103 protein-coding genes, 1 tRNA gene, 4 pseudogenes and 2 riboswitches (1 of these 110 running past the window's edge) are annotated in these 115,343 nt (G+C 59.3%); of the genes and pseudogenes, 57 read left to right on the forward strand and 51 right to left on the reverse strand.

What is annotated here, in order from left to right; translation table 11 throughout:
* From uvrC to BSF40_RS22315, 4 genes are all read right to left on the reverse strand, one after another.
* A partial coding sequence (gene uvrC, locus BSF40_RS22300; RefSeq protein ID WP_095966779.1) for an excinuclease ABC subunit UvrC occupies positions 1-779 on the reverse strand: 779 nt, incomplete at its 3' end.
* A gap of 2 nt (positions 780-781) precedes the next feature.
* Positions 782-1,423 (reverse strand): UvrY/SirA/GacA family response regulator transcription factor, encoded by a 642-nt coding sequence (uvrY, locus tag BSF40_RS22305; RefSeq protein ID WP_008015884.1) that lies wholly within the window; start codon positions 1,421-1,423, stop codon positions 782-784.
* 136 nt (positions 1,424-1,559) lie between these two features.
* Positions 1,560-1,994, reverse strand: coding sequence for an N-acetyltransferase (locus BSF40_RS22310; protein ID WP_095966780.1), 435 nt, complete (start codon positions 1,992-1,994; stop codon positions 1,560-1,562).
* Positions 1,994-2,752 carry a carbon-nitrogen hydrolase family protein gene (locus tag BSF40_RS22315; protein WP_095966781.1) on the reverse strand — a complete coding sequence of 253 codons (759 nt, stop codon included), beginning with the start codon at positions 2,750-2,752 and terminating at the stop codon, positions 1,994-1,996. The genes BSF40_RS22310 and BSF40_RS22315 overlap by 1 nt, the downstream gene beginning before the upstream one ends.
* 627 nt (positions 2,753-3,379) lie before the next feature.
* On the opposite strand from BSF40_RS22315, the gene BSF40_RS22320 reads away from it, so the two are divergent.
* A complete protein-coding gene (locus BSF40_RS22320; protein WP_095966782.1) occupies positions 3,380-4,459 on the forward strand; it encodes a 3-deoxy-7-phosphoheptulonate synthase in 1,080 nt (359 codons plus the stop codon).
* Between the two features lie 57 nt (positions 4,460-4,516).
* On the opposite strand, the gene BSF40_RS22325 is transcribed toward BSF40_RS22320, so the two are convergent.
* The gene (locus BSF40_RS22325; protein ID WP_095966783.1) at positions 4,517-5,581 is read right to left on the reverse strand and encodes a hypothetical protein; all 1,065 of its coding nucleotides are present in this window, start codon (positions 5,579-5,581) and stop codon (positions 4,517-4,519) included.
* A 338-nt stretch (positions 5,582-5,919) separates the two neighbouring features.
* On the opposite strand from BSF40_RS22325, the gene BSF40_RS22330 reads away from it, so the two are divergent.
* The 12 genes from BSF40_RS22330 (at position 5,920) to BSF40_RS22385 (ending at position 22,044) form a co-directional block, all read left to right on the forward strand.
* Entirely contained in the window at positions 5,920-6,801 is an 882-nt protein-coding gene (locus tag BSF40_RS22330; protein ID WP_095966784.1) for a triacylglycerol lipase, read from the forward strand.
* Positions 6,802-6,908: 107 nt separating this feature from the next.
* A complete protein-coding gene (locus BSF40_RS22335; RefSeq protein ID WP_095966785.1) occupies positions 6,909-7,190 on the forward strand; it encodes a peptidylprolyl isomerase in 282 nt (93 codons plus the stop codon).
* A gap of 131 nt (positions 7,191-7,321) precedes the next feature.
* Positions 7,322-9,190: an extracellular solute-binding protein gene (locus BSF40_RS22340; protein ID WP_095966786.1), complete on the forward strand. Its 1,869-nt coding sequence runs from the start codon at positions 7,322-7,324 to the stop codon at positions 9,188-9,190.
* A complete protein-coding gene (locus tag BSF40_RS22345) occupies positions 9,190-10,251 on the forward strand; it encodes a microcin C ABC transporter permease YejB (RefSeq protein WP_095966787.1) in 1,062 nt (353 codons plus the stop codon). The genes BSF40_RS22340 and BSF40_RS22345 overlap by 1 nt, the downstream gene beginning before the upstream one ends.
* Positions 10,251-11,273 (forward strand): ABC transporter permease, encoded by a 1,023-nt coding sequence (locus BSF40_RS22350; protein ID WP_007974697.1) that lies wholly within the window; start codon positions 10,251-10,253, stop codon positions 11,271-11,273. The genes BSF40_RS22345 and BSF40_RS22350 overlap by 1 nt, the downstream gene beginning before the upstream one ends.
* A gap of 13 nt (positions 11,274-11,286) precedes the next feature.
* Positions 11,287-12,864 carry an ABC transporter ATP-binding protein gene (locus BSF40_RS22355; RefSeq protein ID WP_095966788.1) on the forward strand — a complete coding sequence of 526 codons (1,578 nt, stop codon included), beginning with the start codon at positions 11,287-11,289 and terminating at the stop codon, positions 12,862-12,864.
* Positions 12,865-13,009: 145 nt separating this feature from the next.
* Positions 13,010-14,425: a sigma-54-dependent Fis family transcriptional regulator gene (locus BSF40_RS22360; RefSeq protein WP_095966789.1), complete on the forward strand. Its 1,416-nt coding sequence runs from the start codon at positions 13,010-13,012 to the stop codon at positions 14,423-14,425.
* Between the two features lie 285 nt (positions 14,426-14,710).
* Positions 14,711-16,102 carry a GntP family permease gene (locus tag BSF40_RS22365; RefSeq protein WP_095966790.1) on the forward strand — a complete coding sequence of 464 codons (1,392 nt, stop codon included), beginning with the start codon at positions 14,711-14,713 and terminating at the stop codon, positions 16,100-16,102.
* A 7-nt stretch (positions 16,103-16,109) separates the two neighbouring features.
* Positions 16,110-16,883 (forward strand): 3-hydroxybutyrate dehydrogenase, encoded by a 774-nt coding sequence (locus tag BSF40_RS22370; RefSeq protein WP_095966791.1) that lies wholly within the window; start codon positions 16,110-16,112, stop codon positions 16,881-16,883.
* A gap of 120 nt (positions 16,884-17,003) precedes the next feature.
* The gene (locus BSF40_RS22375) at positions 17,004-18,959 is read left to right on the forward strand and encodes an acetoacetate--CoA ligase (protein ID WP_095966792.1); all 1,956 of its coding nucleotides are present in this window, start codon (positions 17,004-17,006) and stop codon (positions 18,957-18,959) included.
* 204 nt (positions 18,960-19,163) lie between these two features.
* Positions 19,164-21,701 carry a PAS domain S-box protein gene (locus tag BSF40_RS22380; protein ID WP_095966793.1) on the forward strand — a complete coding sequence of 846 codons (2,538 nt, stop codon included), beginning with the start codon at positions 19,164-19,166 and terminating at the stop codon, positions 21,699-21,701.
* Between the two features lie 67 nt (positions 21,702-21,768).
* Positions 21,769-22,044 (forward strand): peptidylprolyl isomerase, encoded by a 276-nt coding sequence (locus BSF40_RS22385; RefSeq protein WP_007898282.1) that lies wholly within the window; start codon positions 21,769-21,771, stop codon positions 22,042-22,044.
* A 106-nt stretch (positions 22,045-22,150) separates the two neighbouring features.
* On the opposite strand, the gene BSF40_RS22390 is transcribed toward BSF40_RS22385, so the two are convergent.
* On the reverse strand, positions 22,151-23,368 hold the full coding sequence (locus BSF40_RS22390; protein ID WP_095966794.1) for an amino acid deaminase: 1,218 nt from the start codon (positions 23,366-23,368) through the stop codon (positions 22,151-22,153).
* A 164-nt stretch (positions 23,369-23,532) separates the two neighbouring features.
* Positions 23,533-23,922, reverse strand: coding sequence for a RidA family protein (locus BSF40_RS22395; protein ID WP_015094895.1), 390 nt, complete (start codon positions 23,920-23,922; stop codon positions 23,533-23,535).
* A 302-nt stretch (positions 23,923-24,224) separates the two neighbouring features.
* Here BSF40_RS22395 and BSF40_RS22400 point away from each other — a divergent pair, with 302 nt between their 5' ends.
* Complete coding sequence (locus tag BSF40_RS22400) at positions 24,225-24,956, forward strand: hypothetical protein (RefSeq protein WP_095966795.1); 732 nt, start codon at positions 24,225-24,227, stop codon at positions 24,954-24,956.
* Between the two features lie 309 nt (positions 24,957-25,265).
* The gene (locus BSF40_RS22405) at positions 25,266-26,489 is read left to right on the forward strand and encodes an NADH:flavin oxidoreductase/NADH oxidase family protein (protein WP_095966796.1); all 1,224 of its coding nucleotides are present in this window, start codon (positions 25,266-25,268) and stop codon (positions 26,487-26,489) included.
* Positions 26,490-26,611: 122 nt separating this feature from the next.
* Here the strand turns inward: BSF40_RS22405 and BSF40_RS22410 are convergent, their stop codons facing one another.
* The 4 genes from BSF40_RS22410 to cobW form a co-directional block, all read right to left on the reverse strand.
* Positions 26,612-27,157, reverse strand: coding sequence for a VWA domain-containing protein (locus BSF40_RS22410; RefSeq protein WP_172435736.1), 546 nt, complete (start codon positions 27,155-27,157; stop codon positions 26,612-26,614).
* Between the two features lie 119 nt (positions 27,158-27,276).
* Positions 27,277-28,284 carry an ATP-binding protein gene (locus BSF40_RS22415; protein WP_095966798.1) on the reverse strand — a complete coding sequence of 336 codons (1,008 nt, stop codon included), beginning with the start codon at positions 28,282-28,284 and terminating at the stop codon, positions 27,277-27,279.
* Between the two features lie 149 nt (positions 28,285-28,433).
* Positions 28,434-32,282, reverse strand: coding sequence for a cobaltochelatase subunit CobN (cobN, locus tag BSF40_RS22420; RefSeq protein ID WP_095966799.1), 3,849 nt, complete (start codon positions 32,280-32,282; stop codon positions 28,434-28,436).
* 3 nt (positions 32,283-32,285) lie between these two features.
* Positions 32,286-33,356 (reverse strand): cobalamin biosynthesis protein CobW, encoded by a 1,071-nt coding sequence (gene cobW / locus BSF40_RS22425; protein WP_095966800.1) that lies wholly within the window; start codon positions 33,354-33,356, stop codon positions 32,286-32,288.
* A gap of 102 nt (positions 33,357-33,458) precedes the next feature.
* A riboswitch (cobalamin riboswitch) is annotated at positions 33,459-33,672 on the reverse strand.
* Positions 33,673-33,882: 210 nt separating this feature from the next.
* Positions 33,883-34,109, forward strand: a riboswitch (cobalamin riboswitch).
* Between the two features lie 121 nt (positions 34,110-34,230).
* On the opposite strand from cobW, the gene BSF40_RS22435 reads away from it, so the two are divergent.
* The 4 genes from BSF40_RS22435 to cobM all read left to right on the forward strand — a co-directional run bounded on the left by BSF40_RS22435 (position 34,231) and on the right by cobM (position 36,382).
* The gene (locus BSF40_RS22435) at positions 34,231-34,422 is read left to right on the forward strand and encodes a CbtB-domain containing protein (RefSeq protein WP_007974650.1); all 192 of its coding nucleotides are present in this window, start codon (positions 34,231-34,233) and stop codon (positions 34,420-34,422) included.
* Between the two features lie 11 nt (positions 34,423-34,433).
* Positions 34,434-35,141, forward strand: coding sequence for a CbtA family protein (locus tag BSF40_RS22440; RefSeq protein ID WP_007974649.1), 708 nt, complete (start codon positions 34,434-34,436; stop codon positions 35,139-35,141).
* The gene (locus tag BSF40_RS22445) at positions 35,138-35,551 is read left to right on the forward strand and encodes a cobalamin biosynthesis protein (RefSeq protein ID WP_095966802.1); all 414 of its coding nucleotides are present in this window, start codon (positions 35,138-35,140) and stop codon (positions 35,549-35,551) included. Before BSF40_RS22440 ends, BSF40_RS22445 begins: the two co-directional genes overlap by 4 nt.
* 84 nt (positions 35,552-35,635) lie before the next feature.
* Positions 35,636-36,382 (forward strand): precorrin-4 C(11)-methyltransferase, encoded by a 747-nt coding sequence (gene cobM, locus BSF40_RS22450; RefSeq protein ID WP_095966803.1) that lies wholly within the window; start codon positions 35,636-35,638, stop codon positions 36,380-36,382.
* Positions 36,383-36,551: 169 nt separating this feature from the next.
* On the opposite strand, the gene nfuA is transcribed toward cobM, so the two are convergent.
* Both nfuA and BSF40_RS22460 read right to left on the reverse strand, forming a co-directional pair.
* The gene (gene nfuA / locus BSF40_RS22455; RefSeq protein WP_007912592.1) at positions 36,552-37,136 is read right to left on the reverse strand and encodes a Fe-S biogenesis protein NfuA; all 585 of its coding nucleotides are present in this window, start codon (positions 37,134-37,136) and stop codon (positions 36,552-36,554) included.
* A 200-nt stretch (positions 37,137-37,336) separates the two neighbouring features.
* The gene (locus BSF40_RS22460) at positions 37,337-39,634 is read right to left on the reverse strand and encodes a fatty acid cis/trans isomerase (RefSeq protein ID WP_095966804.1); all 2,298 of its coding nucleotides are present in this window, start codon (positions 39,632-39,634) and stop codon (positions 37,337-37,339) included.
* A gap of 156 nt (positions 39,635-39,790) precedes the next feature.
* On the opposite strand from BSF40_RS22460, the gene metH reads away from it, so the two are divergent.
* Together metH and BSF40_RS22470 are read left to right on the forward strand one after the other, a co-directional pair.
* Complete coding sequence (metH, locus tag BSF40_RS22465) at positions 39,791-43,501, forward strand: methionine synthase (protein ID WP_015094884.1); 3,711 nt, start codon at positions 39,791-39,793, stop codon at positions 43,499-43,501.
* Between the two features lie 193 nt (positions 43,502-43,694).
* A complete protein-coding gene (locus BSF40_RS22470; protein WP_095966805.1) occupies positions 43,695-43,913 on the forward strand; it encodes a DUF2970 domain-containing protein in 219 nt (72 codons plus the stop codon).
* Between the two features lie 6 nt (positions 43,914-43,919).
* Here BSF40_RS22470 and BSF40_RS22475 read toward each other — a convergent pair whose 3' ends face one another.
* The gene (locus tag BSF40_RS22475) at positions 43,920-45,005 is read right to left on the reverse strand and encodes an ABC transporter substrate-binding protein (protein WP_095966806.1); all 1,086 of its coding nucleotides are present in this window, start codon (positions 45,003-45,005) and stop codon (positions 43,920-43,922) included.
* A gap of 523 nt (positions 45,006-45,528) precedes the next feature.
* Here BSF40_RS22475 and BSF40_RS22480 point away from each other — a divergent pair.
* Positions 45,529-47,187, forward strand: coding sequence for a nitrite/sulfite reductase (locus BSF40_RS22480; protein ID WP_095966807.1), 1,659 nt, complete (start codon positions 45,529-45,531; stop codon positions 47,185-47,187).
* A complete protein-coding gene (locus BSF40_RS22485; RefSeq protein WP_095966808.1) occupies positions 47,171-47,665 on the forward strand; it encodes a DUF934 domain-containing protein in 495 nt (164 codons plus the stop codon). The genes BSF40_RS22480 and BSF40_RS22485 overlap by 17 nt, the downstream gene beginning before the upstream one ends.
* 52 nt (positions 47,666-47,717) lie before the next feature.
* On the opposite strand, the gene BSF40_RS22490 is transcribed toward BSF40_RS22485, so the two are convergent.
* Positions 47,718-51,605, reverse strand: coding sequence for a dermonecrotic toxin domain-containing protein (locus BSF40_RS22490; RefSeq protein WP_095966809.1), 3,888 nt, complete (start codon positions 51,603-51,605; stop codon positions 47,718-47,720).
* Positions 51,606-51,974: 369 nt separating this feature from the next.
* Complete coding sequence (gene sohB, locus BSF40_RS22495; RefSeq protein WP_007976507.1) at positions 51,975-52,997, reverse strand: protease SohB; 1,023 nt, start codon at positions 52,995-52,997, stop codon at positions 51,975-51,977.
* 201 nt (positions 52,998-53,198) lie between these two features.
* Between sohB and BSF40_RS22500 the strand changes: the two genes are divergently transcribed.
* The 5 genes from BSF40_RS22500 (at position 53,199) to BSF40_RS22520 (ending at position 57,639) form a co-directional block, all read left to right on the forward strand.
* Positions 53,199-53,909 carry a histidine phosphatase family protein gene (locus BSF40_RS22500; protein ID WP_015094879.1) on the forward strand — a complete coding sequence of 237 codons (711 nt, stop codon included), beginning with the start codon at positions 53,199-53,201 and terminating at the stop codon, positions 53,907-53,909.
* Positions 53,910-53,973: 64 nt separating this feature from the next.
* Entirely contained in the window at positions 53,974-54,288 is a 315-nt protein-coding gene (locus tag BSF40_RS22505; RefSeq protein WP_015094878.1) for an SCP2 sterol-binding domain-containing protein, read from the forward strand.
* A 159-nt stretch (positions 54,289-54,447) separates the two neighbouring features.
* Positions 54,448-55,311, forward strand: coding sequence for a LysR family transcriptional regulator (locus BSF40_RS22510; RefSeq protein ID WP_095966810.1), 864 nt, complete (start codon positions 54,448-54,450; stop codon positions 55,309-55,311).
* 106 nt (positions 55,312-55,417) lie between these two features.
* Positions 55,418-56,563, forward strand: a complete 1,146-nt coding sequence (locus tag BSF40_RS22515) for an SRPBCC family protein (RefSeq protein ID WP_095966811.1) — start codon at positions 55,418-55,420, stop codon at positions 56,561-56,563.
* Complete coding sequence (locus BSF40_RS22520) at positions 56,560-57,639, forward strand: SMP-30/gluconolactonase/LRE family protein (protein WP_095966812.1); 1,080 nt, start codon at positions 56,560-56,562, stop codon at positions 57,637-57,639. The genes BSF40_RS22515 and BSF40_RS22520 overlap by 4 nt, the downstream gene beginning before the upstream one ends.
* Positions 57,640-57,914: 275 nt before the next feature.
* Here the strand turns inward: BSF40_RS22520 and BSF40_RS22525 are convergent, their stop codons facing one another.
* Positions 57,915-58,148: a DUF465 domain-containing protein gene (locus BSF40_RS22525; RefSeq protein WP_095966813.1), complete on the reverse strand. Its 234-nt coding sequence runs from the start codon at positions 58,146-58,148 to the stop codon at positions 57,915-57,917.
* Here BSF40_RS22525 and BSF40_RS32755 point away from each other — a divergent pair.
* The gene (locus tag BSF40_RS32755; RefSeq protein ID WP_158247832.1) at positions 58,147-58,323 is read left to right on the forward strand and encodes a hypothetical protein; all 177 of its coding nucleotides are present in this window, start codon (positions 58,147-58,149) and stop codon (positions 58,321-58,323) included. The genes BSF40_RS22525 and BSF40_RS32755 overlap by 2 nt on opposite strands.
* 115 nt (positions 58,324-58,438) lie before the next feature.
* On the opposite strand, the gene BSF40_RS22530 is transcribed toward BSF40_RS32755, so the two are convergent.
* Entirely contained in the window at positions 58,439-60,550 is a 2,112-nt protein-coding gene (locus BSF40_RS22530; RefSeq protein WP_095966814.1) for a PAS domain-containing sensor histidine kinase, read from the reverse strand.
* Positions 60,551-60,776: 226 nt separating this feature from the next.
* Positions 60,777-61,466: a GntR family transcriptional regulator gene (locus tag BSF40_RS22535; protein ID WP_095966815.1), complete on the reverse strand. Its 690-nt coding sequence runs from the start codon at positions 61,464-61,466 to the stop codon at positions 60,777-60,779.
* A gap of 140 nt (positions 61,467-61,606) precedes the next feature.
* Here BSF40_RS22535 and BSF40_RS22540 point away from each other — a divergent pair, with 140 nt between their 5' ends.
* The 7 genes from BSF40_RS22540 (at position 61,607) to BSF40_RS22570 (ending at position 69,002) form a co-directional block, all read left to right on the forward strand.
* Entirely contained in the window at positions 61,607-62,692 is a 1,086-nt protein-coding gene (locus BSF40_RS22540) for an ABC transporter ATP-binding protein (RefSeq protein WP_015094871.1), read from the forward strand.
* A 1-nt stretch (position 62,693) separates the two neighbouring features.
* Entirely contained in the window at positions 62,694-63,611 is a 918-nt protein-coding gene (locus tag BSF40_RS22545; protein ID WP_015094870.1) for an ABC transporter permease, read from the forward strand.
* The gene (locus BSF40_RS22550) at positions 63,608-64,396 is read left to right on the forward strand and encodes an ABC transporter permease (protein WP_007973320.1); all 789 of its coding nucleotides are present in this window, start codon (positions 63,608-63,610) and stop codon (positions 64,394-64,396) included. Before BSF40_RS22545 ends, BSF40_RS22550 begins: the two co-directional genes overlap by 4 nt.
* Before the next feature lie 16 nt (positions 64,397-64,412).
* Positions 64,413-65,495 carry an extracellular solute-binding protein gene (locus BSF40_RS22555; protein ID WP_095966816.1) on the forward strand — a complete coding sequence of 361 codons (1,083 nt, stop codon included), beginning with the start codon at positions 64,413-64,415 and terminating at the stop codon, positions 65,493-65,495.
* Positions 65,496-65,646: 151 nt separating this feature from the next.
* Positions 65,647-66,843: an amidohydrolase family protein gene (locus tag BSF40_RS22560; RefSeq protein ID WP_095966817.1), complete on the forward strand. Its 1,197-nt coding sequence runs from the start codon at positions 65,647-65,649 to the stop codon at positions 66,841-66,843.
* Positions 66,840-68,327: an amidohydrolase family protein gene (locus BSF40_RS22565; RefSeq protein WP_095966818.1), complete on the forward strand. Its 1,488-nt coding sequence runs from the start codon at positions 66,840-66,842 to the stop codon at positions 68,325-68,327. The genes BSF40_RS22560 and BSF40_RS22565 overlap by 4 nt, the downstream gene beginning before the upstream one ends.
* A 12-nt stretch (positions 68,328-68,339) precedes the next feature.
* On the forward strand, positions 68,340-69,002 hold the full coding sequence (locus BSF40_RS22570; protein ID WP_007973324.1) for a flavin reductase family protein: 663 nt from the start codon (positions 68,340-68,342) through the stop codon (positions 69,000-69,002).
* 121 nt (positions 69,003-69,123) lie between these two features.
* On the opposite strand, the gene BSF40_RS22575 is transcribed toward BSF40_RS22570, so the two are convergent.
* From BSF40_RS22575 to BSF40_RS33600, 5 genes and pseudogenes are all read right to left on the reverse strand, one after another.
* Positions 69,124-72,222 carry an error-prone DNA polymerase gene (locus tag BSF40_RS22575; protein WP_218195157.1) on the reverse strand — a complete coding sequence of 1,033 codons (3,099 nt, stop codon included), beginning with the start codon at positions 72,220-72,222 and terminating at the stop codon, positions 69,124-69,126.
* Positions 72,198-73,613 (reverse strand): DNA polymerase Y family protein, encoded by a 1,416-nt coding sequence (locus BSF40_RS22580; RefSeq protein WP_095966820.1) that lies wholly within the window; start codon positions 73,611-73,613, stop codon positions 72,198-72,200. The genes BSF40_RS22575 and BSF40_RS22580 overlap by 25 nt, the downstream gene beginning before the upstream one ends.
* A 7-nt stretch (positions 73,614-73,620) precedes the next feature.
* Positions 73,621-74,238 (reverse strand): translesion DNA synthesis-associated protein ImuA, encoded by a 618-nt coding sequence (gene imuA, locus BSF40_RS22585; protein WP_007973327.1) that lies wholly within the window; start codon positions 74,236-74,238, stop codon positions 73,621-73,623.
* Positions 74,238-74,855 carry a transcriptional repressor LexA gene (lexA, locus tag BSF40_RS22590; RefSeq protein ID WP_007973328.1) on the reverse strand — a complete coding sequence of 206 codons (618 nt, stop codon included), beginning with the start codon at positions 74,853-74,855 and terminating at the stop codon, positions 74,238-74,240. The genes imuA and lexA overlap by 1 nt, the downstream gene beginning before the upstream one ends.
* A 159-nt stretch (positions 74,856-75,014) precedes the next feature.
* Positions 75,015-75,127: pseudogene (locus tag BSF40_RS33600) on the reverse strand (gamma-butyrobetaine hydroxylase-like domain-containing protein); the annotation flags it as partial.
* A gap of 461 nt (positions 75,128-75,588) precedes the next feature.
* Here BSF40_RS33600 and BSF40_RS32175 point away from each other — a divergent pair.
* The 6 genes from BSF40_RS32175 to BSF40_RS22625 all read left to right on the forward strand — a co-directional run bounded on the left by BSF40_RS32175 (position 75,589) and on the right by BSF40_RS22625 (position 80,184).
* Positions 75,589-75,771, forward strand: coding sequence for a hypothetical protein (locus BSF40_RS32175; RefSeq protein ID WP_141249784.1), 183 nt, complete (start codon positions 75,589-75,591; stop codon positions 75,769-75,771).
* 78 nt (positions 75,772-75,849) lie between these two features.
* Positions 75,850-76,731, forward strand: coding sequence for an McbB family protein (locus BSF40_RS22605; protein WP_095966822.1), 882 nt, complete (start codon positions 75,850-75,852; stop codon positions 76,729-76,731).
* Complete coding sequence (locus tag BSF40_RS22610; RefSeq protein ID WP_095966823.1) at positions 76,712-77,503, forward strand: SagB/ThcOx family dehydrogenase; 792 nt, start codon at positions 76,712-76,714, stop codon at positions 77,501-77,503. The genes BSF40_RS22605 and BSF40_RS22610 overlap by 20 nt, the downstream gene beginning before the upstream one ends.
* Before the next feature lies 1 nt (position 77,504).
* Positions 77,505-78,710: a YcaO-like family protein gene (locus tag BSF40_RS22615; protein ID WP_095966824.1), complete on the forward strand. Its 1,206-nt coding sequence runs from the start codon at positions 77,505-77,507 to the stop codon at positions 78,708-78,710.
* Between the two features lie 11 nt (positions 78,711-78,721).
* Positions 78,722-79,465, forward strand: a complete 744-nt coding sequence (locus tag BSF40_RS22620; protein ID WP_095966825.1) for an ABC transporter permease — start codon at positions 78,722-78,724, stop codon at positions 79,463-79,465.
* On the forward strand, positions 79,465-80,184 hold the full coding sequence (locus tag BSF40_RS22625) for an AAA family ATPase (protein ID WP_095966826.1): 720 nt from the start codon (positions 79,465-79,467) through the stop codon (positions 80,182-80,184). Before BSF40_RS22620 ends, BSF40_RS22625 begins: the two co-directional genes overlap by 1 nt.
* A gap of 68 nt (positions 80,185-80,252) precedes the next feature.
* Here the strand turns inward: BSF40_RS22625 and BSF40_RS22630 are convergent, their stop codons facing one another.
* The 10 genes from BSF40_RS22630 to BSF40_RS22675 form a co-directional block, all read right to left on the reverse strand.
* Complete coding sequence (locus BSF40_RS22630; protein WP_015094860.1) at positions 80,253-80,531, reverse strand: DUF971 domain-containing protein; 279 nt, start codon at positions 80,529-80,531, stop codon at positions 80,253-80,255.
* The gene (locus BSF40_RS22635) at positions 80,528-81,490 is read right to left on the reverse strand and encodes a HEAT repeat domain-containing protein (protein ID WP_095966827.1); all 963 of its coding nucleotides are present in this window, start codon (positions 81,488-81,490) and stop codon (positions 80,528-80,530) included. The genes BSF40_RS22630 and BSF40_RS22635 overlap by 4 nt, the downstream gene beginning before the upstream one ends.
* The gene (locus BSF40_RS22640) at positions 81,487-82,335 is read right to left on the reverse strand and encodes an ABC transporter ATP-binding protein (RefSeq protein WP_095966828.1); all 849 of its coding nucleotides are present in this window, start codon (positions 82,333-82,335) and stop codon (positions 81,487-81,489) included. Before BSF40_RS22640 ends, BSF40_RS22635 begins: the two co-directional genes overlap by 4 nt.
* Positions 82,335-83,117 carry an ABC transporter permease gene (locus tag BSF40_RS22645; RefSeq protein WP_095966829.1) on the reverse strand — a complete coding sequence of 261 codons (783 nt, stop codon included), beginning with the start codon at positions 83,115-83,117 and terminating at the stop codon, positions 82,335-82,337. Before BSF40_RS22645 ends, BSF40_RS22640 begins: the two co-directional genes overlap by 1 nt.
* Positions 83,118-83,255: 138 nt before the next feature.
* Positions 83,256-84,662 (reverse strand): ABC transporter substrate-binding protein, encoded by a 1,407-nt coding sequence (locus tag BSF40_RS22650; RefSeq protein WP_172435737.1) that lies wholly within the window; start codon positions 84,660-84,662, stop codon positions 83,256-83,258.
* Between the two features lie 236 nt (positions 84,663-84,898).
* Positions 84,899-85,144, reverse strand: coding sequence for a ferredoxin family protein (locus BSF40_RS22655; protein WP_003180418.1), 246 nt, complete (start codon positions 85,142-85,144; stop codon positions 84,899-84,901).
* Positions 85,145-85,170: 26 nt separating this feature from the next.
* On the reverse strand, positions 85,171-86,901 hold the full coding sequence (locus BSF40_RS22660; protein ID WP_095966830.1) for a fumarate reductase/succinate dehydrogenase flavoprotein subunit: 1,731 nt from the start codon (positions 86,899-86,901) through the stop codon (positions 85,171-85,173).
* A complete protein-coding gene (locus tag BSF40_RS22665; RefSeq protein ID WP_095966831.1) occupies positions 86,898-87,650 on the reverse strand; it encodes a GntR family transcriptional regulator in 753 nt (250 codons plus the stop codon). The genes BSF40_RS22660 and BSF40_RS22665 overlap by 4 nt, the downstream gene beginning before the upstream one ends.
* A 219-nt stretch (positions 87,651-87,869) precedes the next feature.
* On the reverse strand, positions 87,870-88,838 hold the full coding sequence (locus tag BSF40_RS22670; RefSeq protein ID WP_095966832.1) for a Gfo/Idh/MocA family protein: 969 nt from the start codon (positions 88,836-88,838) through the stop codon (positions 87,870-87,872).
* Between the two features lie 16 nt (positions 88,839-88,854).
* A complete protein-coding gene (locus BSF40_RS22675) occupies positions 88,855-89,742 on the reverse strand; it encodes a Dyp-type peroxidase (RefSeq protein WP_095966833.1) in 888 nt (295 codons plus the stop codon).
* 465 nt (positions 89,743-90,207) lie between these two features.
* On the opposite strand from BSF40_RS22675, the gene BSF40_RS22680 reads away from it, so the two are divergent.
* Both BSF40_RS22680 and BSF40_RS22685 read left to right on the forward strand, forming a co-directional pair.
* Positions 90,208-91,833, forward strand: a complete 1,626-nt coding sequence (locus BSF40_RS22680; protein WP_095966834.1) for an NADP-dependent glyceraldehyde-3-phosphate dehydrogenase — start codon at positions 90,208-90,210, stop codon at positions 91,831-91,833.
* Positions 91,834-91,977: 144 nt separating this feature from the next.
* A pseudogene (locus BSF40_RS22685) lies at positions 91,978-92,193 on the forward strand (FUSC family protein); the annotation flags it as partial.
* 15 nt (positions 92,194-92,208) lie between these two features.
* On the opposite strand, the gene BSF40_RS22690 reads toward BSF40_RS22685, so the two are convergent.
* The gene (locus BSF40_RS22690) at positions 92,209-93,102 is read right to left on the reverse strand and encodes a DMT family transporter (protein ID WP_095966835.1); all 894 of its coding nucleotides are present in this window, start codon (positions 93,100-93,102) and stop codon (positions 92,209-92,211) included.
* Positions 93,103-93,238: 136 nt separating this feature from the next.
* Here BSF40_RS22690 and BSF40_RS22695 point away from each other — a divergent pair, with 136 nt between their 5' ends.
* On the forward strand, positions 93,239-93,676 hold the full coding sequence (locus BSF40_RS22695) for an Lrp/AsnC family transcriptional regulator (RefSeq protein WP_095966836.1): 438 nt from the start codon (positions 93,239-93,241) through the stop codon (positions 93,674-93,676).
* Positions 93,677-93,732: 56 nt separating this feature from the next.
* Complete coding sequence (locus tag BSF40_RS22700; protein ID WP_095966837.1) at positions 93,733-94,062, forward strand: YceK/YidQ family lipoprotein; 330 nt, start codon at positions 93,733-93,735, stop codon at positions 94,060-94,062.
* 60 nt (positions 94,063-94,122) lie between these two features.
* On the opposite strand, the gene BSF40_RS22705 is transcribed toward BSF40_RS22700, so the two are convergent.
* Positions 94,123-94,794 (reverse strand): Bax inhibitor-1/YccA family protein, encoded by a 672-nt coding sequence (locus BSF40_RS22705; RefSeq protein WP_015094846.1) that lies wholly within the window; start codon positions 94,792-94,794, stop codon positions 94,123-94,125.
* A gap of 123 nt (positions 94,795-94,917) precedes the next feature.
* Here BSF40_RS22705 and BSF40_RS22710 point away from each other — a divergent pair.
* Both BSF40_RS22710 and BSF40_RS22715 read left to right on the forward strand, forming a co-directional pair.
* Positions 94,918-95,005, forward strand: a tRNA-Ser gene (locus BSF40_RS22710).
* A gap of 203 nt (positions 95,006-95,208) precedes the next feature.
* Positions 95,209-95,418, forward strand: a complete 210-nt coding sequence (locus tag BSF40_RS22715) for a hypothetical protein (RefSeq protein ID WP_095966838.1) — start codon at positions 95,209-95,211, stop codon at positions 95,416-95,418.
* A gap of 131 nt (positions 95,419-95,549) precedes the next feature.
* Here BSF40_RS22715 and BSF40_RS32185 read toward each other — a convergent pair whose 3' ends face one another.
* The 3 genes from BSF40_RS32185 to BSF40_RS22730 all read right to left on the reverse strand — a co-directional run bounded on the left by BSF40_RS32185 (position 95,550) and on the right by BSF40_RS22730 (position 97,900).
* A complete protein-coding gene (locus tag BSF40_RS32185; RefSeq protein WP_141249785.1) occupies positions 95,550-95,960 on the reverse strand; it encodes a hypothetical protein in 411 nt (136 codons plus the stop codon).
* Positions 95,961-96,437: 477 nt separating this feature from the next.
* Positions 96,438-97,193 (reverse strand): hypothetical protein, encoded by a 756-nt coding sequence (locus BSF40_RS22725; protein WP_172435738.1) that lies wholly within the window; start codon positions 97,191-97,193, stop codon positions 96,438-96,440.
* Between the two features lie 101 nt (positions 97,194-97,294).
* Positions 97,295-97,900: an N-acetylmuramoyl-L-alanine amidase gene (locus BSF40_RS22730; RefSeq protein ID WP_095966841.1), complete on the reverse strand. Its 606-nt coding sequence runs from the start codon at positions 97,898-97,900 to the stop codon at positions 97,295-97,297.
* 599 nt (positions 97,901-98,499) lie between these two features.
* Here BSF40_RS22730 and BSF40_RS32190 point away from each other — a divergent pair.
* The 4 genes from BSF40_RS32190 (at position 98,500) to BSF40_RS22740 (ending at position 101,938) form a co-directional block, all read left to right on the forward strand.
* Complete coding sequence (locus BSF40_RS32190) at positions 98,500-99,102, forward strand: hypothetical protein (protein ID WP_141249786.1); 603 nt, start codon at positions 98,500-98,502, stop codon at positions 99,100-99,102.
* Positions 99,099-99,617 (forward strand): hypothetical protein, encoded by a 519-nt coding sequence (locus BSF40_RS32195; RefSeq protein WP_141249787.1) that lies wholly within the window; start codon positions 99,099-99,101, stop codon positions 99,615-99,617. The genes BSF40_RS32190 and BSF40_RS32195 overlap by 4 nt, the downstream gene beginning before the upstream one ends.
* Positions 99,618-99,893: 276 nt before the next feature.
* Positions 99,894-100,430 (forward strand): M15 family metallopeptidase, encoded by a 537-nt coding sequence (locus tag BSF40_RS22735; protein WP_172435739.1) that lies wholly within the window; start codon positions 99,894-99,896, stop codon positions 100,428-100,430.
* 434 nt (positions 100,431-100,864) lie between these two features.
* Positions 100,865-101,938, forward strand: a complete 1,074-nt coding sequence (locus tag BSF40_RS22740) for a PIN domain-containing protein (RefSeq protein ID WP_095966843.1) — start codon at positions 100,865-100,867, stop codon at positions 101,936-101,938.
* 260 nt (positions 101,939-102,198) lie between these two features.
* Here BSF40_RS22740 and BSF40_RS22745 read toward each other — a convergent pair whose 3' ends face one another.
* The 12 genes and pseudogenes from BSF40_RS22745 to BSF40_RS22800 form a co-directional block, all read right to left on the reverse strand.
* Positions 102,199-102,957: a hypothetical protein gene (locus BSF40_RS22745; RefSeq protein WP_095966844.1), complete on the reverse strand. Its 759-nt coding sequence runs from the start codon at positions 102,955-102,957 to the stop codon at positions 102,199-102,201.
* A 274-nt stretch (positions 102,958-103,231) separates the two neighbouring features.
* Positions 103,232-104,026, reverse strand: a complete 795-nt coding sequence (locus tag BSF40_RS22750; protein WP_095966845.1) for an endonuclease NucS domain-containing protein — start codon at positions 104,024-104,026, stop codon at positions 103,232-103,234.
* A gap of 198 nt (positions 104,027-104,224) precedes the next feature.
* A complete protein-coding gene (locus tag BSF40_RS22755) occupies positions 104,225-105,019 on the reverse strand; it encodes a DNA adenine methylase (protein WP_095966846.1) in 795 nt (264 codons plus the stop codon).
* 201 nt (positions 105,020-105,220) lie between these two features.
* The gene (locus tag BSF40_RS22760) at positions 105,221-106,255 is read right to left on the reverse strand and encodes a phage late control D family protein (RefSeq protein WP_095966847.1); all 1,035 of its coding nucleotides are present in this window, start codon (positions 106,253-106,255) and stop codon (positions 105,221-105,223) included.
* 51 nt (positions 106,256-106,306) lie between these two features.
* The gene (locus BSF40_RS22765) at positions 106,307-106,513 is read right to left on the reverse strand and encodes a tail protein X (RefSeq protein WP_095966848.1); all 207 of its coding nucleotides are present in this window, start codon (positions 106,511-106,513) and stop codon (positions 106,307-106,309) included.
* Positions 106,488-107,345: a phage tail protein gene (locus tag BSF40_RS22770; protein ID WP_095966849.1), complete on the reverse strand. Its 858-nt coding sequence runs from the start codon at positions 107,343-107,345 to the stop codon at positions 106,488-106,490. Before BSF40_RS22770 ends, BSF40_RS22765 begins: the two co-directional genes overlap by 26 nt.
* A 9-nt stretch (positions 107,346-107,354) precedes the next feature.
* Positions 107,355-108,203, reverse strand: a complete 849-nt coding sequence (locus BSF40_RS22775) for a hypothetical protein (protein WP_178081987.1) — start codon at positions 108,201-108,203, stop codon at positions 107,355-107,357.
* An 8-nt stretch (positions 108,204-108,211) separates the two neighbouring features.
* A pseudogene (locus tag BSF40_RS22780) lies at positions 108,212-109,519 on the reverse strand (phage portal protein); the annotation flags it as partial.
* Positions 109,519-109,725, reverse strand: coding sequence for a phage head-tail joining protein (locus tag BSF40_RS22785; protein ID WP_027923826.1), 207 nt, complete (start codon positions 109,723-109,725; stop codon positions 109,519-109,521). The gene BSF40_RS22785 and the pseudogene BSF40_RS22780, both read right to left, overlap by 1 nt.
* Positions 109,726-109,779: 54 nt before the next feature.
* On the reverse strand, positions 109,780-111,789 hold the full coding sequence (locus BSF40_RS22790; RefSeq protein WP_095966851.1) for a phage terminase large subunit family protein: 2,010 nt from the start codon (positions 111,787-111,789) through the stop codon (positions 109,780-109,782).
* A gap of 3 nt (positions 111,790-111,792) precedes the next feature.
* Positions 111,793-112,392 carry a terminase small subunit gene (locus tag BSF40_RS22795; RefSeq protein WP_095966852.1) on the reverse strand — a complete coding sequence of 200 codons (600 nt, stop codon included), beginning with the start codon at positions 112,390-112,392 and terminating at the stop codon, positions 111,793-111,795.
* Between the two features lie 470 nt (positions 112,393-112,862).
* Positions 112,863-113,309 (reverse strand): DUF1737 domain-containing protein, encoded by a 447-nt coding sequence (locus tag BSF40_RS22800; RefSeq protein WP_095966853.1) that lies wholly within the window; start codon positions 113,307-113,309, stop codon positions 112,863-112,865.
* Between the two features lie 184 nt (positions 113,310-113,493).
* On the opposite strand from BSF40_RS22800, the gene BSF40_RS22805 reads away from it, so the two are divergent.
* The 5 genes and pseudogenes from BSF40_RS22805 to BSF40_RS22830 all read left to right on the forward strand — a co-directional run.
* Positions 113,494-113,868, forward strand: a complete 375-nt coding sequence (locus tag BSF40_RS22805; RefSeq protein ID WP_256589571.1) for a TerB family tellurite resistance protein — start codon at positions 113,494-113,496, stop codon at positions 113,866-113,868.
* Between the two features lie 265 nt (positions 113,869-114,133).
* Complete coding sequence (gene csrA / locus BSF40_RS22815) at positions 114,134-114,334, forward strand: carbon storage regulator CsrA (protein WP_095966855.1); 201 nt, start codon at positions 114,134-114,136, stop codon at positions 114,332-114,334.
* Between the two features lie 150 nt (positions 114,335-114,484).
* Positions 114,485-114,757, forward strand: a complete 273-nt coding sequence (locus tag BSF40_RS22820) for a hypothetical protein (RefSeq protein WP_095966856.1) — start codon at positions 114,485-114,487, stop codon at positions 114,755-114,757.
* Positions 114,754-115,128 (forward strand): hypothetical protein, encoded by a 375-nt coding sequence (locus tag BSF40_RS22825; protein ID WP_256589573.1) that lies wholly within the window; start codon positions 114,754-114,756, stop codon positions 115,126-115,128. Before BSF40_RS22820 ends, BSF40_RS22825 begins: the two co-directional genes overlap by 4 nt.
* Positions 115,022-115,343, forward strand: a pseudogene (locus tag BSF40_RS22830) (tyrosine-type recombinase/integrase) (its annotated part continues 614 nt past the right edge of the window); the annotation flags it as partial. The gene BSF40_RS22825 and the pseudogene BSF40_RS22830, both read left to right, overlap by 107 nt.

Consider the following 115,343-nt stretch of genomic DNA (forward strand, 5'->3'; position numbering starts at 1 on the left):
GGGTTGACGAACGCGGCGATCACATCGACGTCCCCGGTCCCGCCTTCCATGCTCTGCTGGTCCTGAACCCGGCGCAACAACGCAATCTGGTCCCGCAGCTCGGCCGCTCGCTCGAACTCCAGATTGATCGCCGCTTCTTCCATCCCGGCAGACAACTCGTCAGTCAGCGCGCTGCTGCGTCCTTCAAGAAACATCACCGAGTGGCGCACGTCTTCGGCGTACACCTGGGGTTCCACCAGCCCGACGCAGGGTGCCTTGCAGCGTTTGATCTGGTATTGCAGGCAAGGACGGGTGCGGTTCTTGTAATAGCTGTCTTCGCATTGCCGAACGAAAAACGTCTTTTGCAGCAGGCTCAGGCTTTCGCGGATCGCGCCGGCGCTGGGGTAAGGACCGAAATACTTGCCCTTGGCCTTTTTCGCACCGCGATGAATGCTCAGGCGCGGAAACTCTCCGTCGGAGAGAAAGACATAGGGGTAGGATTTGTCGTCGCGCAGCAGGATGTTGTAGGGCGGGCGCCATTCCTTGATCAGCGTCTGCTCGAGCAGCAAGGCTTCGGTTTCGTTGGCCGTAATCGTCGTTTCAACCTGGGCGATACGTGCGACCAGTGCGGCGGTCTTGGGGGCAAGCCCGGTCTTGCGAAAGTAACTCGACAGGCGATTCTTGAGGTTCTTCGCCTTGCCGACGTAAAGCAACCGCGCTTCGCTGTCGAACATGCGGTACACGCCGGGGCGCCCGCTGACGGTCGACAGAAAGGCGCTCGGATCAAAGGTTTCGGTCATTTTCAGAGGCTGGCGTCGACCATGCCATGACGCACCGCCAACAGCGTCAACTCGACATCACTGCTGATCGAAAGCTTTTCGAAGATGCGGTAACGGTAGGTGTTCACGGTTTTCGGGGACAGGCACAATTTGTCGGAAATGATCTGTACTTTCTGGCAGCCGACTATCATCAGCGCGATCTGGATTTCCCGCTCGGACAGGGCATCGAAAGGCGAGTCGTTGGTGGGCTGGAAGGACTTGATCGCCAGTTGCTGGGCAATTTGCGGGCTGATGTAGCGTTGTCCGGCGAACACCAGGCGGATGGCCTGGACCATTTCCGGCAAACCTGCCCCCTTGGTCAGGTACCCTGCCGCACCGGCTTGCAACAGCCGCGTAGGAAACGGGTCCTCTTCACACACGGTCACCGCGACGACCTTGATATCCGGATGACTGCGCAATAATTTGCGAGTGGCCTCAAGACCGCCGATACCCGGCATCTTGACGTCCATCAACACCACATCGGGTTTCAGCTCACGCGCCTTGAGCAGGGATTCTTCACCCGACTCGGCCTGGCCGACTACTTGCAGGCCATCGATGTCAGCCAGCATTCGTGTAATGCCTGTACGAACGAGATCATGGTCATCGACTACTAGCACCCTAATCAAGCAGACACCTCGCGATATGGTCTTATTGGGTTGCCAGACACCTTAGCAAAAAGCATCTGGCAGACCTAGCGGAAAGCATCAGATTAAAAGTTTCAATTCATCTTGAAAGGCCGGTCGCAAACGCGTTGCGGCAATGTCATGGACTGATATCAAGCTGCATTCTCAGGAAACATTCATCCTTACCCACCACCGTGAATCCTTTGCGCTCGTACAACGCCCGCGCCGGGTTATTTTCAAAAACCGTCAAGCGTAACGCCGGTCGCCGCTCCTGGTACGCGACTGACAGTACCTGATCGATTGCCCAGGAACCAATGCCCTGCCCGCGAAACGCTTCGACGACCTGCAGTTCGCGGATGTACAACGCTCTGGCATCACGGCTCAAGCTCACATAACCCGGCAACTGATCACCGCTTGTCAGCATGCGGTTGTCCCGCCCTGCCCAGGCCACGTCAAAAGCTTCGTCCTGCCATATCAGGTCGTGCCGAATGTAGTAGCGCAGCATGTTTTTACAGGTCAGGTGGCGGGCGAAAGCCAGATCCTCTGGCGTGGCCACACGCCATGCGCAGTCCATCACGCTGGCTCCACGGCGACGACTTCCCCGCTCCAGCCCTCGCTGTTGCGCCGAGCCACCACCATCTGGCTGCCGGTACCGCTGGCGGCGGCAATCAACAAACCGTCCGACGCCCAGATCGCGCTGCGTCCTGCCGAGCCCCAGCCACCTGTCGCGCCACCATGATTGGCCATCAACACCACCATGGCGTGCTGCGCGGCATAGCCTTGCAGCACCGCGGTATCCGCGACGTAGCCGTTTTCCGTGATCAGCACGCCTGCGGCGTAGATATCTGCACCCTGGCACGCTGCAGCAGCGGCATGGCTGGAGTGGGAAAAGTCGGCGCAGACCGCCAGTGCAATAGTGTCTGTCCCGATGGTCAGGGGCTCACCTCCGGCGCCCGGTGCAAACGCCACTTCTTCCCCGGGATGCAGATGCTGTTTGCTGTAGACCCCAAGCGAACCATCGGCCCCCAGCACCAGTGCACCGATCAGGACCGACGGGTTATCCGGCAGTCGAATCGGCATACCGACAACAGCCGCCACACCGACTGCCCGGGCGACGTCTCGCAGCGGTTGCAGAACGGCGGCATCCGGCACAATCGCCAGCTCGGCCGCGAGCCCGCGTTCGTAGCCGGTCAACGACAGTTCTGGGAACACCAGCAACTGCACGCCCTGCTCCGCGGCTGCCACGATGAAGCGTTGGTGCCTGGCGATATTGCCGGCAAGGTCTCCGGCGATGGAAATCGATTGGGCTGCGGCGATGGTCAGCGGTGACATGAAGCGTCCTTGTGTCGATGCGTTTTTGAACAGACACAGAGTTTGTCACAACCCTCAGGCCACTCAAGCGATAGAGAACCCTGTCGCCGGCCAATAGCATTTTCTGATTGAATCTGCGCACCGGCCTCTAGTAAGCTCGACCCATCCATTGGAGACAGACCATGTTCAGCACCCTCTCACAGCTTCGTACCGCCAGCGCCCTGCGCTCGGTTGCGGCTGCCCGGGTGAACGACGGCTGTGCTCCGGTCAGCTTTTATTTTGGGTATTGGTTTAGCCACTGGCGCGCCTGATACCCACACGGCGCCCACTTTAAACGGGTCGCCACCAGAGAATTCTCAACCCCCGGTCGGCCTCCCGACCGGGGGTTTTGTTTTTTCAGCCCCAACGTTTTTAGCGACACACCAGACATTTAGAGGATTCAGAACATGAACTACGCCACTTATTACCGTTACGACAGTTTTACCGCCTGGCGATTTACCACCCACCGCTCGGGACAGCCTGCCGCCTCCGATCGGTCACCTACAGGTGGCAAGCGCACACAAACAGCCAGTCTGGCCAATTGTCGAACACCCCAGTAGGGCCGAGCGCGCGGGCACGAACCCGCCACCAGCCCAGGAAGCCTTGAATATGAACTCGTCCGTCTCCGCACTGCCGCTGTCCACCTTGAGCCCTGCCAATGAAGCGCTGACCCTGCGTCTGCCCAGCTCATTGCAACTCAAACAGCAATTGCCCCTCGGCAACATCCTGACCCAGCAAGTCGCCACCCACCGCCAGGCGGTTCGCGCGATTCTCAACGGTGAAGACTCCCGTATGCTGGTCATCGTAGGCCCATGCTCGATCCACGATCCGGAATCAGCCCTCGAATACGCCGGCAACCTTGCCCGCCTCGCCACCGAAGTCAGCGACGAAATGCTCCTGGTGATGCGCGCCTACGTCGAAAAACCCCGCACCACGGTTGGCTGGAAAGGCCTGGCCTACGATCCGCATCTGGATGGCAGCGATGACATGGCCGCCGGCCTGACGCTGTCCCGCGAGCTGATGCGCGAAATGCTCCGCCTGGGTCTGCCCGTTGCCACTGAACTGCTGCAACCGATGGCCGCCGGCTACTTCGATGACCTGTTGAGCTGGGTGGCGATTGGCGCCCGGACCACGGAGTCGCAGATCCATCGGGAAATGGCCAGCGGCCTGGGCATGCCTGTCGGGTTCAAGAACGGGACTGACGGCGGTGTCGCTGTCGCCAGCGATGCCATGCGTTCCGCTGCCCATCCGCATCGCCATTTCGGTGTCGACAGCCAGGGACATCCGGCAATCATTCAAACCCCGGGCAATGCGGACACTCACCTGGTATTGCGCGGCGGCCATCGCGGGCCGAACTACGACGGCGCCAGTATCGCCCGGGTGAACAGTGACTTGGCCCGGCTCAGGATTCCGGCCCGGATCATGGTCGATTGCAGTCACGCCAACAGTGGCAAAGACCCATTGCGCCAGCCGGCCGTGTTCAACGATGTGCTTGAACAGCGTCTGCAAGGTGATCGTTCGCTGATCGGCATGATGATCGAGAGCCATTTGTTCGAGGGCTGTCAGCCGTTGAGTTCGTCAATGCAATACGGTGTGTCAGTGACCGATGGCTGCCTTGGTTGGGCCGGGACAGAACAGCTGTTGCTTGAAGCGGCAGATCGGCTGCGAGTGCAAGACAACGCCCAATAACCGGCATCATCTGTCCGCCCTCCGGCCTTCATCTGAAGACTGGAGGGCAAATGGTGATCAATGTCCCATCAGGGATTGCACCTTAACCAGTGTCACCCCGGATTGTTGAGAGCTGTCATCAAGGCGCTCGACCGAACAGGAAACACGGATCGCAGAATCTCGATGCTCCCTCCAGAACCGGTAGGGAACGATGAATATCAACGGCTCGCCCACGGTGTCTCTGGTGATTTCGCGCTCGTCACAGTGATCGAATTTCTCCCCCTCGCATCTCAGGCAAACCAGCTCCCCTTTTTCAGCCCTGGGGTTTTCGATGACGACGGTCACCCCATCCTGCACGTCATGCAGATCCACCCAGCCTTCGTCGGCTTCCAGCACAACGGGTGCTGGCAGCGGTCCCCGCTCCATCTTGCCAATCATCAGTGTCGTTACTTCAGAGTATCGAGGGCCATGTCCTGCTTGCTTGACGCAATAATCGACGGAAACGGATGACCCCAGATTGGGCGCAATGCATTCCGGGCTGACCCAGAACGACAACTCATTGCCCACAGCAAAGGACTCGACCTTGAGTGCATCACTGAAGCTTGCTTCGAGCGAAACACCCGTCCAAGTCAGCAACACCCAGTCGCCCGCCGTCATGCGCGCATAGGGTTTGATTGTAACGATCGCCCCTTCCTTGACCCGATCCGGATCAAGCGTTCTGCCCACCGCGTCGTCCACCGTCGCGGGTAACAGGTCTGATTGCACATCACCCACACACAGCTGTAAACGATGGGAGTGCACGATCCCGATAAAACGACTGCTCAAGAGCGAGTAGCTGATTTCGAGTGAACCACCGTCGAGCGCCTCGATATAAGCGCTACCCACAGCAAAGATCATGTCCTCGCCGACCCTGTCGTCACTGACGAAACGCGTCACCTGATGATTGCAGGCGAGGCCATCGGCATCCAGCCCCGCCCAATTCAACAGCAATTTGTCGCCGCAGGTCATGCCTGGGTAAGGACGGACCCTGATCACGGCTTTTCGGTCAGAGGGGTTCAGAACGCCGTTTTCCGCCTGCTCCAGTAAGGGCGGTGGCAATGGTCGCTGTACGAGATTCAGGGTGTCGGATTCATAAACAGTCATTCATTCGCTCCAGTCCCTGGAATAAACACCGAACGGGTGGCCGGCTTGGGGTGACGTGTATTTAACCTCACGACTACCCGCCGTGATGTCGGCCTCTCACTCAGCCTCGCTCGGAAAATCGATACATACGAAGTAGGTCTTTGATCAAGAGCAACCTGATTGTCGTGAAAAATCGTCAAACGACTCCGACTAAAACCTCAGCAAATCTTGAGCATTCACACTTGCACTATTCCGCTTTCCGGAGGTTTCGGCGGACTTTTCATACATCGCGCCAACCTCGAGTGTTTTAGAGTGAAACGCCATGCAGTCCCGACGAACTTCTGTGCAAAGGTGTGAATATGCAAAGGAATGCAAGCACTCGTTATCCAATACTGCTGATCCACGGCCTGTTCGGCTTCGAAAAAATCGGCAAGTTCGAGCTGTTTCACGACATCAGGCAGGCGCTGAGGAACGCCGGAGCAAGGGTGTTCGTTCCCCACTTGTCGGCCATCCATGACAACGAAGTACGCGGTAAGCAATTGCTCATGCAGATCGAGCGGGTACTGGAAGGAACCGGTGCCTGCAAAGTCAACCTCATAGGCCATAGCCAGGGTGCACTGGCCGCACGTTATGCCGCAGCGGTTGCACCACGCAGTGTGGCATCGGTGACTTCCGTCAGCGGGCCGAACCATGGCTCGGAGCTCGCCGATTTCCTGCGCAAGGCATTGACACCGGGCCGTCTGCCGGAACATGTGGCCGAGACCGTGGTGAACCTCTTCGCCGACTTCCTCGCGACCCTGAGCGACAACCGGTACCAGCCGCGCAACGCCATTGCCGCCCTCAATGCACTGACCACCGAGGGCGTAGGCGCCTTCAATGACAAATACCCGCAAGGACTGCCCGCCACCTGGGGTGGCAAGGGTAACGAACGGGTCAATGGTGTTCGTTACTACTCGTGGAGCGGCGTGCTGCAGTCGAATGTGCTCAACGAAGGGCTCAATGCGCTCAATCCGCTCAACGGTTTCTGTCGGGTCCTTTCCGGGTATTTCGTCACGGAAGCCGGGCAGAACGACGGTTTGGTCGGTCGCTTCAGTTCTCACCTGGGCACGGTTATCCGCTCCGACTATGCGCTGGATCACCTGGACACCCTTGGCCAGCCGGCAGGCCAGTTGCGCACAGGCGTCGACCCGGTCGAACTGTATGTCCAGCATGCCGAGCGCTTGAGAGCCGCCGGCCTTTGAGGGGCTACCTGCCGTGAATCCCGCATGGAACGGAACTTTGAGGAGAATTAGCTCACTGAATCCGGTAGGCTGCGCATTTTATCGAATATTGAAAGGAGTATTTTCCCATGGCCAAAGCCACTGCCCGTCACATCCTTGTTGCCTCGGAAGCCAAGTGCAACGAACTCAAGGCCCAAATCGAGGCTGGTGCCGATTTCGCCGAAGTTGCCAAGGCAAACTCCACCTGCCCTTCCAGCCGCCAGGGTGGTGATCTGGGTTCGTTCGGTCCAGGCCAGATGGTCAAGGAATTCGACACCGTGGTTTTCAGCGCGCCGCTCAACGTGGTCCAGGGCCCGGTCAAGACCCAGTTCGGTTACCACCTGCTGGAAGTGACCAGTCGTCAGGACTGATCGACGCTTGAGCTATTCAACGGCCCGCCTTTTGGTGGGCCGTTGTGTTTCACACACGTAATTCGGCTGGCGAGGGACGCGCCGCTAGCGTACAAATTGTCGTTAACGACCACCCGGCTCTAAGGCTGACAATGCGACTGGCTTTCCCTACCTTGTTGTTCACGGCCGTGGCCCTGCTGTCGGGTGCCGCGGGTGTGAATGCGGCACCGCAACCGGCAATGACCGTGTACGGCGAACCGGCAAAATATCCTGCCGGTTTCAGTCATTTCGCCTACACCAATCCGCTGGCCCCCAAAGGCGGCACGATGCGGCGATCGGCGATCGAAATCGGGCAGTTCGACCATGTCTTGCCTTACATCGACAAAGGCATCGGCGTCACCCAGATCGACGGCTTGCTCTATTCGCCGCTGGCCCAGCGCTCGCTGGACGAGCCGTACACCGTGTACGGCCTGGTGGCAGAGAAGATGGAGCGTTCCGAGGACGGCTTGTCACTGCGTTTCTACCTCAACCCCAAGGCGCGTTTTGCCGATGGCAAAGCCATTACCGCCGAAGACGTGCGCTATACCTTCGACCTGCTGATGACCCAGGGCAGCCTGCGTTACCGCACCCAGTTCGCCGACGTCAAAGGCGTGGAAGTGGAATCGCCTCTGACTATCCGCTTTGATTTCAAGAACAACGAAAATCGCACCCTGCCGCTGGATATCGCGACCCTGCCGGTGTTTCCCGAACACTGGTGGAAGACTCGCGATTTTGCCGGTGGCGGCGGCTATGAAGCGCCGTTGGGCAGCGGCCCCTATAAAGTGGGCAAGATCGATTCCGGGCGCAGCATCACCTTCGAACGCAATCCCGACTGGTGGGGCAAGGACCTGCCGGTCAGCCGTGGCCTGTACAACTTCGATCATTTCAGCATCGAGTACTTCGGCGATACCGACGTGGCGCGCCAGGTCCTGCGCGGTGGCGCCTATGACTACAACCGGGAATTTTCCGCCACCGGCTATTCCATCGGTTATGACAGTCCAGCCCTGAGCGACGGTCGTCTGCAAAAGGCCCACCTCGCCACCGAGGCGCCGCAGCCGGCCCAGGGTTTTGTGTTCAATCTGCAAAAGCCCATGTTCCAGGACCGACGCGTGCGCCAGGCGCTGGTGATGCTGTGGGACTTCGAGTGGAGCAACCGGCAGATGATGCGCGACATGTACATTCGCCAGCAGAGCTTTTTCTCCAACACCGATCTCGCCGCCCGGCAACTGCCGGATGCCGGGGAGCTGGCGATTCTCGAACCGCTGCGCGGCCAGATTCCCGACGAAGTCTTCACCCAGGTGTTCGAGGCGCCGAAGACCGATGGCAGCGGTGTGATTCGCGACAAGCAGCTACAGGCCCTGGACTTGCTCGAACAGGCCGGCTGGAAACCCGATGGCGACCAACTGGTCAATGCCGACGGCGAGCCGCTGAGCTTCACGTTCCTGGTCAGCCAGAACGGCATGGACCGTCTGCTGTTGCCCTATAAACGCACGCTGAAACAGATCGGCATCGACCTCAATATCCGCCGCATCGACTCGTCCCAGTACGTCAACCGCCTGATGAGCCGCGACTACGACATGATCGTCACCGGCTACCCCGTCACCACTTCTCCAGGAGGCGAACTGCTCAATTACTTCGGTTCCGAGGCGGCCACCGACCCGGGCTCCAACAACTACATGGTGTTGAAGAACCCGGCAGTGGACACCCTGATCACCGGGCTGATCCGGGCCAACACCCAGGCTGACATGCTGCATTACGCCCATGCCCTGGACCGTGTGCTGCAATGGAATTACTACTGGATTCCCAACTATTACCCGCCGGGCACCTCGACGGTGTGGTGGAACCGCTTCGGCATCCCGAACGTGCAAGCGAGCAATGACGAAGCCATCGAGAGCTGGTGGGAGATGAGCACCACGCCATTGACCAACCAACAGATGACGGCCGAGCGTATCCGCCGTGGCAAACCCGGAGGGCCGCACTGATGTGGGCTTACATACTGCGGCGCCTGCTGCTGATCATTCCGACGCTGGTGATCATTCTTCTGGTCAACTTTGTCATCGTCCAGGCGGCACCGGGCGGGCCGGTCGAACAGGCCATCGCACACTTGCAGGGCATCGGCGGTGCGGCGGTCGGCGGCGGCTCCGGCGAGTCCATGAACGGCAAGTCCCGGGCCAGTCGCGGGCTCGATCCGCAGCTGATCAAGGACATTGAAAAACAGTACGGCTTCGATAAACCGGCACACGAACGCTTCTGGCTGATGCTCACCAGCTACGCGCGCCTGGACTTCGGCAAGAGTTTCTTCCGCGGCGCCACCGTCACCGACCTGATCCTCGAGAAAATGCCGGTGACCATTTCCCTCGGGCTCTGGGCGACGCTGATCACTTACCTGGTGTCGATTCCCCTGGGCATCCGCAAGGCCGTGCACCATGGCAGCCATTTCGACATCTGGAGCAGCACCGCGATCATCATCGGCTATGCCATGCCGGCGTTCCTGTTTGCGATGTTCCTGATCGTGGTGTTTGCCGGCGGCACTTCGCTGAACTGGTTCCCCGTTCGCGGACTGGTCTCGGACAACTTCGAATCGCTGTCGACCATTGGCAAAGTGGCCGATTACTTCTGGCATCTGGTGTTGCCGGTGACCGCGCTGGTGATCGGCGGTTTCGCCACGCTGACCATCCTGACCAAGAACTCGTTCCTCAATGAAATCACCCGCCAGTACGTGGTCACTGCCCGGGCCAAGGGTTTGAGTGAGCGACGGGTGCTCTATGGACACGTGTTCCGCAATGCCATGCTGCTGGTGGTATCGGGCATTCCCCAGGCGTTCATCAGTGTGTTTTTTGCCGGTTCCCTGCTGATCGAAGTGATCTTCTCCCTCGACGGCCTGGGCCGCATGAGTTACGAAGCAGCGGTTTCCCGGGACTATCCGGTGGTGTTCGGCTCGTTGTTCATCTTCACCCTGTTTGGCCTTTTGATAAAACTGGTCGGTGACCTCTGCTACACCTTGGTCGACCCGCGTATCGACTTCGCCGCGAGGAACGCCTGATGCTCAAGCTTTCACCGCTGGCGCGTCGGCGCTTCGAGCGTTTCAAGAAAAACCGTCGGGGCTGGTGGTCGCTCTGGCTGTTTGTCGGCCTGTTCCTGATGACCCTGGGCGGCGAACTGATCGCCAACGACAAACCGCTGATGGTCAGCTATCAAGGCCAGTGGTACTTCCCGGTGTTCAAGCGCCACACCGAACAGGAGTTCGGCGGGCAACTGCCGTTCCAGGCCGACTATCGCAGCGACTACGTGCAGAAGCTGATCAAGAAGGATGGTGGCTGGTTGCTCTTTCCACCGATTCCATTCAGCGACGACACGCCCAACTATGACCTGAACAAACCCGCTCCAAGTCCGCCCACCAGCGTCAATTGGCTGGGCACCGACGACCAGGCTCGGGACGTTCTGGCCCGGGTGATCTTCGGTGCCCGGGTGTCGATCCTGTTTGCCTTGATGTTGACGTTTGTCAGTGCGCTGATCGGTATCGCGGCCGGTGCCCTGCAAGGCTATTACGGCGGCTGGGTGGATTTGCTCGGCCAGCGCCTGCTGGAGGTATGGTCCGGGCTGCCGGTGCTGTACCTGCTGATCATCCTGTCGGGTTTCGTCGAGCCGAATTTCTGGTGGTTGCTGGGAATCATGGCACTGTTTTCATGGCTGGCCCTGGTGGACGTGGTGCGCGCCGAGTTCCTGCGAGGGCGCAATCTGGAATACGTCAAGGCCGCGCGCGCGCTGGGCCTGACCGACCGCAAAGTCATCGTCCGGCACATTCTGCCCAACGCCATGAACGCGACCTTGAGCTACCTGCCGTTCATTCTTACCGGGGCGATTTCCACCCTGACAGCACTGGACTTCCTCGGCTTCGGCATGCCGGCGGGCAGTGCATCCCTGGGTGAGCTGATCGGCCAGGGCAAGCAGAACCTGCAAGCACCGTGGCTGGGCCTGACGGCGTTCTTCACCCTGGCGCTGATTCTTTCTTTACTGGTGTTTATCGGCGAGGCGTTGCGAGACGCCTTCGATCCGAGATCTTGAGCGGACGGCTGAAATGACCAACCTGATCGAAATCCGTGACCTCAGCGTGGCCTTCAGCGGCCAGACCGTGGTGCGCAATCTGTGCCTGGACATACGCCCCGGCGAATGCCTGGCGCTGGTGGGCGAATCGGGATCGGGCAAGTCGGTGACGGCCCACTCGATCCTGCAACTGCTGCCGCAAACCGATACCCGGACAACCGGCAGCATCCGCTATCGCGGCCAGGAACTGGTGGGTGCCGATGCCGGCAAGTTGCGACAACTGCGCGGCAATCGCATTGCGATGATCTTCCAGGAGCCCATGACGTCCCTGAACCCGCTGCACAGCATCGAAAAACAGATCGGCGAAACCTTGCTGGTGCACAAAGGCCTGGCAGGCAAAGCGGCGCAGGTGCGGATCCTTGAACTGCTGCACCTGGTGGGCATCCAGAAACCCGAGGAACGCCTCAAGGCCTATCCGCATCAACTGTCCGGCGGCCAGCGCCAGCGGGTGATGATTGCCATGGCCCTGGCGTGCGAACCGGAACTGCTGATTGCCGACGAACCGACCACCGCGCTGGATGTGACGGTGCAGCGCAAGATCCTGCTGCTGCTCAAGTCCCTGCAACAGCGGCTGGGCATGTCGCTGCTGCTGATCAGCCACGACCTGAATCTGGTGCGCAGCATCGCCCAGCGCGTGTGCGTGATGAAGGCCGGGGAAATCGTCGAGCAAGCGCCGTGCGAAACCCTGTTCACCGAACCAAAGCACCCTTACAGCTGCGTATTGCTGCACGCCGAACCCGAGGGCGAAGCCTTGCCCCGGGACGAGCGCGAAAACGTACTGGAGGTGAACGATCTGCAGGTGCGGTTTCCCGTCAGTGGCGGCCTGTTCCAGCGCAAGACCTGGCTGCGTGCCGTCGATGGCATCAGCCTGAATATTCAGCGCGGCAAGACCCTGGGCATTGTCGGTGAATCCGGTTCCGGCAAGTCCACGCTCGGTCAGGCGATCCTGCGTTTGCTCGACTCCGAAGGCAGCATCCGCTTTCAGGGCCAGGCGCTGGACGGCCTGACGCAAAAACAGCTACGGCCGTGGCGCAAGAAAATGCAGGTGGTGTTCCAGGATCCCTTCGGCAGCCTCAGCCCGCGAATGTCGGTGGCGCAGATCATCAGCGAAGGCCTGGAAGTGCACAGCCAGTTGAGCCCCCAAGAGTGCAACGCCGAAGTGATCCGCGCACTGAGCGAAGTCGGCCTCGACCCGCAAAGCCGCCATCGCTATCCCCACGAATTCTCCGGTGGTCAGCGCCAGCGCATCGCCATCGCCCGGGCGCTGGTGCTCAAGCCGGCGCTGATCCTGCTCGACGAACCGACCTCGGCGCTGGACCGCACGGTGCAGAAACAGGTGGTCGCCCTGCTCCGCCAGCTCCAGGAAAAGCACGGTCTGACCTACCTGTTCATCAGCCACGACCTGGCGGTGGTGCGCGCCCTGGCCCACGACATGATCGTGATCAAGGACGGCAAGGTGGTAGAACGCGGCGCCAGCCATGAGGTGTTCGATTCACCGCAGCATCCGTACACCAAGGAGCTGTTGGCGGCGGCGTTGTTGGGGCAGGCATAATCCATTGCATTCAGTTGGACCGCGGCGCGGCCTTCGCGAGCAAGCCCGCTCCCACAGGGGATTTGTGAACGACACAAATCAAGTGTGGGAGCGGGCTTGCTCGCGAAGAGGCCGGCACAGGCAATAAATCATCAGGATCAAACCCATGAACACCACCGAAAGCCTCAAGGACTACCAGCGCGTTCGCCTGCTGGCGATCCGTTCATTGTTCGAAATCATCGAGCAATCGAGCGAGGGCACGGTGATTGTCGACCGCGATGCCAACATCGTCTGGATGAATGAGCGCTATGCCCGACGCTTCGGCCTGCAATCGGCGCAAGTGGCGATCGGCAAGCCCTGCGAAAGCGTGATCCCCGGCAGCCTGTTGCGTGAAGTGGTGCGCACCGGCCGGCCGATTCTGCTGGACATGCAAGACACCCCAAAAGAACCGCTGGTGGTCATGCGCCTGCCGATTCACGACGATGCCGGCGTGGTCATCGGCGCCATCGGTTTCGCCCTGTTCGACGAACTGCGCAGCCTGTCGCCGATGCTCAAGCGCTACATGAGCATGCAGGAAGAACTGGCCTCCACCCGCTCGCTGCTGCGGGCGCGGCAGACCAAATACAACTTCGCCCATTTCATCGGCACCAGCGCCGCCAGCCTGGAAGTCAAACGCCGCGCCCGGCGCAGTGCGAGTACCGAATCGCCTGTACTGCTGCTCGGCGAAACCGGCACCGGCAAGGAGTTGTTGGCTCAGGCCATCCACAATGCCTCGCCCCGTGCGCACAAGGCATTTGTCAGCATCAACAGCGCAGCGATTCCCGAATCATTGCTGGAGGCCGAATTCTTCGGCACCGCCCCCGGCGCGTTTACCGGTGCCGACCGCAAGGGCCGCGCCGGCAAATTGCAGATCGCCCAGGGCGGCACCTTGTTCCTCGACGAAATCGGCGATATGCCGCTGCCCCTGCAAAGCAAACTGCTGCGCGTGCTGCAGGAAAAGGAATTCGAGCCGGTGGGGTCCAATGAGGTGATCCAGAGCGATGTGCGGGTGATCGCCGCGACCTCGACCGACCTGGAAGCGGCGATCAAACGCGGCGAGTTCCGCGCCGACTTGTACTACCGCCTCAACGTGCTGCCGATTCAGGTTCCGCCCCTGCGCGACCGCCTCGATGACGTGCCGGCGCTCAGTGAAGCGATTCTCGAGGAGCTGCGCAGCCAGCATGAACTGCACCACGAAGCCCTGGAATTGTTGGGGCAACACGCCTGGCCGGGGAACATCCGCGAATTGCGCAATGTGCTGGAGCGCGCGGCGCTGCTCAGCGATGACTTGCGCCTGACAGCGGCGGACATACGCGCGGCGATTGGTACGTTCACCCGGGTTGAGCGCGTGACGCCCTTGGCCCAGGAGCCCTTTGCCCATGAAACCTTCAGTGCGGCGCGGGAGCGATTTGACCGGCAACTGATCGAAACGACCCTTGCGCAATGCGAGGGCAAGGTCATTGAGGCGGCGGCACGATTGGGGCTGGGGCGGTCGACTTTGTACAAGAAGATGGTGGCGTTGGGGATTGCAGAGTCTCAATAAAGAGACATACATCTCCATTGCTGGACAGACCTTCGCGAGCAAGCCCGCTCCCACAGGAGAAGGCATTCCCCTGATCAATTCGGTCAACTGTGGGAGCGGGCTTGCCCGCGAAGAGGCCGGCACTCCCAATACAAGTCTCAAACAAGAGACAACAATCCCGAACCAGCTCACCAACATCAGAATATATCTTTATATTTCAATAAGTTAAGTATTTGGCACAAAACCCGCTATACGCCTCTACTACCCAGTTCCACCCTACAAAAATAACAACCCAGGAGACACACCATGAGTGTGATCATTGCCTTGGCAGCCCTCGCGCTGCTGATGCTGGCTGCCTACCGTGGCTATAGCGTTATCCTTTTTGCCCCGATTGCCGCCCTCGGCGCAGTCCTGCTCACCGACCCCTCTGCCGTCGCCCCCGCTTTCACCGGGGTGTTCATGGAAAAAATGGTCGGTTTCATCAAGTTGTATTTCCCGGTGTTCCTGCTCGGCGCAGTGTTCGGCAAGCTGATCGAACTGTCCGGCTTCTCGCGCTCCATCGTCGCCGCGGCGATACGCCTGCTCGGCACCCGCCAGGCAATGCTGGTGATCGTGCTGGTCTGTGCCCTGCTCACCTATGGCGGCGTGTCGCTGTTTGTGGTGGTGTTCGCGGTCTACCCGTTTGCCGCTGAAATGTTCCGCCAGAGCAACATCCCCAAGCGCCTGATCCCGGCGACCATTGCCCTGGGCGCGTTCTCGTTCACCATGGACGCCCTGCCCGGCACGCCACAAATCCAGAACATCATCCCCAGCACTTTCTTCAACACCACTGCCTGGGCGGCGCCGTGGCTGGGCGTGATCGGCACGATCTTCGTGTTCTGTGCCGGCATGCTGTTTCTCCAGCGTCAACGCAACAAGGCACAGCGCGCCGGTGAAGGTTATGGATCCGACCTGCGCAACGAGCCGGAAACCGCCGCCGACCTCAAGCTGCCCAACCCGTGGCTCGCACTGTCGCCACTCTTGGCGGTAGGCATCATGAACCTGCTGTTCACCCATTGGATTCCGCAGGTGTATGGCAAGACCCACAGCCTCGCGCTGCCAGGCATGGCCGCGCCGGTGACCACGGACATCGCCAAGCTCACGGCGATCTGGGCGGTACAGGCCGCCTTGCTGGTCGGCATCCTCATGGTGCTGGTGTTTGGCTACAAGGCGATCAGCCGAAAACTCGCCGAAGGCAGTAAAAGCGCAGTCAGCGGCGCGTTGCTGGCGGCGATGAACACCGCCTCGGAATACGGCTTCGGCGCGGTGATCGCGTCCCTGCCGGGCTTTCTGGTGTTGGCCGACTGGCTCAAGAGCATTCCCGACCCACTGGTCAACGAAGCGATTACCGTGACCCTGCTGGCCGGCATCACCGGTTCTGCCTCGGGCGGCATGAGCATTGCGCTGGCGGCCATGTCCGAGCAATTCATCAGCGCCGCCCATGCGGCGAACATCCCGCTGGAAGTGCTGCACCGGGTCGCCGCGATGGCCAGTGGCGGCATGGACACCCTGCCGCACAACGGCGCGGTGATTACCCTGCTGGCGGTCACCGGTCTGACCCACCGCGAGGCTTACAAAGACATTTTCTGTATTACGCTGATCAAGACCCTGGCGGTCTTCGTGGTGATCGGCACCTTCTACGCCACTGGCATTGTGTGAGGTATTCATGACGACTCTTTCGGGCAAGACCGCACTGGTCACCGGTTCCACCAGCGGCATCGGCCTGGGGATCGCCCTCAGCCTGGCCAGGGCCGGGGCCAACCTGATCCTCAACGGTTTTGGCGATGCGTCCAACGTTATTGCCGAGGTCGAACAGTTTGGCGGCAAGGTCGGCCACCACCCGGCCGATGTCAGCGATCCGGCACAGATTGCCGACATGATCGCCTACGCCGAGCGCGAGTTCGGCGGCGTCGATATCCTGGTCAACAATGCCGGCATTCAACACGTGGCAGCGGTGGACGAGTTTCCGGTGGAGCGTTGGGATTCGATCATCGCGATCAACCTGTCGTCGGTGTTCCACAGCACCCGTTTGAGTCTGCCGGGCATGCGCGCCAAGGGCTGGGGCCGGGTGATCAACATTGCCTCGGTGCATGGCCTGGTCGGTTCGGTGGGCAAGTCCGCCTATGTCGCCGCCAAGCACGGGGTGATCGGCTTGACCAAAGTGGTCGCCCTGGAAACCGCGACCACCCAGGTCACCTGCAACGCGATCTGCCCAGGCTGGGTACTGACGCCGCTGGTGCAGAAGCAGATCGACGACCGTGCCGCCAGCGGGGTTCACCCACAGCAGGCGCAGCATGATCTGCTCGCTGAAAAGCAGCCATCGCTGGAGTTCGTGACACCGCCGCAACTGGGTGAACTGGTGCTGTTTTTGTGCAGCGACGCCGGCAGCCAGGTGCGGGGCGCGGCGTGGAATGTGGATGGTGGCTGGTTGGCGCAGTAATCATCTGCCAGACCGCGTGATCGTTCATCGCGAGCAAGCTCGCTCCCACATGGAAATGTGATCCCCTGTGGGAGCGGGCTTGCCCGCGAATGGATCTAAAGACATAAGAAGAGGCAAACCATGTCCGACATCCTCTGGCAACCCGACGTCAAACGCATTGGCAAAACCCGCATGGAGGCCTTCCGGCGCTTCATCAATCAGCGGTATCACCTCAAGATTGACGACTACCCGGCCCTGCACCAATGGTCCATCGAGCAACGCCCCGACTTCTGGCAGGCCATTGTCGACTTCTTCGACATTCGCTTCCACGAGCAACCCGACGCCGTGCTGCTCGAAGGCCCGCAGATGCCCAGCGCCCAGTGGTTCCAGGGCGCCACACTGAACTTTGCCGAACACCTGCTACAGCGCCGCGATGATGCGATCGCCGTGGTCGCCGTTGGCGAAAACGGTCAGCGTGAACATTTGACCTGGGCCGAGCTGGCAGAGCATGTTGCCGGCTTTCAAAACGGTTTGATCGCCGCCGGCGTCGGTGTGGGTGACCGGGTCGCCGCGTGCATGCCCAACACCTGGCAAACCCTGGTGGCCATGCTCGCCACCACCAGCCTTGGCGCTGTCTGGTCCTGTTCTTCACCGGACTTCGGCACCCAGGGGGTGGTTGACCGTTTCGGCCAGATCGAACCGAAAGTGCTGGTGACCTGCGCCGGTTACCGCTATGCCGGCAAAGAGATCGACCAGACCGCCAAGATCAACGAGATCCTCCAGCGCCTGCCGTCGTTGCAACAGTTGATCGTGGTTCCGTATGCGCGGCCTCAGGCGCACATCGCAGACTTCCGCACCCCGGCCAACGTGACACTGTGGGACGATTTCTACGCACCCGGCGGCGAACCGGATTTCGTCCCGGTGCCCTTCGCCCATCCGCTGTACATCCTCTATTCCAGCGGCACCACCGGCGTGCCCAAATGCATCATCCACAGCACCGGCGGCGTACTCCTGCAACACGTCAAGGAACACGGCCTGCACTGCGATCTTGGCCCCGGCGAGCGCCTGTTCTACTACACCACGTGCGGCTGGATGATGTGGAACTGGCTGGTCTCGGCCCTCGCGGTAGGCAGCGCGGTGGTGCTGTACGACGGCTCGCCGTTCCACCCTGACCCGCAACGCTTGATCGACCTGATCGACGACGAAGGGATCAGCGTCTTCGGCACCAGCCCGAAATACCTCGCCACCCTGGAAAGCAGCGGCATCAAGCCCCGAGACAGTCATGACCTGGGTAGCCTCAGGACGTTGCTGTGCACCGGCTCGGCGCTGTCGCCGCAGAGTTACGACTTTGTCTATCGCGACTTCAAGGCTGACCTGTGCCTGGCCTCGATGTCCGGCGGCACCGACATCGTCTCGTGCTTCGTCAACGGCAACCCTGTGTCGCCGGTGCGGCGCGGCGAAATCATGGGCAAGAGCCTGGGCATGGCCGTCGAGGTATGGAACGACGCCGGTCAGCCGGTGATCGGCGAAAAAGGTGAACTGGTCTGCACCCGGCATTTCCCGGCGATGCCCGTTGGCCTGTGGAACGATGCCGATGGCGAGAAACTGCGCCAGTCCTATTTCAGCCTGTTCCCCGGCGTCTGGGCCCAGGGCGACTACGCCGAACAATTGCCCCATGGCGGGATGATGATTCACGGCCGCTCGGATGCCGTGCTCAACCCCGGCGGTGTGCGCATCGGCACGGCGGAAATCTATCGCCAGGTGGAAAAGATCCCGCAGGTGCTCGACAGCGTGGCCATCGGTCAGCAATGGCAGGATGACGTGCGGGTGGTGCTGTTCGTACGCTTGCGCGACGGGCTTGAGCTGGACGAGGCGCTGCAACAACAGATCCGCCAGACGATTCGCGCCAACACCACGCCGCGTCATGTGCCGGCGAAGATTGTCGCGGTCACCGACATTCCGCGGACCATCAGCGGCAAGGTGGTTGAACTGGCGGTGCGCAATGTGGTGCATGGGCAGAAAGTGAAAAACACCGATGCCCTGGCCAATCCCGAAGCGCTGGAGCAGTACCGCGATCGTCCAGAACTCCAGGATTGACTGTAGGAGCGAGCTTGCTCGCGATAAACCCGAGAGCGCCACGGGGCACCTGCCAACCCGCGTTATCGTTGACAACCATCGCGAGCGAGCTCGCTCCTACAGGGTTTTGTGTCGCTTAACCGTTCACCATGACGGTTCCTCCACAATCGATCACCTGTGCAAGAATAGACGCCAGCTAAAGCGACTCAGGCGCAGGACTCCCGGATGAACGCTATACCCACCGCCAGCGATGCCCAGGCCCTGATCGCCCGGATCGACTGGGCAAGCAGCCCGCTGGGCGCTGCCAGCACCTGGCCACAGAGCCTGCGAACCGCCGTGGACATCGTCATTCACTCACCGATGCCGATGCTGCTGCTATGGGGCCCGCAACTGACACAGATCTACAACGACGGCTTCGCCCTGCTCACCGCAAGCAAGCATCCGCAGGCTTTCGGACAACCGACACACCTGATCTGGCCAGAGTTGAAAGACTTTACCGACCCGATCTACAGCGCCGTCCTGCAAGGTCAGGTACGAACCTACAGCGAGCAGCGCTTTACCCTGCAACGTGAGGGCCAGGAGTCCGACTTCTGGCTCGACCTGACCTACAGCCCGATCCGCGACGAAGGTGCCGAGGTGGCCGGGATCCTGGTCACCGCCATCGAAACCAACGAGCGCCGGCGCATCGCCCTCGAACTCGAACAACGCTCGGCGGCCAGCCTCAAGGCCCAGCGTGAAACCGAGGAACGCCTGCAACTGGCCCTCGCCGCCACCGATGCGGTCGGCACTTGGAACTGGGACATCAGCGAGGACCGTTTCGTCGCCGATGTGCATTTTGCCCAGCTCCACGGCGTCGACCCGGCCATGGCCAACCAGTTGCCGATCAGCGCATACCTGCACGGCGTACACCCGCAAGACCGCGCCCTGATCGCCCGCAGCATCAAGCACTGCATCACCCACGGCAGCGAATACGCCGAGGAGTATCGCCTATTGCAAACCGACGGCCAGATGCGCTGGGTGTTTGCCCGCGGTCGCTGCTACAAGGACCATCACGGCCGGCCGATCCGATTCCTCGGCGCCGCCCTGGACCTGACCGAGCGCAAACTCACCGAACAGGCCCTGCGCCAGAGCCAGACCGAGCTGCAACTGATCATCAACGCCATGCCGGTCCTGATCAGCTACGTCGACCGCGAAGAACGCTTTCGCCTCAACAACGCGGCGTACCTCGACTGGTACGGGCTGACGCCGCAAGAGCTATACGGGCGAACCATTCTTGAAGTGCTCGGCGAAGAAGCCTACGCGCTACGCGCCCCGTACATCACCGAAGCACTGTCCGGCCGGCCCTGCAGTTTCAGCATCAGCACGCCGCACCGCGACGGCAGCCTGCGCCAGGCCTTGATGAATTACCTGCCGCGCCACGGTGCAGATGGTGCGGTCAACGGCTTCTACATCTTCGTGATCGACGAAACCGAACGCAAAATGACCGAAGAAGCCTTGCGCAACCTGAACGAAACCCTTGAGGAACGGGTGGCCGCCCGCACCCGACAACTGGCCGAGGCCAACGAGCGTCTGCAAAACGAGATGTTCGAGCGTGAGCGTGCCGAAGACGCCTTGCGCCATGCCCAGAAAATGGAAGCCGTCGGCCAGCTGACCGGCGGTATCGCCCATGACTTCAACAACATGCTCACCGGCATCATTGGCAGCCTCGACCTGATGCAGCGCTACATCGCCGAAGGCCGCGCCAGCGAGATCGGCCGGTTCACCGAGGCGGCAGTGTCCTCGGCCAACCGTGCCGCCGCCCTCACCCATCGGTTGCTGGCGTTCTCCCGGCGTCAGTCGCTCAATCGCACGCCGCTGAACCCCAATGACCTGATTCGCTCGCTTGAGGACCTGCTCAGACGTACCAAGGGCGACCACATTGAACTAAAGCTGCAACTGGCCGAGCACACCTGGCGGGTCAACACCGATGTCAGTCAGTTGGAAAACGCCCTGCTCAACCTGGTGATCAACGCCCGGGACGCCATGCCAGGCGGCGGCGAGTTGCAGATCGAAACGGCCAACGTGTACCTCGACGGCAGCGACATCACGACCCTGGAACCGGTCAAGGCCGGCGACTACGTGATGATTGCCGTCAGCGACAACGGCACCGGCATGACGCCCTCGGTGCTGGCCAAGGCATTCGACCCGTTCTTCACCACCAAGCCCATCGGCCAGGGCACCGGCCTGGGCTTGTCGATGATCTACGGTTTTGCCCAGCAATCGGGGGGCCATGTCAGCCTGTTCAGCCTGCCCGGACGGGGCACCAGCGTGCGTTTGTACCTGCCGCGCCTGCATTCGACCGAGCCGGAAAAAGTCTTGTCACCCGTGGTCGGCGAGGCGCCAGCGGCGATTGCCGGCGAAACGGTGATGCTGGTCGAGGATGATGCGGCGGTGCGCATGTTGGTGCTGGACCTGCTCAAGGAACTCGGTTACCGCGCCCATGAAGCCGAAGATGCCAAGGACGCGCTGCCGGTGCTGGAGTCGGACCTGCGGGTGGACCTGCTGGTGACCGACGTGGGGTTGCCGGGCATGAACGGCCGACAACTGGCAGAAATCGCCCGCCAGCATCGTCCCGGACTGAAAGTGTTGTTCATGACCGGTTACGCGCAGATCGCTGCCGAGCGCCAGGGTTTCCTTGAAGAAGGCATGGACATGGTGACCAAACCGTTTTCCATCGACCTGCTGGCCAACAAGATTCGCACGATGATCGGTCAACCGGACTGAGTTGAGGCATAATCGCGCCCCCCCGCTGCCACTCACATAACCAGCATCGTTGCAAGGTAACCGCCCCATGAAAGCTCAAGCCCGCCATATCCTGGTGAAAACCTCGGAAGAAGCCGAGCAGCTCAAACAACGCATCGCCAAGGGTGAAGCGTTCGATGTGCTGGCCAAGAAGTATTCGACCTGCCCGTCGGGCAAGCGCGGCGGCGACCTCGGCGAAGTGCGGCCGGGGCAGATGGTCGGCGTGATCGATGCGGTGATCTTCAAGAAACCGCTGCGGGTGGTGCATGGGCCGATCAAGAGCAAGTTCGGGTATCACCTGGTGCAGGTGTTTTACCGGGATTGATGCTGTTGGCTTGAGGGCCTCTTCGCGGGCAAGCCCGCTCCCACAATGAAACGCGGTCAACTGTGGGAGCGGGCTTGCTCGCGAAAGCCGCACCGCGGTTTCAATCTTAGAAACAGGTTTCCATGGTCTCGATGACGTTCAGTTGCTCATCGACCAGACAGCCGACACGCCACTTGTCGAACGTCAGGCACGGGTGCGAAGTGCCGAACGAAATAATGTCGCCCACCCGCAGATCAACCCCCGACGCCACAGTCATGAACGCATGCTGGTCCATGACCGCGGTGACTTTGCAGGCACTCACGTCATCGCCGTTGGCCGGCACCACGCCCGCCTTGTAGCGCCGCAACGGCACCGGCAAACCGGCGTCGTAGGCGACGTCGCGCTTGCCCAGGGCAATCACTGCAAACCCTGGCTCCGGCAACGACTGCACGTGCGCCCACACTTCCAGCGCCGGGCGCAGGCCTTCGTGCAGGTCGCTGCGACGGTCGAGCACGCAGCACTGCGCTTCCTTGTAGATGCCATGGTCGTGAGCCACGTAACTGCCGGGACGCAGCACGCTGAGGAAGCGGCCGGCGGCGTTCTGTGCTTCGAAGGATTCGGCAATCAGGTCATACCAGGCCGAACCCGACGCGGTGATGATCGGCTTGGCAATGGCGAACGCGCCGCTGTCCTGCAACTGCACCGCCAGACGCACCAGCGACGCGGCGAAATCGCGGATACCGGTCACGGCGTGATCGCCATGGATCACCCCTTCGTAGCCTTCGATCCCGGTCAGGGCCAGGGCCGGTTGCGCGGCGATGGCCTTGGCCAGGTCGAGCACTTGCTGTTCGCTGCGGCAACCGCAACGCCCGCCGACCACGCCGTATTCGATCATCACGTTCAGGCGCACGCCACGGGAGGCGAAATAGGCGCCCAGGTCGGCGACGTTGTCCGGGTGATCGACCATGCAATAGAAGTCGAACGTCGGGTCGGCCAGCAGGTCGGCGATCAATGCCATGTTCGGCGTGCCGACCAACTGGTTGGCCATCAGGACACGGCGCACGCCATGGGCGTAGGCAGCGCGGGTTTGCGTAGCGCTGGCCAGGGTGATGCCCCAGGCACCGGCATCCAGTTGGCGACGGAACAACGCCGGGGTCATGCTGGTCTTGCCATGGGGCGCCAGTTCCGCTCCGCTGTCGCTGACGAACGCCTGCATCCAGCGGATGTTGTGTTCCAGCGCCTCGCGATGCAGTACCAGCGCAGGCAGGCTGACATCACGCACCAGGCTGGCACCGATGGGCGCCGCACCTTTATCCACGTTGGCAGTTTGGGGGGCAGAAGACATGGTCGAACTCCTCGTTCACGCGGCTGCAGGTAGCCGCTGTTATTCGTTGATGCGACGGGCCAGGTTGTTGGCGCTTGCGATCAGCACGCGTCGGTAAACGCATTCCATCTGTGGGAGCGGCGGTGCGACGATTGGACTCGCTCGCGAAGAATTCACCGCAAACCTCAAGCCTTTTTCTTGTACGCAATGCAGTCGATCTCGACCTTGCAGTCGACCATCATGCTCGCCTGCACACAAGCCCGCGCCGGGGCGTGCTCGGGTTTGAAGTACTCGGCGAAGACCTTGTTGAAGCTGGTGAAATCCCGCGGATCCTCCAGCCACACGCCAGCACGCACCACATCTTCCAGGGCATAACCGGCCTCTTCGAGAATCGCGATCAGGTTCTTCATGGTCTGGTGGGTCTGTTCGACAATGCCGCCCGTAATAATCTCGCCGTCCACCGCCGGCACCTGCCCGGAAACGTGCAGCCAGCCATCGGCTTCAACGGCGCGGGCGAAAGGACGAGGCTGACCGCCAGCGGCGGTACTGCCGGTGCCGTAACGAGTAATGCTCATGAGTGTTTCTCCTGATTGAAAACTGAAAGATCAAAAACGGGGGCTTTTGAGAAATTCCGCCAGTCGTGGCGATTGCGGGCGTTCGAATAGGTCCTTGGGGGGCTGGCCGTTTTGAGCAGGATTTTGTGCATGGTTTTGAGTCTGTGTCATGGCAAAGCCATCTTCCCGTCAAACAAGTGCTAGCGAGCATCTGCGTCCAGGCCGGCTGTCACTACTGTCAACTCTGACAGTAGACCTGCGCAAGACATGTAGAAATACTGGAGTCTCATCTGATTCATACCCCCCATTCAAGGGAATGTGAAATGAAGACGCCAAAGGGATTATGTTTCTGTGCCTTACTGGGAGTTGGATTAGCAGGCTGTAACGTTCAACAGGAGACGTCTGTCACCTCTGTAACCGAAGAATGCAAATATCTGGTCAACGGAAAATTTATCGGCCAAAACGGTCCGGAAGTTTGCGTCACGACACCGCTGTCAAAAAGCGCCACATCGATTACGGGAACTATCGTTGGTACCGGAACAACGGGGCCGTTCATGGTGACTGCATTAACCAGCGATGGAACCATCCTGAAACAGGTCACCACCCTCGCCAATGGTGACTTCGCAATGACCCCGCTAAATCTGCAGAGCCTGCCTGGCAAGGGGATTTCAATCTCGGTTTTCGTTAACGGTGTCAGTTCGCCTCCCACCAAACTGGTCGTTGGGCAAGAACCCCCGGCGAAGTGCAGGCAAGGCACCCCCGGGTTTCCACTGTGCGGTACTTACCCTGGCGCGATTTTCTTCCCGATAAAAACGTCCATCACCACAATATTCTTGATTCCCCCGGGAGACGTCTTTGGGGGCGCAACGCTTCTCCCGAATTTTATGGGGTTGAATTTTATCAATTGGAAGCCGGACAGAACCATTGCATATCAAATGTCCGTCGCTCCGTTACAGCCTGGAGATGAATCTCGTGTTTATGCGGAGAACAAAAACAACGAGTCGTTTGCCTACCTCGTGTCGCAAACAGTTCTTGCCAATAAAAAACAAGAATGAAAAATCGAGGTTTCCAAGAAAAAAGACATCTGGATAGCTGGGGCAACTCTGGAAAATATCGAGTCAATTCAAGCGTGGAGCAAGGTCGGTGATGTACAAAATCATTGAAGACGAAGTGTTGAAAAAAATCGGCGCCGGCTGAGGTTAAAGCCGAGTTTTCCAGCATGAGTTTGATCGGCTACACACCTATTGCCTATTGATCTACTCAACTGCGCCAATTCACCAATTTCCATTGCGGCCTCATTTTCCTGCTTGACATTAAAGTTAACTTTAAGCTTAGGCTCTACTCATCAGTATGAGGAGTCAAGCATGTCACCCTTCCGAATCTTGAATTTGCCCAACGGCCAGACCATCGCCAATCGCATTGCCAAAGCCGCGATGGAAGAGAACCTCGCCAACACCGATCAAGTACCCGATCAGGCACTGCTTCGCCTGTATCAAGCCTGGGCCGAAGGTGAAGCCGGTTTGTTGCTGACCGGCAATGTGATGATCGACCGCCGCGCCATGACCGGCCCTGGTGGTGTCGCACTGGAGGACGAGCGGCATCTGGAGCGCTTCCGCCAGTGGGCCAGTGTCGGCCGGGCCGGCGGTGCGCACTTCTGGATGCAACTCAACCACCCTGGCCGCCAGACCATGGCCAACCTCGGCCAGCAAGCACTGGCGCCTTCGGCGGTTGCGCTGGATCTCGGCCAATTCTCGAAGATGTTCGCCGAACCCAAGCCCATGGGCGAGGACGACATCCAGGAGGTCATCCGACGTTTCGCCACCAGCGCCGCACTGGCGCAGAAAGCCGGTTTTACCGGTGTGCAGATCCACGCCGCCCATGGCTACCTGCTCAGCCAGTTCCTGTCGCCGCTGACCAATCGACGCACTGATCGCTGGGGTGGTTCGCTGGAGAATCGCGCGCGCCTGCTGTTGTCCGTCGTCGAGGCGGTTCGCAAGGTGGTATCGCCGCAATTTTGTGTGTCGGTAAAGCTCAACTCAGCGGATTTCCAGCGCGGTGGCTTCGATGCCGATGATGCACGGCAAGTGATCCAGTGGCTCAACGAGCAACCGATCGACCTGCTCGAACTCTCCGGCGGCAGTTACGAAGCACCGGCCATGCAAGGCGAAGCGCGCGACGGCCGGACCCTGGCCCGGGAGGCGTACTTTCTGGAAATGGCCGGTGAACTGGCCAGCGTGGCGCGCATGCCAGTGATGGTGACGGGCGGGATCCGGCGTCTGGCAATCGTCGAACAGGTCCTCGACAGCGGCATCGCCATGGCCGGCATCGGCACCGCCCTGGCCGTGGAGCCGCACCTGGTCAAGCATTGGCGCGAAGGCAAGAACAGCCACCCACAACTGCCGCCGATCCGCTGGAAGCGCAAACCCCTGGCGGCGCTGGCGAGCATGGCGGTGGTGAAGTTCCAGTTGCATCGCTTGAGCCGTGGACGCAAAACCCGGCCTGAGGTTTCGGCGCTATGGGCGTTGATTGTCGACCGGTTGTACATAGGCAAGCGTACCCGGCAGTACCGGCAGGCGATGGGTAAGTAATCCACAATTGATGTTGACTGATCCACCGCCTTCGCGAGCAAGCCCGCTCCCACATTTGGAATGCGTTCCACCCTGTGGGAGCGGGCTTGCTCGCGAAGAGGCCAGCCTGGGCAAAGGAGAATTCAACCAGGCAGCAACTCGTCAATATGCCGATACTCGGCCTGCAACTGCGCCGCCAACACCCGGCTACGCCCAAGCCGGATCGGCCCGCGTTCGATGTCGATCAACAGCCCCGGACACGCAAGCGTCGGCAGCAGCGACCAGTCCTTCAGACGGCCATCGGTCAGCAGCAACAACCGCTGCTGCTCCGACGGAAAACGCTTTTGCCTTGCTGCAAGCCACCGCCCTGCTTCGCTCAATGCCGCCAGCAGCGGCGTGCCACCGCCGGCACCCAGGCCGTCGAGCCAATGGCGCAGCCCCGTGGAAGCCTTCAATCCCGGCACCTGCCACTTGGGAGCAGCACCGCTGGCCGTGAGCAACGCCAGACGTGCGCGCTGGCGATAGGCATCGTCGAACAACTGCGCCAGCAAGCCCTTGGCATCGCTCAATGCCTGATGACGGCGGGTCGATGCGGAGGCGTCGACTATCACCAGCCACAGTTCATGGGGCGAACGCGTGCGCAGTTGGAACATCAGGTCGTCGCGCTGACGCGGCCGGCCATTGAGCAAGGTGCCGGGCCAGTTGACCGAGCCACTGCGGGCTGCGTGACGCTTGCCCTGTTTGCCATGGTCCAGTCGCCCGGCTCGGGGTCTGGCATTCGCCCCCGCGTCGCAGCGAGGGCGAATGCCTAGGGCTTTTTTGGCCAGCTCGGCACTTCACGTCGGGCGCCGGTCGCCAGCGCCTGGGCAGGCAATTCTCCCCACTGGCCCTGCCCTTCACCCGGATTGTCGTTCTGCGGCGCGGTTTGTTTCGCAGTTTGAGATTGCGCAGGTGCCGGCGGCGAATGCTCGCGACGACGATGGCGCAAGGCGAACTCGGCAACGGCGTCGATATCTTCTTCGGCAATAGCGTTCGCCCCGCGCCAGGCGGCGTGAGCCCGGGCGGCACGCAGCCAGACCAGGTCGGCGCGCAAACCATCGACGCCAGCGGCAAAGCAGCGCTCGGTAATCCGGGCCAGCGCCTGGTCGTCGAGAGGAATGCTCGCCAGGGCGTTGCGTGCGTGCTGGCAACGTTCACGCAGAGACGCCTGCACCGACTCCCATTCGGCGCAGAAACCTTGCGGATCGCTGTCGAAATCCAGGCGACGACGGATGATCTGGCCTCGTTCGGTCGGCGCTGTGTGGCCACCAAGGGCGACATTCAAGCCGAAACGGTCGAGCAGCTGTGGACGCAGTTCACCCTCTTCGGGATTCATGGTGCCAATCAGCACGAACTTCGCCGAGTGCCGATGGGAAATGCCGTCACGCTCAACCAGATTGGTGCCGCTGGCGGCCACATCGAGCAGCAGGTCAACGAGGTGATCAGGCAACAGATTGACCTCGTCGACGTAGAGCACGCCACCGTCAGCCCTGGCCAGTACGCCGGGTGAGAACTGGGCGCGACCTTCCCCCAGCGCCGCGTCGAGATCGAGGGTGCCGACCAGGCGCTCTTCGGTGGCGCCCAGCGGCAATGTGACGAATTGCCCGCTGGCCAGCAGGTCCGCCAGACCGCGGGCCAGGGTCGACTTGGCCATGCCGCGCGGGCCTTCGATCAGGACTCCGCCAATTTTCGGGTCGATGGCGGTCAGGTACAGGGCCAGCTTCAAATCGTCGGCGCCGACCACGGCGCAGAGCGGGAAATGCGGGGTGTCGGTCATTGTTCTATCTCGGTCATGGTCGGTGATGTCATTGACACCTGTATCCCTGTGGGAGCGGGCTTGCTCGCGATGGCGTTTGTCCAGTCGAAGAAGATGTTGCCTGACAGACCGCTATCGCGAGCAAGCTCGCTCCCACAGGTTCAAGCGTGTCAGCTGTCTTCTTCTATATCCAGCAACAGATTCTCCAATGCCTCACGGTAGGCGCCGGGGTCTTTCCACATTCCGCGTTGTTGCGCCTCGAGCATGCGCTCAGTCATGTCGCGCAAGGCGTGGGGATTGTGTTCACGGACAAAATCCCGGGTGTCAGGGTCGAGCAAATAGGCGTCGGCCAGCAACGCGTACTGGTGATCGTCGATCAACTGCGTGGTGGCATCGAAGGCGAACAGATTATCGACGGTCGCGGCCATTTCAAACGCACCTTTGTAGCCGTGGCGCTTTACCCCATCGAGCCACTTCGGATTGGCCGCCCGGGAACGGATGACCCGGTTCAGCTCTTCCTTCAAGGTGCGAATCTTCGGCAGGTCCGGCTGACTGTGATCGCCATGATAACTGGCTGCCGCCTCGCCTTTCAGGCTTTCCACCGCCGCGAGCATACCGCCCTGGAACTGGTAGTAATCGTTGGAGTCGAGCAAATCGTGCTCGCGGTTATCCTGGTTTTGCAGCACCGCCTGCACCTGGCTCAGGCGCTGGCTGAACTGTTCTCGTGCGGCGGTGCCTTCGTCGGAACCGCCGTAAGCGTAGCCGCCCCAGTTGAGGTAAACCTCGGCCAGGTCCTCGCGGGTTTGCCACAGGCGACCGTCGATGGCGCCCTGCACGCCGGCGCCGTAGGCCCCGGGCTTGGCCCCGAAAATCCGCCAGCCGGCCTGACGTCGCGCAGCGTCTTCATCCAGCCCGGCCTGCAACAAGGCTGCACGCTCGGCACGCACCTTGGCCGCCAACGGATTGAGGTCGTCCGGCTCATCCAGGTCAGCCACCGCTTGCACCGCCGCGTCAAACAGGCGGATCAGATTGGCAAAGGCATCGCGGAAGAAACCGGACACGCGCAAGGTCACGTCGACCCGAGGGCGGTCGAGCAAACTCAACGGCAGAATCTCGAAATCGTCGACCCGCTGACTGCCGGTGGCCCAGACCGGACGCACGCCCATCAACGCCATGGCCTGGGCGATGTCATCGCCGCCGGTGCGCATGGTCGCGGTGCCCCACACCGAGAGGCCGAGCTGGCGCAGATGATCGCCGTGGTCCTGCAGGTGCCGCTCCAGAATCAGGTTGGCCGACTGGAAACCGATGCGCCACGCCGTGGTGGTCGGCAAATTGCGCACGTCCACCGAGTAGAAGTTACGCCCGGTGGGCAGCACGTCCAGGCGACCGCGACTCGGCGCACCGCTGGGGCCGGCCGGGACGAAGCGACCGCTGAGGGCGTCGAGCAGACCGCGCATTTCCGCTGGGCCGCAGGCGTCCAGGCGCGGGGCAACCACTTCGCGAAGGCTATCGATTATGGCACTCACTTCAGCCCAACCTGCCTCCTGTGGGAGCGGGCTTGCTCGCGAAAGCGGTGGGTCAATCGACATCAATGTTGAATGGTCCACCGATTCGCGAGTAAGCCCGCTCCCACAGGGGTCATTCAACACGCCCGAAATCAACTGCGCTGCATACAGTTCCAGGCGCTCGCGGGTATCACCCGCCGTGCGCCAAATCTCGTCACTGATAAGCAAAAGAGACTCGGGACGCGGTCCGGTCCATGGCTCGGCCAGCGCACAATCCAGTGGGTCAAACCCCAACGCAAACGCCTTGGCCAACGCCCGCAGCAGACTCGATTGCGCTCCTCGGCCATCGCCCCGTGGAATGCGCAACAACGCCAGCAAGGTGTCGATACGCAAACGCCCGGTGGGCGATTCGCCGAACACATGCAGGCCGTCGCGGATCTGCGACTCTTTCAAATCGCACAGGTACGTGTCGAGTCGCGGCAACCAGATCGCTGCGTCGGCATCGCTGTCGAGTTGCTCGTCCAGTTGCAGTTCACGGTCGATGTGCGAGTCACGCACCAGTTGCAGGATGTCGCGCTGCAACTCGCGCGCGCGACGCGGATCGAGCAACTGCGCTTCGTAATACTCGTCGGCCAACAGTTCGAGGTTGCGCAGCGGGCCATAGGTTTCGGCGCGGGTCAGCGGTGGCATCAGGTGATCGATGATCACCGCCTGGGTGCGCCGCTTGGCCTGGGCACCCTCGCCCGGGTCATTGACGATGAACGGATAGATGTTCGGCAGCGGCCCGAGCAGCGCATCCGGCCAACAGTTTTCCGACAGCCCCACGCCCTTGCCCGGCAGCCATTCGAGGTTGCCGTGCTTGCCGACGTGGATCACGCCGTGGGCGCCATAGGTGTGGCGCAGCCAGAAGTAAAACGCCAGGTAGCCGTGGGGCGGCACCAGGTCCGGGTCGTGATACACCGCGCTCGGATCGACCTGATAACCCCGCGCCGGTTGAATGCCGACGAAGGTCAGGCCAAAGCGCAGGCCGGCGATCATCATCCGTGCGCTGCGGCACATCGGGTCGTTTTCCGGCGCGCCCCAACGTTCGAGCACCGCCGCACGATTGGCTTCGGGCAGGGCATTGAACATCGCCAGATAGTCGTCCATTGCCAGGCTTTGCTGACACGGACGCAGGTCGAGGGTATCGAGATCGTTGCTGACGCCGCCCAGCAACTGCTGGATCAGCGCGGTGCCGCTGTCCGGCAATTCGGCCGGCAGCGGATAACCTTCGGCATGCAGTGCCCGCAGGATATTCAGCGCGGCAGCCGGGGTGTCGAGACCAACGCCATTGCCGATGCGCCCGTCGCGGGTCGGGTAATTGGCCAGAATCAAGGCGATGCGTTTTTCAGCGTTGGGCACCCGCGCCAGTTCGACCCAGCGTCGCGCCAGTTCGGCAACGAAGTCCATGCGCTCCGGTTGCGGCCGGTAGCAGACCACATCCGACTGGCTGCGCTCACTGCGCCACGCCAGGTCCTTGAAGCTGATCGGACGGCTGATGATGCGCCCGTCCAGCTCCGGCAAGGCAATGTGCATCGCCAGATCGCGCGGGCCAAGCCCCTGTTCACTGGCGCGCCAGCCCGGTTCGTTGTCCTGGGCACAAATCGCCTGGATCACTGGAATATTGCGCCGGAACGGCCGCAGGTGCGGCGCTTCGGGGCTGGACTGGGCGAACCCCGTAGTGTTCAGGATCACCGAGACGCCGGCTTCATCCAGCCAGTCCTCGACCGCGCCCAGGCAGCCGGGTTCTTTCAAACTGGCCAGCGCAATCGGCAACGGATTCAACCCCGCTGCCTGCAAGCGTTGGCAAAAAACATCGATGAAAGCGGTGTTCGCCGCCTGCAAATGCGAACGGTAAAACAGCACCGCCGCCACCGGTTGATCGGCGTGCCAGTCAGCCTGCCAGTCGCTCAGTGCGGCAGAATGTTTGTGCGGGTGGTAAATCGCCGTGCGCGGCAGGGTTTGCGGCTCGCCCCAGGTGTAATCGCGCCCCAGCCAGCGGCTGGCCAGGCAGCGGAAGAAATCCAGGGCGTTGCCCATGCCGCCTTGACGCAGAAACTGCCAGAGCCGGTCACGGTCCTCGGCGCCGACGGTGCTCAGATCACTGAGCTCCGGGTCCGGGCGGTCATCGCCCGGCACCAGAATCACCTGCACGCCGCGCTGGGACAGCTCGACCAGGCGCTCGATGCCGTAACGCCAATAGGCGATGCCGCCGTGCAGCGAAATCAGGATCACCCTGGCGTGACGCAACACCTCATCGACGTACAAATCGACCGAGGCATGGTTCTGCACCTGCATCGGGTTGGCCAGGCGCACGCTCGGGTAATCCTCGGGTAACTGCTGCGCCGCCTCGGCGAGCAGCGCCAGGCTGGAGTCGCCGCTGCACAGGACCACCAGCTCGGCGGGGGTTTGTCCAAGGTCGGCGATGTTGTCATCCGACACGAAACCGCCGGGCTGGGTCCTGAGCAGGTGCATGGGTTACACGCTGAGCGCAGCGCGCAATTGCGCTTCGAGCACGGCGGCGTCCAGTTCCTGGCCGATCAGCACCAGACGGGTGATGCGCGCCTCTTCCGCGCCCCACTGGCGGTCGAAGTGCTTGTCGAAACGCGTGCCCACGCCCTGGATCAGCAGGCGCATCGGTTTGTTCGGGACGGCGGCGAAACCTTTGACCCGCAGGATGCCGTGCTGGACCACCAACTGGGTCAGCGCGTCCATCAGCAGGCTTTCGTCGGCTTGCGGCAGTTCGATGGAGATCGAATCGAAGGCGTCGTGATCGTGATCGTCATGATCATCGTCGCCATCGTGATGATGGTCGTGGTGACTGTGGCGGCTGTCGATGTGTTCTTCGGAGCCGGCTCCCAGGCCGATCAGCACGTCCAGCGGCAGGCGACCGCTGCTGGCTTCGATGATTTTCACCGCTGGCGGCAACTCTTCGGCGACTTCCAGGCGCACGCGGGCCAGGTCGGCCGGGTTGATCAGGTCGGATTTGTTGAGAATCACCAGGTCGGCGCTGGCCAGTTGGTCGGCAAACAGCTCGTGCAATGGCGATTCGTGGTCCAGGTTCGGGTCGAGTTTGCGCTGGGCATCGACCTGGTCCGGGAAGGCGGCAAAGGTGCCGGCGGCCACGGCCGGGCTATCGACCACGGTGATCACCGCGTCAACGGTGCAGGCACTGCGGATTTCCGGCCACTGAAAAGCCTGGACCAGCGGTTTTGGCAGGGCCAGGCCCGATGTTTCGATGAGGATGTGGTCGAGATCGCCGCGACGAGCCACCAGTTCGCGCATCACCGGGAAAAATTCTTCCTGGACGGTGCAGCACAGGCAGCCGTTGGCCAGTTCATAGACGCGGCCGCTGGCTTCCTCTTCGGTGCAACCGATGGAGCACTGCTTGAGGATTTCGCCGTCGATGCCCAACTCGCCAAATTCGTTGACGATCACTGCGATGCGGCGACCCTGGGCGTTGTCGAGCATGTGCCGCAGCAGCGTGGTTTTACCCGAGCCGAGGAAACCGGTGACGATGGTGACGGGAAGTTTGGCCAGTGTTTTCATCGGATGCCCTATGGCTAATGTGGCGGGCATACAGGACGACGACCGGCAACGCAGATGCGCGTGCCTGAAGAGTTCGCCACCGGATCACCCCGCCCGGTTGAATTTGAGAATCTGTGTCGAGGCAGGTCTCCTGGCTGACGGCGTGCCGGCCTTGGGCCTGGCATTCGCTGCGCCTTCCCGCCGGCCTCATGGATTGAGCCTGCAGTGGCGTGGCAACGAACATCACCGTTCACAGTTGCGGGGGCAGCCGCGGCATTGACCGCGTTCCCTTCTTAGCTTCGACAAACGCCGAAGAACCTCGAAAGCGCAAGGCTACGCATGGTATTGGGGCGGGTCAATGTTCACGTGACTTCTGCGGTGTGCCCTTCGCGAGCAAGTCGGATCGCCGCACCGCCGCTCCCACATTTGATCGGGTTCTTTCAGAGGAAAAGGGTCAAGTGTGGGAGCGGGCTTGCTCGCGAAGAAAGCGACTCGGTTTCCAGTTGAGAACCCTTGCCAATTGACGCCCAACCCTCGCCCATGCTCTCCTACGCATCTTGTTACGGGTGCCCTTCACAGGGTGAAACGGGAAACCGGTGAATCATGTGCTTTACTCTAAAGCCATGTCAGTCCGGTGCTGCCCCCGCAACGGTAAGCGAGCGAAGCATCAGATCCACTGTGCCATTACGGCATGGGAAGGTGATGTTTTCAGGTTCAGGCCCAGGCCTTTGCCCCTCGTGAGCCCGGAGACCGGCCCGCAACATAAAGTGACCATAACGATCACTGAAACAACAAACCCGCGGTGGGCGGGCGCTGTTTGAAACCCTGCGCGCCTGGTCGTGCAGGGTTTTGCATGCGCTCTTGATTCCCCGCTGACAGACCAGAGGGAAACGCCATGTCGATCATCAGCAGCACCGGCCACACTACAGCCAGCACCACTTCTACCCTGACTCAACGTCTGACCGCCGCCGTCTGCGCGTCGATCCTGGGCGCGTGCCTTGTGTATTTCGCCGGTTTCTCGCACATCGAAGCGGTGCACAATGCCGCCCACGATACCCGTCACAGCTCCGCGTTCCCGTGCCATTGAGACCTGCTGACATGATCAAGCGTATTGCGCAAACCGCAGGTTTCACCGGGCTGCTGGCCGCCCTGTTGCTGACCCTGCTGCAAAGTTTCTGGGTCGCGCCCCTGATTCTGCAGGCCGAAACCTACGAAAAAGCCGAACCGGCTGCCGTTGAAATGCATGAACACGCCGATGGCGCGATGGCTGCCCATACCCACGACGCCGAAGCCTGGGAGCCGGAAGACGGCTGGCAGCGCGTGCTGTCGACCACTGGCGGCAACCTGGTGGTGGCCGTCGGTTTCGCCCTGATGCTGGCCGGCCTGTACACCTTGCGTGCGCCGACCAAAACTTCCCAGGGCCTGCTCTGGGGCCTGGCCGGCTATGCGACCTTCGTGCTCGCGCCAACCCTCGGCCTGCCACCTGAACTGCCAGGCACGGCCGCCGCCGATCTGGCACAACGGCAACTGTGGTGGATCGGTACCGCCGCCTCTACCGCCGTCGGTATCGCGCTGATCGTGTTCAGCCGTCACTGGCTGATGAAAGTTCTCGGTGCGGCAATCCTTGCCGTTCCCCATGTGATTGGCGCACCACAACCGCAAGTGCATTCGATGCTCGCTCCGGAGGCGCTGGAAACCCAATTCAAAATCGCTTCGCAACTGACCAACGTGGCGTTCTGGCTGGCCCTGGGCTTGATCAGCGCCTGGTTGTTCCGTCGCAAAAGCGATGGCCAATACCACGCATGACGGACGTCAGCACCGCGCCGACCCTGGTGGTCGGCCTGGGCTGCCAAAAGGGCTGCCCCGTCAGCACCTTGCTGGCGCTGCTCGACCAGGCACTGGAGGCGCACCAGATTGCGCGCCATGAAATCAAGGCCCTGGCCAGCATCGATTCGAAACGCGACGAACCTGCACTGATCGAACTGGCTCAGCAGCTTGGCCTGGAATTGCTGTACTTCAGCAGCGAACAACTGGCCCCCTATGAGCCGCAACTCAGCCATCAATCGCAAATAGCGTTTGAACGCACCGGTTGCTACGGCGTGGCGGAAAGCGCCGCACTGGCCCTGGCCGAACAACTGGCCCAGGCCCCGGCAAAACTGCTGATTCCCCGACAAAAATATGCCCAGGCAACCCTGGCATTGGCTGGCGCGGCATAAAATCCCCGATAATCCCCGCCTCGATCATGAACATTCTTCATCTGAAGCCCTGTTCAGCCCTTTTTATTCCCACAGGAACCGACGATGACCGTCTACTTCATTGGCGCAGGTCCCGGCGACCCCGAACTGATTACCGTCAAGGGCCAGCGGCTGATTCGCAGTTGCCCGGTGATCATTTATGCCGGCTCGCTGGTGCCAGCCGCGGTACTGGAAGGTCATTGTGCGGAGCAGGTAGTCAACAGCGCCGAACTGCACCTTGAACAGATCATCGACCTGTTCAAGGCCGCCCACGCCAAAGGCCAGGACGTGGCCCGGGTACACTCCGGCGATCCGAGCCTGTATGGCGCCATTGGCGAACAGATTCGCTATCTGCGTGAACTGGGCATTGGCTTCGAAATCGTCCCGGGCGTGACGGCCACCGCCGCTTGTGCAGCGCTTCTGGGTGCAGAACTGACGCTGCCGGACGTTTCACAGAGCGTGATCCTGACTCGCTACGCCGACAAGACCGCCATGCCACCCGGAGAGGAATTCGCCAGCCTGGCCCGGCACGGCGCGACCATGGCAATTCATTTGGGGGTCAATCACCTGCCGAAGATCGTTGAGGAACTGCTGCCGCATTACGGCGCCGATTGCCCGATTGCGGTGGTTCACCGCGCGAGCTGGCCAGATCAGGACTGGGTGACGGGAACGCTTGAGGACATTGCCGAAAAGGTTGCCGCCAAAGGGTTTCGGCGCACGGCATTGATTCTGGTGGGACGGGTGCTGGGCAGTGATCACTTCAGCGAATCGTCGCTGTATCGCGCGGGGCATGCGCATCTCTACAGACCCTGAAGCACTTGTGGCGAGGGAGCTTGCTCCCGCTGGACCGCGTAGCGGTCCCAACATCAGCCAATGCATTCATCACGGGAAAATGCATCGACTGATTTTGTGATGGCTATGCCATCAAGCGGGAGCAAGCTCCCTCGCCACAGCGCCGTTTTTTTATTTCGCAGCGAACACCTTAGTAGTAGGCGTTTTCTTTCTGCGTGTGGTCGGTCACGTCGCGAACGCCCTTGAGCTCGGGAATACGCTCGAGCAGGGTGCGCTCGATGCCTTCCTTGAGCGTCACGTCGGCCTGGCCGCAGCCCTGGCAACCACCGCCGAACTGCAGGACGGCGATGCCGTCTTCGACTACGTCGATCAGGCTGACCTGACCGCCGTGGCTGGCCAGCCCCGGATTGATCTCGGTTTGCAGGTAGTAGTTGATGCGCTCGTTGACCGGGCTGTCGGCGTTGACCATCGGTACTTTGGCGTTTGGCGCCTTGATGGTCAGTTGGCCGCCCATGCGGTCGGTGGCGTAGTCGACAACGGCATCGTCCAGGAAGGCTTCGCTGAAATGGTCGATGTAGGCGGTGAAGCTTTTCAGCCCCAGCGCGGTGTCTTCGGGTTTTTCTTCGCCCGGCTTGCAGTAGGCAATGCAGGTTTCGGCGTACTGGGTGCCAGGCTGGGTGATGAAGACGCGGATGCCGATGCCCGGGGTGTTCTGCTTGGAGAGCAGATCAGCCAGATAATCGTGGGCGGCGTCGGTAATGGTAATAGCGGTCATGGAAACTCCTCGCAGGCTTGGGCGCAGTTTACGCCAATCGGCGCGCCGGACAAAGTCCCAGTATTTTTGTCGGGAAAGAATTGTGGGAGCGGGCTTGCTCCGGGCGGCGTTCCGACGAAGGCGTCGTGTCAGGCGAATCAACTGCGACTGACACACAGCTTTCGCGAGCAAGCCCGCTCCCACAGGGGGTCTGCGCCTGGTCAGAGGTTCTCGAAGCGATTCATGTCCAGCACGCCCTCTTCCACCGGATCGGTCTCCTGGATGTAGCGGCTCAGGTCATGGAAATAGAACCAGAATTGCGGATGACTGCGCCGTATTCCCCAACGTTCGACGATTTTCTCAAAGCTGTCGCTATCCTTGGCGTTCTCCATCGCATCCACAAACGCCGGCACTTGCCCGGCCGGAACGTTGAACATGAAGTTCGGGTAGCTGCTGAGAACGCCCGGGAAAATCGTCAGGGTATCGAGCCCCGGCTGATAGCGCAGCGATTCGCCGAGCAGGAACGCCACGTTGCTGTGGGCCCGGTTGCGCAGCAGGCTGTAGACCTCACGCTTGCCGCTGCCGGTTTCGATGCGCAGCATGGTCGCTTCCGGCAGTTGATCAATCACTTTCAACCCCGCCGCCGGACGCGAAGTCAGGCGGCTCAACACCTGCTCGGCATTTTGCAGGCCAGGATCAATGTTCGGCCGCGAACAGTAGGCGCCATCACAGCGGTTGATCGGGTCGGGCCTGGCATTGAGGTCGCCATAACGGGTCAGCAATTGCATGGCGAAATCGCGCTTGGGATCCTGCGGATCAAGCTTCAGCGCCGTCGGTTTGTCATCGTCGATGGACTCGTAGTCCAGCCACATCTTGAATTTGCCACTGTTCTGATACCAGTCGTCGAGGTAGCCCTCCCGCGAATCGGCGGGCATCAGACGCAGGAAGTTCTGCTCGGCACCGTTACGGATCAGGTCGAAATACAGGCGCGTCTGGGCCTGATGGGACACGTTGCCGAACACATCGAAATTGACTGCCAGTTGATAGTAGGTGCGTTCCAGCAGCGGATAGTCGAACAGCCACATCGTCTGCGGCACTTCGCCGATCAGGCCTTTGGTCACCGAGGCGCTATCGAAGTGGCGAAAGATGCTCAGCAGTGCGTTGTCGTTTCCGGCCCACAGGGTCGACCAGCTCGGTGCGGGCTCGTCGGCGTAACTGTCGCGGCGCAAGGCCTCGTATTCGTTGCGTTTGTCGCGGTAGTCGTGCCACAGGGTCAGGACGCTGCCGACATCATCATTCTGCCCCGGCATCGCCAGCAAGGGCGTGGCTTGCCCGCGATAGTTCGGGTCAGTGATGTAGAGGTCGTGTTCAGGTGCCTGGAACAGCGCCCAGAAGTTATCGCGAATCACGTCCGTGGCGATCTGCCCACGACACACTGGCCCACGGATAAAGGTGCGCACGAAATACTCGGCGTTATCGAGCATGAACTGATAGCGCGCCTGGGCCGGGATCGCTTCGAAGGTGGCAAAGGGGTTGGCCCGGCTCTGCGGCCCATAGCCCGGCAGTGCATTGACCTCCCAGTTGCCGCTGTAGAACAGGGATTTGACCCGCGCCAGCTTCGCCGCACTCAGCGGATAGGTGATGTGGGTCTTGTGCACGATCACGCCCTGCACCGGCCACAGGCGGTAGTAGAACTCCGTGCCCGGATCATCGTTGGGGCGCCGGGTATTGATCAGGTCAATCGGCTGGCCGGTCGGCGTGCGCGAACGCACCCACTGGAAGAAATGCCCGGGTTCACCCTCCTTGAAGTAAAGATGGGCGAGGAACCAGTGCTCATACAGCCAGCGTCCCACCAGGCTTTGCCGGGCGCCCGGCGAATTGAGCAGGTTTTCCCACTGGATCACTTGCTGCGCTTCTTGCGCACTCGGGGCCAGGGCCTGCTGATCGATAGGTGCACCTGCGGCCAGCCAGCGTTGCAGCGTCTGGTACTGCTGGTCGGTCAGGCCGGTCACCGCCAGCGGCATGCCTTCCTTCGGGTGCGAAGCGGCGTAGCCATCGAACTGCGCGGGACTGGCACACATGTTCTCCCGGTTCAGGCCCAGGACGATGTCTTGCGGCAGCCTGGCGTTGGGTTGCAAAGGGGTGTTGTGGCCCAGTTCCAGCATCCGCGCCATCAAGGCGGCCTGGCTGCCCTGGGCATCGAGCACCGAAAAGAAGCCCTTTTGCTGCCAGGCGGCTTTGCCGGAGGCGTCCAGAAACAACCGCGTCGGCGCCACCGCTTTAGTACGGTCACCGTCGTAAACCGGGACTTTCGTTGCGCCGCGTGCCGCCCCTTCGCCGCTACCCAGGTTGAGCTGACAGGCGGCGTCGTTGCAGGCGTGGCAGGCCACGCACTTTTCAGTGAAGATCGGTTGAATGTCTCGACTGTAGGAAATGGCAGAGGAGTTCGCCGGACTTTGCGCCGCAGCGCCCCAGCTTAAAAGCATCAACACACTGCTGATGACGAAGCGATAAGACATGTCCCTGGTCCTGGATCCTGAAAAAACGCCGCGATTCTACCGGTCTGCCACCCCTGACAACATGAACGATATTCATGCAAATCCGAGTAATGCTCTAAAAGCGCACAGGTTTGCTATCATCCCGGCCCTTCGTCATGGTCTTACCGAGTAGTCCAAATGTCCGATCGCAGCGTTCGCCTTCAAGCTCTCAAGCACGCCCTCAAAGAGCGCATCCTGATTCTCGATGGCGGTATGGGCACGATGATCCAGAGCTACAAGCTCGAAGAGCAGGATTACCGTGGCAAACGCTTCGCTGACTGGCCGAGCGATGTCAAAGGCAACAACGACCTGTTGGTACTGACTCGCCCGGACGTGATTGGCGGCATCGAGAAAGCCTACCTCGACGCTGGCGCCGACATTCTGGAAACCAACACCTTCAACGCCACCCAGATCTCCCTGGCCGACTACGGCATGCAGGGCCTGGCGTATGAATTAAACGTAGAAGGCGCTCGCCTGGCACGCAAGGTCGCCGACGCCAAGACCCTGGAAACCCCGGACAAGCCGCGCTTCGTCGCCGGCGTGCTCGGTCCTACCAGTCGCACCTGCTCGTTGTCCCCGGACGTGAACAACCCCGGCTACCGCAACGTGACCTTCGATGAGCTGGTGGAAAACTACACCGAATCCACCAAAGGCCTGATCGAGGGCGGCGCCGACCTGATCCTGATCGAAACCATCTTCGACACCCTCAACGCCAAGGCCGCGATCTTCGCCGTACAGGGCGTGTTCGAAGAACTGGGCGTCGAACTGCCGATCATGATTTCCGGCACCATCACCGACGCTTCGGGCCGCACCCTGTCGGGCCAGACCACCGAAGCCTTCTGGAACTCCGTGGCCCACGCCAAGCCAATCTCCGTTGGCCTGAACTGCGCCCTCGGCGCCAGCGAGTTGCGCCCGTACCTCGAAGAGCTGTCGAACAAGGCAGGCACCCACGTCTCGGCGCACCCGAACGCCGGCCTGCCGAACGAATTCGGCGAGTACGACGAACTGCCGTCGCAAACCGCCAAGGTCATCGAAGAGTTCGCCCAAAGCGGCTTCCTCAACATTGTCGGCGGCTGCTGCGGCACCACGCCGGGCCACATCGAAGCCATCGCCAAGGCCGTGGCCGGCTATGCGCCGCGCCAGATCCCGGACATTCCCAAGGCTTGCCGCCTTTCGGGTCTGGAACCCTTTACCATCGATCGCAGCTCGCTGTTCGTCAACGTCGGCGAGCGCACCAACATCACCGGTTCCGCCAAGTTCGCCCGGCTGATCCGCGAGGACAATTACACCGAAGCCCTGGAAGTCGCCCTGCAGCAGGTCGAGGCCGGCGCCCAGGTGATCGACATCAACATGGACGAAGGGATGCTCGATTCGAAGAAGGCCATGGTGACCTTCCTCAATCTGATTGCCGGCGAACCGGACATCTCCCGCGTACCGATCATGATCGACTCCTCGAAGTGGGAAGTGATCGAAGCCGGCCTGAAATGCATCCAGGGCAAGGGCATTGTCAACTCGATCAGCATGAAAGAAGGCGTGGAGCAGTTCATTCACCACGCCAAACTGTGCAAGCGCTACGGCGCCGCGGTGGTGGTGATGGCCTTCGACGAGGCCGGCCAGGCCGACACCGAAGCGCGCAAGAAGGAAATCTGCAAACGCTCCTACGACATCCTGGTCAACGAAGTGGACTTCCCGCCGGAAGACATCATCTTCGACCCGAACATCTTCGCCGTGGCCACCGGTATCGAAGAGCACAACAATTACGCCGTCGATTTCATCAACGCCTGCGCCTACATCCGCGACGAGCTGCCGTACGCGCTGACCTCCGGTGGCGTGTCCAACGTGTCGTTCTCGTTCCGTGGCAACAACCCGGTGCGTGAGGCGATCCACTCGGTGTTCCTGCTCTACGCCATTCGCGCCGGGCTGACCATGGGTATCGTCAACGCCGGGCAGCTGGAGATCTACGACCAGATCCCGGTGGAACTGCGCGACGCCGTCGAAGACGTGATCCTCAACCGCACCCCGGAAGGCACCGACGCCCTCCTCGCCATCGCCGACAAGTACAAGGGCGACGGCAGCGTCAAGGAAGCCGAGACCGAAGAGTGGCGCAACTGGGACGTCAACAAGCGCCTGGAACATGCGCTGGTCAAAGGCATTACCACCCACATCGTCGAAGACACCGAAGAATCGCGCCTGTCCTTCGCTCGCCCGATCGAGGTGATCGAAGGCCCGCTGATGGCCGGCATGAACATCGTCGGCGACCTGTTCGGCGCCGGCAAAATGTTCCTGCCCCAGGTGGTGAAATCCGCTCGCGTGATGAAGCAGGCCGTGGCGCACCTGATCCCGTTCATCGAACTGGAAAAAGGCGACAAGCCTGAAGCCAAGGGCAAGATCCTCATGGCGACCGTGAAAGGCGACGTGCACGACATCGGCAAGAACATCGTCGGCGTGGTGCTCGGTTGCAACGGCTATGACATCGTCGACCTCGGCGTGATGGTCCCGGCGGAGAAAATCCTCCAGGTGGCCAGGGAGCAGAAGTGCGACATCATCGGCCTGTCCGGCCTGATCACTCCGTCGCTGGATGAGATGGTCCATGTTGCCCGCGAAATGCAGCGCCAGGACTTCCACCTGCCGTTGATGATCGGGGGCGCCACCACCTCCAAGGCGCACACGGCGGTGAAAATCGAGCCCAAGTACAGCAACGATGCGGTGATCTACGTCACCGACGCCTCCCGCGCGGTCGGTGTGGCGACCCAGTTGCTGTCCAAGGAACTCAAGGCCGGTTTCGTCGAGAAAACCCGCCAGGACTACATCGAGGTTCGCGAGCGCACCGCCAACCGCAGCGCCCGCACCGAACGCCTGAGCTATGGCGCGGCCATCGCCAAGAAACCACAGTTCGACTGGGCGAGCTACACGCCGGTCAAACCGACCTTCACCGGCACCCGGGTACTGGACAACATCGACCTCAACGTTCTGGCCGAGTACATCGACTGGACGCCGTTCTTCATATCCTGGGACCTGGCCGGCAAATTCCCGCGCATTCTCCAGGACGAAGTGGTCGGTGAAGCCGCCACCTCTCTGTACAACGACGCAAGGGAAATGCTGCGCAAATTGATCGACGAAAAGCTGATCAGCGCCCGCGCGGTGTTCGGTTTCTGGCCGGCCAACCAGGTGCATGACGACGACATCGAACTTTATGGCGATGACGGCAAGCCAATGGCCAAGCTGCACCACTTGCGCCAGCAAATCATCAAGACCGACGGCAAGCCAAACTTCTCCCTGGCCGACTTCGTCGCGCCCAAGGACAGTGAAGTGACCGACTACGTGGGTGGTTTCATCACCACCGCCGGCATCGGCGCCGAAGAAGTGGCCAAGGCCTACCAGGACGCTGGCGACGACTACAACTCGATCATGGTCAAGGCCCTGGCCGACCGCCTGGCCGAGGCGTGCGCCGAGTGGCTGCACCAGCAGGTGCGTAAAGACTATTGGGGCTACGCCAAGGATGAAGTGCTGGATAACGAAGCACTGATCAAGGAGCAATACACCGGCATCCGTCCGGCACCGGGTTATCCGGCCTGCCCGGATCACACCGAAAAAGCCCAGTTGTTCGCCCTGCTCGATCCGCAAGCTCAGGAAATGCGCGCCGGCCGCAGCGGCGTGTTCCTCACCGAACACTACGCCATGTTCCCGGCAGCAGCGGTCAGCGGCTGGTACTTCGCTCACCCGCAGGCGCAGTACTTCGCCGTGGGCAAGGTCGACAAGGACCAGGTGCAGAGCTACACCTCGCGCAAAGGCCAGGAGTTGAGCGTGACCGAACGCTGGCTGGCGCCGAACCTGGGTTACGACAACTAAGCGGCTCTATTGGCCACGATATTGTGGCCAACACATACCTCTGTGGGAGCGAGCTTGCTCGCGATGGCGGACTGACAGTCGCATGGATATCGACTGTTACGGCCCCATCGCGAGCAAGCTCGCTCCCACATTTGTTTTGTGCAGGCTGTGTATTGTCTATGCTTGCCTCACACACATTCGTGGCGAGGGTTTTATGGACGATCCGGCCGACAACAAGCCGCCGAGCTTCTGGCAAATGCTGCACAGCGTCATGGCGGCGGCGTTCGGGGTGCAGAGCGGGAAGAACCGGGCCCGCGATTTCACGCACGGCAAGCCCAGTCATTTCGTGATTCTGGGGGTCCTGTTCACGGTGGTGTTTGCCTTGACGCTGTTCGGCATCGTCAAGCTGGTGCTACTCCTGGCCGGGGTTTGACGCGGCTCAGTGCATCAGGGTTTGCAGGGTGAACGGGTAACGCCAGGACGCGGGACGGCCCTTGGCCGAGAGTTTGTGAAAATCCACACCGAAGTCCTGGGTGGCCCCCATCGCCAGCAGTCGCCTGGCCTGTGCCCGGTCGATCAGTTGCAGCAACGGAATCTGCCGGTCACGGCCGCCGTACTGGCTGATGTCCACGCCTTCATCGTAGTCATGCAATTGCACCAGCGCCCAGCCACCCAGACTGAAGTGCCCGCCCAACAATACACTCAGGCGACGGTCCAGCAGTGCCTGCAACGCCTCGGGTGAATTGTTGATCGCGCCGAACAGCACGCCTTTGCCTGGCTCCCCGCCGGCCTCGACATACGCCTGCATCACACCGAACGCCATCTCGTCGTTCGCGGCCCAGACCAGCGACGTCTGCGGGTAGCGCTTGAACAACAACCTGGCCTGCTCGTAGGCGCGTTGCCGGGTCCAGCCGCCGTACACCAGTTGGCGCAAACGCACTTCGGGGTGCTCGGCCAAGGCACGCCGCAGGCCTTTCTCGCGATATTGCGCGGACGGGGTGACCTTCAAACCGGAAAAGGCCAGCAGTTCAATCGTCTGGCCGGGGGCCACCGGGCCGTGCTGCCGGATCAGTTCCTTGAGCATCAGGTAGCCGCCCTCCTCGTCATTGGGCACCAGGCTACCGAGCAAATCGGGATATTTGTCAGGCCGCGCGCCAATCAGTTTCATCTGATCCGCCGTCAGGGCATTGTTGACCATGAACAGCTTCACCCCGCTGCCTTTGGCCAGCCGCAGGACCTCGGGGGCGATGTATTGCTCGTTGACGAAGACCAGGTAATCGGGACGATGGTCGCCCTGAAGGGCTTCACGAGCCTGGCGGATGGTGTTTTCGGAGACGCGGTCGGAATACTGGATACGCAGGTCCATCCCCAGGTCCGTCGCCGCAGCCTGCATGAACTGCGAGTAACTCGCCCAGAACGCTTCCGTTGGGGTTCCCGGATTCAGGAACAGCACTGACGCCGCTTGGGCACAAGGTCCCACGACCATGCCCAGCGTCAGCAATACGCCATACAGAAACTTCAACATTGGTCGTCCGAGCCCCCGGAAATTCGCCGCGCATTATAGCCAGCGAAGGTCCGTAAAACGGCGATTTTTCCGGTTTTTGTCAGACAATCGTCGGAACCGGGCCCGGACGGGGTCGTTTATTGGTGGCTGACCCAGAAAACCGCCGTCCCCACGACCAGCATGATCAGGAACAAGATTGCCCAGGCATCTACAGTGCTATCGCTTTTCCGTGCTTTGGTTGGGTTGCTCATTGCATCGCCTCTTGTCGGTTTTATCGGTGATTGCATAAAGACTCGAGCAGAGTAAAGACGACGATTGCCCGCATCACAAACAGGGTCTTTGCCACAACGATTCTCATTAGGCGATTTGGTTCTTTACATATGCTCAAACATCACTTTTACGCATAACTGCAAACTGGTATCTTGCCCCGGCTCCGTAGGGAGTGCGCGGCCGTGCGCGCAGAATTGCCGAGGTTTTATCGGACGCCAGCCAGCCAAAAAACGCCGCTGTTTCCGACCGGCCCAAGCCTGAGAACAGGACTTATATGTACGTATACGACGAATACGATCAGCGGATCATCGAGGACCGCGTCAAGCAGTTCCGTGATCAGACCCGACGCTATCTGGCAGGCGAGCTGAGCGAAGAAGAATTCCGCCCTCTGCGCCTGCAAAATGGCCTTTATATCCAGCGTTTCGCGCCCATGTTGCGAGTCGCGGTGCCTTACGGCCAACTGACTTCGCGGCAAATGCGAATGATGGCCAAGATCGCCCGGGACTACGACAAGGGCTACGCCCACATCAGTACCCGGCAGAACGTGCAGTTCAACTGGCCGGCCGTGGAAGACATTCCGGACATTCTCGCTGAACTGGCCACCGTGCAGATGCACGCGATCCAGACCAGCGGCAACTGCCTGCGCAACGTCACCACCGACCAGTTTGCCGGTGTCGCCGCCGACGAACTGATCGATCCGCGCCCATGGTGCGAGATCGTGCGCCAGTGGACGACTTTCCACCCGGAATTCGCCTACCTTCCGCGCAAGTTCAAGATCGCCGTCAACGGTTCGACTTCCGACCGCGCCGCCATCGAAGTCCATGACATCGGCCTTGAGCCGGTGCACAACGCCGCTGGCGAATTGGGCTTCCGTGTGCTGGTCGGTGGTGGCCTGGGCCGTACGCCGGTGGTGGGTGCATTCATCAATGAGTTCCTGCCGTGGCAAGACCTGTTGAGCTACCTCGACGCCATCCTGCGGGTCTACAACCGCTATGGCCGTCGCGACAACAAGTACAAGGCGCGGATCAAGATCCTGGTGAAAGCGCTGACGCCTGAAGTCTTCGCACAGAAAGTCGACGCGGAAATGGAGCACCTGCGCGGTGGCCAGACCACGCTGACCGAAGCCGAAGTGCAGCGCGTCGCCAAACATTTCGTCGACCCGGACTACAAGGCGCTGGACAACCAGTCCGCCGCCCTGGCCGAGCTCGACCTGCAGCACCCGGGCTTCTCCCGCTGGCGCGCACGCAACACCCTGGCCCACAAGAAACCGGGCTACGTGGCCGTGACCTTGTCCCTCAAGCCTACCGGCGTTGCACCGGGCGACATCACCGACAAACAGCTCGACGCCGTGGCCGACCTGGCCGAGCGTTACAGCTTCGGTCAACTGCGTACCTCCCACGAGCAGAACATCATTCTGGCCGACGTCGAGCAGGACAAGCTGTTCGTCCTGTGGGGCGAGCTGCGCGAGCAAGGCTTCGCCACGCCGAACATCGGCTTGCTGACCGACATCATCTGCTGCCCGGGTGGCGACTTCTGCTCCCTGGCCAATGCCAAGTCGATCCCGATCGCCGAATCGATCCAGCGCCGTTTCGACGACCTGGACTATCTGTTCGACATCGGCGAGCTGGACCTGAACATCTCCGGTTGTATGAACGCTTGCGGCCACCACCACGTGGGCCACATCGGCATCCTCGGGGTGGACAAGAAAGGCGAAGAGTTCTATCAGGTTTCCCTCGGCGGCAGCGCCAGCCGTGACGCCAGCCTGGGCAAGATCCTCGGCCCGTCCTTTGCCCAGGAAGCCATGCCTGACGTGATCGAAAAGCTGATCGACGTGTACATCGAACAACGTACCGAAGACGAACGCTTCATCGACACCTATCAGCGTATTGGTATCGACCTCTTCAAGGAGCGTGTCTATGCAGCGAATCATTAAGAACAACGAGGTCGTCGACGAGACCTGGCACCTGCTGCCCAAGGACTTCAGCATCGACGAGATCACCAACTGCGACGACTACATCGTGCCGTTGCAGTTGTGGCGCGAACACAGCCGTATGCTCATGGCCCGCGACGGCGGCCTGGGCATCTGGCTTGACGCCGATGAAGAAGCCGAGGAAATCGGTGAAGACGTCGCGCAGTTCCAGGTCATTGCCCTGAACTTCCCGGCATTCACCGATGGCCGCAACTACTCCAACGCCCGCCTGCTGCGTGACCGTTACGGTTTCAAGGGCGAATTGCGGGCCATTGGTGACGTGCTGCGTGACCAGCTGTTCTACATGCATCGCTGTGGTTTCGACGCGTTTGCCATTCGCCCCGACAAGGATCCGCACGAAGCCCTTGAAGGTCTCAAGGACTTCTCGGTGAGCTATCAGGCCGCGACCGACGAACCGCTGCCGCTGTTCCGTCGCCGCTGACCGTCACCCCTTGGACCCCGGCCCCGGGGTTCAAGGGGGTTTACCCTTCGCGCTAGAACACCGGATGTTCCACCAGCGGAATCGGCCGCCCCATGGCGACCCAGTCACGGTATAGCCGGACTCGTTCTTCCAGCACCACGAACATCCTGAACGGGTTTTCTGCATCGCCAACCCGCGTTTCGATACTCTGACGCAACCAGCCCCACAACTCCTCTGACGTATCCGCTTCGTGCAGCAAGTGCCACACACGCGCCTGCAGCGACAGATAGCCGACCTGGAAATCCGCCGTCAGGCGCAATCCATCCATGACCCGAAGCAACGCACTGCCCGATGGCTTGACGGCCAGTCGTTGCCAGATCTGTTGCCGCGCTTCGCGCACACTTTCGTCGCCCTCCTCCAGCCAGGGTGTCGCACTGCCGTAATCGGCACCCGGTTCACTCAGCCACAAGTTGATGCCGGTACGCTCGCGATGATCGACCAGGCGCAGCAAGGTATCTTCATCCGTCAGCGGATTACCCCACAGTTTCACCCGGTCCCGGGAGACCGCCTGATTCAGTATCGATTGGGGAACCCGGCTGATGCGGTTGCCTCGCAAGTCGAGCGAGGTGAAGTACGGCTGATCGGTGATGCCTATCGGACAACGGCTGATCCCGGTGTTTCTCAGGTTCAATACACGCAACTCATTGAGGCCCAGGACAACGGGCGGGACGGTCAAGGGGTTGTCACTCAGGTCCAGCGTTTGCAAGCTCACCAGATCACCCAATTGTGCAGCCGTGTTCTCCTGAAACTGCAGCAAAGTGGTACTCAGGTTGAGCGTAGTGAGACGGGTCATTTGCCGAATCGGTGGAGGCAACACACCTTCCAGTACGCCGTCTGCGTTGAGTAGACGCAGGTCGACACGCTCCAGGTTCAGGGAACGCAGGTTCGGAAAACTTTCGAGAAAGGCGCTCAGGCTCTCGCGCTCGACCAGGTGCAGGCCCAGCATCGATAACTCGACGACCTCATTGAAGCGTACGTTCATCGTCGGCAACCGATGGTAGTCCTCGAAAGCCAGGTCCAGCCTGTACCCGGAGAACGCCTCACCCGACATCACTCTATTGATCCGGGGCGCGCATTTTTGCCAGATGCTCATCAGTTCATCGCCCAGTTCGGTCCGAGTTTCACGCTCGTAATCGATCACGGTTTGCAGCAGTTGGACATTGTGCGCCGCCACCTGCCCCAGGGTCATGCCCTCTGCTTCATCATCGCCAACGGACAGAAAATCGATGTCCATGTCATCGGCATCCAGCACGGACTGGTCGATCCACTGACGCAGATCGGCATGCAACTGCTGCATCTGCGCAATCAGGCGATCCACCAGTGCCTGAGCCCCGGCACCCGCTTCAATCAGCAACTCATCCGCCTGGGCATCAGTGAAATCCGGATACAGATCCTTGATCTGCAGACGCATGACTCCATGGGACAGCTCTGCGGCCTGTGGCGTGTTCGGGAAGCCGCCACCGCGCAATCCCAAGGCTTCGAAAGGCAACCGCGAATCCATTCGATTCAAGCCCAGTATCAACTCGGAACGGGCCAAGGCATGACCGCCAATGCGCAACCGCAACTCGCTGGCAGCATCCGGCGAGTGAAGCGACATCGCCGTACGTTCCTCCACGGACAAGAGGTCGAGCAGCGCGGTAAACAGGTCCGAACCCTCGCCGTCGCTAGCCGCCACCGCGGTGTATCGATAGCGGTTACCGACCTTGATCAAACGCCGGCAATCCATGGAATCGAGCGGACCGCAGCGGTCCAGGACACGGCCACTGATTGCCCCGTCGAGTACCTCGATGCGCAGGCCTTGCGGCCAGTCGGGCAGGCGATGCAGGGAGTGCAGTGCCAGGACATCGGTGTCGGGATGCAGGACCGAACGCAAGTACAAGCCTTCATAGGCCCGGTTGAGTCGTACATGCTGTTGGTAGTCCCGCGATTTGTTGTCCAGTCGCTTGAGCAATTGCAGCGCCTCGTCAGCGTCGAAGGGCTGATGGATGTCGACTCCCGAACGGTCGAGGATTTGCTCCACGGCGCCTTTCGGCAATCCTGGGTATTCGCGCTGAAACAGGCGAACCCATTCCTGCTCCGAGTGCTGGAGCGCCTGATAGCGGGTGTTGAACAATCCGGCCCGTGCTTGCGCATCGGTGACGCCTTCGAGTTCCTGATCGAGCTTGAAGCGCGTGATGGTATCGGCCAGCAGCGGCGTTGGCGGGCGACCTGCCTGCATCAGGCGCAGCATATCGTCGTCGACCGTGCTGACCCGGGCGATCTGCCCCAGTACCTCATCACTGAAGGCAGCATGGGGTGCGCACACCTCACGCAACAGCGCTACTCGGGTCGACACCGGCACCGGAGTCGATCCGGCTACGGGCTTGGCCGGCGTTCCGGGATGCGGCTCGCTCGCGGGTTCTCCAGACTCGTTCACGGTTCCGGCGATTTTTTCTTCGCCCTTGAGTGCCACCACGGCCCCGACCAGCGGGAGCGCATTGAGCAAGCCGAACACGGTGCGCGTCACGCCCTCGGAGCGCTGCTCCGGTGTCTTGCCGTTGATGGCCTGATCGAGGCCATAACCGGCGTCGATCAGGCCGGCCAGCACCAGGACGCCCTCGCCTCCCGGAATGAACAATGCCAATGGCCCCAACCGGTTGATCCAGCGCACCAGCGGTTCCACCACCGCGCTCAGGTTGTCGCGATTGACCTGGGCATCGTCACGGATGGTTTTGACGCTGGCCATCGAGGCCTGCTTCATGGTCAGCACCAGTTGCGCGAACGGATCGGTGTCGGAGTGAGCTCGCTCAAGATCGATGTAATCCTGCGGGTCCCAGAAACCGTCGTCGTTGAAGAGCCCGGCGCTCCTTTTCAGCCAGTGTTCGTTCGGGTAAACCGCCATGCCCTCCAGCGCGGTCGACACGCCCGCATGGAAGGTGCCGTCTTCCCGATCGTTCTCGGCAAAATGCGCGAGCAGCGCCTGGCGTGTGGCCGGTACCTGGCCCTGGGCCACGATCCATTGGCGCAGGTGTCGCCAGTCGGTGAATTCATGCAAGGGTGAGGAGTTGCCCGGGATATTCAGCAGGACCTTGCCGCTGTGACGGTGGCAATAACACCAGATATCGTCCGACGTGTAGCGATAGATCGTCAGCCGACCGGCCTCGATCGGCGCGCCGACACGCGTCGGCGCCTGTAGCTGATCGAGGGTCAACGCACTCCACGCCTGCCCCGCTGGCAAGCCGGCGGCCTGCATGGCCAGGGCCAGGCCTTCCTGACTCAAACTGCCCTCCTGCTGTTGCAGGCAGGCGCTCATGATGAAGGCGGCCTTGGCCGAGGTTCTCAAGTCGTAAGGCTGCGCCTGGACGATTCGCTTATCGGAGGGCCAGGTGCGATCAAGGTAAGCCTGATAGCGGGTTTGCAAATCCAGCTCCCACACCCACTGTTTGAACGCCGCCGGCCTGAGGGCAATTTGCGTTGCCGGTCCATACTCCTGGGGCGTGGTCTGGCGATAAATGCCTTCATAGGTATGGTGGTTGCCATTGCCGTGGTCGGCGAACTCATCGACCTGCTCCACGATGCGAATGGACGGGCCGACATCGGGGGGTGTGTACAAGCCAAACACGCTTTCGGCGAAGCGCCCGTCGCCGACGGTCTGGTAGTTCTGCAGCAACGCCTGGACCAGGGTTTGGGTACTCGCCACCTGACCTTGCTCGATGCCGTCCTGCGGCGGATGCCCGCGGTAGCGGTAATCCAGGGTGACCAACAGCGCGGTTGGCGGGTCGATGTCTTGCCCCCATTTCTCCCTGATCAACTGCGCACCGAACTGCTCGGGTGATTGCGGTAAGGCCGCGCTCACCACAGATTGCAGTGTTTCGCGCAGCGGCGCAGGCTGGGGATTTAGCGGTGTCTGATGGTCATTCATGTGCATTCCATGGCAACTGTTTTTTGGAACACCAACATACCCAGCCGCCGCGTTGCCGAAAGCAGGAACGATCGCCTGACGCCTTCAGAGATTTCGCCGTGCCGTGGAAGACATCGGGCAAGCGTTCGCAGGCAAAAAAAGATTCCCGGGTACCTGTAGGAGCCAGCCTGCTGGCGATGGACTCCAGTGCGCCGCGCTAATCCAGTTCACACGCGTAATCGTTAACGACCATCGCTGCGATGCGGCGGCCCGACAAGCCAGCTCCCACAAGGGATCGCGCCCGCGCGGCCTCCAAACAACTGAAAACACCCCACAAAAAAAACCGGGGCAAATGCCCCGGCTGGATGTTTGGCAAAATTTCCTGGCCCGCTACCAGAAACGTTGCTGGGTCAAACGGCTCCACCAACTCAACAGCACGCGATCAACCGAGCCGCTGGCGGCCATGCCGATGCGCTCCGGCAGGCTTTTGCGTTCGGCGTAATGCAAGTGGTAGAGCTCGGACTTGCTGGCGCGCTCGGCGAGGTATTCATCGCTGGTCTTGAGTTCGTCGACCAGGTGCTTGTCCAGCGCCGCGACGCCGAGCCAGATTTCGCCGGTGGCCACTTCATCAATCGCCAGTTGCGGACGGTAGCGCGACACGAAGTTCTTGAACAGTTGATGGGTGATGTCCAGGTCTTGCTGGAACTTCTCCCGGCCCTTCTCGGTGTTTTCGCCAAACACGGTCAGGGTGCGTTTGTATTCACCGGCGGTCAGCACTTCGAAGTCGATGTCGTGCTTTTTCAGCAGGCGATTGACGTTGGGCAACTGCGCCACCACGCCAATCGAGCCGAGGATCGCGAACGGTGCGCTGATGATTTTCTGGCCGATGCACGCCATCATGTAGCCACCGCTGGCCGCGACCTTGTCGATGCACACGGTCAGGGGCACGCCGGCTTCGCGGATACGCGCCAGTTGCGAGGAGGCCAGGCCGTAGCTGTGAACCATGCCGCCGCCGCTTTCCAGGCGCAGGACCACTTCGTCCTTGGGCGTGGCAAGGGTCAGCAAGGCCGTGATTTCGTGGCGCAGGCTTTCGGTGGCCGAAGCCTTGATATCGCCGTTGAAATCGAGCACGAACACCCGGGGTTTGACCTCGGTTTTTTTCTTCTGCTTCTTGTCGGTCTTGGCCTGGGTCTTGCGCAGGGCCTTGAGCTGGTCCTTGTCGAGCAAGGTTTGCTCCAGGCGTTCGCGCAGCCCTTTGTAGAAATCATTGAGCTTGCTGACCTGCAACTGGCCGGACGACTTGCGCCGCCCCTTGCTGCGCAGGGCCGCAAAACTGGCCAGGACCACCAGAATGGCGATCACCAGGGTCACGGTCTTGGCCAGAAAAATGGCGTACTCGGAAAAAAACTCCACGGGGACTCCTCAAACGATGCGCGGCTTGAACGCGCGCGGGATACCTCCAGCATACCCATGCGTCGACCTTGCGACCAGCCGTGAAACCTCTGGCAACGGGCCTGTAACAAGCATTTCAAACAAGCGTATGTTTTTTCATTGACAGCTCACCGCCATCCTCATAACCTCGCCAAACCTTCAACGTACCGGGATGACGCGGACGTGGGCAGTATCTATTTGATTCGACATGGCCAGGCCTCCTTCGGTGCAGACGACTACGACGTCCTGTCGCCGACCGGCATTCGTCAGGCTGAAATCCTTGGCCGGCACCTGGCCGAACTCGGGATCAGCTTCGACCGCTGCCTGGCAGGGGATCTGCGCCGCCAGCAGCACACGGCCAACAGCGCGCTGGAACAATTCGCCGCGGTGGGCCTGCCGGTGCCGCTGCTGGAAACCGACTCCGCCTTCAACGAATTCGACGCCGATGCGGTGATCCGCGCGCTGTTGCCGGCCATGTTGCCGGACGAACCCGAAGCGCTGAACATCTTGCGCAACGCCGCGCAAAACCGTGGCGAGTTCCAGCGTATCTTCGCCCTGATTATCGAACGCTGGCTCGCCGGTACCTACGACACACCGGGCCTGGAAAGCTGGCTGGGGTTTGTCGAGCGGGTGCGGGCCGGCTTGCATCGCATTCTCGACCAGGCCGACAACACCCAGAAAATCGCCGTGTTCACGTCCGGCGGCACCATCACCGCCCTGCTCCACCTGATTACCCAAATGCCTGCCCGGCAGGCCTTTGAATTGAACTGGCAAATCGTCAACACCTCGCTCAACCAGCTGAAGTTTCGTGGTCGCGAGGTGTCGCTGGCTTCCTTCAACAGTCATGCGCACCTGCAACTGTTGAAGGCCCCGGAACTCATCACGTTTCGCTGAGTCCGGACTATTGTGACCCTGGCAGTAATCACCCTGCTCTTATTACCCAAGAAAGGATCGAACCATGACCTCCGTAGCAGACGCCGTACAAGCAATGAAAGCCAAGTTCAACCCAGCCGCTGCTGCCGGTCTGGACCTGGTCTTCGGTTTCCGCATCGACGACACCAAGAACTTCTCGCTGATCGTCAAAGACCAGACTTGCGAGCTGCAGGAAGGCGAAAACCCGGACGCCCAGGTGACTCTGGTGATGGACGGCGAAACCCTGGAAGGCATCGTCGACGGTTCGACTGACGGCATGCAAGCGTTCATGGGCGGCAAACTGCGCGCTGAAGGCGACATGATGCTGGCCATGAAACTGTCCGAGCTGTTCCCGTCGTAAGCACCTGGCTCCCGGCCTTCGGGAGCGTGCCTGCTGCAAACGAATCCCGCCCCTAGGGGCGGGATTCGTCGTTTTTGCCTGCCCTGTGGCGAGGGGTATGAGTGGTGCCTGTGAGGTTTGTGCTCTTACAATGCCTCAACCTCCCACACCGGCCACCCCATGGACATCGACCTCGCCCGCACTTTCCTCGAAATCGTCCGCCATGGCAGCCTGGCTGCCGCCGCGCAAAAGCTCCATGTCACCCAGACCGCGATCACCGCGCGGGTGCAGAAACTCGAGAGCCAACTGGGCAGTACCCTGTTCGTGCGCAACCGTGCCGGTGCTCGCCTGACGCCCAACGGTGAAGCATTCGTGGTGTACGCCAACCAACTGGTGCAAACCTGGGACGCCGCGCGGCGTGATCTGCCCTTGCCCGAGGGTTATCGCGATGTGCTGCACATCGGTGGCGAGGTGAGCCTGTGTAACCCGCTGATGCTCGGCTGGGCCGGCGAAATCCGCAAGCACATCCCCAGCCACGCCCTGCGCATGGAAATCCATGACGGAGAAAACCTCCTGCGCCAACTGGAGTTGGGCGTTCTGGATGCTGCGCTGGTGTATCAGCCCGAGTATTGGCCGCGTTTGCAGGTCGAGCAGGTACTCGAAGAAAAACTGATTCTCGTGCGCCTGGCCGACAGGCCCGATCCTTATGTGTACATCGATTGGGGCGCCGAATTCCGGCGCCAGCACGATGCCGCCCTGCCGGAAAAAGCCAAGGCTGCGCTGAGTTTCAATCTCGGTCCGTTGGGCCTGCAATACCTTCTCGAAAACGGCGGCAGTGGTTACTTCCGCACCCGTGTCGTGCAGAGTTATCTCGATAGCGGTGCCCTGGAACGGGTGCCCAAGGCTCCGGAGTTCAGCTACCCGACCTATCTGGTCTACTCCCGCGACCGTGACTCGCCGACGCTGCAACGCGCCTTCGACCTGCTGCGCGAGGTGATCGATTCCGACGAAGACTGGTCGCAACGCTGGGACCCGCTGACTTGAGACCGGTTTGCACCGGATCATGGCCGTTGTGTCCTCAAGGTTCGCCCCGCCAGAACAGCGCAATCGACTAATCTGCAGGAGATAACAATAACGACAGGTGATTGCAGTGAGGCAGACCACCGAAGGATTCCGCAGCCGCTACCGCGCCGCCATTCATCCGCTCTACAACCCTTGGCTGCACGGCGCTTTTGTCCTGTTGTTCGGGGCGCTGGCGATCAGCGCTTTCTGGAGCAACGTGCATCAGGTACAGCCGGCTCAATGGCTTGCGGTGCCCGTCACGCTGCTAGTGTTCAACCTCGGCGTGTACATGGTGCATCGCCACCTGGGGCATCATAAAAAACGCTTCGCCCGGCTGTTTTATGCCCGTCACGCGGGCGACCACCACAGTTTTTTCACCCCAGGCCACATGACCTACGACAGCGCCCGCGACTGGCGGGTGATCCTGTTTCCGGCCTGGCTGATCGTACTGCACACACTCGCCGTGGCCCTGCCCCTCTGGTGGCTGCTCAAGCACATCGATACCAACGTCGCCGGACTGGTCGGCGGCGTTCTTGTCCTCGGCTACCTGGCTTATGAAGTGTTCCATGCCTGCGAGCATCTGCCGTCGCGCAACCCGGTCACACGGCTGCCGTGGATCCGCCAGATGCGCCGGCTGCACGAACTGCACCACCGCCGCGAACTGATGCAGGAGCGCAATTTCAACATCGTTTTCCCGCTGATGGACTACCTGTTCGGCACCCTCTATTGGGAGCCGGAGCCCGTGCCGCTCAACCCGACGAGAACGCCCATGACCCGCATGCAGCATCAGATTGTCATTGCCGGACACCCGATTGATGTATTGGCCTACGCCAGCACCGTGACCCTTTGGCCGCAATGGCACCCGTCGTCGCTGCACATCGATGGGCCCAAAGGTCCATTGCAAGCCGGCGCACGTTTCGAGGAGGACATCCGCGCCGGCGGTCGTGAAGGACACTTGCGCTGGGAAGTGGCGCAGTACCTGCCCGGCCAGCGCTGGAGCGCGCGTGCCCAGGGTGACCATGGCCTGTCGCTGGTGGTCACCTACGAATGCGAAGCCCTGGGCAAGGACACACGTTTCGTCCGCACCCTGGAGTACCAATTCAGCGGCCTGGCGATGCGGATTGCCAACCGGTTGTTGCTCAAGCGACGCATCGACCGGGAATCGGCGGCGTCGATGCAAGCGTTGCGCGAGATGGCGCAGAAATACCTGGTGGCAACCGGAGTCAACGCGTGAGCAGAATCCTCAAATGCCTGCTGCTGGTCTTTGTCGTCATCGGCGCCTTCCTGCTGCTGATGCCGACCAAGGTGCGACCGGTGGCCTGGACGCCACAACCCGCGCCGTCCCTCTCCAGCGGAGTCTACGCCGACAATCAGCGCCTCAAAGGCATGGAGCGCGTCGGTGCCGCCGACATCGACGGGCCGGAAGCCCTGTTGCTGGAAAACGACACGCTCATCACCGGCCTGCACGACGGGCGCCTGATCCGCACCAGCCTGGATGGCAAGACCACCAAAGTCCTGGCCGACACCGGTGGCCGGCCACTGGGCCTGGCCCGGCATCCCAATGGCCTGCTGGTGATCGCCGATGCCGTCAAGGGTTTGTTGTCCCTCGACGCCCAGGGTCGCCTGGTGGCCTTGACCACAGAGGCCGGCGGCGTTCCCTTCGGTTTTACCGATGATGTGGTCATAGACAAACCCGGTCACTACGCTTATTTCAGCGATGCTTCGAGCCGCTTCGGTTATGGCCACGACGGTGAGGCCGTGCTCGAACACGGTGGTGACGGTCGATTGCTGCGCTACGACTTCCAGACCGGCAAAACGGCGGTTGTGCTGGACAAGCTGGAGTTTGCCAACGGCGTGGCCCTGGGACCGGACGATGCCTACGTGCTGGTCAATGAAACCGGCGCCTACCGCATCAGCCGCTATTGGCTCAGCGGCCCCAAGGCCGGCACCCAAGACCTGTTCATCGACAACCTGCCGGGCCTGCCGGACAACCTGTCGTTCAATGGTCACGACCGGTTCTGGGTGGCATTGTATGCCCCTCGAAATGCCCTGCTCGACGGCACGGCGGCGCATCCGTTCGTGCGCAAGATGATCGTGCGAGCCATGACCGTCCTGCCCAAACCGGTGGAAAAGCGCGGGTTCGCCCTGGGCCTGGACCTTGAAGGCAAGGTGATCGCCAACCTGCAGGACGCCAGCACCGACAACTACTCACCGATCACCACGGTGCGCGAGTATGGGGACTGGTTGTATTTCGGTTCACTGAAGGCACAGAACATGGCGCGGTTGCCTTTGAGCAAGGCGTTGCAATAAACAGTGCACCGGTCTGAATTCACCGTAGAACCCCTGTGGGAGCGGGCTTGCTCGCGAAGGCGTCAGCACATTCAACATCGACATTGACTGGCAGGCCCCATTCGCGAGCAAGCCCGCTCCCACAGGGGACAGCGTTCAGTTCACCGGGATATTCGGGCCGGGTCGTGAGGCACCTCGTTGAGAGCCGTAATATCGGTCTCTGAGCATTCGAGGTGCCGGTTCTGGTGGTCCTTCCAACTTTCCAGTCACCGATCGTCGGTGTCAGGCACGCTGGATCAGGACCGTAACTGGAGTTGTTTGACGATCTTGTCCTTGACCTCCAAGCGCTTCGCCTTGAGCTTCGTCACCGCATCATCGCTGGATTTGGCTTCCTCCGCTTTCACCACTTCGGCATCAGCCAGGGAATACTTGTTGATCAGTGAATCCAGTAACGGATCCTTGGTGCGTTTCTGCTGGATTTCTTCCTTTGTGCAACTCAGATCCTGAAAAAGGTCATGGGGCACCGGCATGGAACACCTCCGTTTGTTAATCGGTAGCAAACGCCGACTGATTGCGTTCACCAACTATCAGAATGGCCTCGGTTGGCCCGTTCTGTCGACCATCTGTCAGACCAGCGGTGCCCGTTCGTCGTCCTGTCGCAAATGCGATAAAACCTTTGTCTGCACCGCCGCCTCCACCGGTTAACGATCACTCGATCACCTTTGAAAACCTGTGTGGAGAATCACCGATGGACAGACTCAACGTGCGTTACCTGGCCCTCATAGCTGACTGACGCTGCGCCGCGCCATCGCTGGCCTTGTCACCCGTTAAGAACGGTCCGCACCATTTGCGTCAACGCTTCAGGACTGTAGGGTTTGCTGAGCAAATGGGTATCCGGGCTAAGCTGGTGATTGCGCGAGATGATGTCGCGGGTATGCCCCGAAGTGAACAGCACCGCCACCGGCGGCTCCTGCACCTTCGCCCAGGCCGCCAGGTCCGAACTCTTGATCAGGCCGGGCATGACCACGTCGGTGAATATCAGGTCCACCGTCACCCCTTCCAGCAACATTTGCATGGCAGCGTCTGCGTTGGTGGCCGTGAGGACTTGATAGCCCTCCTCGCACAACAACTCCACCGCCGACACTCTCACGGCCTCATTGTCCTCGACCACCAGGATGCGTTCGTGCCCGCCCCGTTGCGGCATATCGGGGCCCGGCGTTTCACTGGGTACCGCGCGCAAGGTGCGCGGAAAGTACAACTGCACCCGGGTCCCCCGCCCCACGTCACTGGCGATTTCGATATGACCGCCACTCTGTTTGACGAAGCCAAACACCATGCTCAAACCCAAACCGGTGCCCTGTCCATCGGCCTTGGTGGTGAAGAATGGCTCGAACACCTGGGCCAGCACCTGCGGCGGCATGCCGACACCGGTATCCGTCACGGACACCCGCACATAGTCCCCCGGGGATATGCCCCTACCGGCGCAAAACTTGCGATCGAGGACGATGTTTTCCGCGCACAGGTCAATCCTGCCCTCGCCTTGAAGGGCGTCACGGGCATTGATCGCCAGATTGAGAATGGCGTTTTCCAGTTGGTTGCGATCAACAAACACATTCCAGGAATCTTCGGGTGCCGTCATGTGAACCTGAAGGGTTTCACCCAGGGCACGCAGCAACAACTCCGCCAGGCCATCGAAAATCTGCCGCAATGTGAAGACCGCGGGCGACAAGGGTTGGCGGCGGGCGAACGCGAGCAATTGCGAGGACAGCTTGGCACCGCGCTCGACAGCGGCAATCGACGCCGAGACCCGGCGCTGCACATTGGCGTTACCTCGCTCATGGCGCGCCAGCAAGTGCAGGTTGCCGGCGATCACTTGCAACAGGTTGTTGAAGTCATGGGCCACACCGCCGGTGAGGCCGCCGATGGCTTCCAGCTTCTGTGACTGGCGCAATTGTTCTTCCGCCGCCAGCCGCGCCTCGACCTCGTCGGCCACCCGGTGCTCCAGGTTGCGGGTGAACTTGAGCAGGGACTCTTCGGCGGTCTTGCGTTCGTGGATGTCGATCAGCACGCCGGGGAAACGAAACGCCTCGCCCTGTTCATTGAACTCGCAACAGCCACTGGCGAGTACCCAGAGGTAACTGCCGTCGGGGCGCCGAATCCGGTATTCGACGTTATAGGGCTCGCCCGTCTCCACCGACAATTTGACGCGTTCCCGGACCCAGCTGCGGTCATCTGGATGGATGCGGCTTTCTGCGATTTCCTGGGACAGGTTTTCCAGGTCTTGCCCGAGGGGATAGGAAAACGTGCGGGCAAAACGCTCATCGCCCGACAGCACGTTGGCCTTGATGTCCCAGACAAAAGAGCCGAGCAATGCACCGGCGTTCAGCGCCAGGCGCACCCGTTCGTTGTCGGCGCGGTAGGCGTTTTCAGCCGCCTGTCGCCGACGTTCGGAGATCACCCGATCCGTGGTTTCCACCACCATGGCCATGACCCCGGCCGGGCGTCCGTCATCGTCGGCTACCGGGCTGTAGTAGAGGTCCATCCAGACATCTTCCGGAACCCCGTCACGCAGCAGCACCAGTTCTTTGTTGCGATAGGACAAGGTGCCGCCCGCCAGGCAGGTGTCGACCACGTGGCGATTGAATTCGGCGACTTCTGGCCAACCCAGTTCCACGGCGGAGCCGAGCAGGTACGGATGACGCCCACCGGCAAACTTGGAATAAGCGTCGTTATAGATCATGTACCCGGACTGGCCCCAGAGCATCACCATCGGCAGCGGCGAGGCGAGCATCAACTGCACCGCGCTGCTCAGGCTCCTGGACCATGAGTCGAGCGGACCCAGTTCGGTCCGGCTCCAATCGAACGCACGAATGCGCCCGGCCATTTCGCCGCTCCACCCGGCACACCCGTGGCTATCCGCTAGAAACTGCATCGGCTGGCTCTATCCCGGTAAATGGCACCCGTTTGTTTCGAGCATGCTGCACGCGATTCTTTTCATAGAGGTATAGCTGATTCTGGCGGGCCACCGGAGATCCCCTGTGGGAGCGGGCTTGCTCGCGAAAGCGGTGTGTCATTCAACATATTCGTCTGCTGATACACCGCTTTCGCGAGCAAGCCCGCTCCCACATTTTGGTCCTCAGTAACCGAGAGACCGTGCACTACACCTCAATCAAATGCTTGAGCGGGTTGTAACTGCTTTTCAGGGTCGCTGCGACATCGAGAATGGCCTTCTCGATGCCATTCAAATGCATGCAGGTCAGCTCGATGGCCGCGCTCTGGTTGCCCGCTTCGATGTACTCGATCAACCGCAGGTGTTCATCGTCGCGGCAGGCTTCGTGGCTGTCGTCATCGAGCGCGGCGGCATACAGCGAGGCCCGGGAAATCAGCTTCTGGAACCAGTCGAGCAGCACCGGGTTGTTCAGGCTGCGGGCCAGCTTGATGTGGAACTCGCCGAGCAGGTGAATCAGCCGTTCGTGATCACCGCTTTGATGCGCTTCATCTTCCAGCAGCAGGTGATCGCGCAGATCCTGGGTCACCGCCGTATCGCGGCGACGGCACAGTTCACTGACGATGCCGATCTCGACCAGGCGCCGGGTTTCGAACAGTGAGCGGATCTCCTCGTCACTGGGCAATGACACCGATGCACCTTTATTGGGCTCGGTGGTGACCAACCCATCGGCCTCCAACTGCTTGAGCGCGGCCCGCACAGACGTGCGGCTGACGTTGAACAGCTCGGCCAGCGAGGCTTCGCCCAGCTTCATCCCCGGACGCAACGAACGCTTGCTGATCGCCTCGTAAACCCCTTGGTAGACGCGGTCGACCGTGGTTTCCAGTTTCTTTTCCGCCATTCATCAACTCCTTGCGCCCTGTGCAAACAACCCTGGCGAATGATCAGCCTTCGAAAAAGGGGCTTGCACGAGCAGATTAATCCGGGTATTTCTAAATTGCATCCAGATTTTGCATACAATAATTAGAGGAATGCACCATTATGGGTCATCCAGTTGCAATTGAAGTGCGAAACGTCTCCAAGCGATATTCCGACGACCCTGGGCTGGCACCAGCCCTCGACAATGTTTCCGTCGACATCGCTGACAACGAATTCTTCACCCTGCTCGGCCCCTCGGGCTGTGGCAAGACCACCCTGCTGCGCACCATTGCCGGCTTCGAGCACGTCAGCGACGGTGAGATCCGCCTCGCGGGCGAGCCGGTCAACGATTTGCCGCCGTTCAAGCGTCGGGTCAACACGGTGTTCCAGAGTTACGCGCTGTTTCCGCACATGAGTGTTGCGCAGAATATCGCCTTCGGCCTCGAGATGCAGGGCCTTGATCGCAAACTGATCCCGCAGCGGGTCGAGGAAATGCTCGCGCTGGTGCAAATGCAGCACCTGGCCAAACGCAAACCGGCCGAATTGTCCGGCGGCCAACAGCAACGGGTGGCTCTGGCCCGGGCCCTGGCGCCGAAACCGAAAGTGCTGTTGCTCGATGAACCGCTGTCGGCGCTGGACCTCAAGCTGCGCAAGGAAATGCAGGTCGAACTCAAGCGCGTGCAAAAAGAGGCCGGGATCACCTTCATTTTCGTCACCCACGATCAGGAAGAAGCGCTGACCCTGTCCGATCGCATTGCCGTGATGTCCGCCGGCAAGATCCTGCAAATCGGCACGCCCAACGAAATCTATGAGCGTCCGCAGCATCAGTTCGTCGCGCAATTCATCGGCGACATCAACTTCCTCCCCGGGCACCTCAAACGCGGCCAGCAGAACGAAAAGCTCTTCGTGCCCAACGGCATGCCCGTGGAAATCCCCTGCCCGGCCCAGGGCTTTGACGGCAGCAAGGTGCAACTGGCGTTCCGCCCCGAACGTTCGCAACTGGTCGAGCCGTCGCAGCCCCATCACCTGCGCGGCGTGATCGAGGCCGTGCTGTACGTCGGCACGGCCACGCTCTATCAGTGCCGATTGAACAACGACATCAAGGTCATGCTGCGCGAGAACAACGAAGGCCTGAACCACGGGCGGGTGGTGGGCGATCGCGTCGCGGTCAACCTGCCGCCCCACGCCTGCCTGTTGATGGAGGCCTGAGATGAGCGTCAGCAGCACTTCCCCGGCCCTCAACCGCGCGCTGTTGCTCAGCCCGGTCGTCCTGACCCTGCTGGCCCTGATCGCCATTCCGCTGGGCATCATGGGCTACATCAGCCTGCTGCCGCGCAACGTCTATGGCGGCGTCGACTGGCAGGCCGACTGGCAATTGCAAAGTTATGTGCAGCTGTTCTTCCAGGAAGGTTTCGACGGCGAACTGGAACTGAACTGGGTCTACGCCCAGGCGTTGCTGCGTTCGGTGTTCCAGGCCGGTGGCACCACGGTCCTGTGCTTCCTGTTCGGCTTTCCGGTGGCGTTGTGGATGTCGAGCCTGACGCCCCGCCGGCGCAACCTGATGGTATTGCTGATCACCATCCCGTTCTGGACCAACCTGCTGATCCGCAACTATGCCTGGCTGATCATCCTGCGCGAACACGGCTGGGTCGCCCAGAGCCTCAACGCGCTGTTCCCCCAGGCCGGCGGCATCACCCTGCTCTACAACGACTTCGCCGTCAGCGTCGGCCTGGTGTACAGCTTCCTGCCGTTCATGATCCTGCCGATCTACTCCACCCTGGAAAAACTCGACTGGCGTCTGGTGGAAGCCGCCTACGACCTGGGCGCCAATCGCTGGCATGCGTTGCGGCGGATCATTTTGCCGCTGTCGATGCCGGGGGTGATTGCCGGTGCCTTGCTGGTGTTCGTGCCGAGCCTGGGTGCCTTCATTACCCCGGCGATCCTCGGTGGCGGCAAGACGCTGATGATCGGCAACCTGATCCAGCAGCAGTTCGGCACTGCGCGCAACTGGCCGCTGGGCAGTTCGCTGTCGTTCCTGCTGCTGGGGATCATGTTGCTGTCCCTGGTGCTCTACGCCCTCTATAGCCGCAATGCCGCCAAGACCCAACGCCCAGGAGCCCAAGCATGATTGCCCTGCACCTGAAGAAACTGCCGCTGACCCGTGAAGTCAGCCTGTTGATGCTGGCCTATCTGTACCTGCCGATCTTCGTGCTGATCGCCTACAGCTTCAACGCCAACCGCTCGGCGACGGTGTGGACCGAGTTCTCGTTTGCCTGGTACGGACGCATCCTGGCCAACCCGTCGATCCAGACCGCGGCGTTGAACTCGATCATCGTCGCCAGCATCGCTACGGTCTGCGCCACCGCGATTGCCCTGCTCGCGGCGCTGGCGACGTACCGGCCGTTCTACGGACAGAAAATGGTCGAAGGCGGGATCAACCTGCCGCTGATCCTGCCGGAGATCGTCACGGCCGTCGCCACCCTGCTGCTGTTCATGGCGCTGGGAATCAAGCTCGGTCTGCTGACGGTGATCATCGCCCACATCGGTTTTTGCATCCCCTTTGCCTACCTGCCGATCCGTGCGCGGCTCAATGACCTGGACAAGAGCCTGCTGGAAGCGGCGAACGACCTGTACGCCAACCCCTGGCAGGTGTTTCGCCGGGTGACCTTGCCGCTGCTGTGGCCGGCGGTGCTGTCCGGTTCGGTGCTGGCGTTCGTGGTCAGCCTCGACGATTTCATCATGACCTTCTTCGTCGCAGGTCCCGGTTCAACCACCTTGCCGGTGTACATCTTCTCGGCGATCAAGGCCGGCGTGACGCCGGAGATCAATGCGATTTCGACCCTGATGCTGGTGATATCCATCGTGCTGGTGGTGCTGGCCTTCTGGCTGGGACAGCGCGGCAAACAACAATGAGCCTGGAGACTTCTTTATGAGCAAGAAAGTGAAAAGCCCCCGTTTTGCTGCTGCCAGTTTCGCCGTTGCCGGTCTGGCCTTGAGTTGCTTCACCGCGTTCGCTGCGTCCAGCGCCCAGGCCGCAGAGCCCAAGGAACTGTTCTTCTACAACTGGACCGATTACTACCCGGTCGACCTGCTGGCCAAGTTCGAAAAGGAGACCGGCATCAAGGTCACCATGGACGGCTACGACAGCAACGAAACCCTGCTGGCCAAATTGCAGGCCGGCGGCGCGGCGTACGACGTGATCGTGCCGTCGCAATCGATCATGCGCACTTTGATCAACCAGAACCTGCTGCTGGAAATCGACGCCTCGGCCCTGCCCAACTTCCAGTACGTCAAACCGGCATTCCGCGACCCGAGCTTCGACCCGGGCCGCAAGTTCTCGGCACCGTACCTGTGGGGCACCACCGGGTTCTCCTATGACAGCGCCCGGGTGCCCGGCGGCAAGCTCGATGACTCGTGGAAAGAGTTCTTCGAGCCACGCAAGGAACTGCAAGGCCAGCTCGCGGCCCTCGACACCTCCAGCAGCGTGATCAACGCCGCCAGCCACTACCTGAATGTCGACGAGTGCAGCGAAAACCCTCAGGACGCCAAGCGCATCCTCGAACTGCTGCAAAAACAGAAACCCTTCCTGAAGATGTACAGCTCGGACAACACCGTCGACCGCATGGCCTCCGGCGAAGTGATCATGATGCAGAACTGGAACGGCTCCACTGCCCGCGCCACCCTGCAGAAGAGCACCATCAAGTACGTGTATCCGAAGGAAGGCCTGGCGATGTTCCAGGACAACTTCGCCGTACCCAAGAGCGCGCCACACCCCGGCAACGCGAAGATTTTCATCGACTGGATGATGAAACCGGAAAACGCCGCCGCCGTGTCCAACGCCATCGCCTACGCCAACGGCATCCAGAGCGACAAGCTGATCGACGCCAAATGGCGGGTGATGGATGCCATCAACATGCCCGACGAATTCGCCTCGCGCCTGCGTCCGGAAAAGGAATGCAGCAACAAGGCGCGTGAGCTGCAGGACCGGATCTGGGCCAAGCTCAAGGGCTGATTGTTTGACTTGAAACCGAGTCGCGGCCATCGCGAGCAAGCTCGCTCCCACAAGGGATCTCCAATGTTCACACGGACAATGTGGGAGCGGGCTTGCTCGCGAAGAGGCCGGCCCAGGCACTACAAAATTCAAAGACCTGAATGAGGTTTGTATGACCCAATCCCGCTGGCTGCGCAACGTGCGCCCCTACGGCGCCCCCGCCGAAGACCTGCTGATCGAAAACGGCCGGTTCACCCAGCGTCGCCCGGCCTCGACTACCGAACTGCTCGCCACCGACATCGACGGGCAGAACCAACTGCTCACCCCCGCACTGGTGGAAAGCCACGTACACCTGGACAAAACCCTCTGGGGCCAGCCCTGGCGCCCCAACAGCGCCGGTCCGACCCTCAAGGACTACATCGCCAACGAACGGCGCATCCTGCGCGAAGTCACCACACCGATTGCGCAACGGGCCGGCGCCCTGCTGGAAAACTGCATCGCCCGCGGCTCGCTGACCATGCGTTGCCACGTCGACATCGATCCGGAATTCGGCCTGCGTCATGTCGAGGCCATGCAGCAACTTCGTGAAAACTACCGCGACCTGATCGACCTGCAACTGGTGGTGTTCCCGCAAACCGGCCTGATCAGCCGCCCCGGCACCGCCGAACTGATGCGCGAAGCCATGGCCCTGGGCGTGGAAAACGTCGGTGGCCTGGACCCGTGCGGCATCGACAACGACCCGATTGCCCAACTGGATTTCGTCTTCAAGCTGGCCAGCGAATTCGACCGTGGCGTCGACATTCACCTGCACGACAAGGGCGAACTGGGCCTGTGGCAGATCGCCCTGATCGCCGACTACACCGAGCGCTTCGGCCGCCAAGGCCAGGTGATGATCAGTCATGCCTACTGCCTCGGCATGCTGCCATGGAGCCAGGTCCTACCTGTGGCCGAGCGCCTGGCGACACTGGGTATTTCGCTGATGAGTTCGGCCCCGGCCGATTGCGCGGTGCCGCCGTTCCTGGCCCTGCGCGAAGCTGGCGTGAATCTGTGCCTGGGCTCGGACGGCATTCGTGACGCCTGGTCGCCCATGGGCAACGGCGACATGCTGGAGCGCGCGATGCTGCTGGCGTTCCGCTTCGATTTGAACAAGGACGAAGAACTCGCGGCGGCGTTCGAGGCGGCGACCGTCAACGGCGCCCAGGCGCTGGGTTGCGCAGCCAATCGCCTGCAGGTCGGCCAGCCAGCGGACTTCCTGCTGATGCCCGTGCAAACGCTGGGTGAAGCGGTGGTTTCGCGACCGCCGCGTCAAGTCTATCGCGCGGGTCGCTTGATCGCTGCGGGTGGTCGTTTGCTGGAAAGCCGTCTGTGAAGCGCATCGGCTTGCGGGCCAGTTGCGTGGTCGGCTTCGACGGCACGCAGCATGTGCTGTGGCGCGACGGTGAAGTGGTGTTCGAAGGCTCGCGCATCGAGTTTGTCGGGCGCGGTTATCCGGGCCCGGTAGATCAGTGGATCGATTACGGCAACGCGTTGATCGGCCCCGGCTTCATTGATCTGGATGCCCTTGGCGACCTCGACTCCACGGTGCTGACCCTGGACAACGGCGACGAGCGCGACATGGGCCGGATGTGGTCGGCGCAGTATCTGGCGCGTGGATCGCGGGAAAGTTACAGCCCCGAAGAAGAAGTCTTCAAATACCGCTACGCCTTCACGCAACTGATCCGCAACGGCATCACCACGGCCATGCCGATCACCTCGATGTATTACCGCGAGTGGGCCGAGACCTACGACGAGTTTGCGGCGGTCGCCGGCGTAGCGGCCGAGTTGGGACTGCGCACTTATCTGGGCCCTTGCTACATGAGCGGCATGAGTTACTGGCGCGCTGATGGCACCCTGGCGCACCACTGGGACGAAGCCCGGGGCCTGGCCGGCCTCGACGCCGCCGAACGGTTTTTCCGGGATTTCGACGGCGCGAACAACGGCCTGATTCGTGGTGCGCTGCTGCCCGATCGCATCCAGACCTGCACCCCGGCGCTGCTGCAACGCACCGCCGCGCTGAGCCGGGAACTGAATGCACCGATGCGCCTGCACTGCTGCCAGGGCCTCGGTGAAGTGGCGATGGTCGAGCAACTGCGCGGCACCTCGCCGTTGGGCTGGTTGCAGCAGCTTGGGCTGCTGACCCCACGCAGCCTGCTGCCCCACGGCATCTACACCCAGGGTGATGACGACCTGCATCGTGTGGTGGATGGCGGCGCGAGTCTGGTGCATTGCCCGGTGGTGTTTGCCCGGGACGGAGAGGCCTTGAATTCGTTTGGCCGCTATCGGGCCAAGGGCGTCAACTTCGCCCTCGGTACCGACACCTGGCCGGCGGACTTGCTCGACAACATGCGCCAGGGCCTGAACATCGCCCGACTGATGGAGGGCGGCAACTCGCTGACCAGCACACTGGATATGTACAACGCCGCAACCCTCGGCGGCGCCAGGGCTCTGGGCCGCGACGATATCGGTCGCCTCGCACCGGGCTGCAAGGCCGATATCACTGTGTTCAATCTGCGCGGGATGCACCTGGGGCCGCTTTTCGATCCGCTGAAGAATCTTGTTCTGGCCGGTCGCGGCGACGACTGCATCGCCAGCTACATCGATGGCCGCTGTGTGATGCAGGACGGCCAGGTCGAGGGCGTCGACTACCCCGCCCTGCAACGTCAGGCCCAACGCCAATTCGAAAAACTGATGCGCAGCCACAGCGACCGGGCCTTCGGCCAACCGGACTGGAAAAGCCTGTTCCAGCCAGCCATCCCGTTCGCCGACGACTACAGCGCCCACACGCCACTGAGCGCGATCGATCCACTTCTTTAGAGATTTCTGCTCATGCAAAGCTTCGATTTCAGCACACTGAGCCCACGGGACAAATACAAGATTCTGATCGGCAGCGTCGTGCCACGACCGATTGCTCTGGTCACCACCGTCGACGGCGAAGGCCGGATCAACGCGGCGCCGTTCAGCTTTTTCAATGCGCTGTCGGCCGATCCGCCCATCCTCGCCCTTGGCGTGGAAAATTACGGCGACCAAAGCCCCAAGGACACCACCCGCAATATCCAGCTCAATCAGGAATTCACCGTGAACATCGTCAGCGACGCCCTGGTGGAGGCCATGAACGTCTGTGCCGTGCCCTTCGCCCCCGGCTTCGACGAACTGACCGCCGCCGGCCTCACCGCCATCCCCGGCACCACGGTCAAATGCCCGCGCATCGGCGAAGCCCCGGTGGCGCTGGAGTGCCGGCGGATGATGGCGCTGTCCATCGGCCAATCCCGGGAGATCATCTTTGGTGAAGTGCTGATGGCGCATGTGCGTGACGAACTGATCGACCCGAAAACCCTGTACATCGATCAGTTGGGGCTGGATGCGATCGGACGCATGGGTGGGCATGGCTATGCGCGAACCCGGGATTATTTCGATCTGCCGACGCGTTCGTTGCAGGCGTGGACGGATGCACCGGGGGGTGGCGAGCGGTTTTGGCCGCTGGCCAAATAGCAGGCATTAACACAAACCCTGTGGGAGCGAGCTTGCTCGCGATAGCGGTCTGTCAGGCAGCGCAGATGTTGACTGTAAAACCGTCATCGCGAGCAAGCTCGCTCCCACAGGAATTGCAGCGTTAGTGAAAATCCCGGCTGCGCACAGTAATGCCATCGAGCAACGCACTCAGATCACTCAAGCGCCCGGCAATCAGATGCCGGACCTCGCCCTCCTTCTCCCAGCGTCCATCGACCTTGAGCAATTGCGAGCCGACCAACACCTGGCGTTGCCGGTCGGCGAGGTCGCGCCAGACCACCACGTTGACGTTGCCGAACTCGTCCTCAAGGGTGACGAACGTCACGCCGCTGGCGGTGGCCGGGCGTTGCCGGCCGGTGACCAGCCCGGCGACGCTGACCGGCCGACCGTGCTCGACGTCCAGCAGCTCTTTCGAACTGCGGCAGCGCCGCGCCTTCAACTCACCCCGCAACAGGGTCAGCGGATGCGGCCCGAGGGTGGTGCCGACACTGGCGTAATCGGCTTGCAGGTCCTCGCCCACGGTGGGTTTTGGCAACGCCACCGCGTCTTCCTCCTGACGCGGCAGGCCGGCAAACAAACCCAGCTGCTTTTGTACTCCGGCCACTTCCCAGCGTGCCCGGTGGCGGTCGCCGGCCAGGCCACGCAACGCGCCGGCATCGGCCAGTTGCTCCTGGGCGCGGGCATCGAGCCGTGCCCGTTCGCCGAGGTCGGCGATGTCGGCGAACGCGCCTTGCGAACGGGCCGCTTCGATACGTTGGGCATCGTCCTCACGAAAGCCCTTGATCATGCGTAGCCCCAAGCGAATCGCCGGTTGCGCACCGCTGATCGGTTCCAGGCTGCAATCCCAGTCACTGGCGCGCACGTCCACCGGGCGAACCTGCAAATGATGACGCCGAACGTCCTGCAGAATCTGGTCCGGGCTGTAGAACCCCATCGGCCAGCTGTTGATCAGCGCACAGGCGAAGGCCGCCGGTTCGTGGCATTTCAACCAGCAACTGGCGTAAGTCAGCAAGGCAAAGCTGGCGGCGTGGGACTCGGGGAAACCGTAGCTGCCAAAGCCCTTGATCTGCTCGAAGATCTGCGCGGCGAACTCGGCGGTGTAGCCGTTTTTCCTCATGCCGGCGGCCAGCCGCTCCTTGTGCGGTTCGAGCCCGCCATGGCGTTTCCAGGCGGCCATGGAGCGGCGTAGCTGATCGGCCTCGCCGGGGCTGTAGTCGGCGGCGACGATGGCGATCTGCATCACCTGCTCCTGAAACAGCGGCACGCCCAGGGTGCGCTTGAGCACCACTTCCAGTTCCGGCGACGGATACGCCTCCGGCTCTTCCTTGTTCCGTCGCCGCAGGTACGGGTGCACCATGCCGCCCTGGATCGGCCCCGGCCGAACGATGGCGACCTCGATCACCAGGTCGTAAAACGTCTTGGGCCTGAGCCTCGGCAACATCGACATCTGCGCCCGGGACTCGATCTGGAACACGCCGATGGTGTCGGCCCGACCGATCATTTCGTAGGTGGCCGCATCCTCGGCCGGGATGGTCGCCAGGCTCAGGTCCAGGCCCCGGTGCCGACGCAGCAGATCGAAACATCGACGAATCGCGCTGAGCATGCCCAGCGCCAGGATATCGACCTTGAGCAGACCCACGGCGTCGAGGTCATCCTTGTCCCACTGGATGATGGTGCGCTCGGCCATGGCGGCGTTTTCCACCGGCACCAGACTGTCCAGCGGCTGCTCGGAAATCACGAAACCGCCGGGGTGCTGGGACAAATGCCGGGGGAAGCCGATCAACTGCCCCGTCAGGCTCAGCACCCGGTGCAGCACCGGGCTCTCTGGGTCAAAGCCACCTTCACGCAGGCGTTCAACGGGAGGCGTTTCATCGCTCCAGTGACCGCAGCAATCGGCCAGGGCGTTGATCTGGTCCGGCGGCAAGCCCAAGGCCTTGGCCACATCCCGTACCGCACCGGCGGCGTGGTAAGTGCTGACCACCGCCGTCAGCGCGGCGCGGGCCCGGCCATAACGCTGGAACACGTACTGCAAGACTTCTTCACGGCGTTCATGTTCGAAATCGACGTCGATGTCCGGCGGTTCGTTACGTTCCCTGGACAGAAAGCGCTCGAACAGCAAGGTGGTGCGATCCGGATCGATTTCGGTGATCCCCAGGGCGAAGCACACTGCCGAGTTGGCGGCAGAACCACGCCCCTGACAAAGAATCTGTTGCTGGCGGGCAAAGCGGACGATGTCGTGGACCGTCAGGAAATAACTTTCATAGCCCAGTTCGGCGATCAATTGCAGCTCTTTATCGATCTGCACCAACACTTCGTTTTTCGGCCCTTGTGGCCAGCGCCACTCGATGCCTTCCTCGGTCAAATGACGCAGCCACGAGGTGGCCGAGTGCCCTTGCGGCACCAGTTCGCGGGGGTATTGATAACGCAGCTGGCCGAGGTCGAAGGTGCAGCGCCGGGCAATGACCAGTGTTTGCGCCAGCAAGTCTGGCGGATAAAGCGCCTGCAGCACATCGAGACTGCGCAGATGGCGCTCGCCGTTGGGGTGCAGGCGCAACCCGGCATCGGCCACCGGCAGGTGGTGTCGGATCGCGGTCATGGTGTCCTGCAAGGCCCGGCGCCCGCGTGCGTGCATGTGCACATCGCCACTGGCCACGGCTGGAATTCGCAGTTCCCGAGCCAGTGTGAGCAAATCGTTCAGGCGTTGCCCATCGTCCTGACCGCAATGCAACTGCACCGCCAGCCACAGGCGTTCGCCGAAGACCTGCTTGAGCCAGTGGCCCTGTGCAAAGGCATCGACAGCGTCCGGCACCCACAACGCCAACAGCCCCGGCAACGGTTCGCCGAAGTCTTCGCGCAGCACCTGATACTGACCTTTCTGCGTGCGGCGCCGGGCGCGGGTGATCAATCGGCACAGCGCCTGATAGCCCTCGAGGCTCTCCACCAGCAGCACCAGTTTCGGACCGTTCTCGATGCGTATTTCACTGCCGATGATCAGCGGCAGCTCCACGGACTTCGCCGCTTGCCAGGCACGAACGATGCCCGCCAGGGTGCATTCGTCGGTGATCGCCAGGGCTTGGTAACCCTGTTTTTTCGCGCGCTGGAACAGCTCGAGGGCACTGGAGGCACCGCGCTGGAAGCTGAAGTTCGACAGGCAGTGCAATTCGGCATAGTCACGACTCATGCGAACCAGCCCTGCAACCACAACGGGCCGTCCTCGCCGACCGCCCGGTAGGCCCAGCCCTGTTGGCCGGCACGGGTTTCGATCAGGTAATAGTCACGGCGTACGTCGTCACCGTCCCACCAGCCCGACTCGATACGCTCCGGCCCCATGAGGATGCGCGCCGAGCCCTGGTGCACAGCCAGCGGCTCGGTCAGCAGCCAGCCCGGCCGCTTCACGGCGCCCAGCGCTATACAAGGCTGGCTGTCGGCACTGGCCTGCCACGCGCACTCGGGGCGATGATCGGCCTGGAAGCGCAAGCCATGCACCGCGTCATCCCCCAGCCGTGCCCGCAGGCGTTCGCGCAGTTGCTCCCAGGGCAAGGACTGCTGCGGGCGATCGTCGAACAGCTCCTGATGCTGGGGCACGAAGGTCGGCAAATCCTCGGCACACAGGCGAAAACCGCGCACCGGCGCCTCGACCTGGACTTGCTCCAGCCGCCCACGGGCCAGCTCGAAGAGCATCGCCGGATCACGCTCGGCGCTGAGCAGGCCGACCTTGATCAGCGTATCCGGCAACCCGGCGTGCTCCAGATGCAGGTCGAAACGCTGTACGCCGCTGTCGCGACCGCAGAGGAACGCCGACAGGTCGCCCGTCAACCGGCGCAACGGAAACAGCAGGGCTTGATGGGACTGCACATCGAAATTGAGCTCGATACGCACATCGAAGCGGTCCGGCGGCAGGTAAAACGCCAGTGCCAGCCGCCGCACACCCAGCAGGGCATCCAGATGCTTGAGCACCTGGGCCTCGAAGCGCCGGGCCAGGCTCTGCCGGGGCAACGCCTGCACCTGGCTCAAGGTGCGCAGGCCCATTCGCGACAAGGCCGTGGCAACCTGTGCTTCGAGGCCAATCCGGTCGACGGGCATCTGCCCCAAGTGATGCTGCAAGGCTTGATCATCCGGTACCACCAGGCCGTCATAGGCATTGGCCAGCACCCGCGCCGCCACCGGGTTGGGCGCGGCCACGATGCGGTGCCGAAATCCCAGTTCGCCGAGCTCACGGCGCAAAAGCGCTTCGAATTGCGGCCAGGCGCCGAACAGGCCGAGGCTGGACTCGATCTCGAACACCAGGGCCCGGGGGTAATGCACGCTGACCTGGGAACTGAAGCGATAGGCCCAGGCGGCGAGAAACTGCTGCCAGCGCTCGATTTCACTGGCGTCGTATTCAGCCGTGGCAAACCCCTTGCTCAAGGCCTGTGCCGCGCTCATGGACTGGCCGGGACGCAAACCCAGCGCCCGCGCCGCAGCGTTGACGGCCTGCAGCACCCGGCGCTGGGCCGGGCCGGTCAGCAACGCCAGGGGTTCATCGGGATCGGCGCGCTGACGCGATGCCGCGTCCAGCGCCAATTGCGGGAAAACAATGCAGACCCAGCGCATGGCAACCTCAATGCCCCACGGCGAAGGCAATCGGCGCCGAACGGGCCAGGCCGCCGCGGCACTTGAGCACGCGCAGTTGTGCCGGCCGGGCATCGATGGCGATGCGCAGGGCCGCCGGCGAAGGGTTGATCGCTTCACTGAGGGGACGATAGGCGAAGGCCAGGGTCTGGCCGGTTTCCGCCGCCACCTGCAAACGGCGCAAGGCGCGGTCATCGGCCTTGTGCGGCCAGCACAGCACCGCGCCGCAACTGCCCGAACGCAGGCATTGTTCCGCGGCCCACAGCGCATCGCGCTCGCTGGCCCGGATGATCGACAACTGACGCAGATCGACCCCGGCGCCCTGCCACGCCTGGGGATACGGCACATAAGGGGGCGCCACCAGCACAATGCGTTCGCCCGCCGCCGACAGCCGTGCCAGCGTCGGCCACACCAGCTGCAACTCGCCCACGCCCTGCCCGGCCAGCAGGATTTCCGTCAGCGCCGCCTCCGGCCAGCCGCCACTGGGCAATGCCGCGTCCAGCGCGGCGTGCCCGGTGGGTTGCGGGCTGGCGGCCGGCGGCGCAGGCCGGCCCCTCCAGACCTGGCCGCCATTGAACAGCGTATCCAGCGCAACGACGGCACCCATCAGCCTTGCCTCACCAAACCACAGAACACGCCTTCGATGGCCAGGTCCTGATCGGCGTGCACAATAATCGGCTGGTAGGCCGGGTTGCGCGGCAGCAGGCGAACCACATCGCCGACCCGCTCGAAGCGCTTGATGGTGACTTCACCGTCGAGCCGCGCCACGACGATCTGACCGTTGAGCGCCTCGGGGTTGCGGTGCACGCCTACCAGATCGCCGTCGAGAATGCCGTCCTCGATCATCGAATCACCGCGCACCCGCAACATGTAGTCCGGCACCCGCGAGAAAATCGACGGATCGAGCAGCAAGCGGCTATGGATTTGCGCATCGACCCCGATCGGCGCACCGGCCGCCACCCGACCAAGCACCGGGATGTCCAGCAACTCGGGACGCGGTGGCTGCCCGAGCAGGCGAATGCCCCGGGCCTGATGCGGGTTGACCTCGATAAACCCGGCTTCGGTCAGCGCCAGCACATGCTTGCGCGCCACACTGCGGGAGGCGAAACCGAACGCCTCGCTGATCTCGGCGAGGCTCGGAGGCTGACCGTGCTCGGCGATGCGATCGCGGATGAAGGTCAGGATGGCGGTACGGCGGGGAGTCAGAGTCGTCATGGAGTACATTTGTACTCTTTTGGCTTTTTCCTGGCAAGAACCGTCAATCATCTGGTCGATAACCTGTGGGAGCGGGCTTGCTCGCGAAAGCGGTGGATCAGCCAATGAAGTATCGACAGGCACACCGCTTTCGCGAGCAAGCCCGCTCCCACATTGGATTTCAGTGACTCAAGGGATGAGTTGCGCCAGATACGCCCACGGATAAATCCCCCGCTCATGGCCATCGCTGAAGACCAGTTGCAAGTCATCCCCTGCGAGGGCAACTCGATAACCCGCAGACGTAAAGCCCAGCGCTCCTTACTCGAACAAAACGGACGATCAAAAAACAAGGCCTACCGTTCGTCGCATTTTTTTAAAAAATAGCTTCTGAAGAAAATAAAAACCCATAAAAAAAGTACAAAACGCACGTTTACTCCTACAGAAATATTTTACTCAGCACAGCAAGATCATTTCTGTCTTCCGAAAACTAAAATACAGTTTCAAAAAGGAATTCCACAGATCCACACTAGAAACAAACCTCACTAAAACCAAACCAAACCACCAAGGTTCCGAACATCATGTAGGACGCATCTTTAAAACATGCAGGAATCCCCCTACAACACAAAATTCTCTCGCTTGCACCCAACAATAAAATCAACTAATTCTTGCAGCACCACTTAATACCAAGTGGCAAACACAACGAGTAAGAACAAAATGAAAAACAACGAACTTGGAAAAATGCTATTCAACTTTAGAGGTAATGTTGGATCAAACCCCAATCCGCAAGTCGCTGGTGGCTCTGGAGGTGCAGGAGGTTGCGGGGGCAGCGGTGGATGTGGTGGGGGTGGCGGATGCAGCGGTGGTAGTGGTGGAGGAAATGGTGGTTGTGGCGGAGCAGGAGGCACTGGCGGTGGTGGCACCGGTGGCTGTAGAGGTATGTAGTTGAAACCGATAATAAAACTGCCTACTAGCTTCCTAGGCTAAAAGGATCTTTCAAAGCGAAAGATCCTTTAGGAGGAGATAAATGCAACTGATATTTTCAGAATTTGACATTATAAGCCTACCTAATGAATCACTAATCGTATCTACCAATGGCGCATCAAAAACCGACTCAAAAAAACTATTAATCGTACTGCAAGAACTAAAAAAACAACAATCACCCAGAATACCAAAAGCGCTGTTCGATAAAATAGTATCCACCCAAAAACTACCTATAAGAGAAACTTATACATTCTTAAATCTCGCCATAGGACTAAGAAATCAACCATCGGAGATATACTTCAAAAAAGTATTAATAGCACATGACTGGAGCAACCCAGAAGAATTCAAAGCACTCATTGATCAAGAGGTAAAATTCGATCACGAAATAGTGAACGACTTGGAATCTTTAGTTGACCGAGCCCGAGACAATGCATTTCTAATTAAAATAGTCTGCATGCAATACAACTACTCGAAACTTAAAAATCTATACTTTTGTTTAGCAGATTCGTCTCCAAACAGCGCCATCTCAATAGCATACTTAAGCGGGGATGTTTTTCGCATAAGTCAACCATACATCCCCAACATTGGAAATGCGTGCCATTTTTGCTTTATAGAGAGGCAATTGAACTATGAAAAGATCAACGAAAGTCGAAATACCTGGTCTGCCTTGTTGAATTTCTGCGCCGACCGAAACATTACTATACCTGCGCCGAACTTAAGCCTGTTACAGAGAAACCTAGCATTAGGTACTCTGATAAAAAAAATCAAACTTCATACGGAGCATAATCAAGGCTTCAGATATCAAGACAACTCTCTTGCATCAATGACTATAGATTTAAACAGCGGACTGATTACGGAAGAGTTGAACCCTCACTGGCATTCTTGTACCTGCTTGAGATCTAAACATGAAAAATATCCCACATGATTACTATCTGAAATTTCTCGACCAGAAAGTCATCGAGGACACCCTAGAATTCCACAATAAAGGCAACTTCACAATCCATGACTGCGTTAAAAATATCTCCTTACTGCACAACCTTCCACCACAGCTACTTTCAGACCTAACAGGTAACGAACTGCAGTTGTATCCTGACATGGATATCACTACGGAAGGGGTAAAACTCGAAGCACTGGAGCCTACAAGCCCCTTACATCGAAATCAATCATGCGATTTTTTCGACGATCGAGACATAACATTCGAGTCGATAAGGCAATTAATCAGCCCACTATTAAGCATTGGCGAAAACATTCATAAAAGAGGATACCCTAGTGCAGGAGCACTATATTCAGTAGAAATATTCTGTTGTTCCCTATCACCTACAAATACTTGGCCGTGCCCGGAAAAAATTTTACACCTACTACCACACTCAAGAAAATTTGAAATAATTCAGGGAAGTTACGACGCCAGTGTAATAAAAGAGGCTATTTTGCCCAAAGGAAGCAAAATTGGAAATCCCAGCCTGGCTATAATTTATGTAATGTACATGCCAAAAACGCTATTCAAATATCGTTATCGCGGATACAGATTAGCGCTAATGGAAACCGGATCAATATATATGCTAGTTGATCTTCAGTGCAAACAATTAAACATCAAAAGCCGTCAGTGGTCTGGGTACACCGACAGCATGCTGTGTAAGGCCATCGGATTAAATCCAACTCTATTTTTTCCTGCATGTGTACACTTGATAGGAGGCTAAATTGAAAATTTCAAATTACAGCAATGATCCCTCACTGCCTGCGGAAATGTGGTGCCAGCCCCCATGTATTTTCGACTTCCCTTTTTGCTCGGAAATTGGCGATCAATGGAGTTCAATAGGTTCAGGGATAGGCACAAGCTCAACATCAATAAAAACCGCCTTGGGCGAATACTTCGAGAGACGTCACTTCTATTTAGAAATATTACCCGACAGCTTTTCGCCCCTAGAGAATGGTCTTACGCCAAAAGAGGTAGAAAACTTCATCAAAGCGTTCAGTCAAACCGCTGCGAAAAACACAAACCTAGATAATCTGGCAAGTCGTAAATTTAACATGAACTCCGTCATACGCATTTCTGATTTTTCATGTTGCTCAATTCCTACTGTATGTATCTCTCTGACCCACCATAACAGCGACGACGACAATATCTACCCGAGTCGTGACACTTGTGGATGCAGCTTTCATTGGAATCCAGAACTTGCCGTTCTTGGCTCTATTAAAGAATCATTAGAACGTCAATTTCTCACTCGATTCTGGCTAACTAAGCAATGCATAGGAACGATCAAACCAGCCGAGATATCAACTGCGATAAAAACGCTCCCTTCATATGGCCTATTCAACGCACTGACAAAATCAGGACAACTGTTAACAATAGACATCTCTGATGATGATTTTCCAGGAGTATGCCTACTAACAGTTTACGGAAACAATGACCCTACTAGAAACGTTCACTACTGCGCAGGAATGTCTTACTCAGAAAATCGAGCGGAAGCACTAAATAAGTCAATTTTGGAATTATGGCAAACATTTCGATTCATGAATTTATTTAGCGTTTTTCACGGCAACCCAGACTCTCTTAAGGACTCTTATATCCGCCACTTCGTAAAGTGCAACCACTATAAGACATTTGAGGAAATCACATCACAACTAAACTACCACCCACACAACTCACGCAAAAAAAGCCAAACTTGCAAACTGGACACTGAAAACTTGATTAAAAGCTTGAGAAACAAAAACCTCGAAGGATACCTCTACATAAAAACAACTCAAATAGATGGAGCCAACTACACATTTTGTAAATTTACTTCGCCATCTTTATTTATGCACATGGACAACTCAGCAGACATAAACATGATCAACGACTATTCAAACGCATTTTGCCTCGAAATATACAATGAAAGAAAAGAAACAATGGTTCCATTCCCATAGAGAAATCAATCATGACTAAGAATATTTGCCCCAGAGCTATCTCCCTAACTTCCATATTCATCAAAGAACAACTAAAAGAACCCATCGCCTTTTTCTGGATCATGATATCCCCTTGTGCAATGTTCTATTTTTTTGCAACAACCAGGCAAGACCCCAACTATTTCTCCAGCAATTACATTACGATTTCAGCATGGTTTTATGCCTACATCTCTTCAAGTGTCGCACTATTCGGATTCGCCTTTTACATAATTGGAAGAAGGGAAAGCGGATTCACTCGATCATTCATTTACTCCAGGGAATCAAAACTGATTTTTCTTTTATCGCACTTCATTGCCTACTCGCTAATATCAATATCTTATTGCGCAACCTTTTACTTGACGACCAAGCTTCCATTTGGAAACTACGCCCTCAATGAACTACTGAATCTCGCACTACGCTTTTACATCTGCTTTATCATGTTTTGTGCTCTCGGGGCTGCCTTCTCATTGCTACCGATCAATTTTCAGAACTCGAACACTTTGCTTTCCATTTTTTCGTTCTGCATGTTGATCCTCGGAGTAATGAGTGCCAGCAGACCAAACCCCATCACCGACGCTTTGAACCTCGCAAACCCACTGACACTTGCAAGCCAAATAATGGAACAAGGCCTTGGCCCCAACAAACCCATCACAGCCGCAATCGTTCTTTTGTTTATTTTTGCACTGTACAAAACGTTCAAACACCTAAGAATCAATCCCGTATGGAGCCGGTACTGATGAAAAAATTCACGGCGCAGAACATTGACTTCTCCTATACAGACACGCCCCTCTTGACCCAGGCATCTCTTGAGGTTACTCAAGGCGACATTGTCGGCATTCTGGGGCCCAACGGATCTGGAAAAACAACTTTTTTCGATATCGTCTGCGACCTTAAAAAAGCAAAATCCGGCTTCATAAAAAACGACTTCATTCGTTTTTTATACCTTTCCCAAATCATCTCCACGCCCCCACCGCTTCGCATGCGTGACATTTTTAAAATGGTATCGGCGCTGTCATCAAACGAGCCCATGACACAAGATAAAACCCTGAAAAAACTAAGTGCATGGAGCCCTGCGATAGTTGACCGATACCAAGACATATGGAACAAAAAATCATCGCTGTGCAGCTACGGAGAGACACGCTGGTTCTTTACTCTTTCCCTTCTTTCAATTTCCGCAGACTTTGTAATTCTCGACGAACCTACTGCCGGTGTAGATCCCGAATTTCGTCACTATATTTGGCAATGTCTTCACGGCGCCGCCAGGGAGGGCACCGCCATTCTGGTTTCCTCGCACAATGTTGATGAAGTCATTAACCATTGTGATTATTTTTATATGATCAGCCAGCAACGCTTCAATCGCTTTAACAACGGCAGTGAGTTCATGCAAAAGTATGGAGTAAAGACTGTGGACGATGCGTTTATCCGGGCCGTTACTGAACCTGTATTCGCCACATAAACCACTGAAAGCGCACGGGGGGAGCTGTCGCAGACCGCGACAACTCCCGCTGAGGAATGGAATACGATTCAGTCGGTAAGTCCAGCCAGATACGCCCACGGATAAATCCCCCGCTCATGCCCATCGCTGAAGACCAGTTGCAGGCCATAGCCCTGCGGGTTCAGTTCGATTACCCGCACCCGGGCATCCACCATCGGCGCCATCCCCCGCAGACGAAAGGCCCGGCACTGCGAACATGGACACTGACGACGCAGTTCGGCGTGGTCCAGCCACTGTTCGCGGCCATCGGGCCAGTTCAATCGCAGCTGCTGCCTACCCTGCGAATTACCCACCGCCAGCGGGTTCATTGCAGTTGACTCAAGGCAATGCGCACGGCCTTGCGCACTTCAGGGTCGCCGTCGTGTTGCGCGGCCTGCAATGGCGCAATGGCCCGTGGGTCGTTGAGTTCGCCGAGGGCCAGCGCGGCTTCCTTGCGCAGGTTGCTGATGCGATGGCCGAGGGTGTCGATCAGCGCTTCGAGCGCCGGTACATAATGCAAGCGACCGAGGCTGCGAGTGGCGCGCATACGCACCTGCCAGTAATCGTCGCCCAAGGCGTCGACCAGAGCCGGGCCGGCGTCGGGGTGGCCGACTTTGCCCAGGGTGGTGGCGGCTTCTTCGCGGACTTGCCAGGCATCGTCCCGCAAGGCCTGGCGCAGGGCCGGCAGCACCTGGGCGTCAGACGCCAGGCCCAGCGCCCCGGTGGCGGCACGCCGCACGTCGGTGTCCGGGTCAGCGCTGGCCAACCGCGCCAGGGCCGGCAAGGCATCACGCTGCTTGAGCCAGCCGAGTACGCCCACCGCCTCGCGGCGCACGCTGGCGCTTTCATCGACCAATGCAGCAGCAGCTGCTGCGGCGGCATCGGGGCAGCGCAACTCGCGCAACGCCCGGAACGCGGCAATGCGTACGCCGCTGTCGGCATGCCCGGTCCACGGCAGAATGACCCGGCCCGCCGCTTCGCTCTTGAGCAGGCTGAGGCTTTGCGCAGCGGCCGCCTGCACCGCCGGGGATGGATCCGTCAGGGCCTGGCACAAGGCTTCGACCACGGGCGCGTCCTCCCAGGCTTCCATCAACCGGGCGGCTTCGGCGCGAACGTCTGCACTCGGGTCTTCGGCCAGTCGATCGATCAACCACTGCAGGCCGTCCGGCTCCTCGAGATCGGCCAGCTCGATCAGCGCGATCCGGCGCACGCCGGGGTCGTCATCGGTCAGGCGCGGTTGCAGGGCCAGAATGTCGTCGTTATCGGTTACATCGAATAGTGAGGTCATAGGGCAAATCGCGGCAGTTTGTTTTCAGGGGGAAGTCCGAGCGGGTTCAGGCGCGGCAGTTGCCGGCCGTCTTCGTGCCGCAGGAGTTCGAGGCAATGGCGCTTCAGATGCGAGAATTCAGGACGGGTCATCAGCTCCGTGCTGCGCGGCCGGGGGAAATCCAGGCGCAGGTCTTCGATGATTCGCCCGGGGCGCGAGCTCATGACCAGCAAGCGGTCGGCGAGAAACAGCGCTTCGTCGATGTCATGGGTGACAAACACCACGGTGGTGCGGATGCGCGTCCAGATGTCCAGCAGCAGTTCCTGCATGTTCAACCGGGTCAGGGCATCGAGGGCGCCAAAGGGCTCGTCCATCAGCAACAGGCGCGGACGGTTGACCAGCACCCGGGCGATTTCCACCCGCTGCTGCATGCCGCCGGACAGTTGGTCAGGCCAGCGCCCGGCAAACCCTTCGAGGCCCACCAGGGCGAGGATTTCATCCGCTGCCTTGAGCCGTTCGACCTTGCCGACGCCACGCATTTTCAGGCCGAACGCCACGTTGTCACGCACCGTGCGCCACGGAAACAGCGTGTGCTGCTGGAACACCATGCCCCGTTGTGGCGATGGCCCCGACACCGGCGCGCCATCCACGCTCAAGCTGCCGGTGCACGGTTGCAGGTGGCCGGCCAGCGCCCCGAGCAAGGTGGATTTACCGCAACCGGACGGCCCGAGGATGCACACGAACTGCCCCGGCTCGATCTGGCAGTCGAGGCCCTGCACCGCTTCGAAAGCCCCGTGGCCCTCGCCCAGGCTGATCGACAACCCGCGGATATCGATACGCCCTTCCAGGTGTTGAAAAACGCTCATCAGGCTTTTCCTCGTGGTCGATGCCAAGGCGTGAATAGCCCGCCCAGTCGCTTGATCAACAGGCTGCTGCCCATGCCGAGCACGCCGATCAGCAACATGCCGACGACGATGTCGGCGTAGTTCTGGATGGTGTAGGACTCCCAGGTGTAATAGCCGATGCCGAATTGGCCGGAGATCATTTCCGCCGTCACCAGGCAAAACCACGAGGTGCCCATGCCGATGGCCAGGCCGGTGATGATGCTCGGCGCCGCGCCCGGCAGAACGACCTCCAGCAGGATGGCCTGGCGCCCTGCCCCGAGGCTTTTCGCCGAGGCGATCAGCCGTGGGTCGACGCCTTCGACGCCGTGCACGGTGTTGAGCAGGATCGGGAACAGGGCGCCGGTGAAGGTGATGAACACCATCGACAGTTCCGACGAGGGAAACATCAGGATCGCCAGGGGAATCCAGGCCACGGCCGGAATCGGCCGCAGGACTTCCAGGGGCGGCAGCAACAGATCTTCGGCCCATTTCGAGCGGCCGATGGCCAGGCCCAGAGCGACGCCTATGATCAGCGCGGTGAGGTAGCCGGCGAATACCCGGCCGAGGCTGCTGCCCAGGTGCTGGGCGAGTTTGCCCGAGTCGCCGAGGCCAAGGGCGGCTTCAATGACCGCCAAGGGTGTCGGGACGTTGGCGAAGGTCACCAGGCCAAGGTTCCAGTGGTGGCTGGCGGCGAGTTGCCAGAACAGCAGGCAGAGCAGCAGTGAAGCGGCTCTGGGGATCCAGCGTAAAAATGATCGGTACACAATTCTTCCTCACAACCCTGGACCCTTGTGGGAGCGGGCTTGCTCGCGAAAGCGGTCGGACATTCAACATTGATGTCGACTGACCCACCGCTTTCGCGAGCAAGCCCGCTCCCACATTTGATCGAGTCGTTCTAGGGGTTAGCGGGTGGCTACGGCCTGGGTTGTGGCATCGGTGAAGTCGAATACTTTCCCGCCTTGGGCGCTGGCGAACTGTTGGGCCTGGCCTTTGAGCAGGAACGCGCTCAGCCGCCCCTTGGCGTCGGTGGCAAACCACGCCTGATCCGCCAGCAACTTGATCCCGCTGTCGCTGGCCTGGGTGTACACCGCGCGGATGTTCTTGCCTTCCTGTTTCAACGCTGTCAGCGCGGTAAATGCCGATTCCGCCGAGGCGTACTGACGAACTTTCGGCTCGCCACGCACCCAGATTTCTGCCACATGGCTGAAGTCGGTGATGGCCTTGCCGCTTGCCGCATCGACAGCCTTGAGCGGCGTCTGCCGGTAATTCCCAAGCTGCGCGCTGTAGTCCAGGTTCGAGGCCTTGAAGGCGGCGCGGATGTACTGGTCGTCGATGAAGGTGTTGAGATCGAGACCGCGATCGGCCTTCTTCAACAGCTTGAGGGTATCGATGGCGGTGCCCACGGCCTGGCGGTATTCCGGCTTCCAGCTCAGGTCGCGGGTCTGCACGCCGAGGGGGCCATGGAATAGGTAGTTGACCTCGGCATCGACCCCGGTGACCTTGGCGATCAGTTCACTGTATTTCTCCGGCTCAGCCGCCAGCAGCTGATTGGCTTCGATGCTCGCCCGCAGGTAGGCGACGACGATTTCCGGGTACTTTTTCGCATAGGCCTGATCGACCAGCGCACCGTGGAAGGTCGGCGCATCGGCCTGGGAGCCGTCATAGATCTTGCGGGCGAAACCACGGCTGGGGAACAGCTCGGCGAAAGGTACGAAGTCGGCGTGAGCATCGATCTTGCCGGCCTGCAACGCGGAGCCGGCGACTTCCGGCGGCTGGGCGATGATGTTCACGTCCTTGAGCGGGTCCCAGCCCTGGGCCGCGACGGCGCGCAGCAGCATGCCATGGGCGGTGGAAGCGAACGGCACGGAGATGGTCTTGCCCTTGAGTTCGGCCAGCGACTGCACGCCCGACGCACTCGGCACCACGATGCCGTTGCCACTGCCCTTGGTGCTGCCCGACAATACGCTGATGAACAGGCTGTGCTTGCCCGCCGTTTCGAAGGCCACGCCGTTGAACGCACCGGGGAAATCGGCCATGGCGCCGAAGTCGAGTTTGCCGGCGACCATCTCGTTGGTCAGCGGTGCGCCGCTGGTGAAGTTTTTCCACTGCACGTCATATTGGGCGTCTTTGTAGGGGCCGTCGTGGGGCAGGTATTTGTCCAGCAGGCCGAGCTCGCGAATCAACAATCCGCCGGCGGCGCAGTTGATGGTGGTGTCCTGGGTGCCGATGGCAATGCGGATGGTTTCGGCCGAGGCCGACAGGGTAAAGGAAGCCAGTACCAGACCGGCCAAAGCTGCACGCAACATCATGAGTGTTTCCCCTCGAATCACTTATAGGATGTTCGTCTCCGCCACGATCAGGGCGTGGTGGGAAACGAGGGGTGTTCTGGATCAGGCGTCCGGTGGTTGCCGGATGGCTTTTTGGGTTGTTTGAACTCGATTCACTGTGGGAGCGGGCTTGCTCGCGAATGCGTCCGTACAGTCAATGGAGATGCCAGCTGTGCCGGCCTCTTCGCGAGCAAGCCCGCTCCCACATGGACGGTATTTCAGCGCAGTAAATAGGGAATCTCCACTTTCACCGCCCCGGTCGGGCAATCCTTTTCACAGGGCATGCAGTACCAGCATTCGTCGAACGCCATGTAGGCCTTTTGCGTGGCCGGGTTGATCGCCAGCAGGTCCATCGGGCAAACGTCGACGCACACGGTGCAGCCTTTGTGGGCGATGCATTTGTCTTCATCGACCGTGACCGGTGCGTTGGAGCGGAAGAAGATTTCCTGGGGTTGGTAAGCCATGTTCGGTCTCTCTCGGGTTGTCGGCATCAAGCCGCATCGGCACCGACCCGCAGCCGGTCGTAAGCCTGCATCTCGTCGGCATCCAGCGGGATGATGTAAGGCTCGACGGCTTTCCTGAAACTGCTCATCAAACCGTTTTCGTCCTTCTTCAAGTGGCAATGGCAGAACCAGTCGCGGTCGTTGCGTTGCGGGTGATCGACGCGGTGGTGGTAAAGCCCCCAGCGACTTTCGGCGCGGAACAATGAAGCGCGGGCGGCCATTTCGGCGCAGTCGCGGATCATGCTGACTTCCATGGCGCGCATCAGCTCGTGGGCGTTGTGGGCCTTGATCTGGTCGAGGTCGCGCTGGATGTCGCTGAAGCGTTGCAGGCCGATCTGCATCTTCTTTGTCACTTTTGGCGGTTGCAGGTAGTCGTTGACGAAGCGCCGCAACTTGTACTCAACCTGGGCCGGTGGCAGGCCGTGTTCGCGGTCCAGCGGTGCATAGACCCGCAGCTTTTCGCTTTCGATCTGCGCGGCATCCAGCGCGGAAAACTCACGCCCGGCGACAAAATCCGCCGCGTTGTTGCCGGCAAACCAGCCATAGGTGAACGCACCGAGCATGTAGTTGTGCGGCACCGCCGCCATGTCCCCCGCCGAGTACAAGCCCTTGACCGAGGTCTCGGCCTTCTCGTTGACCCATACCCCCGACGCCGAATGCCCGCTGCAAAAACCGATTTCCGAGATGTGCATCTCGACCATTTGCGTGCGGTAGTCGGTGCCGCGATTGGCATGGAACTGGCCCCGGCTCGGACGCTCGTTGCTGTGCAGGATCTCTTCGATATTCTGGATGGTTTCCTCGGCCAGGTGATCGAGCTTGAGGAACACCGGACCGTTGCCGCTCTCCAGCTCCTGATGGAACTCCCACATCATCTGCCCGCTCCAGTAGTCGCACTCGATGAAGCGCTCGCCCTTGTTGTTGGCGGTGTAGCCACCCAGGGGACCGGTGACGTAAGCGCAGGCCGGGCCGTTGTAATCCTTGATCAGCGGGTTGATCTGGAAGCATTCCAGGTTCGCCAGCTCGGCCCCGGCGTGGTAGGCCATCGAGTAGCCGTCGCCGGCATTGGTCGGGTTTTCGTAGGTGCCCATCAGGTAGCCCGAGGACGGCAGGCCCAGGCGGCCGGCGGCGCCGCAGGCGAGGATCACCGCCTTGGCCTTGATCACATGGAAGTCCGCCGTACGGCAGTCGAAACCCATTACGCCGTTGACCGCGCCCTCTTCATCCGTCAGTAATCGGGTGCAGACCAGGCGATTGGTGATACTCACCCGCGCGCGCTTGAGCTGGCGGTACAGGACTTTCTTGATGTCGTGCCCCTCCGGCATCGGCAACACGTAAGCGCCCATGTGGTGGACCTTTTTCACCGCGTAGTCGCCGGTTTCGTCCTTCTCGAACTTCACGCCCCAGCGGTCCAGTTGCTCGATCGTCTCGAAGCTGTGGGTGGCATAGGCGTACACCGCGGCCTGGTTGACGATGCCGTCGTTGGCGATGGTGATTTCCTTGGTGTATTGCTCCGGGGTCGAGTGGCCGGGAATGATCGCGTTGTTCAGGCCGTCCATGCCCATGCTGATCGCGCCGCTGCGCTTGACGTTCGCCTTGTCGATCAACAACACCCGCAGGTCGCGGTTGCGTTCCTTGGCCTTGATCGCCGCCATCGGCCCGGCGGTGCCGCCGCCGATCACGACGATGTCGTATTCCTGCTCCAACGTGCTGCGCGTCATGCCTGATCCCCTTTTTGCCGGTCGATCCGCAGGCGGTACTGGAAGGCATCGCCACGGTAGTAAAGGTGTTCGAAGTCCAGCGGCCGGCCTTCGGCGTCGTGGGTCAGACGCTCGATGCGCATGATCGGCGAACCGGGTTCGACGTTCAGCGCCTGGGTCAGGTCGCTGTCGGCCAGTACCGCATCGATGGCCAGGTCAGCGTGACCGAGTGCCAGGCCGCAGTCGTTTTCCAGGATCAGGAAAATGTCGCGGGTGACCAGGTCGGCTTTTTCCAGGCGCTCACCAACATCCTTGGGCAGGTAGGTGATTTCCAGGGAAATCGGCTCGCGATTGATCAGGCGCACCCGCTTGATCTGCGCCACGATCTCGCCTTCCTCGACCTGCAAACGCTCGGCGACAAGCTTGTCGGCTGCAATGAATTTGAAGCTGCGCAGGCGGTTGATGACCTCGTAGCCGCGACCGGTCATGGACTCGGCCAGGCCTTGCAGGGTGCTGACGTTCTGGAAGGTTTTCGGCTTGGCGACGAAAGTGCCCTTGCCGTGGATCTTGAAGATCAGCCCTTCCTTTTGCAGGTCACCCAAGGCCTGGCGCACGGTGATGCGGCTGACCTTGAACAAGGCGCCAAGCTCGCTTTCGGAAGGCATCTGGCTGTCTTGCGGGTATTGGCCGTCGAGGATGCGGGCGCGCAGCACGTCTCGCAGCTGGGTGTGCAGCGGGACACTGCTTAGGGATAGAACGTTATCGGTCATGGCAGATCACTTGTTATAACGAGTTATGACGTGATCTTAGAGAGGCCGTGTGGGGATTGAGAAATACTGTTTGAGAATAAGGTTAGATTCGCGAAGCAAGAACAAATGTGGGAGCGGGCTTGCTCGCGAAGGCGGTGTATCAAACAACATTGACGTCGCCTGACACTCCCTCTTCGCGAGCAAGCCCGCTCCCACAGGGGTGATGTGTGATCTGAAGAATCAGCCGCGCTTGAGAATCTGGTCCATCACCCAATCAGTCTTCAGCGCCTCTGCGGCCACCGCCGGATGCTGCGCCTCACCACGAATATGCGCATTCATGCCCAACACGTGGTGCCACTGAATGTGCGCGTGATGCTCGATGGTCAGGCTGAGGTTTTCGTCGGCGTGCAACTCGACCGGGTGCTCGTCGAACACTGAAAAGCTGATCCGGCCTTGACTGCCAATCACTTCGACCCGGTCTTCGCGACGATCGGCGGCGAAGTTCCAGCAACCCATCCCCAGTGCCCCGCTGGCAAACCGCCAAGTGGCGCTGACGGCATCTTCGGCCGCGTACAAACCGGCCTGCCGTGCGGTGAACCCGGCGACTTCGACGATATCGCCGAACAGGTACTGAAACAGGTCCAGGCCATGGCTGGCCAGATCGGCGAAGTAGCCACCACCGGCAATCGCCGGATCGGTGCGCCAGTTGTTCGCACCCGCAAGATCCGCTGCCGACGGGGTTTTGGTGAGGGTCCAGCTCAAGTGCCGAACCTCGCCGATCCGCCCCTCCTCCAGCCATTGCCGCACTTGCCGGAAGCGTGGCAGCGAACGCCGGTAATAGGACACGAACAGATGCAACCCGGCATCGGCAAACACCTGCTGCATCTCGCGACTTTGCCCGGCGTTGAGCGCCATCGGTTTCTCGACGCAGCAATGCTTGCCGGCGGCGGCCACCTGCAAGGCATAGGCGTGATGGCTGTCGGGCGGTGTGGCGATGTATACGGCGTCGACCTCGGGATCGTTGATCAGCGCATGCGCATCGGTATAAACCCGCGCGATGCCGTGGCGCGCGGCGTAGTCGGTGACGGCTTCCAGGCGCCGCCCCATCACCGCCACCAGCGCCGATCCGGGCGCCTTGTAGAAGGCCGGTGCGCTTTTGCGTTCAGCGACACTGCCACAACCAATCATGCCCCAACGCACCAGGTTCATAGGCTCTCCTTGCCGTTCAGTCGCTACGCAATGCGCGCAGGTCCAGTCGACCGTCCTTGAGCGGCGGGCACCAGTAGTAGCCACCGGTGACCGGACGGCTGATGCGGTACAGGCCGTCGGTGATGCCGTCTTCCAGGCCACTCATGCGGCGCAGTTGGGCTTCGAAGGCGTCGAGGGAGAAACCGAAGGCCAGGAACATCAGGCCGGCGCGGTCACCTTCGATCCACGGCATCGAGCGGCGCACCACGAAGGCCTCAGGCGCAAAACTTTCCTGGGCGGTGCGTTTGACGTGGGCGGAAACCGGCGCATCGTCGATCTCTTCGTTATCGCTCAGGCGGCGGCCCATGATGTTGTCTTTCTCATCCGCCGACAGCCCGTGGAAACCTTTCAAGTCATGCTGCCACTGCTGGATCGCGGCGAAGCTGCCACCCACCAGGCCGTACGCGCCCTCAGCCACCAGTGCGGCGGCTACTGCGGCTTCATCGTGGGGGTTTTCGGTGCCATCTTCGTAGCCGGTCAGGTCATGGCCGGTCATGTGGCGGAAGGTTTCGTTCATCTGCACCAGGCGCAACGCCGGGGCCAATGCCGCGGCGATGGCGTTGCTGCGGTTGAGCAACTCGCCACGGTCCTCGCCGTGCAGCCAGCACCAGAGCGCGTGTTGGGTCGACGGATTGTCGACGCCGACGCCCGTCAGCGCCGGGAACGGCCGCAGACCGTCGATCTGCCCGTCCAGCGCCTTGACCAGGGACTCGCCGAAGCCGGCCACCACCGACTTGCCGTCCACCAGCCCTTGCAGGTTATCGAGCGCGGCCGGCAGTGCAGCGGCGGATTCGAGCGCGAAGAACATATGGCGGGCTTGAGGTGGAACGGGGGTGGCGAGAATGCCCGGCTGGTAATGACTCATATGAACTCCTTGAAAAGAGCATGGAGTTTAACCGGTGTGTGAGGTTTTGTGTGCCGTCGGAGGTCAGGAACCTGTGGCAAAGGGGCTTCGGTGGTAAGTGGACTAATATGGCAAGTGGCTTCTGTGGCGAGGGGGCTTGCCCCCATTGGGCTGCGAAGCAGCCCCAAAACCTGCCGCTTCGGTATGACTGGAAATGCAGGGGAGCGCTGCGCGCTCCAACGGGGGCAAGCCCCCTCGCCACAGAAGCCCACTCACCACAGAAGTCCGCCCACCACAAAAGCCCCTACCAATGCCAGGCGGGCGGGTTGAGGGCATTGGGGGCCAACAAGGGGCACTTCTGAGGCCATGACGCAGGGCACCGATAAACCCGCGAACGGCAAAACGCTGAGATGAGTCATGACAAGGGTTGCTGAGGTCTGCTAAAACGATTCATCAGTGCATCACCCAATCCAGAGGGGTAACGACATGACCACAGCCAATATTCTCCAGAACCTGTTCCCGAGCCCCGCCGACGTCCCGGAAAAGTATCGCCTTGACGGCCAGACCGAACAGCGTGAGTACCTGGTCGATGGCGTACTGAAAACCTGGAACGGGCCACTGGCCCAGGTCCGCAGCCCGGTATACCTGACGGGTGCCGATGGCGACGAACAAGTGATACTCGGCAGCACGCCGCTGCTCGATGCCGATACCGCATTGACCGCCCTCGACGCAGCCGTGCGCGCCTACGACCGCGGCCAGGGATTGTGGCCGACCATGCGCGTGGCCGAGCGCATCCAGCACGTCGAAACCTTCCTCGGGCGCATGCGCGAGCAGCGCGACGCCGTGGTCAAGTTGCTGATGTGGGAAATCGGCAAGAACCTCAAGGACTCGGAAAAGGAGTTCGACCGCACCTGCGACTACATCGTCGACACCATCAACGCGCTCAAAGAGCTCGATCGCCGCTCCAGCCGTTTTGAACTCGAACAGGACACCCTCGGCCAGATCCGCCGTGTGCCGCTGGGCGTCGCCCTGTGCATGGGGCCTTACAACTATCCGTTGAACGAAACCTTCACCACGCTGATCCCGGCACTGATCATGGGCAACACCGTGGTGTTCAAACCGGCGAAACTCGGCGTGCTGCTGATTCGCCCGCTGCTGGAAGCCTTCCGCGACAGCTTCCCGGCCGGGGTGATCAACGTCATCTATGGCAGTGGCCGCGAGACGGTCAGTGCGCTGATGGCCAGCGGCAAGATCGACATCTTCGCCTTCATCGGCACCAACAAGGCCGCCAGCGACCTGAAAAAACTCCACCCCAAACCCCACCGCTTGCGCGCGGCGCTAGGCCTGGATGCGAAGAACCCGGGCATCGTCCTGCCGGAAGTGGATCTGGACAATGCGGTCAGTGAAGCGGTGACCGGCTCGCTGTCCTTCAATGGCCAGCGCTGCACCGCCCTGAAGATCCTGTTTGTCCACGAAGACGTGGTCGAGTCCTTCATCGACAAATTCAATGCCAGGCTCGCCAACCTCAAGCCCGGCATGCCCTGGGACAGTGGCGTAGCCCTGACGCCCCTGCCGGAATCGGGCAAGGTCGACTATCTGCATGCACTGGTGGCGGATGCCGAGAGCAAAGGCGCCAGGGTGGTCAACCCCAACGGCGGCGAGGCCCGTGCGTCGTTCTTCTACCCGGCGGTGCTGTACCCGGTTACGCCGCAGATGCGGGTTTACCAGGAAGAACAGTTCGGCCCGGTCATCCCCATCGTGCCGTACCGCCACCTGGATACCGTGATCGACTACGTGCTGGAGTCGGACTTCGGCCAGCAGTTGAGCATCTTCGGCACCAATCCGGTGGCGGTCGGCCGGCTGGTGGACACCTTTGCCAACCAGGTCGGGCGCATCAACCTCAATGCCCAATGCCAGCGCGGCCCGGACACCTACCCCTTCAATGGTCGCAAGAACTCGGCCGAAGGCACCCTGTCGGTGCATGACGCACTGCGGGTGTTTTCGATCCGCACGCTGGTGGCCACCAAGTTCCAGGAGACCAACAAGGACCTGATCAGCGAGATCATCAGTGGTCGCAGTTCGAGCTTCCTGACCACCGACTACATCTTCTGAGGAGAGCCAGCCTGAGTACATCCAGAGCCGATCGACTGCCACCGCTGCTGCGCCGATTGCTGCGTCCGTTGCTGGACCCGTACCGGCGCTACCGCCATGCCCGGGTGATCCACGCGGTGCGGGTGTCACTCGGCTTGCTGGCGACGACAGATCCGCGTGCAATTGATCGGCATGGCCCGGGCGTTGAAATCAGGCGCCACCCAGCGCCTCGATCGACCCATGGAGGTGCCGCTGGTCAGTCTCGATGCACCGGTCTACAACACACTGGACGGCTATCGCCTGCTGACCCGGCAACTGGCCGCCAACATCGGCGAGATGCGCCAGCGCCTGGCCAGGAATGCCCCGCGCTGGAACATCTGACGCGGGCGACGCGGGTTACGGCGTCACCGTGCGCCGAAACTTCAGCGACCAGCCTTGTTGCATGCCGGCAGCGGCCAGCAGAATCGCCGCGACGCCGATCCACTGCAGCGGTTCCAGACGATGACCGAAGGCAAACCAGTCGACGAAAATCGCCGCAATCGGGTAAATGAAGGACAGCGCCCCCGTCAGCGCAGTCGGCAGTTTTTGAATGGCGCCGTACAGCAACACATACATCACACCCGTGTGCACCATGCCCAGTGTCACCAGGCTGGCCCATGCGCTCGGCGCCTGCGGCAGTGTCGAAAGATTCGCCAATGGCGCGAGCAACAACACGCCGGTGCTGACCTGGATCAGCGCAATCAAGTGCGGTGGCGTACCCGTCAAACGCTTGATGATCAGCGCGGCAATCGCATAGAGAAACGCTGCACCCAATGCCAGGGCAATGCCTGTCAGGTAATCGCTGCCGCTCTCGCCCTGGCTGCCATGGGCACTGACGATGGCCAGCATCCCGAGAAACGACACGCCCAGCCAGGCAAGTTTCTGCGCGGTGATCTTTTCGTTGAGAAACAGCGCCGCCAGCCCAACCAGCATGAACGGCTGGACGTTATAAACGGCGGTGCCGATGGCAATTGACGCCCGGGAATAGGATGCGAACAACAACACCCAGTTACCGACAATCGCGACACCGCTGAGCACCGCCAGCAGGAAGGTCGTGCGAGTCAAAATGCCGGGGCGCAGAAAGCCGAAAGCTGCGCAAATCAACAGCAAGGTGCCGGCACCGAACAGGCAGCGCCAGAACACCACATCCAGCACCGGTTGCCCGGACACCAGCACGAACCAACCGATGGTGCCGGAGATCAGCATGGCGGCCGTCATTTCGAACGAACCGCGGCGTAGGGTTTTGTCCATCATCAGACTCCTGTGTTTGTGGCCAAAGTATGCCAATGCACCCGGGGGCTACTCCATAGCAGAAAGCAGGCTAAACTCTGAATCGGCCTTTTTTATGAAGGCAGTTTCAAAAAAATGCCTAACAGAAGGTTTCGCCATGACCGACGATATCGACCAGGTGCTGATCACGGCCCTGATGCAAGACTCGCGACGCTCGCTCAAGGCCCTGGCGCAAATCAGCGGCCTGTCCTCCCCCAGCGTCGCCGAGCGCCTGCGCCGCCTGGAAGAGCGTGGCGTGCTCAAGGGCTACACCGTTGAAATCGACCCGAAAAGCTTCGGTTACCAACTCCAGGCCATCGTGCGTATTCGCCCGTTGCCGGGCCAGTTGCAAGAGGTGGAGCGGCAAATAATGGCCATTGCCGAATTCACCGAGTGCGACAAGGTGACCGGCGACGACTGTTTCATCGCGCGCCTGCATGTGCGCTCGATGGAACAGCTGGACACCCTGCTCGACCGCCTCAACACCCACGCTGAAACCAATACGGCCATCGTCAAGAAAACCCCGGTCAAGCGCCGGTTGCCGCCCATGGCGTGAGTGATATTTATTTCTGGCTGCAGTAGATTGATGGTTTCCGGCGAAGGATTGACGGTATGAAAACTCAGGCAATGCTGCTGGTGGCTATGATGCTTGCGGGTTGCGGCACGATTCAGACGGTTGTGCGCAGTGACGAAGTGGCCTCGAAAAGTCTCAAGGAACAAAAGAGTTACTGCGGCGCGGTACCGCGAATCTACAGCGGCGTGACCTACGACTTTTGCATGCTGAACGCGCCCCTCGAAGAGGGTCAGGATGCACAGATACATGGCCCCGCCCCCGCCATCGTGTTACTCGATGCGGTCGTGTCCGGCGCGATGGATACCTTGCTGCTGCCCTACACCCTCTACCGCCAGCAAGCTGACGGCAGCATTGTCATTACCGAGTAACCCTGGTTTCCAGGCAATAAAAAACCCGCCTGAGCGGGTTTTTTACTTCAAGGCCGACGATCAGTCATCACGGCTCATGATGCCGAACAGCTGCAACAGGCTGACGAACAGGTTGTAGATCGATACATACAGGCTGATGGTGGCCATGATGTAGTTGCGCTCGCCGCCGTGAATGATGGCGCTGGTCTGGAACAGAATGCAGACCGAGGAGAACAGCACGAAACCTGCGCTGATCGCCAGTTGCAGACCGCTGATCTGGAAGAACAGGCTCGCCAGCGTCGCACCCAGCAGCACAAAGAAACCTGCCGTGATGAAACCGCCGAGGAAGCTCATGTCCTTGCGGGTAATCAGCACATAGGCCGACAGGCCACCGAACACCAGCGCGGTCATCGCGAAGGCCGAGCTGACCACTTCAGCGCCGCCCTGCATACCCAGGTAACGGTTGAGGATCGGACCAAGCAGGAAACCCATGAAACCGGTCAGGGCAAATGCCGACACCAGGCCCCAGGCGGAATCACGGAGTTTGTTGGTGAGGAAGAAAAGACCGTAGAAGCCGATCAGCACCACGAAGATATTCGGGTAGCCAACACGCATCTGCTGGGCAACGTAGGCCATCACACCACTGAATGCGAGGGTCAGGGCGAGCAAGCCGTATGTGTTGCGCAGGACGCGGCTAACCTCTAGCTGCTCAGCCTGCACGCTGTTATTAACTGCGTAATCCTGTTCGCGCATGGCGACACTCCTGTTGGTTTGAAACGTTCAGTCGCAAAGATCATAACAGACACTCTGTAACTAGCTATGCAGAGAGTTTGACAGTGTGTTTCATTCAGGTATTATGGCGCCCGCAACGCAAACGGAGGTGTGGCCGAGTGGTTTAAGGCAACGGTCTTGAAAACCGTCGACTGTAACAGGTCCATGAGTTCGAATCCCATCGCCTCCGCCATCTTTATACGACAAAGCCCTGATTATTCAGGGCTTTGTCGTTTCTGGAGCCTGTGAATCGGTGCAGCCTCTGGAGGTCGTTACAAAACTATTTGGTAACCGTTACAAAACTTTCCTGATTTTCCCTCTCCCAGCGTCCTGCCAACGGTTAAAAATCCTTCATGAAACGCAGTGCTACGCTGACCTCATAACCGAGGATTCTCGATGCCAAACTCAGACCTGCTCCCTTCCCTGCTGTTCAAGATCAACGAAAACCAGCTCGCCCTGGAAGCCGCCATCATGGAACTCACCAACTGGGTCGAGCAGCGTGGAGCGGCCGATGTTGCCGACAACGTGCGTGCCGCCCTAGAAGCCATCGACAAGAATGAAGAGTTCGTCAAGATGACGCTCGCGGTGATGATGGCGCCGGAGTGACAGTATTCGGACAGAAATTGCCCTTCAGAGCAGACAACGATCGGCCAAAAGCTGTCAGTCGAAGGTGTCCAATAAACGATCTTCGACACGAGACTCATAGTCATAAGCGGACCCTATCTCCAAGTTCATCTTTATTTTGGCGCAGCCTTACTAAAGATAACCTGCCAAAAAAAGCCGTTCTGAAAAGCGATTAAAGGCCATATCAAGTCAATTTTTGCCATTCCACTCGAGTCCTTCTGCACAAGCGACCATATGGCAAAAAAAACAATTGGCGAAACAAGTATTGGTATCAAAAGCGCAGGCAAAGAAATATCTGCAAAACCTTTTTTTTCGCCAAAAAGATCCCACAAATAATTCGCAATCATCCCCAATACCATCCAGCATGCAAGATGCCAGGAAAATACAACATTATGAAATGGCTCAACAATTAGTGATACCTCATTAGCAGGTAGATTTCCCACATAAAGAGTTAAAACTCCAGTAACGAAAAAAACTATAAAATACGCAGATACAACAGTGATTTTAAGAACGCGCCCATGCATAGCCTCACTCCCCTACGAAATGATCTGCCTTCCGTTTACTCGTTTCGAATCCTTTCCCCTTCAAGGCGTCTCCACAAACGGTTGTCATAATCTCATTTTCATCAGACTCAACAATAATGTAGCAGCAGATTCTCTTGCCGCTGTCTCGACGCAGTAAAGGGTGAACAGCCAGCAATATGATACCAAGCGACAGGCCGGTTTGTTTCGTTTGCAGCCCTTCACGAAAAGTAGCAATTGGCCGATAGTTGTGCTTTACAAAAAACGATGTTTTCTAGCTAGCAGCTATCTACCTTCTATTATGATGGATCAGGCACAGCAAAAAAAATCATATAGAAACCAAACCCAAATTATCGAGGCTAAAACTCATCCAAAAAACATCTAGGACAATAAATCTAATAAGCATCACTGGTGCCTTCTGCATGCCTTCGATCTGAGCATCCGAATTGGCAGCATGATTATTGTTGTTTAAAATAAAAGTTATTTAACTAGCTGTTGCGTGGCCGCTTCAATCGCCCTCTTCGCATCAGCGGGCGCAATATCTGCTACACCTATCAGGTACGGCTCAAGATAGGTATCCTCCAATCCGAAAAGTATCCGAACCGTCGCTGCTGCCTCAAAAGATTTTTGGATTGCGCTTACATCAAGAATCGCCTGCGATGGAACTGCCAGGCTCACCTTGTCGTTACTCATTCCGTACACAAGAAAAGAAAGCTGTCCACTTATTTTTCGATCTTGAGCGGCTAATCCGATAGGAATCAACCCACTCAAATCAACACCGTTTTCAGTGGTTTCCAGAAGTGCAGTTATACGAAGACCTACACCAATACGCCCAATCGCCTGTTTATTGTCATTGAACATAATATTGTGATTCGTATAATTGGCATAGTCAAATGTGACCTTATAACTACCTTTTGCAACTTTGCCACCAGACCCTAAGTAAGTAAATGAGCCAGAGGTATCACGCTTTTCGACACTAATAAGTGTTTCAGTGCTCGTTAGTCGACTTCGGATTACCGCAGGCTTCAAAGATAGCACGTCCTCTTCAACACGTTTCTTTTGTTTGGCATCATATATTTGAATCGTTGTTACGGGCATTGGAATTTCAGTAGGAATCATTCGCGCCTTTGAGTTTTCAATCGAACCGTCGAAAGCAGCTTTGGGAACTGTAATGCCTGTACAGCCAACAAACGCCAACACTGGCGCAATAACGATCATTCTGAGTAGCTTCATCATAATCATCCTTTACTATATAAGCACACTTGGGAGTATTGCTCTTACTGCCAACATGTACCTTTAAGATCCTCACCAGAGCAATCAGGACTTGCTTAGAATACCTATGCTCGCCCGAGAATGACTGAACGAAAACTATCAATTGGGAATAGTGGGCCGGGATCAACCTTGCGACCAGGACTCACATCATCATGGCCAAGGACATCAGTGAAGTTATACTTATTGTGCAACAGCACGCCAACATCGATAGCCATATTAATTTGTTCATTCGAATATTCATGCCAGCCCGTCTCCCCTGTTTCGGCTTTGTGCGTAGCAACTGATACCTCATCATCAGGAATTACAGTTTTTGCCCAATTCACCCACTGCCCAGCTGGGTTTCTCCTGAGTTTCCCTGCATTAACTAGCTCAATTCCAATAGAGTAATTATTCATGCTTTCGAGGCTACCCCACTTGCTTTTCCCTGCGTGCCAGGCACGGCGATTGAAAGAGACCATTTGTACGATTGTCCCATCGCGATCAATAACAATATGGGCTGACGCCTGTGCATCCGGATTTTGGAACCATGAGACGGCACCAGACAGTGTAGTGCCCGCGGTATAGTGCATTATCAGATAGATGGGTGAAATTTCGAGGGAGAAGTTCGGACTTGCAATGTACGAAATTTTTTCCTCAGGTAATCCCACAAGCATATGGTTTGATATTTTCATAACCGCACCATTCAATTTTAGAAGAAAAGTTATTTTTGATATAAGTACTCGAGAAGCAATGCTGACTGGAGAATCATCTCAACGATAGCCCATGGCCATTCCATCTTCCAGTCGACAGCCTGCATTAAATGACCCGACTAACAAATTGCTCGCTAAACCAACCACTTATCCAGCACAAGAGGACACTACTCGCCATTCTGCACAGCCCTAAATTGGATGATTTTATAGAGCGAACAATCTCCCCCCCTAGGGCCAATGATTGTGCAAGGCTCGGCAGTCGCAGAGGTCTTTTTGTTGCGTATCTAGATCGACTCTAGATGAGGATAGCTGTTTCGATCTGATAGAGATCCTATGTGTCGCAACTAAATCAAGGTAATCAGGTAGGAAGAGCACAGCTGTATTTTAGGCCTGTGTGAAAAAGCACGCGCCGTTTTGACGTCTGCGTTGCTACCTAAAATCTGCCAGCTTGGCTCATCAGCTGACCTGAAATTTGCGTAATAGCATGAAATGAGGAGATTAGCATGATAATTTTGACATCTTGTCAAAGAGGGACTACACAGAAATAAGGCGTTCTTACAAACTTTTTAGGATGGGAGCCAATGACTGCTCAAGAAGCTACGGAAGAAGTAGATTCGAACGTTTCTCGTAAAAAACCTACCGAGACATGGCAGCAGTTTGTTTGGTTTACCGCTGTAGTTTTCTTGTTTGTGACAATGTGTTTTTTGCTGTGGACTGTTTGGAATAATTCAGCGCGGTCGATGGATGTTATTATTGCAAGCTCAAATCAGGGACCGCTCTTTATTTTTGCTGGTTTGAGCTTGGTCAATTCATCGTTGATAAAAACTCTTGCGATTTTGGCTGGTACAGCAATTTCATTTGCTGGCATGGCTATTTCTTTTTTTTCGCATGAAAAAGCCAATCAATTAGTTGCATCGAACAAGGATACGACAGGTGGACAGGCAAAAGTAGCTCTAACGGCATATTCGCCAGGGATATTTGGCGTGGTTGTCGGAGCCGCGATAATTATGACGGCCGTACTAACCCCCAACAGACACACCTACACTCCCACCGAGACTATCAAAACGACTTTCACAGCCCCAGCAACAGTCGATCAACAGAAAACTGCAGTACCATTTGGTCTTCCCTCACCCGACGCGGTAGAAAAAAGCAATATCAATACAGACTCGGAGGGAGAGAAATGAAAAATGCAATTACCAAAGCAGCAATAATTCTCTACACGTGCTTCCTGTTTGCGCTCAGCTTCTCTGCTATTGGAGGAGATAAACCTCCGATTCCTACAGTGCAGAAGATACCATGCGGAATAGCTGAGGTTGTTGTAAAACAGATTTACACCCGCGCCTACGATATAACGAAGTTTGCGGCGGTAGACTCAATAGTTCCAATGCTTGAAACTAGTATTTCTTCAATGAAATATATTAGAGAGTCTTCAGATTCGTGCTCTAAAGTTGACAACTTTCTAAGCTTCTTGGAAAGTGCTCTTTCCAAAGCTTTGGTGTCCCAAAAAGAGGAAGCGCGCGCTGGTGGAATTGCCGGGTTCACATCAAGAAGTAGTGTTACGCTAGATAAGGAGCTTCAAAAGAACTCAGGAGGAGGGTCTTTCTCAGGAGAAATTAGACCACGAGTAAACGAACGTTTATTTGATGATAGAGGTTTAGGGGGAGGGACTCGGATAGAACAAGTAATTCGCTCGGAATAACCAGAACAAGTCAAAAGTGACGATTTTCTGGCGGTGATAGTATGCCGGAGGGACACCAGCAATCTCAAAGAATATTTGACTGCATGACTTAGTAGTGAGGTTCGAGCATATAAGCTCATGCTGGGTACAAATTACTGGACAAGCAAAAGGCTTTGCATGTGTCGATGCTGGAAAGCTCAAGCCACATCTGGCTTCTGGAAAACGATACAGAGGAGCGTTAGTGAGAAGAGATATACAATTATAGATGTTCTGTTTTTTACGATCACGGAGGTTGGTATGGCTGCCGATTTAAATAAACTAAAACCGGCACTGAAAATCAAGGTATTGGAACTAGTTGAGGCATGCTCTGTAAGCGGAGTAGACATGCGACCCAACACTGGCCTGCGCGATCCTTTCGAGCAAGGCCGACTATGGCGTCAATCAAGGTCAATTGAAGAAATTATAAAAAGAATAAATTTTTTGAAAAAACAGGAGGCTCATTTTCTAGCCCATTGCATCGAATCGGTGGGCCCACAAAACGGGAAAAATGTGACGAACGCTGTACCAGGTCTGTCTTGGCATCAATGGGGAGAAGCTATAGATTTTTTCTGGCTGGTCGAAGGCGAGGCCGTATGGTCAATACAAAAACTTATTAATGGAAAAAATGGCTATCAGGAACTGGCCGCACAAGCAGCGAATATAGGGCTTGATGCAGGAGGGTTCTGGAAAAAATTTAAAGATTGGCCTCATGTACAACTCACCCACGAATCCAGTCCTCTGGATCGTATGGATTATCAAGAAATTGATAAAGCTATGCAGGACCTTTTTTCATAGTGATTCCGGCTGAATCTAACCTTGCTCGTCGTGGGGCGATCAGGACTTTAACTGCGAAGAATTACCTATTCCGGAGCCGTTACGTTGATTCATTGGGCTAAAGTTAGAAAATTGTCTGCATGTAAGTAGTCAGTAGGCCATTCGTGAATGTGCATAAGATGGGAAATAAGGTTTAAGCAACGGCAGGGCGGTCCTCCTCTCTGGCGGACGGTCCGCTTCTGACCCACAGCGGGCGATCAGCCGCAGTTCTATGCAGACCTGGAGGCGGAGGTGCCTACGAAAAGAGGGGCGATTCACAAAGCTCTTGATATGAAGATCATCTACGTCTGCGGTGGGGATATTCTGCTAACCTTATCAGCTTAATTATCAAAAATTCTTCATCAGTGTATCGGTCTGCGAAAAAAAGAACTAAATAAATCAGGAGTATAGGGAAAATGCCGCTGGTCACGCGAAACGTTTTCATTGATACAGAGTTTTTTATCAAAGCTAATCTTGATTTTCATTCGAGAACGATTAAGGCTTTCGAGGATTTGTGTGGCGAAAACGAGCTAAACCATATTACCAGCACAATCGTTGTGAATGAGGTAAAGAGGAAAGTTGTTGAGCATATCAAAGATGCATTGAGGGGAATCAATAACTTCAGAAGAAAGGCTGCTGTTCTCAAGGAGTATGATGATGAAAGCATTCAGAGTCTTTTTGTTGAGATAAATGAAGAAGATTTAGAAACGAAAGCGCTGAAAACGTTTGATGATTTTATCGATGCGTCTAATGCCACTATTGTGGATATGAGCGATGTAGATGGCAACGAAATCATAGGCATGTTTTTTAATCAGGAAAGCCCTTTCAGCCCAAAAAAACCCAATGAATTTCGCGATGCCTTTTCATTGCTAGCGATTCGCTCTGCATTGAAAGAACAAGAAAAAGTGTACGTGATTTCTGCTGACCCGGATCATAAGTCTTTTTGTGAAGCAAATGAAAGATTCATCAGCGTCGATACGCTCAGTGCATTACTAGATATCTATATAAAACATAACAACCAGAGAGCTCAGTTTGTCGAGGAGTTTCTGCTTAGAAAGAAAGAAGAAATCAAGCAGAAAATAAAAGAGCAATTAGATCAAGCAGAGGCGTACAATTCATCGACATGGCAAGATGCAGAGCTTGGTGATTTTGACGTGATTGAAGTTGGAGAATTTGAGCCTGAAATTATCCATTTGGATGATGAGAGCTGCCAAATTACATTCGACATTGACGTGAAATTCCTTGTAAATGTTAGCGGGCCGGACTATGCAAACGGCCATTATGATAAAGAAGATGGTGTAATTTACACATTTGACACCACCGAGCGTCAGGAGATAGAAGAAAAGGAATTTTCTGTAGAGTTAGATCTGTCATTTGAAGCTGATGTAGAGGAATTCATAAATGACGAATTCGAATTGAACATTAAAGGCGTTGGCGGCGGAATCGAATTTTCTGTGGAAGAGACGCCGTGGGCAGATCTTAGAATGTAAATACTATAGATAAAATTGTTAGGTGTTTGCGATACAAGCATCAAGCCATGGCGACGATTTAACTTCTGTAGCAATTCCATAGAATGCACTTGAGGAGCTTTTCTGCAATAGAAAGTGACGATTGCCCCTGGTTTTGTAGACTCCACGTGGGGCCGCCATTGACCGGCCTCTTCCTATGGAGAGAGGCAGAGATCGACCCCAAGCGGGCTTTGGGCGTCCGACCTCAAGAGCTGCCAAAGGCATTCACGCTAACAGGCATGTTAGCTATGTTGCAATATTGGCACAAAGACGCCTGCGTGGCGATCAACATTGTAAGAAAGCCCGCCACCGAACTTATAATCTTCAGTATGAGATCTAAGTTCTGTCGAATCAGATTCATACAACGTAAATCTATACCTTCTACTGAATGATGCGGTCCCTGGTTCTGCAACCACACTCAAATCAATGACGTATTCGCCCGGGGTCCACATGAAGAGACGATGAAACAAGTCCAGGAACGGTTTTACTAGCTCTGGTTCTGCTATTACGGCTTGTTCATCCCCTTCAGGGCGGGCTTGAAATTTTTTCCGAATATCTATCCCTAAAGCAGCCTCGCTCTCTCGAACGTGCTTTTCTGTGGAACGGTCAAAAAAATTCAAAAAATTGGCGCCGTGAGCCCAGACCTCGCCTGGCCTCAATGAAAAAGGTACAAACAGCACGGAAGACTGAGAGGACGGGGTCTCGAAGTAGTTCTGCACGGGAAAGGTACCCAGCGAGACACCGTCCCTAGCAATTGAGAGCTGTAATGATCGGACACGAAGCTCGCGTCCGCCCGTGTTTCGAACGCTTACAACCAATCCAACATTTGGGTTTCCAACTTTATGAGTAATTTGAAGACGGCTGTGTACTTCAACCTCAAGTCGCCTTGGCCGGAATAACAAATACAACGGAGGAAGCTGGGATAACACCAGCGCTAGGATCGCGATGACTGCGGACCAAAATTGCCAATCTAAGTAAATCGGGTTTGGTGTTGTTGGCATGTTTTCTCCTGAGGACTTTGAATCCGGCAGCAGTCCTGATACTTGTGAGCTTCTTGATCTTCTACTATCCCATCAACGGCTGAGCAGTGGCCACCCCCTATCCAAGGCGGCAGTGACCGCAATTGGCCGATTGCTGCCTGTCGCGAAGGGCTGAAAACCCAAAGTAGACACATCGGAGAGAACAGACAAGTGCAAACAAGCGGGGCGGGGTTTTTACTGCCCTCTGTTTCACTCGCTCTCCATGCGTGTCGCTGGATTGGTCGTGCCGTCTTCTTCATTCCGGTAGCTGCAGAGCCGGTACTTTAGTTACTGCTACGGAAAGCTTGTATTCGAACAGCTCCACGTCCTTCATGCTCGAGCAGGCCAGAAGCAGATCCTCGGACATGCTGCGGCAAACAATGATGCCGCGTACCTTCTGGTCTAGCTCCGCGAGATCGCGCCGAACCCAGTTCATATAGCGCAGCAGTTGGCCGATTACGCGGTCGTAGCCCCGAGAAACCTTCAGCTCAATCACAACGAACGCACCATTTCGGTCGACGGCGAGAATGTCGATACGTCTACCTCCACCCGCTTCATATTCGATGCCGCGTAGGTCTTCGTCTTCGTACAACTTCAGGCCCGGCTCGATGCATTCGAGGTTTTCGGCCAGGTAACGCTGCAGGTCTTTCTCCAGTAGAAATTCGGTGGAGCCAGGTAGGTTGGTTTCGTCAGTGCACTCGCGAGCGCTTTCAGCCTCCTCTATATTTTGTTCGGCGATATCGCCCTTGACCATTTCCCGAATGGGCGCCGGATCCTTGCCCGCTTCATAGAGTCGAAACTCGCCGGGAGCCACCTTGAATAGAATGTCGTCAGTGGTATTGGTCGAGGGATGGTGCAGGCGACTTGGGTCGTTCGTAGCGGCCTGGACTAAATGCGCGCGAATGCTGCCTGGCTTGAGTTTTGGGTAGTTCGTCGCAAACCACTGTATCGCGCGAGCAGCCGTGAATACTTGGCCCGTTTGGAGGTTCCAGCTCACGAGCATGTCTTTGAGCAGCGCGCGGGTGGTCTTGTCGTAAATCGTCCTGGCCATGTGGGCTTCCTTGCAGCGTTCGATTTGACGGATTGCGCCACATATTGCCTTTAGTGGCGCACAGACATCAAATCCGCTTGCGACGCTATGCCCTGCAAAGTAGAAAATGAGCCCAAGTTTCCTTTGCTCGATTGTCCCTTCTGGCCGAACTCTGCCGTTGCTGACAGGCAGCTTCACGCCCTGAGGAAATCAGTCACCTTAAAACAGCCCTCCAAGTGCTGCTGGTTCCCAGTTCATGATCACCAGTTCACCGCTGACCTCGGTCTTACCCTGGCGTTGGTTGGTCGTGGTGTAGCGAATATCCAGCGTCTCGAAGTGAAAGCCCTCGAACACCCGCCGGATGTCCGGGTGGTCGTTGATACTGACCATCACCCTGCCCTTACAGCGCCGCATGAAATCAGCCATGCGCTCGTAATTCTCGAACGGGAAGTCCACCCCATAACCGGCGGTTTGCCAGTACGGCGGGTCCATGTAGTGAAAGGTATGGGCACGGTCGTAACGTTCAGCGCAGTCCAGCCAAGGCAGATTTTCCACGTAGGTGCCGGAGAGGCGTTGCCACGCAGCTGAGAGGTTTTCCTCGATCCGCAGCAGGTTGATAGCCGGGCCGGTGGTGGCGGTACCGAAGGTCTGCCCGGACACCTTGCCAGCGAAGGCGTGGTGCTGCAGGTAGAAGAAACGCGCGGCGCGCTGGATGTCGGTGAGGGTTTCCGGGCGGGTCATCTTCTGCCACTCGAACACCTGGCGCGAACTGAGCGCCCATTTGAACTGGCGCACGAACTCTTCGAGGTGGTTCTGTACGACGCGATACAGCGTCACCAGGTCGCCATTGATGTCGTTGAGCACTTCCACGGGCGCGGCCTGAGGGCGCATGAAATACAGCGCCGCGCCGCCGGCAAAGACTTCGACGTAGCATTCATGCGGGGGAAACAGCGGAATAAGGCGATCGGCCAGACGACGTTTGCCGCCCATCCAAGGGATGATAGGGGTGGACATGATAGCAAGACCTTTACTGTATAAATAAACAGGTGCTAGGCTCGCTCTGCTTTGTGCACAGAGCAGGAGCCTAGGCGGGACTTGCAGGGACCATCTGCAGGGACGGTGGCCAGGCTGGGTGTTGACGCATCCAGCCTGGCCGCTCCTTTTAATTCGGTGTTAAACCCTCTTTGACCCGGGGCGACTCACTCGCCCGGTTAATCAAACCGGCACTTCGAGCACGACTTTCTGCGGCTTGCCTGAAGCCTTGGCCTTGCCCTCTTTGCCGCCATTGCACTCCACCGACACCGTCCACCCGGACGGGGTGAAGGTGTGATCCACCGACTCCACCAGGTATTCACCATCGAGGCCGCGCTTGAAGCCTTGCGCCTCAATCATGATTTCGGCAAACAGGTCGGTCCGCCCCGGCAGGTCGAGGCGCACCGAGGCGGTCGAACGATTGAACGCCGCCAGACGGGCCTTGGCCGCTTCGTCGGCCGCCGTGCGGTCCGGATAGATATGGCGATCGGTATGCACCGGTGGCAGGCCTTCGGGCACATTCGGATTGTCCAGGTGCGAGATCAGTAGCTCGCCGCTGGCCGGGTCCTGGTACTGGGTGCTGACGCCCTGATGCGCGCTGCGGTCGCTCAAGCGAAACCGCCAGCGGGTGACATCGCTGCGCTGCAGGGTGATGACCGCCAAGACCTTGCCACTGGCGCTCTGCCCGCCTTGTCGCGGCAAGACCAGCAGCTTGCCATCGGCCACCTTGGCCGTGCAGTCGTGCTTCTTGGCCACCCGGGTGATGAAGTTGAAGTCGGATTCATTGAGCTGGTCCATGCGCGGCACCCGGGTGTCGACCGGACATGACGGCTGCCAGCCATTGCGGGCCGCCACGTCACCGACGATCTGCGCCAGGCTGACATCCTCCCAACTGCCGCTGCGCGTGGTTTTGCCGCTGCCACGCATGTCGCTGGCCTTGCCGCTGATCACCAGCGTGTCCGGTGGGCCAGAGACGGCGACCTCGTCCACGGTGTAGCGGCCCATGCGGGTCAGGTCGGCGCCGGCATAACCCAGGTAGACTTCGATGCTCGCACCACGGACAGGCAGCGACACCGCGCCGTCACGGTCGTCGATGCGCAACTCAAACGAGTCAGACGCCATGCCGGGGCGATCGGACAGCTGCAGCGAAACCAACCGATCATTGATCAGCGCGGTAATGTCGGCGCCGTCGGCGACGATACGAAACAGCGGTTGCATCGTGGTACTCCAGGCAAGTAAAAGCCCGCACTCGGCGGGCTGGGTACGGGATCAATCCCACAGTGAAATCACGCTGTCAGTCTCGACCACCAACTCCGGCAGCATGATCAGTACGCCCGCCCGGAACGGTTGTGGTTCATCGGCCAAACCTTGGTTGGCAGCCAGCACCGCCTCGACGCAACGATTCAGGTGGCCGTAATAGTGGTGGCACAGGGTATCGAGCACATCCCCGTCAGCCGTTCTGCAAGTCATCGCCATAACGGACAAACTCCAATGAAAAGCCCTGCTTGCGCGGGATAGCCCCGGGCAGCAAGGCGCTTTGTTCCTCGTCGATATTGGTCAGGCACCAGTTGCCCAGCACCTCGCCGTATCCGGTGGTCAGGTTCAGCGGCAGCAACTTGGCGCCGATACTGCGCAGCGTATCCAGCTGCTTCAACCCACCCTTGAAGCTCGGGTAGATCGCGCCCTTGATGGTGATTTTCTCCTCGCCCAGCCCCACGGCCTGTTGCGCCGGCCGCCGGGTCAGGCGCTCCTGCGCGGCCCAGCGAAACGATGTCTGCCGGCGTAACTCGTCAAACGCCGCCGTGTCCAGGTTGAAGTAATACGGCCGCTCATTGGCCTTGAGCGGGTAGATGATCAGCAGGTGCGGGAAAGGCTTCACCGCGTCGGGTATCGGCGTCATGTCGCCGGCAAACCATTCTGTGGGGAAAATGTTGCCCAACGCGGCATTGGCCTTGCCGGCCACCTTGTTGAACGCCGCGCCAAACCGGCCGATCTGTTCGGTCAGGGCGGAAAAGTGCTCTTCAAACTGCGCCAAGGCTCGCTGGGTCTGGTTGTAGTAGCTGGCGACCTTGCCGATCTTGGCCTGCGCCGAGTTGATCGCATCCTGCAGGCGTCGGGTCTTGTCGCTCAGGTCCTCGCTGATAAAGGGCAGACCTTCCAGCGCATCGGCCGCCCCGCTGATTTCATTCAGCGCGCCATTCATGGGCCCGGTCATCGACTCGATGTCAGTGCGACCGGCTTCACCGGCGTCGACCATGTACTTCAGCCCGCCCTGCAGGTGCTCCAGGTAGTTTTTTTCATCCGCCATAACACTTCCTTAGCCCACATGGGGCGCATCAAACAACTGGCGGTCACGCGCCTCCCGGGCGAAGTCGTCAAACTGACGGCGCAGGTACGGCATCATTTCCTGGACGAACTGCGCCGGATCTTTCACATCGCCGTGCACCTGAAAAACCGGTGCCGGTGCGAAGGTAAATTGCTGATCGACCTTCGGCCATTCGGGTGTCTTCGCTGCCGTGCTCAACATTAATGCCGCCGCCGTGACCGGCGCGGCGGGGGCGTTTTCCATCGAACGCACGACCGCGCCCACCCCTTGGCCGGCGGCCATGGGCAAGATGCCGATCGGTGCTTTGGCCGGCGTGTCTGGCCCGCCAAACAAGGACTTGCCCATGGTCGCGCCCACGTCACCGCCACCCATAGACCCGAGCCAGGCACCGATCATCCCGCCCACCGCCGTGCCTAGCAGCGGAATGAACGACCCAATGGCGGCACCAGCCGCTGCACCCGCCAAGCCGCCGGCCAGGCTACCCGCTGCCTCGCCGTAGCCTTCGGCTTTCTCATCTCGAGTGGTGGCGTTCTGGTAAGTGTCCACCACCTGGAGGCCGGCACCGACCGCTGCCAATGCCCCGCCTGCTTTCATAAAGCGGGCACCGCGGGATGCCCGACTTGCAGTGCCGCTGCCCTTTCCTCGCTTCCTATCTCTTTCCTGATCCAGATCATCGCCGCCGACGTCATCCGCGTTAGTTACGAACACCCGCTGCACGATGTTGGACCGGTCACCGGCCGAACCACGGGCGATGTTCACCAGCCCCCGCCCGATCTTCAGCGCAGCCCAGGCCTTGCCCAACACCAACGCACCGGTAGTGAGTGCCGCCAGGCCCAGCACCGCCTTGGGCGTCTCCTCTGAACATCCTGAACCGGATGGATGTAGGCCCAACCTTGTGGCACCCAGCGCGTACGTAGGTACTCACGACGGCGCTGGGTGTAGTCCGGCAACAACACGGCACCGCTGAGCACCGCCATGTCCATCCAGGCCGCGCGCACAGGACGACACAACTGGTGCACATACACACCAAATTGCAGTTGCTCCAGACGACGCCGGAACTCGGTGAGCACCACGCGCAGTGCTCGGTCATTTACTTCACGCATGTCGCCAGTGAGGATTTCGTACGGCATCCCGGCGCCGGCCGCTGCCGCCATCAATTGCTGACGCATGAAGTCCGCATAGTTGTTGCCCGCATCCGGCGGCGTGGAAAACTCGACCTCCTCGCCGGGCAACAACTCCTGCATGGTCCCGGGTTCCAGCGCGACCATGGGGGTGAAGCCGTCCGAGGCCAGGTTCAGCGGCGCACCGGTCACCGGGTCCACCGGGGTCTGAATGTCATCCGGCGACGGTTTCTTGATGAAGCCGGCGAACAGGTTGGCCACCTCCTGGCGGAACAACACCGCATCGTCATAGTTGTCCAGGCTGCGCAGGCGTTTGAGCACCGGTGACAAGCGCGGCAGGCCGCGCAGCTGCCCAGGCTCGACCGGTTCAAAAATATGCAGCACCTGACTGGCCGGTACCCGCACCAACTGGTTGTACCCGCTGTTCAGTGAAGAGACATCGCCGGGATGCGAACGGTACATCCAGTACGCCACCCGACGGCTGTCCGGACTGAACTCAATCCCGGCGCGGATGATGTTGCCGTTGCGCGCCATCTCGAACTTGTCGTGCGGCACAAACTCCGGCGCCAGCACCTGAAGTTGCAACGGCACCACCAAGCCTTCGTCGAGACTGCGTGGCCGCAAGCGGATAAAACATTCGCCGGCTGTTTCCACCGTCCGAGCGATCAATGCCTGTTGCCCATAGAAGTCGGTCAAGCCGTCGGCATCGGACTCTTCAGTCCAGTCGGCCCAGAGTTCCTGCAGCAGATGCCGCAGCTCATCGTCCTGAGTTTTCGGCCGTGGCGTGATGCCGGTGCCGATCAGATTGCTGACCCGTTTATCAATGATGTTGAAGGCGTACGGGTCGTTGCGCACCGCCGCGCGGGAGCGCGAACGCAGGTTGCGCAACGCCGGAATGGCAATGCTGTTGAAGCCTGCGTCGGGAGCATCCCAACTGGCGGAGCGGCGCCCTTCGGCGGCCCCTTCATAACTGGCCTTGATATTCGACGGCATCAGGAAACCGCTGCGGCCCAAGGTGGGAAACTGACGAGCCATTACAGTCCCTTGCCTCCATGGTAAAGCCGTACGATGCGCGATCGAGGACCGGCCGCCGCGATCAGCGAGCTGCGAATTTCGTCGCGTGCCCTGAGCAATTCGTCGATGTCGCGGTACTCGACGTTGCGATCGGCGTAGCGCACGATTTTTTCGCCGCGCGCAATTGCCTTCTCGACCGCATCGAGCTGCTGTTGGGTAAAGGCCATGGGAATCGCTCTAAAGTAAAAAAGACAACGTGATGTGCAACTGCGCGCCTTCACTCAGCGTCGTTTTTTGAGGTAGCCGCTGCTGGAGCTTCGACGCTGTGGGGGGCGTGCAATCAGCATCGGTGCCGCTGCCGGCTTGGCCGGTAGTGATACGGGATCGGCAGGTTGCTGCCGCGGTTTCGCCGGGGTGCTAATACGCTCAGCCATGACGGCTTTCTCACCCGGTGGCGCCGCCTGAAACAGAGCATTTTTCACCCGCTCCCAGTCGTGTTCCTTGTAGCGGTTCAGTCCCAGGTAATGCGCCATCGCTAGGCTGTACACCATCAAATCGAGCGCCTCGTTGCGCTCCGCCTTGCCCTTGACCCACTCGATTTTTTTGTAGCCTTTGACGTAGCGAGTCACCTTGCGCTCAGCCACGCACTGGGCAAAAAAGTCATCCGGCAAGTCGTTGGCAAAGTGCAGCGCACCAGGACCGTCCTCCACCGGATAGCGGTTGTAAATCCAGTCCTTCGCGGTGTCGGTACCGACGAACCACAGCTCCACCCCCTTGCGTTCGGTCAGGCCTTTCCAGGTGACATCCATCATCGATGGCCGCTGTGCAATCACCGGACGACCCGGTTTGCTCGCGCCCTTGACCGCGAAGATGTTGCGCCAGCGCCGCAGTCGGCAGAATTGGTACACCTCGTCGGTGTGGTTACCGCCGGAGTCGATGCCGGCGGCCCGGATCGTCAGCTCCGCGCCACTCGGATGCGGGTAACGTGCCTTGAGTTTGTCATCGAGCACCGACCAAGTGCGGTCGTCGGAGGGGTCGCCCCAGATCACCTGATAGTCGATGATCCAGCGCTCCATGCCGGCACCCCAGCCGACCACCATGAACTCCAGCCGGTTGGCCTGAACGTCAACCGAGGCCGTGAGCATCAGCACGGCGGACGGCATTGACCCCAGCCCGTAAGTCTCCAAGCGTGCCCGAGCCATCAGGACATCCGCTTTGGTTTGCTCTTGGGCGCTGTCCCAGACCTTGGCCAAACGGGTGTTATAGAACACCTGCATAGGCTCAAGATCACCGCGAGACATGGCTGTTTTGGCCTTCTCGAACTGCTTGGCCAACGAAGCCCAACCGGTCCAGCCGGGCGGCGAGTACAACGCATTAAGGTTGAACCCGACGGTTTCGCCATCGCCCTTGGCATGCGCGCGCCATTCGCCCTTGGCCAACATCTCGCCCTTGTGATGTTCTTCGATCAGCACATCACAGTCAGGACCGGCACACTCGTAGTGCGCCAGTTGGCAATCCGCCGAGTAATGCAGGCGCTCCCATTCCAGGACTTGCATGTGCCCACAGGTCGGGCACGGCACATAGTAAAAACGCTGGTCGCTGGTCTCGAACAGATCGGCAATGCGCGAGGCGCCCCGGATCGTCGGCGAGCTGGAAAAATAGAACTTGGCGTTACGGCCAAACGTACTGCCCCGGGTTTCAGCCAGCTCAATGGGGTCGCCCTCCTCGCCAACGTCCACCACCCAGCGATCCACTTCATCACCATAGATGTACCGGGCCGACAACTCCGACAGGTTGGCCGCCGAGCCGGCAGTGGTGACGTACAACGAACCACCTTCGAACTCCTTGGTGTCCATGGTATTGCGCGCATCACGCGAACGGTTCGCCGCCACCCGTTCGCGCAGCACTGGGGTGGCCTTGATGGTCTTGCCGATGCGCGACGAGACTCGCTTGGCCAACCCCAGGCTGGGCAACAGCGTGAGAATGTTTGACGGCGCCATATGGATCAGACCGCCAATCCAGTTCAAGGCGATCTGGGTTTTCATCAACTGCGAGGCCACCATGGTCACCACGCGTTTACACGGATGTGCCGGCGACAGACAACGCATCGGTTCACGGGCATACGGTGTTCGCGCCGTGCGGTATTGCCCTGGCTCGGCAGCCCCCGCATCACGCGGGATGCGCATAAACTCGTCAGCCCACTGATCGATCCAGACATCGGGCTCTGGCCGCAGCCCGCGGAAATACGCCTCCCGGTACACTGCTGCACCGTCGGGCATTTCCGCTGACATGGATTAACTCGCTGCAGTCAAAGAATGAATGAGGTCTGTCGAGGACATCCGTTCAGCATCATCCAGCACGCGGCGCAATGCGGCGGTGAGGTGCTTTTCGATTTGCCAGTGATCGCTCATGGCGGCCAGTTCGGGCGCCAACTGTGGCGGCATGCCCAGCAACAGATCCCGCAACATCCGCCCCGTCGTGTACGCCGCCGTTTTGACCGCTTCCAGCTCGACATGGGCGCCACGATTCTTGTGAAACTCGCTCTCGGTCAGGCGTGACTCATAGAACTCGCGGTAGGCACGGGACTCCTGAAAGTCTGGTATGCCTTCGGCGGACAATGGTGCCTGGAGCGGAACAGTGGTTGGTGGTTCGTATTCGATGTAAGGGGCCGGTGTATTTCCTTCCGGCCTGCGCTGAATTCGTTCGCGCTCGTGCCGTGCCGCCACATTGGCTTTGCTCGGATCCGCGGTGCTGAACAGGAGTCGGTCCGTTGCCTCGACATCCACCATGCCGTCCGCCATCAGAACCAGGCGTCCGCTCTTGGCCAACTTCGACACATAGGGTTTCGACCAGCCCTGGCGCGTGGCGAACTCCGCTTTGGTGAGTGCTGTCATGTCCGTGCCTTTCGGTTAACCCGGCGGAGCCGAGAGTTAACCAACTAATTTACTTGGTTAACTCAGGGTTAACCGCTGGAGAGCCACAGCCCGCTTGGCTTTCAGGTGTTTTGATAGCGACTGAAGGAGTTAACCAACTGTTTTACTCGGTTAACTTCTTAGTTAACCGCTCTGCAGGCCACGGCCCGCGTGGCTTACAGATGAATCAGGGGATAGCCGAGTTAACCTGGTTAACTCCTAAGTTAACCGCCCTGTAAGCCGCAGCCCATAAGGCTTTCAGCCTTGTTAACCAATCCAGTTAACCAGTTAACTAACTTTGGCGGGGTGCCGCTAATGCGTTTGCGCGAGTCTTATGCCCCGTGTTCCTTGGAAGTTGCCAGGGTCCCCGATGGGTTTTTGGACCTCGAAGATCCAGCGCTGGTTGAAGACCGCGTTTGAAACGGAGGCAGTCGAGATCGCTTGTTTGAAGCTCATGCTGATAGCGCTGCTATCTGACGTGCAATCTCGTCATGGATCAATTTCGCTGACCAGGTATGCGCAATGAGGTCAGTACCCGCTTCCAGCATCGCGGCATCCCCCTCAACGGGAATGGCCGGCTTGTCGCTCAGGTCGGTGTAGCTACCAGAGAAGTCCGAAGTCCCACTGCCGATAGCGGTACGAGCAGCGGCGGCGTCGACACTCACCAGCACCGCCTTACCGACATCCGAAGCGTCCGTGATGTTGTCCGAGGTGATGTCGCCCGGCGCGCAGGCCGCGTTGCTCGATCCCTTCACCACTGCCTGAAGCACTTGAAAGCCTTCAGTGATGGAGACAGGGCTTCCGTATGGTTGCCAGCCATCGGCAAAGGCCTGTGCCAGCTTGGCCGTCAGCTCATCGGGAGTGTTGGCGACGACGGTTTCGTATTGGGTGTAGGCCATTCTCTAATCCTCAAGATTGAATGAATGAACGGTGGAAAGCTGACATGCAGGCGACTCGCCGCAGTCGATGTGGTCCGTGATGGCATAGGCCATCAGGAGCACTAGAGGCAGTAACCAATGAAGGTGCTTCACGGCGCCGAGTCCGATTTGGGAAACCTGCTTTCAGCAATCCGATCAGCCCAGTGTGCGACTTTCTTCACCCCGAGGAAGCCCACCCAGATGCCAACCGGTTGATGGTGAGATTGAAGCCAGCGAGGTTTCCAAGCTGGATGAGTTGATTCGCTCCAACCCGAATTTGACGCACTTCGGCAGCGAGATCACCGACACCATTAATCGTTTTACAGGCCAGTTGAACGCCAACTTTCAAGTAGGTCGATTGGCGATCAAGCGGGAACTGGCCGACATCAAAAACGTTCCGGCCGACGCGGAGGAGGCCTTCGTCAACATTCTTGCCGTTGCCCAGGCTGATGGTCAGATCGAGCCAGCAGAGTTGGTGGTACTGAAGGAAATAGGCATGCACTTCAGTCTGCGCCTTGCTGACTACGGTATCGAGGCGTGAAGTACGCGACAAAGGTTCTGCTGATCCTGTTGGCACTGATCGTAGGCTGCATGTTGCTGAGCAACGTAGCCTCTCGGGCCACTTGCTCCTACTACGGCTTCCAGACTGACCGAGAGACCCGCTACGCCGCCTTTGTTGGCTGCATGGTTCTGGTTGACGGTACGTGGTTCCCTCGGAATGAAATCCGCGTAATGCAGTGATGTTTCACTGATGCCGCTTCTTGCAAGGCGGCATTGGGAAACCCACTCACGCAAGGAAATGGACAATGCTGATTTTGACTCGCAAAGAAGGCGAAAGCATCAACATAGGCAACAACATCACGATCACAGTGCTGGGTGTTAGCGGCAAACAGGTACGTATCGGAACTAGCGCACCAAAGGATGTCCAGGTGCATCGAGAAGAAATCACGCAGCGCATTCAGGCGGGTTTGTCGAATTTCTCGATGGCAACACCTGCGATCACTTAAGCAGGTCTTTGTGACGCAAACAATGGCCCGGTTCCGATCGGGCTTTTTTACACCTGCCTTTTATGAATCAGCATCCTTCCCTGCCCAATGGCGATCAGCAGGTGGTCGGAGGGCTGACGAATACACGCAACCCGCTCCGAGGGATCAGCCATGCATCCATCATTTAAAGAGCGCTTCGATGAACTCGGTGTGCTACTGCAAAAAACCAAGGCTGCACAAGCCGTACTATGTGGGCGCCCTGGTCGGCAAGAGCCATCGAAACCGGTGCGCTTTCAAGTCGACGGGAAAAGTATCGGCATGTACCAGATTAAAGACCGCACCACAGGCAAGACTCGCGCCTTCCGTGACGACTACAAGGCCGCTTACGAACTCGCCATGCAGTTTGAAGCAAAGGCCAACTGCCAGATTGCGGTGATGCTATGAAAAAACGAAAGCCCAACAACCTGCGTACCCGGGTAGAGCGAGCGAGCCGGGCACTGCTCAATGCCAATCACGTCGCGGTGGTCCACATCGAGCCCAGCGGACGCCAAGGGATGATCAACAGAAAGAGCTGCAAGAGCATCCCGCCAGGACAACATATGGCCGAAGCAGTCTGCGACTTCGCCCATCGCTGGACGATCTATGTCAGCGTCCAGTGTCGCGATCAGCGCGGGCACCGTTACACCAAATCGGTAGAGGTCGCCCCTCAAGGCGATCCCACTGGGCAAGGATCTCGACAAAGCCAGGCTCAAGTGGGCGGAGCTCGAAGCCAAGGAAATACCACTGGACTTGCGGACTATGAAGGGGATCTTTGACCGCTATATTCGTGACATCGTCCCGAAGAAGGCGCCCCGCACGCAGAGCGACAATCTTTCAGAGATCAAACAGCTGCGACCACTTTTCGACAATGCCCCCATCGACTCAATCACACCTGCCACGGTCGCTGGCTATCGGGACGCTCGAACTGCAAAGGTTCGGGCCAACCGTGAGATAGCCACGCTCTCACACGTATTCAATATGGCGCGTGAGT

This window comes from Pseudomonas sp. ACN5 (genome assembly GCF_002303975.1).
GTDB classification, from domain to species: domain Bacteria; phylum Pseudomonadota; class Gammaproteobacteria; order Pseudomonadales; family Pseudomonadaceae; genus Aquipseudomonas; species Aquipseudomonas laurylsulfatiphila.

Excerpts from the sequence above, each read along its gene's own strand:
- BSF40_RS22310 (WP_095966780.1), bottom strand. The coding sequence starts at position 1,994 with ATGGACTGCGCATGGCGTGTGGCCACGCCAGAGGATCTGGCTTTCGCC.
- BSF40_RS22315 (WP_095966781.1), bottom strand. The coding sequence starts at position 2,752 with ATGTCACCGCTGACCATCGCCGCAGCCCAATCGATTTCCATCGCCGGA.
- BSF40_RS22320 (WP_095966782.1), top strand. The coding sequence starts at position 3,380 with ATGAACTCGTCCGTCTCCGCACTGCCGCTGTCCACCTTGAGCCCTGCC.
- BSF40_RS22325 (WP_095966783.1), bottom strand. The coding sequence starts at position 5,581 with ATGACTGTTTATGAATCCGACACCCTGAATCTCGTACAGCGACCATTG.
- BSF40_RS22330 (WP_095966784.1), top strand. The coding sequence starts at position 5,920 with ATGCAAAGGAATGCAAGCACTCGTTATCCAATACTGCTGATCCACGGC.
- BSF40_RS22335 (WP_095966785.1), top strand. The coding sequence starts at position 6,909 with ATGGCCAAAGCCACTGCCCGTCACATCCTTGTTGCCTCGGAAGCCAAG.
- BSF40_RS22340 (WP_095966786.1), top strand. The coding sequence starts at position 7,322 with ATGCGACTGGCTTTCCCTACCTTGTTGTTCACGGCCGTGGCCCTGCTG.
- BSF40_RS22345 (WP_095966787.1), top strand. The coding sequence starts at position 9,190 with ATGTGGGCTTACATACTGCGGCGCCTGCTGCTGATCATTCCGACGCTG.
- BSF40_RS22350 (WP_007974697.1), top strand. The coding sequence starts at position 10,251 with ATGCTCAAGCTTTCACCGCTGGCGCGTCGGCGCTTCGAGCGTTTCAAG.
- BSF40_RS22355 (WP_095966788.1), top strand. The coding sequence starts at position 11,287 with ATGACCAACCTGATCGAAATCCGTGACCTCAGCGTGGCCTTCAGCGGC.
- BSF40_RS22360 (WP_095966789.1), top strand. The coding sequence starts at position 13,010 with ATGAACACCACCGAAAGCCTCAAGGACTACCAGCGCGTTCGCCTGCTG.
- BSF40_RS22365 (WP_095966790.1), top strand. The coding sequence starts at position 14,711 with ATGAGTGTGATCATTGCCTTGGCAGCCCTCGCGCTGCTGATGCTGGCT.
- BSF40_RS22370 (WP_095966791.1), top strand. The coding sequence starts at position 16,110 with ATGACGACTCTTTCGGGCAAGACCGCACTGGTCACCGGTTCCACCAGC.
- BSF40_RS22375 (WP_095966792.1), top strand. The coding sequence starts at position 17,004 with ATGTCCGACATCCTCTGGCAACCCGACGTCAAACGCATTGGCAAAACC.
- BSF40_RS22380 (WP_095966793.1), top strand. The coding sequence starts at position 19,164 with ATGAACGCTATACCCACCGCCAGCGATGCCCAGGCCCTGATCGCCCGG.
- BSF40_RS22385 (WP_007898282.1), top strand. The coding sequence starts at position 21,769 with ATGAAAGCTCAAGCCCGCCATATCCTGGTGAAAACCTCGGAAGAAGCC.
- BSF40_RS22390 (WP_095966794.1), bottom strand. The coding sequence starts at position 23,368 with ATGTCTTCTGCCCCCCAAACTGCCAACGTGGATAAAGGTGCGGCGCCC.
- BSF40_RS22395 (WP_015094895.1), bottom strand. The coding sequence starts at position 23,922 with ATGAGCATTACTCGTTACGGCACCGGCAGTACCGCCGCTGGCGGTCAG.
- BSF40_RS22400 (WP_095966795.1), top strand. The coding sequence starts at position 24,225 with ATGAAGACGCCAAAGGGATTATGTTTCTGTGCCTTACTGGGAGTTGGA.
- BSF40_RS22405 (WP_095966796.1), top strand. The coding sequence starts at position 25,266 with ATGTCACCCTTCCGAATCTTGAATTTGCCCAACGGCCAGACCATCGCC.
- BSF40_RS22415 (WP_095966798.1), bottom strand. The coding sequence starts at position 28,284 with ATGACCGACACCCCGCATTTCCCGCTCTGCGCCGTGGTCGGCGCCGAC.
- cobN (WP_095966799.1), bottom strand. The coding sequence starts at position 32,282 with ATGCACCTGCTCAGGACCCAGCCCGGCGGTTTCGTGTCGGATGACAAC.
- cobW (WP_095966800.1), bottom strand. The coding sequence starts at position 33,356 with ATGAAAACACTGGCCAAACTTCCCGTCACCATCGTCACCGGTTTCCTC.
- BSF40_RS22435 (WP_007974650.1), top strand. The coding sequence starts at position 34,231 with ATGTCGATCATCAGCAGCACCGGCCACACTACAGCCAGCACCACTTCT.
- BSF40_RS22440 (WP_007974649.1), top strand. The coding sequence starts at position 34,434 with ATGATCAAGCGTATTGCGCAAACCGCAGGTTTCACCGGGCTGCTGGCC.
- BSF40_RS22445 (WP_095966802.1), top strand. The coding sequence starts at position 35,138 with ATGACGGACGTCAGCACCGCGCCGACCCTGGTGGTCGGCCTGGGCTGC.
- cobM (WP_095966803.1), top strand. The coding sequence starts at position 35,636 with ATGACCGTCTACTTCATTGGCGCAGGTCCCGGCGACCCCGAACTGATT.
- nfuA (WP_007912592.1), bottom strand. The coding sequence starts at position 37,136 with ATGACCGCTATTACCATTACCGACGCCGCCCACGATTATCTGGCTGAT.
- BSF40_RS22460 (WP_095966804.1), bottom strand. The coding sequence starts at position 39,634 with ATGTCTTATCGCTTCGTCATCAGCAGTGTGTTGATGCTTTTAAGCTGG.
- metH (WP_015094884.1), top strand. The coding sequence starts at position 39,791 with ATGTCCGATCGCAGCGTTCGCCTTCAAGCTCTCAAGCACGCCCTCAAA.
- BSF40_RS22470 (WP_095966805.1), top strand. The coding sequence starts at position 43,695 with ATGGACGATCCGGCCGACAACAAGCCGCCGAGCTTCTGGCAAATGCTG.
- BSF40_RS22475 (WP_095966806.1), bottom strand. The coding sequence starts at position 45,005 with ATGTTGAAGTTTCTGTATGGCGTATTGCTGACGCTGGGCATGGTCGTG.
- BSF40_RS22480 (WP_095966807.1), top strand. The coding sequence starts at position 45,529 with ATGTACGTATACGACGAATACGATCAGCGGATCATCGAGGACCGCGTC.
- BSF40_RS22485 (WP_095966808.1), top strand. The coding sequence starts at position 47,171 with ATGCAGCGAATCATTAAGAACAACGAGGTCGTCGACGAGACCTGGCAC.
- BSF40_RS22490 (WP_095966809.1), bottom strand. The coding sequence starts at position 51,605 with ATGAATGACCATCAGACACCGCTAAATCCCCAGCCTGCGCCGCTGCGC.
- BSF40_RS22505 (WP_015094878.1), top strand. The coding sequence starts at position 53,974 with ATGACCTCCGTAGCAGACGCCGTACAAGCAATGAAAGCCAAGTTCAAC.
- BSF40_RS22510 (WP_095966810.1), top strand. The coding sequence starts at position 54,448 with ATGGACATCGACCTCGCCCGCACTTTCCTCGAAATCGTCCGCCATGGC.
- BSF40_RS32755 (WP_158247832.1), top strand. The coding sequence starts at position 58,147 with ATGGAACACCTCCGTTTGTTAATCGGTAGCAAACGCCGACTGATTGCG.
- BSF40_RS22525 (WP_095966813.1), bottom strand. The coding sequence starts at position 58,148 with ATGCCGGTGCCCCATGACCTTTTTCAGGATCTGAGTTGCACAAAGGAA.
- BSF40_RS22530 (WP_095966814.1), bottom strand. The coding sequence starts at position 60,550 with ATGCAGTTTCTAGCGGATAGCCACGGGTGTGCCGGGTGGAGCGGCGAA.
- BSF40_RS22535 (WP_095966815.1), bottom strand. The coding sequence starts at position 61,466 with ATGGCGGAAAAGAAACTGGAAACCACGGTCGACCGCGTCTACCAAGGG.
- BSF40_RS22540 (WP_015094871.1), top strand. The coding sequence starts at position 61,607 with ATGGGTCATCCAGTTGCAATTGAAGTGCGAAACGTCTCCAAGCGATAT.
- BSF40_RS22545 (WP_015094870.1), top strand. The coding sequence starts at position 62,694 with ATGAGCGTCAGCAGCACTTCCCCGGCCCTCAACCGCGCGCTGTTGCTC.
- BSF40_RS22550 (WP_007973320.1), top strand. The coding sequence starts at position 63,608 with ATGATTGCCCTGCACCTGAAGAAACTGCCGCTGACCCGTGAAGTCAGC.
- BSF40_RS22555 (WP_095966816.1), top strand. The coding sequence starts at position 64,413 with ATGAGCAAGAAAGTGAAAAGCCCCCGTTTTGCTGCTGCCAGTTTCGCC.
- BSF40_RS22560 (WP_095966817.1), top strand. The coding sequence starts at position 65,647 with ATGACCCAATCCCGCTGGCTGCGCAACGTGCGCCCCTACGGCGCCCCC.
- BSF40_RS22570 (WP_007973324.1), top strand. The coding sequence starts at position 68,340 with ATGCAAAGCTTCGATTTCAGCACACTGAGCCCACGGGACAAATACAAG.
- BSF40_RS22580 (WP_095966820.1), bottom strand. The coding sequence starts at position 73,613 with ATGCGCTGGGTCTGCATTGTTTTCCCGCAATTGGCGCTGGACGCGGCA.
- imuA (WP_007973327.1), bottom strand. The coding sequence starts at position 74,238 with ATGGGTGCCGTCGTTGCGCTGGATACGCTGTTCAATGGCGGCCAGGTC.
- lexA (WP_007973328.1), bottom strand. The coding sequence starts at position 74,855 with ATGTACTCCATGACGACTCTGACTCCCCGCCGTACCGCCATCCTGACC.
- BSF40_RS22605 (WP_095966822.1), top strand. The coding sequence starts at position 75,850 with ATGCAACTGATATTTTCAGAATTTGACATTATAAGCCTACCTAATGAA.
- BSF40_RS22610 (WP_095966823.1), top strand. The coding sequence starts at position 76,712 with ATGAAAAATATCCCACATGATTACTATCTGAAATTTCTCGACCAGAAA.
- BSF40_RS22620 (WP_095966825.1), top strand. The coding sequence starts at position 78,722 with ATGACTAAGAATATTTGCCCCAGAGCTATCTCCCTAACTTCCATATTC.
- BSF40_RS22625 (WP_095966826.1), top strand. The coding sequence starts at position 79,465 with ATGAAAAAATTCACGGCGCAGAACATTGACTTCTCCTATACAGACACG.
- BSF40_RS22630 (WP_015094860.1), bottom strand. The coding sequence starts at position 80,531 with ATGAACCCGCTGGCGGTGGGTAATTCGCAGGGTAGGCAGCAGCTGCGA.
- BSF40_RS22635 (WP_095966827.1), bottom strand. The coding sequence starts at position 81,490 with ATGACCTCACTATTCGATGTAACCGATAACGACGACATTCTGGCCCTG.
- BSF40_RS22640 (WP_095966828.1), bottom strand. The coding sequence starts at position 82,335 with ATGAGCGTTTTTCAACACCTGGAAGGGCGTATCGATATCCGCGGGTTG.
- BSF40_RS22650 (WP_172435737.1), bottom strand. The coding sequence starts at position 84,662 with ATGATGTTGCGTGCAGCTTTGGCCGGTCTGGTACTGGCTTCCTTTACC.
- BSF40_RS22655 (WP_003180418.1), bottom strand. The coding sequence starts at position 85,144 with ATGGCTTACCAACCCCAGGAAATCTTCTTCCGCTCCAACGCACCGGTC.
- BSF40_RS22660 (WP_095966830.1), bottom strand. The coding sequence starts at position 86,901 with ATGACGCGCAGCACGTTGGAGCAGGAATACGACATCGTCGTGATCGGC.
- BSF40_RS22665 (WP_095966831.1), bottom strand. The coding sequence starts at position 87,650 with ATGACCGATAACGTTCTATCCCTAAGCAGTGTCCCGCTGCACACCCAG.
- BSF40_RS22670 (WP_095966832.1), bottom strand. The coding sequence starts at position 88,838 with ATGAACCTGGTGCGTTGGGGCATGATTGGTTGTGGCAGTGTCGCTGAA.
- BSF40_RS22675 (WP_095966833.1), bottom strand. The coding sequence starts at position 89,742 with ATGAGTCATTACCAGCCGGGCATTCTCGCCACCCCCGTTCCACCTCAA.
- BSF40_RS22680 (WP_095966834.1), top strand. The coding sequence starts at position 90,208 with ATGACCACAGCCAATATTCTCCAGAACCTGTTCCCGAGCCCCGCCGAC.
- BSF40_RS22690 (WP_095966835.1), bottom strand. The coding sequence starts at position 93,102 with ATGGACAAAACCCTACGCCGCGGTTCGTTCGAAATGACGGCCGCCATG.
- BSF40_RS22695 (WP_095966836.1), top strand. The coding sequence starts at position 93,239 with ATGACCGACGATATCGACCAGGTGCTGATCACGGCCCTGATGCAAGAC.
- BSF40_RS22700 (WP_095966837.1), top strand. The coding sequence starts at position 93,733 with ATGAAAACTCAGGCAATGCTGCTGGTGGCTATGATGCTTGCGGGTTGC.
- BSF40_RS22705 (WP_015094846.1), bottom strand. The coding sequence starts at position 94,794 with ATGCGCGAACAGGATTACGCAGTTAATAACAGCGTGCAGGCTGAGCAG.
- BSF40_RS22715 (WP_095966838.1), top strand. The coding sequence starts at position 95,209 with ATGCCAAACTCAGACCTGCTCCCTTCCCTGCTGTTCAAGATCAACGAA.
- BSF40_RS32185 (WP_141249785.1), bottom strand. The coding sequence starts at position 95,960 with ATGCATGGGCGCGTTCTTAAAATCACTGTTGTATCTGCGTATTTTATA.
- BSF40_RS22725 (WP_172435738.1), bottom strand. The coding sequence starts at position 97,193 with ATGATGAAGCTACTCAGAATGATCGTTATTGCGCCAGTGTTGGCGTTT.
- BSF40_RS22730 (WP_095966841.1), bottom strand. The coding sequence starts at position 97,900 with ATGAAAATATCAAACCATATGCTTGTGGGATTACCTGAGGAAAAAATT.
- BSF40_RS32190 (WP_141249786.1), top strand. The coding sequence starts at position 98,500 with ATGACTGCTCAAGAAGCTACGGAAGAAGTAGATTCGAACGTTTCTCGT.
- BSF40_RS32195 (WP_141249787.1), top strand. The coding sequence starts at position 99,099 with ATGAAAAATGCAATTACCAAAGCAGCAATAATTCTCTACACGTGCTTC.
- BSF40_RS22735 (WP_172435739.1), top strand. The coding sequence starts at position 99,894 with ATGGCTGCCGATTTAAATAAACTAAAACCGGCACTGAAAATCAAGGTA.
- BSF40_RS22740 (WP_095966843.1), top strand. The coding sequence starts at position 100,865 with ATGCCGCTGGTCACGCGAAACGTTTTCATTGATACAGAGTTTTTTATC.
- BSF40_RS22745 (WP_095966844.1), bottom strand. The coding sequence starts at position 102,957 with ATGCCAACAACACCAAACCCGATTTACTTAGATTGGCAATTTTGGTCC.
- BSF40_RS22750 (WP_095966845.1), bottom strand. The coding sequence starts at position 104,026 with ATGGCCAGGACGATTTACGACAAGACCACCCGCGCGCTGCTCAAAGAC.
- BSF40_RS22755 (WP_095966846.1), bottom strand. The coding sequence starts at position 105,019 with ATGTCCACCCCTATCATCCCTTGGATGGGCGGCAAACGTCGTCTGGCC.
- BSF40_RS22760 (WP_095966847.1), bottom strand. The coding sequence starts at position 106,255 with ATGCAACCGCTGTTTCGTATCGTCGCCGACGGCGCCGACATTACCGCG.
- BSF40_RS22765 (WP_095966848.1), bottom strand. The coding sequence starts at position 106,513 with ATGGCGATGACTTGCAGAACGGCTGACGGGGATGTGCTCGATACCCTG.
- BSF40_RS22770 (WP_095966849.1), bottom strand. The coding sequence starts at position 107,345 with ATGGCGGATGAAAAAAACTACCTGGAGCACCTGCAGGGCGGGCTGAAG.
- BSF40_RS22785 (WP_027923826.1), bottom strand. The coding sequence starts at position 109,725 with ATGGCCTTTACCCAACAGCAGCTCGATGCGGTCGAGAAGGCAATTGCG.
- BSF40_RS22790 (WP_095966851.1), bottom strand. The coding sequence starts at position 111,789 with ATGTCAGCGGAAATGCCCGACGGTGCAGCAGTGTACCGGGAGGCGTAT.
- BSF40_RS22795 (WP_095966852.1), bottom strand. The coding sequence starts at position 112,392 with ATGACAGCACTCACCAAAGCGGAGTTCGCCACGCGCCAGGGCTGGTCG.
- BSF40_RS22800 (WP_095966853.1), bottom strand. The coding sequence starts at position 113,309 with ATGGCCTACACCCAATACGAAACCGTCGTCGCCAACACTCCCGATGAG.
- csrA (WP_095966855.1), top strand. The coding sequence starts at position 114,134 with ATGCTGATTTTGACTCGCAAAGAAGGCGAAAGCATCAACATAGGCAAC.
- BSF40_RS22820 (WP_095966856.1), top strand. The coding sequence starts at position 114,485 with ATGCATCCATCATTTAAAGAGCGCTTCGATGAACTCGGTGTGCTACTG.
- BSF40_RS22825 (WP_256589573.1), top strand. The coding sequence starts at position 114,754 with ATGAAAAAACGAAAGCCCAACAACCTGCGTACCCGGGTAGAGCGAGCG.